This window comes from Streptomyces sp. NPDC001852, assembly GCF_042891825.1.
In the GTDB taxonomy this organism is placed as follows: Bacteria; Actinomycetota; Actinomycetes; order Streptomycetales; family Streptomycetaceae; genus Streptomyces.
The window spans coordinates 55,419-148,439 of sequence record NZ_JBIATN010000022.1; the positions used below are offsets into that span (position 1 = coordinate 55,419).

Annotated in this window: 84 protein-coding genes and 2 pseudogenes (1 of these 86 cut by a window edge); 46 read left to right on the forward strand and 40 right to left on the reverse strand. The window is 73.5% G+C overall.

Translation table 11 applies throughout. The features are described 5' to 3' along the window. On the reverse strand, nt 1–1,992 hold the 5' portion of the coding sequence (locus ACFYZB_RS31655) for a SpoIIE family protein phosphatase (RefSeq protein WP_388764503.1). 456 nt of this gene lie to the left of the window's left edge; 1,992 of the gene's 2,448 nt are visible here — the first part of the coding sequence; its start codon is at nt 1,990–1,992; the stop codon falls past the left edge of the window. 205 nt (nt 1,993–2,197) lie between these two features. Between ACFYZB_RS31655 and lanKC the strand changes: the two genes are divergently transcribed. The 4 genes from lanKC to ACFYZB_RS31675 all read left to right on the forward strand — a co-directional run bounded on the left by lanKC (nt 2,198) and on the right by ACFYZB_RS31675 (nt 9,229). Then, the gene (gene lanKC / locus ACFYZB_RS31660; protein WP_388764389.1) at nt 2,198–4,816 is read left to right on the forward strand and encodes a class III lanthionine synthetase LanKC; all 2,619 of its coding nucleotides are present in this window, start codon (nt 2,198–2,200) and stop codon (nt 4,814–4,816) included. Nucleotides 4,817–4,852: 36 nt separating this feature from the next. After that, on the forward strand, nt 4,853–4,966 hold the full coding sequence (locus ACFYZB_RS31665) for a SapB/AmfS family lanthipeptide (protein WP_228623786.1): 114 nt from the start codon (nt 4,853–4,855) through the stop codon (nt 4,964–4,966). A gap of 523 nt (nt 4,967–5,489) precedes the next feature. Beyond that, nucleotides 5,490–7,373, forward strand: coding sequence for an ABC transporter ATP-binding protein (locus ACFYZB_RS31670; RefSeq protein ID WP_388764392.1), 1,884 nt, complete (start codon nt 5,490–5,492; stop codon nt 7,371–7,373). Nucleotides 7,374–7,456: 83 nt separating this feature from the next. Next, a complete protein-coding gene (locus ACFYZB_RS31675) occupies nt 7,457–9,229 on the forward strand; it encodes an ATP-binding cassette domain-containing protein (protein ID WP_388764505.1) in 1,773 nt (590 codons plus the stop codon). Here the strand turns inward: ACFYZB_RS31675 and ACFYZB_RS31680 are convergent. Next, complete coding sequence (locus ACFYZB_RS31680; protein ID WP_388764393.1) at nt 9,159–9,767, reverse strand: LuxR C-terminal-related transcriptional regulator; 609 nt, start codon at nt 9,765–9,767, stop codon at nt 9,159–9,161. The genes ACFYZB_RS31675 and ACFYZB_RS31680 overlap by 71 nt on opposite strands. Nucleotides 9,768–10,088: 321 nt before the next feature. Here ACFYZB_RS31680 and ACFYZB_RS31685 point away from each other — a divergent pair, with 321 nt between their 5' ends. Continuing rightward, nucleotides 10,089–12,233, forward strand: a complete 2,145-nt coding sequence (locus ACFYZB_RS31685; protein WP_388764507.1) for a SpoIIE family protein phosphatase — start codon at nt 10,089–10,091, stop codon at nt 12,231–12,233. Between the two features lie 104 nt (nt 12,234–12,337). On the opposite strand, the gene ACFYZB_RS31690 is transcribed toward ACFYZB_RS31685, so the two are convergent. Then, nucleotides 12,338–13,717 carry a S1 family peptidase gene (locus ACFYZB_RS31690; RefSeq protein WP_388764509.1) on the reverse strand — a complete coding sequence of 460 codons (1,380 nt, stop codon included), beginning with the start codon at nt 13,715–13,717 and terminating at the stop codon, nt 12,338–12,340. A gap of 199 nt (nt 13,718–13,916) precedes the next feature. Here ACFYZB_RS31690 and ACFYZB_RS31695 point away from each other — a divergent pair, with 199 nt between their 5' ends. From ACFYZB_RS31695 to ACFYZB_RS31715, 5 genes are all read left to right on the forward strand, one after another. Beyond that, nucleotides 13,917–14,330, forward strand: a complete 414-nt coding sequence (locus tag ACFYZB_RS31695) for a PaaI family thioesterase (RefSeq protein WP_388764395.1) — start codon at nt 13,917–13,919, stop codon at nt 14,328–14,330. A 455-nt stretch (nt 14,331–14,785) separates the two neighbouring features. Next, on the forward strand, nt 14,786–15,001 hold the full coding sequence (locus tag ACFYZB_RS31700) for a type A2 lantipeptide (protein WP_351211822.1): 216 nt from the start codon (nt 14,786–14,788) through the stop codon (nt 14,999–15,001). Between the two features lie 102 nt (nt 15,002–15,103). After that, a complete protein-coding gene (locus tag ACFYZB_RS31705) occupies nt 15,104–15,910 on the forward strand; it encodes an HlyD family efflux transporter periplasmic adaptor subunit (protein ID WP_388764397.1) in 807 nt (268 codons plus the stop codon). A gap of 2 nt (nt 15,911–15,912) precedes the next feature. Beyond that, a complete protein-coding gene (locus tag ACFYZB_RS31710) occupies nt 15,913–18,141 on the forward strand; it encodes an NHLP family bacteriocin export ABC transporter peptidase/permease/ATPase subunit (protein WP_388764511.1) in 2,229 nt (742 codons plus the stop codon). Nucleotide 18,142: 1 nt separating this feature from the next. Then, nucleotides 18,143–20,959, forward strand: a complete 2,817-nt coding sequence (locus ACFYZB_RS31715) for an NHLP bacteriocin export ABC transporter permease/ATPase subunit (RefSeq protein WP_351211828.1) — start codon at nt 18,143–18,145, stop codon at nt 20,957–20,959. Between the two features lie 24 nt (nt 20,960–20,983). On the opposite strand, the gene ACFYZB_RS31720 is transcribed toward ACFYZB_RS31715, so the two are convergent. Beyond that, the gene (locus tag ACFYZB_RS31720; RefSeq protein ID WP_388764399.1) at nt 20,984–21,862 is read right to left on the reverse strand and encodes a ribonuclease BN; all 879 of its coding nucleotides are present in this window, start codon (nt 21,860–21,862) and stop codon (nt 20,984–20,986) included. A 196-nt stretch (nt 21,863–22,058) separates the two neighbouring features. Here ACFYZB_RS31720 and ACFYZB_RS31725 point away from each other — a divergent pair, with 196 nt between their 5' ends. Then, nucleotides 22,059–23,105 (forward strand): galactosyldiacylglycerol synthase, encoded by a 1,047-nt coding sequence (locus ACFYZB_RS31725; protein ID WP_388764513.1) that lies wholly within the window; start codon nt 22,059–22,061, stop codon nt 23,103–23,105. A 623-nt stretch (nt 23,106–23,728) separates the two neighbouring features. Here the strand turns inward: ACFYZB_RS31725 and ACFYZB_RS31730 are convergent. The 5 genes from ACFYZB_RS31730 to ACFYZB_RS31750 all read right to left on the reverse strand — a co-directional run bounded on the left by ACFYZB_RS31730 (nt 23,729) and on the right by ACFYZB_RS31750 (nt 27,549). Then, entirely contained in the window at nt 23,729–24,475 is a 747-nt protein-coding gene (locus tag ACFYZB_RS31730) for a polysaccharide deacetylase family protein (protein WP_388764401.1), read from the reverse strand. A 27-nt stretch (nt 24,476–24,502) separates the two neighbouring features. Beyond that, entirely contained in the window at nt 24,503–25,429 is a 927-nt protein-coding gene (locus ACFYZB_RS31735; protein ID WP_388764403.1) for a DMT family transporter, read from the reverse strand. Between the two features lie 6 nt (nt 25,430–25,435). After that, nucleotides 25,436–26,281 carry an SDR family NAD(P)-dependent oxidoreductase gene (locus ACFYZB_RS31740; protein ID WP_388764404.1) on the reverse strand — a complete coding sequence of 282 codons (846 nt, stop codon included), beginning with the start codon at nt 26,279–26,281 and terminating at the stop codon, nt 25,436–25,438. Between the two features lie 388 nt (nt 26,282–26,669). Then, on the reverse strand, nt 26,670–27,197 hold the full coding sequence (locus tag ACFYZB_RS31745) for an SRPBCC family protein (protein WP_388764406.1): 528 nt from the start codon (nt 27,195–27,197) through the stop codon (nt 26,670–26,672). Nucleotides 27,198–27,228: 31 nt separating this feature from the next. Continuing rightward, the gene (locus ACFYZB_RS31750; RefSeq protein ID WP_388764408.1) at nt 27,229–27,549 is read right to left on the reverse strand and encodes an ArsR/SmtB family transcription factor; all 321 of its coding nucleotides are present in this window, start codon (nt 27,547–27,549) and stop codon (nt 27,229–27,231) included. Between the two features lie 159 nt (nt 27,550–27,708). Here ACFYZB_RS31750 and ACFYZB_RS31755 point away from each other — a divergent pair, with 159 nt between their 5' ends. The 6 genes from ACFYZB_RS31755 (at nt 27,709) to ACFYZB_RS31780 (ending at nt 32,324) form a co-directional block, all read left to right on the forward strand. Continuing rightward, nucleotides 27,709–29,217 (forward strand): MFS transporter, encoded by a 1,509-nt coding sequence (locus ACFYZB_RS31755; RefSeq protein ID WP_388764409.1) that lies wholly within the window; start codon nt 27,709–27,711, stop codon nt 29,215–29,217. Nucleotides 29,218–29,307: 90 nt separating this feature from the next. Continuing rightward, nucleotides 29,308–29,805: a methyltransferase family protein gene (locus ACFYZB_RS31760; protein WP_388764410.1), complete on the forward strand. Its 498-nt coding sequence runs from the start codon at nt 29,308–29,310 to the stop codon at nt 29,803–29,805. A 57-nt stretch (nt 29,806–29,862) separates the two neighbouring features. After that, complete coding sequence (locus ACFYZB_RS31765; protein ID WP_388764412.1) at nt 29,863–30,042, forward strand: hypothetical protein; 180 nt, start codon at nt 29,863–29,865, stop codon at nt 30,040–30,042. A 403-nt stretch (nt 30,043–30,445) separates the two neighbouring features. Continuing rightward, nucleotides 30,446–31,459 carry an iron-containing redox enzyme family protein gene (locus ACFYZB_RS31770; RefSeq protein WP_388764414.1) on the forward strand — a complete coding sequence of 338 codons (1,014 nt, stop codon included), beginning with the start codon at nt 30,446–30,448 and terminating at the stop codon, nt 31,457–31,459. Nucleotides 31,460–31,480: 21 nt separating this feature from the next. Then, nucleotides 31,481–32,134 carry a HemK2/MTQ2 family protein methyltransferase gene (locus ACFYZB_RS31775; RefSeq protein WP_388764416.1) on the forward strand — a complete coding sequence of 218 codons (654 nt, stop codon included), beginning with the start codon at nt 31,481–31,483 and terminating at the stop codon, nt 32,132–32,134. Then, on the forward strand, nt 32,115–32,324 hold the full coding sequence (locus tag ACFYZB_RS31780) for a CDGSH iron-sulfur domain-containing protein (RefSeq protein WP_351211854.1): 210 nt from the start codon (nt 32,115–32,117) through the stop codon (nt 32,322–32,324). The genes ACFYZB_RS31775 and ACFYZB_RS31780 overlap by 20 nt, the downstream gene beginning before the upstream one ends. 201 nt (nt 32,325–32,525) lie before the next feature. On the opposite strand, the gene ACFYZB_RS31785 is transcribed toward ACFYZB_RS31780, so the two are convergent. Beyond that, nucleotides 32,526–32,960, reverse strand: a complete 435-nt coding sequence (locus ACFYZB_RS31785; protein ID WP_388764418.1) for a subtilase-type protease inhibitor — start codon at nt 32,958–32,960, stop codon at nt 32,526–32,528. Between the two features lie 335 nt (nt 32,961–33,295). Here ACFYZB_RS31785 and ACFYZB_RS31790 point away from each other — a divergent pair, with 335 nt between their 5' ends. The 4 genes from ACFYZB_RS31790 (at nt 33,296) to ACFYZB_RS31805 (ending at nt 37,551) form a co-directional block, all read left to right on the forward strand. Then, nucleotides 33,296–33,859 (forward strand): hypothetical protein, encoded by a 564-nt coding sequence (locus tag ACFYZB_RS31790; protein WP_388764420.1) that lies wholly within the window; start codon nt 33,296–33,298, stop codon nt 33,857–33,859. Between the two features lie 155 nt (nt 33,860–34,014). Next, nucleotides 34,015–35,607, forward strand: coding sequence for a purine-cytosine permease family protein (locus tag ACFYZB_RS31795; RefSeq protein WP_388764422.1), 1,593 nt, complete (start codon nt 34,015–34,017; stop codon nt 35,605–35,607). A gap of 10 nt (nt 35,608–35,617) precedes the next feature. Then, a complete protein-coding gene (locus ACFYZB_RS31800) occupies nt 35,618–36,313 on the forward strand; it encodes an alpha/beta fold hydrolase (RefSeq protein WP_388764424.1) in 696 nt (231 codons plus the stop codon). A 68-nt stretch (nt 36,314–36,381) separates the two neighbouring features. After that, nucleotides 36,382–37,551 carry a lactate 2-monooxygenase gene (locus ACFYZB_RS31805; protein WP_388764426.1) on the forward strand — a complete coding sequence of 390 codons (1,170 nt, stop codon included), beginning with the start codon at nt 36,382–36,384 and terminating at the stop codon, nt 37,549–37,551. A gap of 26 nt (nt 37,552–37,577) precedes the next feature. Here ACFYZB_RS31805 and ACFYZB_RS31810 read toward each other — a convergent pair whose 3' ends face one another. The 3 genes from ACFYZB_RS31810 to ACFYZB_RS31820 all read right to left on the reverse strand — a co-directional run bounded on the left by ACFYZB_RS31810 (nt 37,578) and on the right by ACFYZB_RS31820 (nt 40,359). After that, nucleotides 37,578–39,302, reverse strand: coding sequence for an RICIN domain-containing protein (locus ACFYZB_RS31810; protein WP_388764428.1), 1,725 nt, complete (start codon nt 39,300–39,302; stop codon nt 37,578–37,580). Between the two features lie 436 nt (nt 39,303–39,738). Next, nucleotides 39,739–40,116 carry a toxin Doc gene (locus tag ACFYZB_RS31815; RefSeq protein ID WP_388764429.1) on the reverse strand — a complete coding sequence of 126 codons (378 nt, stop codon included), beginning with the start codon at nt 40,114–40,116 and terminating at the stop codon, nt 39,739–39,741. Nucleotides 40,117–40,119: 3 nt separating this feature from the next. Then, entirely contained in the window at nt 40,120–40,359 is a 240-nt protein-coding gene (locus ACFYZB_RS31820; protein ID WP_351211870.1) for a hypothetical protein, read from the reverse strand. A gap of 176 nt (nt 40,360–40,535) precedes the next feature. On the opposite strand from ACFYZB_RS31820, the gene ACFYZB_RS31825 reads away from it, so the two are divergent. After that, a complete protein-coding gene (locus tag ACFYZB_RS31825) occupies nt 40,536–41,045 on the forward strand; it encodes a methylated-DNA--[protein]-cysteine S-methyltransferase (protein ID WP_388764430.1) in 510 nt (169 codons plus the stop codon). Nucleotides 41,046–41,056: 11 nt separating this feature from the next. Continuing rightward, a complete protein-coding gene (locus tag ACFYZB_RS31830) occupies nt 41,057–41,779 on the forward strand; it encodes a 2OG-Fe(II) oxygenase (RefSeq protein WP_388764432.1) in 723 nt (240 codons plus the stop codon). A 44-nt stretch (nt 41,780–41,823) separates the two neighbouring features. On the opposite strand, the pseudogene ACFYZB_RS31835 reads toward ACFYZB_RS31830, so the two are convergent. Beyond that, nucleotides 41,824–42,226: pseudogene (locus ACFYZB_RS31835) on the reverse strand (beta-galactosidase); the annotation flags it as partial. Nucleotides 42,227–42,494: 268 nt separating this feature from the next. Here ACFYZB_RS31835 and ACFYZB_RS31840 point away from each other — a divergent pair. Continuing rightward, on the forward strand, nt 42,495–44,897 hold the full coding sequence (locus ACFYZB_RS31840) for a SpoIIE family protein phosphatase (RefSeq protein WP_388764433.1): 2,403 nt from the start codon (nt 42,495–42,497) through the stop codon (nt 44,895–44,897). Between the two features lie 3 nt (nt 44,898–44,900). On the opposite strand, the gene ACFYZB_RS31845 is transcribed toward ACFYZB_RS31840, so the two are convergent. Further along, the gene (locus ACFYZB_RS31845) at nt 44,901–45,449 is read right to left on the reverse strand and encodes an RNA polymerase sigma factor (protein ID WP_388764434.1); all 549 of its coding nucleotides are present in this window, start codon (nt 45,447–45,449) and stop codon (nt 44,901–44,903) included. A 45-nt stretch (nt 45,450–45,494) separates the two neighbouring features. Between ACFYZB_RS31845 and ACFYZB_RS31850 the strand changes: the two genes are divergently transcribed. The 5 genes from ACFYZB_RS31850 to ACFYZB_RS31870 all read left to right on the forward strand — a co-directional run bounded on the left by ACFYZB_RS31850 (nt 45,495) and on the right by ACFYZB_RS31870 (nt 51,008). After that, entirely contained in the window at nt 45,495–46,886 is a 1,392-nt protein-coding gene (locus ACFYZB_RS31850; RefSeq protein ID WP_388764435.1) for a serine/threonine-protein kinase, read from the forward strand. Between the two features lie 153 nt (nt 46,887–47,039). After that, complete coding sequence (locus ACFYZB_RS31855; RefSeq protein WP_388764437.1) at nt 47,040–47,732, forward strand: DUF4232 domain-containing protein; 693 nt, start codon at nt 47,040–47,042, stop codon at nt 47,730–47,732. Nucleotides 47,733–47,930: 198 nt separating this feature from the next. Further along, nucleotides 47,931–49,169: a hypothetical protein gene (locus ACFYZB_RS31860; protein WP_388764439.1), complete on the forward strand. Its 1,239-nt coding sequence runs from the start codon at nt 47,931–47,933 to the stop codon at nt 49,167–49,169. 23 nt (nt 49,170–49,192) lie between these two features. Then, a complete protein-coding gene (locus tag ACFYZB_RS31865; RefSeq protein ID WP_388764441.1) occupies nt 49,193–50,497 on the forward strand; it encodes an arsenic transporter in 1,305 nt (434 codons plus the stop codon). Nucleotides 50,498–50,516: 19 nt separating this feature from the next. Further along, nucleotides 50,517–51,008 carry a universal stress protein gene (locus ACFYZB_RS31870; RefSeq protein ID WP_351211890.1) on the forward strand — a complete coding sequence of 164 codons (492 nt, stop codon included), beginning with the start codon at nt 50,517–50,519 and terminating at the stop codon, nt 51,006–51,008. A 7-nt stretch (nt 51,009–51,015) separates the two neighbouring features. Here the strand turns inward: ACFYZB_RS31870 and ACFYZB_RS31875 are convergent, their stop codons facing one another. Both ACFYZB_RS31875 and ACFYZB_RS31880 read right to left on the reverse strand, forming a co-directional pair. Next, nucleotides 51,016–53,097 carry a ricin-type beta-trefoil lectin domain protein gene (locus tag ACFYZB_RS31875; RefSeq protein WP_388764443.1) on the reverse strand — a complete coding sequence of 694 codons (2,082 nt, stop codon included), beginning with the start codon at nt 53,095–53,097 and terminating at the stop codon, nt 51,016–51,018. A 278-nt stretch (nt 53,098–53,375) separates the two neighbouring features. Continuing rightward, nucleotides 53,376–54,323 (reverse strand): helix-turn-helix domain-containing protein, encoded by a 948-nt coding sequence (locus tag ACFYZB_RS31880; protein ID WP_388764445.1) that lies wholly within the window; start codon nt 54,321–54,323, stop codon nt 53,376–53,378. A 74-nt stretch (nt 54,324–54,397) separates the two neighbouring features. Here ACFYZB_RS31880 and ACFYZB_RS31885 point away from each other — a divergent pair, with 74 nt between their 5' ends. Then, on the forward strand, nt 54,398–55,207 hold the full coding sequence (locus tag ACFYZB_RS31885) for a phytanoyl-CoA dioxygenase family protein (RefSeq protein WP_388764446.1): 810 nt from the start codon (nt 54,398–54,400) through the stop codon (nt 55,205–55,207). A gap of 12 nt (nt 55,208–55,219) precedes the next feature. On the opposite strand, the gene ACFYZB_RS31890 is transcribed toward ACFYZB_RS31885, so the two are convergent. Beyond that, entirely contained in the window at nt 55,220–56,188 is a 969-nt protein-coding gene (locus tag ACFYZB_RS31890; protein WP_351211898.1) for an aldo/keto reductase, read from the reverse strand. A gap of 294 nt (nt 56,189–56,482) precedes the next feature. On the opposite strand from ACFYZB_RS31890, the gene ACFYZB_RS31895 reads away from it, so the two are divergent. Next, nucleotides 56,483–57,334 carry a hypothetical protein gene (locus ACFYZB_RS31895; RefSeq protein WP_388764448.1) on the forward strand — a complete coding sequence of 284 codons (852 nt, stop codon included), beginning with the start codon at nt 56,483–56,485 and terminating at the stop codon, nt 57,332–57,334. Here the strand turns inward: ACFYZB_RS31895 and ACFYZB_RS31900 are convergent. Together ACFYZB_RS31900 and ACFYZB_RS31905 are read right to left on the reverse strand one after the other, a co-directional pair. Further along, complete coding sequence (locus ACFYZB_RS31900; protein ID WP_388764450.1) at nt 57,331–57,855, reverse strand: flavoprotein; 525 nt, start codon at nt 57,853–57,855, stop codon at nt 57,331–57,333. The two genes, ACFYZB_RS31895 and ACFYZB_RS31900, sit on opposite strands and share 4 nt — an antisense overlap. 42 nt (nt 57,856–57,897) lie before the next feature. After that, nucleotides 57,898–58,356 carry a nuclear transport factor 2 family protein gene (locus ACFYZB_RS31905; protein WP_351211904.1) on the reverse strand — a complete coding sequence of 153 codons (459 nt, stop codon included), beginning with the start codon at nt 58,354–58,356 and terminating at the stop codon, nt 57,898–57,900. A gap of 130 nt (nt 58,357–58,486) precedes the next feature. On the opposite strand from ACFYZB_RS31905, the gene ACFYZB_RS31910 reads away from it, so the two are divergent. Further along, on the forward strand, nt 58,487–59,062 hold the full coding sequence (locus ACFYZB_RS31910; protein ID WP_388764515.1) for a TetR/AcrR family transcriptional regulator: 576 nt from the start codon (nt 58,487–58,489) through the stop codon (nt 59,060–59,062). Nucleotides 59,063–59,178: 116 nt separating this feature from the next. On the opposite strand, the gene ACFYZB_RS31915 is transcribed toward ACFYZB_RS31910, so the two are convergent. Further along, nucleotides 59,179–59,367 (reverse strand): ferredoxin, encoded by a 189-nt coding sequence (locus tag ACFYZB_RS31915; protein ID WP_055706699.1) that lies wholly within the window; start codon nt 59,365–59,367, stop codon nt 59,179–59,181. Between the two features lie 12 nt (nt 59,368–59,379). Then, the gene (locus ACFYZB_RS31920) at nt 59,380–60,609 is read right to left on the reverse strand and encodes a cytochrome P450 (protein WP_388764451.1); all 1,230 of its coding nucleotides are present in this window, start codon (nt 60,607–60,609) and stop codon (nt 59,380–59,382) included. A 353-nt stretch (nt 60,610–60,962) separates the two neighbouring features. Between ACFYZB_RS31920 and ACFYZB_RS31925 the strand changes: the two genes are divergently transcribed. After that, nucleotides 60,963–61,412, forward strand: coding sequence for a nitroreductase family deazaflavin-dependent oxidoreductase (locus ACFYZB_RS31925; protein ID WP_351211908.1), 450 nt, complete (start codon nt 60,963–60,965; stop codon nt 61,410–61,412). An 89-nt stretch (nt 61,413–61,501) separates the two neighbouring features. Here the strand turns inward: ACFYZB_RS31925 and ACFYZB_RS31930 are convergent, their stop codons facing one another. Beyond that, entirely contained in the window at nt 61,502–62,518 is a 1,017-nt protein-coding gene (locus ACFYZB_RS31930; protein WP_388764453.1) for a cation diffusion facilitator family transporter, read from the reverse strand. Nucleotides 62,519–62,775: 257 nt separating this feature from the next. Between ACFYZB_RS31930 and ACFYZB_RS31935 the strand changes: the two genes are divergently transcribed. Next, complete coding sequence (locus tag ACFYZB_RS31935) at nt 62,776–63,081, forward strand: DUF4235 domain-containing protein (RefSeq protein ID WP_351211910.1); 306 nt, start codon at nt 62,776–62,778, stop codon at nt 63,079–63,081. A gap of 78 nt (nt 63,082–63,159) precedes the next feature. Here ACFYZB_RS31935 and ACFYZB_RS31940 read toward each other — a convergent pair whose 3' ends face one another. Together ACFYZB_RS31940 and ACFYZB_RS31945 are read right to left on the reverse strand one after the other, a co-directional pair. Next, nucleotides 63,160–63,624, reverse strand: coding sequence for a pyridoxamine 5'-phosphate oxidase family protein (locus tag ACFYZB_RS31940; protein ID WP_388764455.1), 465 nt, complete (start codon nt 63,622–63,624; stop codon nt 63,160–63,162). Nucleotides 63,625–63,667: 43 nt separating this feature from the next. Further along, nucleotides 63,668–64,387 (reverse strand): TetR/AcrR family transcriptional regulator, encoded by a 720-nt coding sequence (locus ACFYZB_RS31945; protein WP_388764457.1) that lies wholly within the window; start codon nt 64,385–64,387, stop codon nt 63,668–63,670. A 125-nt stretch (nt 64,388–64,512) separates the two neighbouring features. On the opposite strand from ACFYZB_RS31945, the gene ACFYZB_RS31950 reads away from it, so the two are divergent. Both ACFYZB_RS31950 and ACFYZB_RS31955 read left to right on the forward strand, forming a co-directional pair. After that, on the forward strand, nt 64,513–66,015 hold the full coding sequence (locus ACFYZB_RS31950) for an APC family permease (protein ID WP_388764459.1): 1,503 nt from the start codon (nt 64,513–64,515) through the stop codon (nt 66,013–66,015). Nucleotides 66,016–66,033: 18 nt separating this feature from the next. Next, nucleotides 66,034–67,659 carry an amidohydrolase gene (locus ACFYZB_RS31955; protein WP_388764461.1) on the forward strand — a complete coding sequence of 542 codons (1,626 nt, stop codon included), beginning with the start codon at nt 66,034–66,036 and terminating at the stop codon, nt 67,657–67,659. A 29-nt stretch (nt 67,660–67,688) separates the two neighbouring features. Here ACFYZB_RS31955 and ACFYZB_RS31960 read toward each other — a convergent pair whose 3' ends face one another. Continuing rightward, nucleotides 67,689–68,657: a GlxA family transcriptional regulator gene (locus ACFYZB_RS31960; RefSeq protein ID WP_388764462.1), complete on the reverse strand. Its 969-nt coding sequence runs from the start codon at nt 68,655–68,657 to the stop codon at nt 67,689–67,691. 71 nt (nt 68,658–68,728) lie between these two features. Between ACFYZB_RS31960 and ACFYZB_RS31965 the strand changes: the two genes are divergently transcribed. Further along, entirely contained in the window at nt 68,729–69,679 is a 951-nt protein-coding gene (locus tag ACFYZB_RS31965; RefSeq protein WP_388764464.1) for an NADP-dependent oxidoreductase, read from the forward strand. A gap of 152 nt (nt 69,680–69,831) precedes the next feature. Beyond that, nucleotides 69,832–70,206 (forward strand): anti-sigma factor antagonist, encoded by a 375-nt coding sequence (locus ACFYZB_RS31970; RefSeq protein WP_388764466.1) that lies wholly within the window; start codon nt 69,832–69,834, stop codon nt 70,204–70,206. Here ACFYZB_RS31970 and ACFYZB_RS31975 read toward each other — a convergent pair. The 8 genes from ACFYZB_RS31975 to ACFYZB_RS32010 form a co-directional block, all read right to left on the reverse strand. After that, nucleotides 70,181–71,137, reverse strand: a complete 957-nt coding sequence (locus ACFYZB_RS31975; protein ID WP_388764468.1) for a ribose-phosphate diphosphokinase — start codon at nt 71,135–71,137, stop codon at nt 70,181–70,183. The two genes, ACFYZB_RS31970 and ACFYZB_RS31975, sit on opposite strands and share 26 nt — an antisense overlap. A gap of 44 nt (nt 71,138–71,181) precedes the next feature. Beyond that, nucleotides 71,182–73,443: an ArnT family glycosyltransferase gene (locus tag ACFYZB_RS31980; protein WP_388764470.1), complete on the reverse strand. Its 2,262-nt coding sequence runs from the start codon at nt 73,441–73,443 to the stop codon at nt 71,182–71,184. Nucleotides 73,444–73,630: 187 nt separating this feature from the next. Next, entirely contained in the window at nt 73,631–75,403 is a 1,773-nt protein-coding gene (locus tag ACFYZB_RS31985; protein WP_388764472.1) for a complex I subunit 5 family protein, read from the reverse strand. Further along, on the reverse strand, nt 75,403–75,750 hold the full coding sequence (locus ACFYZB_RS31990) for a sodium:proton antiporter (protein WP_351211968.1): 348 nt from the start codon (nt 75,748–75,750) through the stop codon (nt 75,403–75,405). Before ACFYZB_RS31990 ends, ACFYZB_RS31985 begins: the two co-directional genes overlap by 1 nt. Before the next feature lie 8 nt (nt 75,751–75,758). Beyond that, nucleotides 75,759–76,496, reverse strand: a complete 738-nt coding sequence (locus tag ACFYZB_RS31995) for an MnhB domain-containing protein (protein WP_388764473.1) — start codon at nt 76,494–76,496, stop codon at nt 75,759–75,761. Next, nucleotides 76,493–76,753: a DUF4040 domain-containing protein gene (locus ACFYZB_RS32000; RefSeq protein ID WP_351211934.1), complete on the reverse strand. Its 261-nt coding sequence runs from the start codon at nt 76,751–76,753 to the stop codon at nt 76,493–76,495. The genes ACFYZB_RS31995 and ACFYZB_RS32000 overlap by 4 nt, the downstream gene beginning before the upstream one ends. A gap of 339 nt (nt 76,754–77,092) precedes the next feature. After that, nucleotides 77,093–77,545, reverse strand: a complete 453-nt coding sequence (locus ACFYZB_RS32005) for a monovalent cation/H+ antiporter complex subunit F (RefSeq protein ID WP_351211936.1) — start codon at nt 77,543–77,545, stop codon at nt 77,093–77,095. Next, nucleotides 77,542–77,736, reverse strand: coding sequence for a hypothetical protein (locus ACFYZB_RS32010; protein WP_388764475.1), 195 nt, complete (start codon nt 77,734–77,736; stop codon nt 77,542–77,544). Before ACFYZB_RS32010 ends, ACFYZB_RS32005 begins: the two co-directional genes overlap by 4 nt. Nucleotides 77,737–77,977: 241 nt before the next feature. On the opposite strand from ACFYZB_RS32010, the gene ACFYZB_RS32015 reads away from it, so the two are divergent. Further along, a complete protein-coding gene (locus tag ACFYZB_RS32015) occupies nt 77,978–78,553 on the forward strand; it encodes a VanZ family protein (RefSeq protein WP_388764477.1) in 576 nt (191 codons plus the stop codon). A gap of 104 nt (nt 78,554–78,657) precedes the next feature. Further along, nucleotides 78,658–79,893, forward strand: a complete 1,236-nt coding sequence (locus tag ACFYZB_RS32020; protein ID WP_388764478.1) for a lectin — start codon at nt 78,658–78,660, stop codon at nt 79,891–79,893. Between the two features lie 9 nt (nt 79,894–79,902). On the opposite strand, the gene ACFYZB_RS32025 is transcribed toward ACFYZB_RS32020, so the two are convergent. Both ACFYZB_RS32025 and ACFYZB_RS32030 read right to left on the reverse strand, forming a co-directional pair. Beyond that, nucleotides 79,903–80,148, reverse strand: coding sequence for a hypothetical protein (locus tag ACFYZB_RS32025; protein ID WP_388764479.1), 246 nt, complete (start codon nt 80,146–80,148; stop codon nt 79,903–79,905). A 151-nt stretch (nt 80,149–80,299) separates the two neighbouring features. Continuing rightward, on the reverse strand, nt 80,300–81,100 hold the full coding sequence (locus ACFYZB_RS32030; protein WP_388764481.1) for an SDR family oxidoreductase: 801 nt from the start codon (nt 81,098–81,100) through the stop codon (nt 80,300–80,302). A 182-nt stretch (nt 81,101–81,282) separates the two neighbouring features. On the opposite strand from ACFYZB_RS32030, the gene ACFYZB_RS32035 reads away from it, so the two are divergent. Next, nucleotides 81,283–82,326, forward strand: coding sequence for a PHP domain-containing protein (locus tag ACFYZB_RS32035; protein ID WP_388764483.1), 1,044 nt, complete (start codon nt 81,283–81,285; stop codon nt 82,324–82,326). Nucleotides 82,327–82,344: 18 nt separating this feature from the next. Next, entirely contained in the window at nt 82,345–82,467 is a 123-nt protein-coding gene (locus ACFYZB_RS32040) for a hypothetical protein (protein ID WP_388764485.1), read from the forward strand. A 236-nt stretch (nt 82,468–82,703) separates the two neighbouring features. Here the strand turns inward: ACFYZB_RS32040 and ACFYZB_RS32045 are convergent, their stop codons facing one another. Further along, nucleotides 82,704–83,582, reverse strand: coding sequence for an alpha/beta fold hydrolase (locus ACFYZB_RS32045; RefSeq protein ID WP_388764486.1), 879 nt, complete (start codon nt 83,580–83,582; stop codon nt 82,704–82,706). Nucleotides 83,583–83,760: 178 nt separating this feature from the next. Here ACFYZB_RS32045 and ACFYZB_RS32050 point away from each other — a divergent pair, with 178 nt between their 5' ends. After that, the gene (locus tag ACFYZB_RS32050; RefSeq protein WP_388764488.1) at nt 83,761–84,792 is read left to right on the forward strand and encodes an SDR family oxidoreductase; all 1,032 of its coding nucleotides are present in this window, start codon (nt 83,761–83,763) and stop codon (nt 84,790–84,792) included. A 33-nt stretch (nt 84,793–84,825) separates the two neighbouring features. Further along, entirely contained in the window at nt 84,826–85,002 is a 177-nt protein-coding gene (locus tag ACFYZB_RS32055; protein ID WP_388764490.1) for a hypothetical protein, read from the forward strand. A gap of 204 nt (nt 85,003–85,206) precedes the next feature. Here the strand turns inward: ACFYZB_RS32055 and ACFYZB_RS32060 are convergent, their stop codons facing one another. Next, nucleotides 85,207–86,496, reverse strand: a complete 1,290-nt coding sequence (locus ACFYZB_RS32060; RefSeq protein ID WP_388764492.1) for an ROK family protein — start codon at nt 86,494–86,496, stop codon at nt 85,207–85,209. Between the two features lie 102 nt (nt 86,497–86,598). Further along, entirely contained in the window at nt 86,599–89,775 is a 3,177-nt protein-coding gene (locus tag ACFYZB_RS32065; protein ID WP_388764494.1) for a cytochrome P450, read from the reverse strand. 245 nt (nt 89,776–90,020) lie between these two features. On the opposite strand from ACFYZB_RS32065, the gene ACFYZB_RS32070 reads away from it, so the two are divergent. Further along, nucleotides 90,021–90,662: a PAS domain S-box protein gene (locus ACFYZB_RS32070; RefSeq protein ID WP_388764496.1), complete on the forward strand. Its 642-nt coding sequence runs from the start codon at nt 90,021–90,023 to the stop codon at nt 90,660–90,662. Between the two features lie 634 nt (nt 90,663–91,296). On the opposite strand, the pseudogene ACFYZB_RS32075 reads toward ACFYZB_RS32070, so the two are convergent. Further along, a pseudogene (locus ACFYZB_RS32075) lies at nt 91,297–92,202 on the reverse strand (DUF3626 domain-containing protein); the annotation flags it as partial. Between the two features lie 103 nt (nt 92,203–92,305). Here ACFYZB_RS32075 and ACFYZB_RS32080 point away from each other — a divergent pair. Continuing rightward, on the forward strand, nt 92,306–92,800 hold the full coding sequence (locus ACFYZB_RS32080) for an FBP domain-containing protein (protein ID WP_388764498.1): 495 nt from the start codon (nt 92,306–92,308) through the stop codon (nt 92,798–92,800). Nucleotides 92,801–93,021 lie beyond the last annotated feature (221 nt).

A 93,021-nucleotide genomic window follows, 5' to 3' on the forward strand; every position in this document is an offset into this window, starting at 1 on the left:
GTCGGCGACCAGCCCGAGGTGTTCGGGGTCGGCGGCGGCCAGTTGGGCGGCGAGCCGGTCCATGCCGACGTCGATGTCGGCGCCCGGCGACTCCACCAGTCCGTCGGTGGTCAGCGCGATCACCGTGCCGGGCAGCAGCCGCAGCGGGGTCATCGGGAACTCGGCCTGGGAGAGGACGCCGAGCGGTGGGCCGCCCTCCGCCCGCAGGATCTCGGCGGTGCCGTCCGGGTGGCGCAGCACGGGCTGGAGATGGCCGGCCCGCACGCACCACGCGGTGCCCTCCTCCATGTCGACGTCGACGTAGGCGCAGGTGGCGAAGAGGTCGGTCTCCATGTCCAGGAGGAGCCGGTTGGCGTGGGCGACGACCACGTCCGGCGCGTGGCCCTCGGCGGCGTAGGCGCGCAGTGCCGTGCGCATCTGGCCCATCAGCGTCGCGGCGCCCGCGTTGTGGCCCTGGACGTCACCGATGACGAGGGCCACATGGTGGTCGGCGAGCGGGATCACGTCGTACCAGTCGCCGCCGACCTCCAGTCCGGCGGTGGTGGGCAGGTACCGGGCGACGGCGACCGCGCCGGGCAGCCTGGGCAGCCGGCGCGGCAGCAGGGTGCGCTGGAGCATGCCGACGAGTTCGTGCTCGGCGTCGAAGGCGTGGGCGCGCAGCAGGGCCTGGCCGGCGAGGCCCGCGCAGGCGGTGAGCAGGGCCCGTTCGTCGGGGCTGAAGTGGTGCGGTCGGTCCCAGCCGATCAGGCAGGCCCCGGCCATGCGACCGCCGGCGGGCAGCGGCAGCACCGCGAGGCCCCCGGGCCCGACCTCGGCGAGGGCGGGCTCCAGCGGGCTCCCTGCGGGCCAGATGCGGGAGCGGCCCTCGCGCAGCGCGACGGCCAGGGTCGGCATCGCGCGCACCGGCGCGTCGGGCCACTCGGTGCGCCATTCGGTGCGCCACACCTCGGGCCAGGCCTCGGGTTCGGGCGGGTCGAGGACGGTGACGACGAGCCGGTCGTTCTCCAGTTCGGCGAGCGCGAGCCGGTCGGCCTGCAGCGGCCCGCGCAGCGCGGCGACGACGGCCTTGCCGACGTCCTTGACGGTGGTGGCGGTGGCGAGGGCGGCGGCCAGGCGCTGCACCCGGGCCACGTCGGTGACGTCGGAGCGCAGGGTGGAGGCGTCGGCGACGGTGCCGACGAGCCGGGCGGAGCGGCCCTCGCCCGCGGCCAGCAGCCGGCCGCGCAGCCGCAGCCACTTGGGCGGGCCGGAGGGCTGCAGGACGCGGAACTCCAGCTCGCGGTCGCCGATGGACATGTGGTCGGCCTCGACCACGGACATCAGCGCGGGCAGGTCCTCGGGGACGGTGAGCGCCAGCAGGGTCTCCACGCGGCCGTCGAAGGCGTCCCGGGCGAGCCCGAACAACCGCAGGATCCCGTCACCGACCTCGATCCGGCCGCTGTCCATGGCGAGGCTGAAGGCGTCCGGCGGCAGCTCGCCGCCATCATCGGCGGGCGCGGCCGGGTGGGGTACGGCGATGGCGCGGGCGACCAGCTCCAGACAGGCACGGTCGTCGGCGTCGAAGCCGCCGGGGCGCTCGCTGACGGCCAGCAGACAGCCGCCGCCCGCCGCGCCCAGCGGCAGGACGGCCACGGAGAAGTCCGCGGACGGGGTGCGCCGGGCCTCGGGGCAGCCGGCGAGCTGCTCGGGACCGAGCCAGAGCGGGTGTCCGGTGCGGTGGGCGTCGGCGACCGGGGAACCGCCGGCGGCCGGATAGCCGTCGCGGAGCCCGTACACGGTGCGCGGCAGCCCCGCCGACTCGGCGAGCTGCAGCTGCGCCGGGTCGCCGCCGGGCGTGTAGACCCCGGCGAAGGCGGCCCCGGCGAACACCAGCGCCTGTTCGAGGACCCGGCGGAGCCGATCGGGCGTGGCGGGGCCCGCGGTGAGCGTGTCCAGGGCGGCTTCGGCACGCTCCGTTCTGGTCCTGCTGATCGCAGCGCCCTCGCTCCTCACCACTTCGCCATTACAGCGCGTGTGGGGCTCCCGCGCAGCCCCTGTGAAGACTTCGGTGCCCTGGCGGGCCCGTCCGCTCGAAAGCCGCCGAACACATCTTGACCCGTGAGTTCCGCACGGTGATCTCGTGACAGGCGTGACTGTCCGCGACCGTGCGACTCCTGCGAGTGTCGTCTCCGGCCGTACGACGAGGGGCGGGAGGCGCATGGACAAGCGGTACGAGGTGTACGCGCTCGCCGACGGGCACTTCTACGACACGCCCGACCGGCTGCCGGGGGCGGCCGGTGAGCCGGCGCCGCTGTTCGCGACGGCGCGTCGCACCGTCCCGGAGGGCTGGCACGCGGCGCGCTCCGGCGACTGGCTGACGCTGACCCCGGTCGGCGCGGACGGCGCGCCGCTGCCGTCGCCGGCGCAGGGCTGGAAGATCCACTCCTCGGCGACGGCGGCGAACGCGGAACGGATCGCGCGGCTCGTCTGGGACTACTGCGTGCCGCGCCGCATCCCGTTCAAGTTCGTGCCCGGCCCGCACCTGCTGCACCTGCGCAACGCCAAGTACGCGGGCCGCGACACCAGCGGCAAGTTCGTCACCGTCTATCCGGCGGACGAGGAGCAACTGCACCGGACGCTGCGGGAACTCGGCGCGCTGCTGGAGGGTTTCGAGGGACCGTACATCCTCACCGACCTGCGCTGGTACGACGGTCCGCTCTACGTCCGCTACGGCGCCTTCGCCCGCAGGTACGTCGTCGACGAGCGCGGCTCGCTGGTCCCGGCGGTGACCGACGGCACCGGCCGGCTGGTGCCGGACCGGCGGGCGCCGTCCTTCCAGGTGCCCGAGTGGGTGAGCCTGCCGGAGTTCCTGCGGCCGCACCTTCAGGCCCGCAACACCACGACGGTCGGCGACCTGCCGTACCGCATCGAGAAGGCGCTGCACTTCTCCAACGGCGGCGGGGTCTACGCCGGCACCGACACGCGGGACGGGCGCCGGGTGGTGCTGAAGGAGGCCCGGCCGCACGCCGGTCTCGCCGCCGACGGCGCGGACGCGGTGGCCAGGCTGGAGCGGGAGAAGGCGGCGCTGGAACGGGTCGCCGGCACCGGGGTCGTGCCCGAGGTACGGGACTGGTTCACGCTCGGTGAGCACCGGTTCCTGGTCATGGACCAGTTGGCGGGCCGCCCCCTCAACTCCTTCTTCGCCGAGCGGCACCCCTTGCTCACTCCCGACCCCGATCCGGCCGCGATCGCCGCGTACACCGCGTGGGCGCTGCGGATCAACGCGGCGGTGGAACGGGCGGTGGCGGCGGTGCACGCGCGCGGGCTGGTCTTCAACGACCTGCATGTCTTCAACATCATGGTCTCCGAGGACGAACAGTCGGTGTATCTCATCGACTTCGAGGCCGCCGCCCCGGCCGAGGAGAACGCCCGGCAGACCGTCGCCCATCCCGGCTTCTTCGCCCCGCCGGACCGCCGGGGCACCGATGTCGACCGCTATGCGCTGGCCTGTCTGCGGCTCGCCCTGTTCCTGCCGGTGACCACGCTGTTCGTGGTGGACCGCGGCAAGGCCGCGCATCTCGCGCAGGTGATCACCGATCAGTTCCCGGACGTGCCGCGCGCCTTCCTGGACGAGGCGGTCGCGGAGATCACCCGGGATCCGGCGGGCGGGCGGCGCACCCGGTCGGCCCCCTTGGTGGTGCCCGGCGACTGGCCCTACAGCCGGGACTCGATGGTGAAGGCGATCCTCGCCTCCGCCAGCCCGGAACGCGACGACCGGCTGTTCCCCGGTGACATCGCCCAGTTCGCGGACGGCGGCGGCCTCGGCCTCGCGCACGGCGCGGCCGGAGTGCTCTACGCGCTTCAGGCGTCCGGGGCCGGCCGGTACGACGAGGGCGAACGCTGGCTGCTGGACCACACCGCCCCGCCGCCGCCCGGCACCCCGCTCGGCCTGTACGACGGCCTCGCGGGCGTCGCCCTCGTCCTCGACCGACTCGGCCACCGGCAGCGGGCGTTGGACCTGCTGGAGGGCATCCTGCGGGAGAACTGGCGCAGCCTCGCCTCCGACCTGCACGGTGGACTCGCCGGACTCGGCCTGGTCCTCGGCCACCTGGCGGACACGACGGGCGAGCCGGCCTTGCGGCAACACGCCGCCGAGGCAGCCGACATCCTCCTGGGACGACTCGCCGAACCGGTCCCGGAGGCCCCGCGCCGGCGCGCCGGGCTGCTGCGGGGCGCGAGCGGGCCCGCGCTGTTCCTCCTCAGGCGGTACGAGGAGACCGGCGACGAGGGTTGCCTCGGCGCGGCGGGCGAGGCGCTCCGCCGCGACCTGGACTGCTGTGTGACCCAGGAGGCGGGCGGCGGCCTGGAGGTGGACGAGGGCTGGCGCACGCTGCCCTATCTGGGCGACGGCAGCGCGGGGATCGGCCTCGTCCTGGACGACTACCTGGCGCACGCGGCAGGCGTCACCGAGGAGTTCGAGCGCGCCCGGACCGGCATCCTCACCGCCGCCACCTCGCGCTTCTACGCCCAGCCCGGCCTCTTCCAGGGCCGCGCCGGAATGATCCTGCACCTCGCCCGCAGCACCGCGCCGGGCGCCGGCCGCGACCGGCTGGCGCAGCAGATCGCGGGTCTGGGCTGGTTCGCGATGGACTACCAGGGCCAACTGGCCTTCCCCGGGCACCAGATGATGCGGCTGTCCATGGACCTGGCCACCGGTACGGCGGGCTGCCTGCTCGCACTCGCCGCGGCCGGCGACCAGGCCCGCACCGCGCACCTGCCCTTCCTTCCGCCGCCACCGGCGGCCCACGCACGCGGCTCCGCACCGACGGAGCCGTGACACAACCCCGTCCCCAATCAGGGAAAGGACACCGTCATGGCACTGCTGGACCTGCAGACCCTCGAGTCCGAGGAGCACACCCACAACGGCGCGAGCACCGCGAGCCTGCTCTCCTGTGTCTCCGCGGCGAGCGTTCTGCTCTGCCTCTGACCGGGCCGGTGAGTCCACGGCTCCGGACGGCGCCCTCCCCCGCGGGAGGGGCCGTCCGGAGCCTCCGCCCGGAAGGGTGACCGGATTCCCTCCCGGCGAGGAAGAGGCCGGCCGCCCGAGATGCCGGCATCCACAACTCCGCGAGCGAACCGCCACCCGAAGCCCCGGCAACCGGCGCGGACGAGAGTCGGCCCGCGGCCCGGCAACCGGCACGGTGGGCTAGACGGCCCAAGGGCCCGGCAACCGGCACGGACGAGCCACCGTCCGAAAACCCGGCAGACGCCCTGAACCGGCTACCAACCCAACCCCGGCGGGCCGCCCGAGCCAGACACCAACCCGAACCCCCGGCAACCGCCTGAACCGGCCACCGACCCAAACCCCGGTCAGCCGCCGCGTCCATTCGCCGTCGAAGACCTGTGACCGCCGTGCGAGCGCGCCCGCCGTCGAAGGTCTCCCTCCCGCGGCGGCCGTCCGTCCGGTGCCGCCCTCCCGTTCCCGTCCGACCCGAGCGAGGCCGCAGCCGATGAACTCCCGCTCCGCCAGCGCCACTTGTGCGGCCGACCGTGCCCTGTCGCGCCGGGTGCTGCGGCAGGGCGGCGCTCGCTGTGCCGCGCTGTGCGCCGTGAGCACGACCGCCACCGCGGCGGGCCTGCTGCTGCCCGCCCTGCTCGGCCACACCCTGGACCTGCTGCTGGCCCGCGCCCCGGCCGCCCGCCCGCTCGGCTGCTGTGCCGGTGTCGTCCTGCTGCTCGCCCTGCTCGACGGCTGTGCGGGCGTGCTGACCGGCACCGCCGACGCACACGCCACCGCGGGCTTGCGCCGGCAGCTCACCGGGCACGTCCTGGCGCTCGGCCCGCGCGCGACGACCCGGTTCGGCGCCGGTGACCTGGTGGCACGGCTGGTCGGCAACGCCGCGCAGGCCGGAACCGCGCCGGGTGCGCTGGCCGCGCTGCTCGCCGCGCTCGCCGGGCCCGTCGGAGGCGTGGTGGCACTGGGCCTCATCGACCCGTGGCTGGCCGTCGTGTTCCTCACCGGGGCACCGGTCCTGGCCCTGCTGCTGCGCACCTTCGCCCGGGACACCTCGGCGTGCGTGGCCGACTACCAGCGGGTGCAGGGCCGGATCGCCGACTCGCTCGCGGAGGCGGTCGGCGGTTTCCGTACGATCCGGGCCGCGGGCGCCGAGGAGCGCGAGACGGCCCGGATCCTGGCACCCCTGCCCGAACTGTCCCGTGCCGGACACCGCATGTGGCGGGTACAGGGGCGGGCCGCCGCGCAGGCGGTCACCGTGGCACCGCTGCTGAACCTGGGCGTGCTGGCGGTGGCCGGGCTGCTGCTGGCCCGGCACCGCCTGTCGGTGGGCGAGCTGCTGGCCGCCTCCCGGTACGCGGTGCTCGCCACGGGCGTCGGCGCGCTGGTCGGCCAGCTGGCCGCGCTCGCACGGGCCCGCGCGGCGAGGGGCCGGCTCGCCGAGGTGTGCGCCGAACCCGCGCCCGGTCACGGCAGCCGCCGCCTGCCGCCGGGCAACGGGCGGCTGGAGCTGCGGGCGGTGACCGCACGCCGGGGCGGACGAACCGTCCTGGACGGCGTCGACCTGACCGTCCCGGGCGGCACCACCCTGGCGGTCGTCGGCCGCTCCGGCGTCGGCAAGTCCCTGCTCGCCGAGGTGGCGGGCCGGCTCACCGACCCCGACGCGGGCGAGGTCCTCCTCGACGGCGTCCCGCTGCCCGACCTCGCCCGCGGCGAGCTGCGCCGCGCCGTCGCCTACGCCTTCGAACGCCCCGCCCTGCTGGGCACGACCGTCGAGGACACGATCGCCTTCGGGTCCACGGCCGCCACCCCGGCCGCCGTGCGCTCCGCCGCCCTCCGCGCCCGCGCCGACGACTTCGTACGGCGCCTCCCCGACGGCTACGCCACCCGCATCGCCGACGCGCCCCGCTCGGGCGGCGAGTCACAACGCCTCGGCCTCGCCCGTGCCTTCGCCCACGGCGGCCGGCTGCTCATCCTCGACGACGCCCTGTCCAGCCTCGACACGGTCACCGAACACCGGATCACCCAGACCCTGCTGGCCCCCGACCCGGACCGCACCCGCCTGCTGATCGCCCACCGCGCGTCGACGGCGGCCCGCGCCGACCGGGTCGCCTGGCTGGACGGCGGCCGGATCAGGGCCGTCGGGACGCACCGGGAGCTGTGGCAGGAGCCGGGGTACCGGGCGGTGTTCGGAGACGGCGAGGAGACGGTTGGCGTACGGCGTGGCCGCCCCGTGCCGGACGGCGACCGGGACGGCGGTTCGGGCCGACGGCCGTCCGCGGCGCGGCGCGACCCCACCGGACGGCCGCCCTCGCGGGGGCCCGAACCGACGGACGTACCCGGTGAGGAGCACCCCAGCCCGGACGGGAGCGGGAGTTGACGGGCAGGGAAGGCCGGGAACGCACGTCCGGGGCGGCGGACGGACACGGGGCGCAGGGACCGGCCCGCGGGCACCCTGCCGGGCTGCGCAGCCGGGCGCGCCGGTTCCTGCGTGCGCGGTGGCGGGTCCTGCTCCGGCTCGGACTGTGGTCGGTACTGGAGGCGGGACAGACCTTCCTCGTCGGATACGCCCTCGCACGGGCCCTGGACGCCGGGTTCCTGGCCGGGAACGCGCGGGCCGGCCTGCTGTGGCTGGGGGCCGCGGGGCTCGCGGTGTGTGCCGGGGCGTACGGGACCGGGCGGGTGTACGGCGTGGTCGCGGCGCTGGTCGAGCCGGCTCGGGACCGTCTGGTCACGGCGGTGGTCGCGCGCGGGGTGCGGGAGGCGGACCCGGGTGCGCTGTCCGGGCTCACCCAGCAGGTGGAGATCGCCCGGGACACGCTCGCCGGGGTCGTGATGGTGTCGCGTTCGTTCCTGTTCACCGCCGCCGGCGCGCTGATCGGCCTGTTCTCCCTGGCCCCGCTGCTGCTGACGGTCGTCCTGCCCCCGCTGCTCGCCGGGGTGGCCCTGTTCGCCGCGACGCTCGGCCCGCTGGCCCGCCGTCAGGAGGCGTTCCTCGACGCGGACGAGGCGCTGGCACAGGCGCTGGGCGCAGCCTGCTCGGGGCTGCGGGACATCACGGCGGCCGGCGCCGAGGAGTGCCTCGCCGGCGCCGTCGGCGAGCGCACCACAGCGGAACTGCGGGCCGCCCGCGCCCTGGCCCACTGGAGCGTCGCCCGCGTGGCCGCGCTTGTGGCGGGCGGCGAACTCCCCGCGGTACTGCTGCTGCTCACGGCCCCCTGGCTGCTCGACCACGGCGTGACCCCGGGCGCCCTGGTGGGCGCGCTCGCCTATGTCACCCAGTCCCTGCTCCCGGCCCTGAACAACCTGGTCCACGGCCTCGGAACCAGCGGCTCCCGGCTGACAGTGGTGCTTCGCCGGCTCATGGTCCAACGCCTCGAGGGGCGCGGGGCCGTAACCAGCGGCTCCGCCGTGGGGCGCGACCAGCCGCAGCGGACCCGTACCCGCCCAGCCACCGCGCTCCCCCCTCCACCGGACGCCACCGGCACCGCTCTGTCCCTGAGCTCCCTCACCTTCGCCTACGGCCCCGCCGGCGAACCCGTCCTGAACGACTTCGACCTCACTCTCCCCACCGGCGCCCACCTGGCCGTCGTAGGCCCCAGCGGCACCGGCAAGTCGACGCTCACCGCACTGATCGCCGGTCAGCTGACCCCGCAGCACGGCACCCTCCGCGTGCACGGGGCAACCGTCCTCGTCCCGCAGGAGGCCTACGTCCACACCGGCACCCTGGCCGAGAACCTGGCCCTGCACCGCCCCGGCCCGGTTCCCGATCCCGAACTCCTCGCAGCGGCCGACGCGGTCGGCCTGACCCCCCTGCTGACCAGGCTGGGCGGCCCCCACGCCCCCGTCGAACCGGGGGAGCTCTCCGCGGGCGAGCGACAGCTCATCGCCCTGGCCCGCGCCCATCTCTCGCCGGCCCCGCTGGCCCTGCTGGACGAGGCGACCTGCCATCTCGACCCGGAGGCGGAGGCGCGCGCCGAGCGGGCCTTCGCGGCCCGCCCGGGCGGCACGCTGATCGTCGTCGCCCACCGGATCAGCTCCGCCCGCCGCGCCGGCCTGATCCTCGTCATGGACGGCGCGCGCACCGCCTGCGGCACCCACGACGAGCTGTTGCGCACCTCGCCCCTCTACCGGGACCTGGCCGGTCACTGGGCCATGCCGCCCCTCACACCCACCCCTCCCCGCGTGATATGCGAATCGCGTCGATCCGGTTCCGCGCCCCCGTCTTGCGGGTGATCGACGCCATGTAGTTGCGGACCGTGCCGTGGGACAGATGCAGGCTGCCGGCGATCTCCGCGATGGACGCGCCTCCGGCCGCCAGGGACAGCACGCTCAGTTCGCGTCTGGTCAGCGGCATCTGGGCGGCCTTGAGGAAACCGAAGCCCAGCGAGTCATCGACGAAACGTTCCCTCGCGGCGACCGACCGGATGGCGCGCACCAGCCGGTCCGGTGAGCCCGCCTTGTCCACGAAGCCGAGCGCGCCCGCCTCGGCGGCCCGCTTCAGCAGGCCCGGCCGGTTCGCCTGGGCCAGCACCACGAGCGCCGGCGGCCTGCCGCCGGCGCGGGGCGGGCACAGCTCGCCGAGCGGCGGCACCCCATGGCCGTCGGCACAGTCGAGGTCCGCCGCGCACACGTCCGGGCCTAAGGACCGCACCCGCGCGACGGCACCCCGCCATGGCGTGTCGTCCACGTCCAGACCGGGTTCCCGCCGCAGCCATTCGGCCAGGACCGATCGCACCAGACACGCGTCCTGCACCAGAAGCACCCGGATCACTGCCCCGCCCCCTCGGATGGTCGTCGTACGCCCGTTCTTCCGTTCCTCGTCGCCGCCCCTGGTCCGGGCACGACACGCGCGTGCCCATTCTTGGGCGCCGGTACCGTTCGCGGGCGCGGAGATCTGGCCATCAGGGTGCGCGGGGGCGCACGCGAGGCCGCCCGTACGCCGCCCGCGCTTCCGCTGTCCGGGCATGGGCGCGGCGGGAAGGGGTATCCGGGGGCGACTCCGCACGGGGGGACCCGGCCCGCGGCCGGGGTGCGCGGCGCGCGCCCGCGAGGGAATCTTGTGCCCAGATGCGCGACGAGGCCGTACGAGGAGGTGGTCGGCGTGTCCGACGCGCCGGGACCGGCACCGGCGGCCGACGGTGCGCCGGCCGCCCATCCGCTGCTGTCCCTCGCGCTGGTCTCGATGATGCAGGAGGTGCACGCGCACTCCGGCGCCGTCTACCTGCTCAGGCCCGACGAGCCGGTCCTGGAGATGGCGGTGCACGCGGGCATGCCCCGGGCGTTCGCCGCGCCGTGGGAGCGGGTCGGGCTGTCCGCGCCGCTCCCCGTCGCCGACGCGGTGCGCGAGCGGCGGCTGGTGTGGGTGGGCGGCGAGGAGCAGATGGCCCGCTGCTATCCGCGCATCGCGGTGGTGCTCCCGTACCCGTTCGCGCTGGCCGCGCTGCCGGTGGCGACCGAGCGGAAGGTGTCCGGCGCGGTGTTCGTGACCTGGCCCGGGGCGCATCCGCCGGAGCTGTCCGACTGGGAGCGGGACCGTCTGTGGGCGGCCTGCGATCGGCTGGCGCTGCGGCTGGAGCGGGCCGCGCGGGAGGACCGGCCGCTCGGCCACGAGACCGATGTGCTGGCGGAGCCGGTGTCGGCCGTGGCGGACACGCTGGGCTCGGTGGAGGCGACGCGGATGGTGTCGCGCCTGCCGTACGGGCTGGTGTCGCTGGATCTGCACGGCCGGATCGGGTTCGTCAACACGGCCGCCGCCGAACTGCTCGGCAGACCGGCCGGGGAGCTGCTGGGCATGCCGCTGTGGGCGTCGGTGCCCTGGCTGAACGACCCGATGTACGAGGACCGTTACCGCGGGGCGCTGCTCAGCCAGCAGGCGATGTCCTTCGTGGCGCTGCGCCCGCCGGGCGAGTGGCTGTCGTTCCGGATGTATCCGAGCACGACCGGGCTGAGCGTGCGGATCAGCCGGGCCAGGGCGGTGGCGGAGATGGCGCGCGAGCCGGCGCGGGAGGACGCGCCCCCGCCCCGGCTGGTGACGATCTCCCAGGTGCTGAGCCTCGCGGGCGCGCTGACCGAGGCCGTCGGGGTGCAGGACGTGGTGCAGCTGGTCTGGGACGAGGTGGCGCCGGCGGTCGGCAGCCAGGCGCTCGTGATCCTCGGTTCACAGGGCGGGCGCCTGCACGTGCTGGGACATCGCGGCTACCCCGACCCGCACACCGTGGAGCGGTTCGACGGGCTGCCGCTGACCGAGCGGACCCCCGGCACTCAGGTGCTCGCCGGCGGGGTACCCGCGTTCTTCGACTCCCGGGAGGAGCTGGAGCGGCTGTACCCGGGCCGGCCGGAGACCGCGGACGGATTCGCGGCGTGGGCCTGGCTGCCGCTGATCGCGTCCGGGCGGCCGGTGGGCACGTGTGTGCTGGCCTACGCCGAGCCGCACGTCTTCCCGGCCGACGAGCGGGCCGTACTGACGTCCCTGGGCGGCCTGATCGCGCAGGCGCTGGAGCGGGCCCGGCTCTACGACGCCAAGCACCGGCTCGCGCACGGGCTGCAGCAGGCCCTGCTGCCGCACTCGCTGGCTCCGCCGCCCGGCATCGAGGCGGCCGCCCGCTATCTGCCGGCCACCCATGGCATGGACATCGGCGGCGACTTCTACGACCTGGTGCCGACGCTGCCGCTCACGGCCGCGGTGATCGGCGACGTCCAGGGGCACAATGTGACCGCGGCGGGCCTGATGGGGCAGATCCGCACCGGGGTGCGGGCGTACACCACGGTCGGGCAGGCGCCGCACGAGGTCATGAGCAGCACCAACCGGCTGCTGATCGACCTCGGCACCGAGCTGTTCGCCAGCTGTCTGTATCTGCGGCTCGACCCGGCGCGCGGGCAGGCCGTCATGGCGCGGGCGGGGCATCCGCCGCCGCTGCTGAGACGGCCGGACGGACAGGTACGGGTGCTGGACCTGGCCGGTGGCCCGCTGCTCGGGATCGCGCCGGACGCGGTGTATCCGACGACGGAGGTGCCCCTCGCCCCCGGCTCGGTGCTCGTCCTGTACACCGACGGTCTGGTGGAAACGCCCGGTACCGACATCGAGGACGCGCTGGTCGACCTCGGCGCGCTGCTGTGCGAGGCCGGTGGCCAGCCCCTGGAGGGGCTCGCGGACGAGGTGATCCGGCACAGCGCGGCGGCCACTGGGCGGGTGGACGACGTGGCGGTACTGCTGCTGCGGGCGTGCGACGTCCCCTGACCGGATGCCACGGGCCGGCCCTCCCGCCGGAGGGCCGGCCCGTTCCCCGCCGACCGGAACCGCGGGTGAGGCCGGGGGGAGATGGAGGTGGGACAGCGGAGCGGTCAGCGCGTGCTGGTCAGGGACGAGCCGTCGTTCGCCGATCCGGCACCCGACTGGTCGCTCCCGCTGCCGGACTGGTCACTCGCCGAGGCCGACGGGTCGGCCGAGCCGCCGATCTGGTCGCCGCCCGCGCCGGACTGGTCGCCCGCCGAGGCCGAGGGGTCGGCGGCACCGGACTGGTCGCCCGCCGAGGCCGACGGGGCGGCGGAACCCGACTGGTCGCCCGCGCCGTTGCCCGCGTTGCCGCCGTTGCCGAGGGTCGCGCCGGTGGCCTGCAGGGCGGCGGTGACCGGCTGGAAGAAGGTCTCGCCGCCGTTGGTGCAGTCGCCGCTGCCGCCCGAGGTGAGGCCGACGGCGCTGCCGTCCTGGGTGAACAGGGAGCCGCCGCTGTCGCCGGCCTCGGCGCAGACGTTGGTCTGGATGAGGCCGTTGACGGTGTCGGTGCCGCCGGGGACGGTCTCGCTCGCGAAGTTCACGGTGGCGTCCAGGCCGGTGACCTGGCCGTTGTGCAGGCCGGTGGTGGAGCCCATGCGGAACACGGTCTCGCCGACGGTGGCATCGGCGGCCTGGGTGATCTGCACGGTCTGGCCGTTGCCGGCGTTGACCGTGCTGGACGTCTGCGTGGTCTTGTCGTTGTACTTGACAAGCGAGAAGTCGTTGCCGGGGAACTTGGCCTGGTCCACGGTCGCGATGGGCTGGCCGTTCTGGGAGTCGGACCAGTCCTTGGCCGCGACCCCGCAGTGACCGGCCGTCAGGAAGGCGGGGCTGCCGTCGGAGGCGGTGACGTTGAAGCCGAGGGAGCAGCGCACGCCGCCCTGCTGGGTCTGGGCGAAGATGGCGTCGCCGCCCGCGACGAAGGTCTTGAAGCTGCCGGCGGACTTCTTCAGCGTCGCCATGCCGGAGCCGAGGCTCTGCACGGTCGACTGCAGTCTGTTCCACTTGGCGCCGGTGACGGTGGAGTCGGCGGTGACGAGGACCTTGTCGGTACGCGGGTCCACGGCCCAGGAGGTGCCGGGGATCGTCGCCTTGGCCTTGAGCGTGCCGGCGGCGGCCTTGAGGTCGCTGGTGCTGTTCTTCACCTGGCGGACGACCGCGCCCGCCTTCTTCGCCTGCTGGATCACGTTGTTGTCGCCGCTGACCACGTTGACGACGAGTTGCTGCTTGCCGCTGTCGAAGTACGACCCGGCGAAGGCGCCGCCGAGGGCCTTCTGGAGCTGGGCGGCGAGGTTCGAGGCCTGGGTGGCCTTCAGCGTCTTCGCGGTGCCGGTGGTGCCCGAGGCCTGGTCCTTGTCCTGGGACGCGTTGGCGTTGGGCAGCAGCAGGGCCGCCGCTCCGAGCGCCGCGACACCGCCCACCGCTATCGCGGCCTTGCGCTTGGGCATTCGCTTGTGACTCAAACTTCTCGACCTCCTGGGTACGGGGGTCTGCCGCTTGCGGGCAGTTCGTATCGGGGCGCCTGGATGGCCGTACGTACGCACCGGCCGTGCGGTGTGTTCAATTCCGTTTCCCAACGGCCGTGCCGGGCGGGCGAATCGGCCACGCACCGCGTGTCGGTGCGGGCGGCCGGGAACAATCCCCCATATGACGATGACCCCCGCCGAAGCCGACAAGATCCTCTCCGCCAACTTCGCCCCCTGGGTGCTCGATCTCGGGCTGACCGTCGAGGCGGTCGGCGAGGGCCTGGCCGTGCTGCGACTGCCCTGGTCCGAGCGGCTGGCCCGGGAGGGCGGGGGCCTGTCGGGGCAGGCGCTGATGGCCGCCGCCGACACGGCGACGGTGCTCGCGGTGTGCGCCGCACGGGGCGGCTTCGTGCCGATGACGACGGTTCAGCAGTCGACGTCGTTCCAGCGGGCGGTGACCGGTTCGGATGTCCGGATCGAAGCGGTCCTGACGAAGCTGGGCCGCCGGATGGCGTTCGCGGACATCACCCTGAGCGAGGCGGATTCGGGGGCGCTCGCGGCCCGGGCGAGCACGGTCTACGCGATTCTGGGCTGACACGGTCCGCTACCGATCAGTAACTGTCCGTTCCGGGCGCGACGCGGAATCCCTGCTTCAGGGAATCTACACATTGAATACTCAACGAAGTCACCGCCGACCGGGGATCTGCACATCCGCGCGCCCCCCGGCACTCCTTTGGCGAGGAGTGCCGGATTCGCCGCCCGGCCGACAAGGGGCCGGACGCGCCGATGCCGTGTCGCATGTGAAGGAGTCGCCGACATGGCGTGCACACGCCTGCACGGATGAACCCTTTCGCGCGTCAAGTTCCCAGGTGAGAGCCCTGGTTGATTGGAAGCGCGCCCCGCCTGCGTGCTTTGATCCATCGCACCGCGGGGGTCGCGGCGGGCTCCCGGAGACGGGGGCCCGGCGCCCGCGGTCGCGGCCGTCCGTCTGTCCCCAGAAGGGGGCCGCTCCCCCTTTGTGAAATATCCATTAGGAAGGGAAGTTCCACCATGAACTCCACCCCCCAGGTTGAGACCGTCGAGATCTCGGACGCCGAGCTGGACAACGTCTCCGGCGGCCTGTCCGTGAACACCCTGAACACCGTCACCGGCGCCGTGAACGGCGTTGCCCCGGTCTCCGGCGCGGTGAGCACGGCCGTCGGCACGGTCGAGGGTGTCACCGGCCTGAACGTGCAGCCGGTCACCGACCTGGTCGCCGGTCTCTGATCGCACCTCGTTGCATCGGAAAGTCCCGGAGTCGTCCCTCGGCTCCGGGGCTCTCGGATGCCCTGAAACACCCGCGTCTCTCCCACAGGTGAGGGAAGTCCCGTGCAGTTCCGCCAACAGGCCCTCGCCAAGCTCCAGTCGCCCGAAGAGCTGGACCTTCCGGTGCGGCTGGCCCGTCCCCAGGGCTGGCTCGCCCTGGGCGTCACCGTCGTCGTCATGGCGGCGGCCGCCGTCTGGGCGGTGACCGGCTCGGTCACCTCCACGGTGAGCGCACAGGCCATCCTCACGCACGGGCAGGGCAGTTATCTGCTGCAGAGCCCGGTGTCCGGCCAGGTCACGGCCGTCCTCGCCCAGCAGGGGGAGCGGCTGCCCGCGAACGCGCCGGTCCTCAAGGTGCGTACGGCACAGGGCGACTCGGTGGTGCGCACCGTCGCCGCGGGCCGGGTCACCACGCTCGCCGCCACCATCGGGCAGATCATCCAGACCGGCACCGATGTCGCCGCCGTGGAGAAGGTCGCCCACGCCTCCGATCCGTTGTACGCGACCGTGTACGTGCCCGCCGAGAACGCCGCCGCCATCCCGGCGCACGCCTCCGTGGACCTCACCGTCTCCTCGGTGCCGACCCAGACCTACGGCGTGCTGCGCGGCCATGTGAAGTCGGTGGACCGCACCGCGCAGTCCGCCCAGTCGATCGCCGCGTTCCTCGGCGACAGCCAGCTCGGGCAGCAGTTCACCGGCAAGGGCCGCCCGGTGGCCGTGCTGGTCGCGCTCGACACGTCGACGGCCACCAAGAGCGGTTACCGCTGGTCCACCAGCGACGGGCCGCCGTTCCGGCTCGACTCCATGACGCTCGCCTCCGGCTCGATCAGGCTGGCCGACCAGCACCCCGTGGATTGGCTGCTCCCGTGACCGTGTCGACCGAAGACCCCCGGGCCACCCGCGGCCGCAGACGCGCCGCCCCGGCCAAGCGGCCGGTCCCCAAGCCCCGCGGCGGCACCGTCCGTACGCCCACCGTGCTCCAGATGGAGGCCGTCGAGTGCGGCGCCGCCTCCCTCGCCATGGTCCTCGGCCACTACGGCCGGCACGTCCCGCTGGAGGAGCTGCGCATCGCGTGCGGCGTCTCCCGCGACGGCTCGCGCGCCTCCAACCTGCTGAAGGCGGCCCGCAGTTACGGCCTGACGGCCAAGGGCATGCAGATGGACCTGGCCGCCCTCTCCGAGGTACAGGCACCGGCCATCCTGTTCTGGGAGTTCAACCACTACGTCGTCTACGACGGCATGGGCCGCCGCTTCGGCCGGCGCGGGGTCTACATCAACGACCCCGCCAAGGGCCGCCGTTTCGTGCCCATGGAGGAGTTCGACGGCAGCTTCACCGGCGTGGTGCTGGTGATGGAGCCGGGCGAAGGCTTCACCAAGGGCGGCCGCAAGCCGGGCGTGCTGGGCGCGATGCCGGCCCGGCTGCGCGGCACCGCGGGGACCCTGCCCGCCGCCGTCCTGGCCAGCCTGCTGCTGGTCGCGGTCGGCGCCGCCGTGCCCGCGCTCAGCCGCACCTACATCGACACGTTCCTCATCGGCGGCCGGACCTCCCTGCTGGGCGTGCTGTTCGCCTCGATGGGCACCTGTGTGCTGCTCACCCTGGTGCTGACCTGGCTCCAGCAGGCCAATCTGCTGCACGGCCGGATCATCTCCTCCACTCTCTCCAGCGCCCGCTTCCTGCGCCATCTGCTGCGGCTGCCGGTGACGTTCTTCGCCCAGCGCTCCCCCGCCGACCTGGTGCAGCGGCTGCAGTCCAACGACCAGGTCGCCGAGACCCTGGCCCGCGACCTGGCGGCGGCCGGCGTGGACGCGATCGTCGTCGTCCTGTACGCCGTGCTGCTCTACACCTACGACCCGCAGCTGACGTTCGTCGGCATCGGTGTGGCCCTGTTCAACGTGGTCGCCATGCGGCTGGTCGTACGGCTGCGCGCGACCCGTACGGCCAAGCTGCGCGCGGACACGGCACGGCTCACCAACACGTCGTACACCGGTCTTCAGCTGATCGAGACGATGAAGGCGACCGGCGGTGAGGACGGCTACTTCCGCAAGTGGGCCGGGCAGCACGCCACCACCCTGGAGGAGCAGCAGCGGCTCGGGGTGCCGAGCGCCTGGCTCGGGGTGGTCGCGCCGACGCTCGCCACCTTCAACAGCGCGCTGATCCTGTGGATCGGCGGCCTGCGGGCGGTCGAGGGGCACATCTCGGTGGGTCTGCTGGTCGCCTTCCAGGCGCTGGTCACCCGCTTCACCGCTCCCCTCACCCGGCTCAACGGTGTCGCGGGCCGCATCCAGGACTTCGCCGCCGACGTGGCCCGGCTGAAGGACGTGGAGAACTTCCAGGCCGACCCGCTCTACGCCCGTCCGGGCGGCGCCGACTCCACGCGCCGGCTGCACGGGCACGTCGAGCTGGAGAACGTCACCTTCGGCTACAGCCCGCTGGACAAGCCGCTGCTGAGCGGCTTCGACCTGACCGTGGGCCCGGGCCAGCAGGTGGCGCTGGTCGGCGGCTCCGGCAGCGGCAAGTCCACGGTGTCCCGGCTGATCTCGGGCCTGTACGCCCCGTGGGACGGGGTGATCCGCATCGACGGCCGGCGTCTGGAGGACATCCCGCGCGGCGCGCTCGCCGCCTCCGTCTCCTTCGTCGACCAGGACGTGTTCCTCTTCGAGGGCTCGGTCCGCGACAACGTGGCGCTGTGGGACCCGTCGATCCCGGACGAGGCCGTGGTGGAGGCGCTGAAGGACGCCGCGCTGTACGACGTGGTGATGCGCCGGCCCGGCGGCATCCACAGCGCGGTCGAGCAGGACGGCCACAACTTCTCCGGCGGCCAGCGGCAGCGCCTCGAGATCGCCCGGGCCCTGGTCCGCAGGCCGAGCATCCTCGTCCTGGACGAGGTGACCAGCGCGCTGGACGCGGAGACCGAGCTGGTCGTGATGGACAACCTGCGCCGGCGCGGCTGCGCCTGCGTGGTGATCGCGCACCGGCTGAGCACGGTCCGCGACAGCGACGAGATCGTGGTGCTCCAGCACGGCACGGTCGTGGAGCGCGGGCGGCACGAGGAACTGGTGGCGCGCGGTGGCGCGTACGCCGCGCTGGTCAGGGAGCGGTGAGATGACGACCGTCGGCGAAGGTGACCTCGTTCTGGGCGCGCTCGGGTCCCTGGGCACGCGCATCGACTGCGCCGGTTTCAACCGGCTGGACCTGGAAGGCCCGCAGGTGCTGTGGCTGGTCGCGGCCGGCGCCCTGGACCTGTTCGCGGTGGACGCGGTCCAGCAGGGCCACTGGCACCACCTGGGCCGGCTGGAGGCGGGCGCGCTGCTGCTCGGCCCGGTCGCGGGACCCCAGCACACCCTGGTGGCCCGCCCGGTCCGGGACTGCGTGGTGCACCGCATCAACCTGCGCGAGCTGTACCAGCCCGCGAACACCCAGACCTGGTCCTACGACGAGTACGGCAACCCCCAGTACGTGCCGCCCGCCACCAGCCCGCTGGAGTACGCGGTCGCGCTCGGCGTCGGCCGCGGCCTGTCCGTGCTGTTCCAGGCGCCGATGGCGGAGGAGCGGGCCGCCGCCCCCACCGACGACGACGTGTTCTGGATGCAGGTCCCCCCGGGCAGCGTCCAGTACGGCTCGCTGTACGGCGCGGAGGCCGCCGCCGACCTGCTGATGGACCCGGCGCTGTGGCAGTCGATGGTCGACCAGCAGTACCGGCTGCTGACCGCGCTGGACCGGTGGATCGAGCAGCTGGAGCGCACTCACGAGACCCGTACGGCCGCCGGCATCAAGGCCGGTGAGGCGGTGCGCGCGCAGGCCGACCAGACCCTGCTGGCGTCCATCGGCAAGCGCTCGGCCCGCCGGACGACGGCCGCCGACGCCGACGCCGGGTACGCGGCCTGCAAGCTGGTCGCCGAGGCGGCCGGGATCAGGCTCGCCGAGCCCGCGCAGAGCGGCACCGAGAGCGAACGCCTCGACCCGGTCGAACGGGTGGCGCTCGCCTCCCGGGTGCGCGCCCGGGCCGTTCGGCTGCAGGGGCGCTGGTGGCGGGAGAACGTGGGCCCGCTGGTCGGGCACCGGGCACTGTCGGGCGCGCCGGTCGCGCTGCTGTGGCGGCGCGGCGGGTACGTGGCCGTGCATCCCGGCACCGGGCGCGAGACCCCGGTCGAGAAGGCGAACGCGGAGGAGTTCGAGCCGCGCGCGGTGATGTTCTACCGGCCGCTGCCCGACAAGGCGCTGACGCCGTTCGGTCTGCTGCGGTTCAGTCTGCAGGGCACCCGCGGCGATCTGCTCGGTCTGGTGCTCGCCGGGCTGGTGACGGTGGCGATCGGCGCGCTGGTGCCGGTCGCGACCGGCAAGGTGCTCGGCGAGTACGTGCCCACGGCGCAGACGGCCCTGATCGTCCAGGTGTGTCTGGCCGTGATGGTGAGCGGTGTGGTCGCGGCGGCGTTCACCCTGCTGGAGAACCTCTCCATCCTGCGCCTGGAGGGCCGGATCGAGGCCGCGCTGCAGCCCGCCGTCTGGGACCGGCTGCTGCGGCTGCCGACCCGGTTCTTCACCCAGCGCTCCACCGGCGAACTCGCCAGCGCGGCCATGGGCATCAGCGCGATCCGCCGACTGCTGGCGGGCGTCGGGCCTGTGGTCGCGCAGTCGGTGACGGTCGGCGCGATGAACCTGGGCCTGCTGTTCTGGTACAGCCCGTCGATGGCCATGGCGGCGCTCGGCATGCTCGTGGTCATCGCGGCCGTGTTCCTGGGGCTCGGGCTGTGGCAGGTGCGCTGGCAGCGGAAGCTGACGGTGCTCGGCAACAAGCTCAACAACCAGGCCTTCCAGACCCTGCGCGGCCTGCCCAAGCTGCGGGTGGCGGCGGCCGAGAACTACGCCTACGCGGCCTGGGCCCGGGAGTTCGCGCGCAGCCGGGAGCTGCAGCAGAAGGTCGGCCGGATCAAGAACCTCACCACGGTGCTCGGCGGGATCTATCTGCCGGTGTGCACGCTGCTGATGTTCATGCTGCTGGCGGGCCCGGCGAAGGGCGCGATGTCGGCGGCGGACTTCCTCACCTTCAACACCTCGGTGACGATGGTCCTGACCTCGGTCACCCAGCTGACCGGCTCCTTCGTCTCGGCGGTGGCGGCGCTGCCGCTGTTCGAGGAGATCAAGCCGGTCTTCGAGGCGACCCCCGAGGTGCGCACGTCGAGCACCCGGCCGGGTCCGCTGTCCGGTGCGATCGAGGCCCGCCGGCTGTCCTTCCGGTACGCCGACGACGGCCCGCTCGTCCTGGACGACGTCTCCTTCGCCGTCCGGCCGGGCGAGTTCGTGGCGGTCGTCGGCCCGAGCGGCTGCGGCAAGTCCACGCTGCTACGGCTCCTCATCGGCTTCGACAAGCCGGTCTCCGGCAGTGTCCTGTACGACGGCCAGGACCTCTCGGCGCTGGACCAGTCGGCCGTGCGCCGCCAGTGCGGGGTCGTGCTGCAGCACGCGCAGCCGTTCACCGGCTCCATCCTGGACGTCATCTGCGGCACGGAGCCGTACACGCCCGAGGAGGCGATGGCGGCGGCCGAGATGGCGGGGCTCGCGGAGGACATCAAGCGGATGCCGATGGGCCTGCACACGATCGTGGGCGGCAACGGCGCGATCTCCGGCGGTCAGCGGCAGCGGCTGATGATCGCCCAGGCCCTGATCCGGCGCCCGCGCATCCTGTTCTTCGACGAGGCCACCAGCGCGCTGGACAACGACACCCAGCGCATCGTCATCGACAGCACCCGCAAGCTGAACGCCACCCGGATCGTGATCGCGCACCGGCTGTCGACGGTCCTGGACGCCGACCGGGTGATCGTGATGGAGGACGGCAAGGTCGTCCAGCAGGGCGCACCGGCGGAGCTGCTCGCCGACACCGCGGGCCGGCTGCACGAGCTGGTGCGCCGCCAGCTGACGTAGCGTCGGCGGACCGGCCGGGAGCGTTCAGTACTTGCCCCGGCGCGGTTCGCGCTCCTCGTCCCCGCGGTCGTCGTGGTGCGGCGTCCAGTGGTGTTCGGTGAACCAGCGGCCGAACAGGGCGCCGCCGTAGATGACGAACCCGACGCCGATGAGCCAGGACTCGACCACGAGGACGGTGCCGACCGCGCCGTAGCTGAGCGCGTTGGTGACGATGAGCGGGGTGAAGACGAGGTAGGAGAAGGCCCGCAGACCGGCCAGGCCGATCACGGTCGCGAGCGCGCCCGGCAGCAGGGAACGCCAGTGGACCTGGCCGCCCAGCAGGAAACGCTGCCCCCACCAGAAGAAGAGGATGCCGCTCGCCGTGGACAGCGCGATCCGCTGGCCGCCGTGCAGCGCGTCCTTGGTCGCCACCTCCTGGTAGAGGTAGCCGGTGAGCACGATCAGCCAGGTCGCCTGCCGCCAGACCCGGTGCCAGGGGCCGGGGGGCACGCCCCAGATCCGTTCGTAGGCGTTCTGCACGCTGCCGCCGAAGGACACGCCGAAGACGGCCAGCAGGACACCGCCCCAGACGCTGGTGGTGCCGATGACCTTGCGCGGCGGGCTGATGATGTCGGTGAGGACACGGGCGGACTGGCCGGACAGGCCCATGCCGTCGGTGAGCCACGAGGCGAAGCCGCCCCGCACCAGGGGATCGGCGGCGGCGACCACGATCAGCAGCGGCGCCAGCGTCACCAGCGCCAGGGTGGCGAACCCCATGGCCCGGTGCATCAGCTCCAGCTCGCGGCCGTGTTCGAGCAGGGTCCCGGCCCTGAGCCACTCCCAAGCGCGGTGCAGGCCGCGCCGCCACCGCCTCACGGCTCCTCCCGTGCTCGCCACCCACACGCTCTGCTGAAGCCGATTCATCCACCCCGGCGCGCTCCGGGCAACTCACGCGGACGTCGTGTCGTGCGCCGGTGGTCCGGCGACACGGCCGCGCGGTGACCGGTTTGCGGCGGCGCCCACCGGAGAATCGGACCCCGTGCGTACTCCTGCCGAGGTGCCTCCCGTGGAACCGGACGTGCCGGGCGGCCGGCGGCGACCGCTGATCCTGAGCGCGAGCATGGGCGCGGGTCACGACACCGTGGCCGCCGAACTGGCGCGCCGGGCCGCGGCGTGCGGACACGAGCCGCAGGTGGCCGACGTCCTCAGCCTGCTGCCGTACGGCCTGGGCGGTGGGCTGCGCCGCTCCTACCAGGCCTCGGTACGGCACTTCCCGTGGGCGTACGCCGGCGTCTACGGCGCGGTCCTGCGCGACGGCAGGGGGCCGCGCCCCAGCGGGGTGCCGCTGGCCCGGCTCGCCGCCGACCGGCTGACGGAGCTCGTGGAGCGGCTGGACGCCGATGTGGTGGTGTCCGTCTTCCATCTGGCCGCTCAGCTCACCGGTCATCTCCGGGCCCGGGGCCGGCTGCGGGTGCCCAGCGCGGTCTTCCTCGTCGACTTCGCCGTGCACCGGCAGTGGCTGCATCCCGGCAACGACCGGTACCTGTGCCTCACGGACGGGGCGGCGGCCGAGGTGCGCCGGGCCCTCGGCAGGCCCGCCGTGACGACCGGCCCGGCGGTCGCGCCCGGGTTCCACGGGACCGCGCCCGGGGCGGCGCGGTGGCGGGAGCGCTTCGCCGGGCGGGCGCCCGGCCGGCCGGCGGTCCTGCTCTCGGCGGGTGCCTGGGGCGCGGCGTACCGCCCGGACGCCACGGCCCGCCTGCTGACGGGGGCCGGTTTTCTGCCGGTGGTGCTGTGCGGGCGCAATGCGCGGCTGCGGGCGCGGGTGGCCCGGGTGCCGGGGGTGCTCGCCCTGGACTGGGTGGACGACATGCCCGGACTGCTGGCCGCCGCGTACGCCCTGGTGGACAACGCGGCCGGCCAGACCGCGGTGCAGGCCCTGGCAGCCGGGCTGCCCGTGATCGGGTACCGGCCGCTGCCCGGCCACGGGGTGGAGGGTGTCCGCCGGATGGCCGACCTCGGTGTCTCCCAACTCGCCCCGGACGGGCCCGCGTTGCTGACGGCTCTAGGCAGACTCACGGAAGGCGGCCCGGTCCGGGCGGAACGGGCGGCACGGGGACGGGCGCTGTTCCGCAGTGATCCGATGGCGCACGTGGTGTGCTTGTGACACGAGGACACGGGGCACGGTGACGCGAGGGCGCGGGACACGGGGCACGCGGCGCGATGACGCGGGGCACGCGGCGCGATGACGCCGAGCGCGGTGAGCCAGGGGCACTGTGACCCAGGGCGCCATGACCCGGGCGCGGGGATCCGGGGCGCGGGGATCCGGGGCGCCGACGGCCGCTGCGTATCGGCCCGTCGCACGGGCCCGGCGCGCGGGCGGCCGACCTGAGGTGCAATGCTCGGGCCCGGCGTCGGCGCCTCCTCGGCCTTCGCCGGCCGCGCGCCGGGCGGCTCCTCGCTCGTGCTCAGCGACACGGATCCCGGTGCCCCGGCAATTCCCCGGATCCCCTGCCCGGCCACGGCCGAGCCGCTCCTCGCTCAAGCTCCACGACGCGGCCCCCGACGCCCCGGCTACAACCGGGGCCCCCGCCCAGCCACGCGCCCAGACCGCCGCTCGCCATGTGCACAGCGGCACAGCGCCCGGCCCCCCGACAACTCCCCCGCCCCCAGCCCAACCCCCCGTACCCGACGGCCCCTCGCCATGCACCCAGCGACGCGGAGCTCGACGCCCCAGCAACTCCCCGGACCCGTGCCCAGCCGCGCGTCGGACCGTCGCTCGCTCTGTGGTCATCGAGGCGCCCCGTGGTCGCGCAACGGGCCGACCGAGAGGCCGGCCTCTCGGCAGTCCGCCACCAGGGCGGGCAGCGCGCCGAGGGCCGCGCGCCAGCAGCCGGGGGCCCCGAGCCGGTCGGAGTCGTGCAGCAGGACCGTGCCGCCGCCGCGCAGGTCCGCCGCGATCAGGGCCCGCACGGACGCCGGGGTGGCCTCGGCCGTCCAGTCCTTGCCCCACGCCGACCACAGCACCGGCCGCAGCCCGGCCCGCCGGGCGGCCAGCCAGCGCCCGGAGGTGAGGATTCCGTACGGTGGCCGGTACCACTGCGGCCGGTGGCCACAGACGTCGTACAGCGCGCGGACGGTGCGGGCGACCTGCTCGGCGTCCCGGGCGGGTGCGGGGCGCCAGGGACGGTCGTGCGTCCAGCCGTGCACCGCCAGTTCGTGTCCGCGCCGGGCGATCTCCCGGACCAGCGCGGGATGGCGCACCACGTTCGCGCCGAGCACGAAGAACGTCGCCCGGACGCCGAGATCGTCCAGCGCGTCGAGGAAGTGTGGCGTCGACTGCGGGTCCGGGCCGTCGTCGAAGGTCAGCGCGACGTGCCGGCGGCGGCCGGTACCGGCGAGCCGTGGGAACAGCAGCAGCCGCACCCCGGGGAGCCAGGTGGCCGCCGGTCCGATGTGCACGGCGGCGACGGCGGCCGGCAGCAGCACGGCCGCGGTCCGCCATGAACGGCCGGACATGCCAGAGACAGGGAACATCGCTCAGCCGCCTTCCCGTACGTGTCCTCACCCGAGTGTCCGATGCATACGCCCCCCGCTCCCCTTCCCGTTCCGCGACCGCGCGTCCCACTCCCGTCCGACGGCCGGTGCCCGGGCCAGTCCGATGCTGCCCGCCCCGATCAGCACGATGCCGAGCGCCTCCGGCAGCATCCGCCACCCGAGGTGGACCGCCTCGGCGAACAGCGCCCAGCCGAGGACGACGCTGGTGAGCGCGTCGCCGAGGGTGAGGGCGGGCTGGGAGGCCGTGAGGGAGCCGGCGCCCAGCGCGCTCTGCAGCAGCAGGAAGGCGACGAGTCCGGCGCCGGCCGTGGCGTACGGCGACCAGTGGGTGAACATCGCCGCGGGCCCGTGTGCGAGCCGCCCCACGGCTTCCTTGAGCAGCGCGGCGGTGGTGGCGAAGCACACGGCCGAGGCGAGGCCGAACAGCGCGGCCCGGGGCGCGCCCTTCGCCGGGCGGGCGGCGGCCACGAGCAGCACGACCAGGCCGAGCGCCCCACCGCCGCCGAGGAGCCAGGCGCCGGGCGGCGCGGTCGGCCGGCCCGCGCCCGGGGCGGCCGCCAGCAGGAACACGGCCAGTCCGGCGGCGAGGGCGACGAAGGCGAGCCAGGTCCACAGTCCGGGTCGGCGCCGGAAGACGACACCCCCCACCAGCAGGGTGAACAGCAGTTCGGTGGCGAGCAGCGGCTGGACCAGGGCCAGGCTGCCCACGGCCAGCGCCCCGGCCTGCAGCAGCCCCGCGACCGCCAGCAGCGAGGCGCCCGCGAGCCAGTACGGGCGCCGCAGCAGCCGGCCGAACCGGCGCACGGCCGACCGCACTCCGCCGGCGCCACCCTCGTCGTACGGCTCCTGAACGGCGGCCCGGCGCTGCAGCACGGACGCGGACGCGTTGGCCAGGGCCGCGAGCAGCGCGAGCAGCACCGTGACGCCGAGCATGGCCGTTCACCCGAAGCGGTCGGCGAGCCGCCGGTAGAGCCCGGGCGCGACGCCGCGCACCAGGGCCGGATACCGCAGCCAGCCGGGGACGTACACCTCGTCCCTGCCGTGCCGGACGGCGGAGCGGACGGCGTCCGCCACCCGTTCGGCCGGCACCGGGCGCGGCCATGCCCTGGTGTAGGGGGCGCCCCGGCGCTCGAAGAACGGCGTGTCGACGACGCCGGGGATCACATGGGTCACGCCCACCCCGGAGCGGCGCAGTTCGTAGCGCAGGGCGTCGGCGAAGGCGGCGAGGGCGGCCTTCGCGGCGGAGTACACGGCCTCGCCGCGCACGCCGACGCTGCCCGCGACGGATCCGATGAGCACGATGCGCCCCGAGCCGGCCGCGACCATGTGCGGCAGCAGGGACCGCACGAGGTGCAGGGTGGCCAGCAGGTCGACGCCGACGATCTCGTCGATCCGCGCATGCGGCATGCCGGTGAACTCTCCTGCCCAGCCCACGCCCGCGCACGCCACCAGCAGGTCGAGGCGGCCCGCGTGGTCCAGGACCACGTCGGTGAGCAGCCGGTCGGCGCCCGGCCTGGTCAGGTCCGCCGGCACGGCCAGGGCGTCGAGCGGGGCCGCCACCTGCTCCAGGCGGGTGGGGTCGCGTCCGCTCAGCACCAGCCGCCAGCCGCCCTCGGCGGCGAGCCGGCGGGCGACGACCGCACCGATGCCCGAGGAGGCACCGGTCACCAGCGCGGTGCCGCCCCGGTCCCCGGCGGATCCGTGGGCGGAGCCCTCCTCCGGGACGGTGGTCGCGACCGGCCCGGCGCGGTTCGACGGTCCTGCGGGGGGCGGGGCGTGGGACATGGTGACGACCTCACTGCGACGTGTGGACACGGGCTCGCGAACGCCGGGGCCGAACCTTCGCGGTGTATCCAGGGCGCCACACACTGAAACACCGCGCACGGTGGAGCCCGGCCGGAGGCGGGAGACAGGTGAACCGGTGGGGTCCGAGCCCCCGGCCGGTGCGTCACCCGATCACCGGCACCGCGCCGACCTGCTCGGGGCACGGGCTCCACGAAGGCCGTCGTCACCAGGGCGGAGACTTTACGGCGTCGGGCACCCGGACGGGTGAGCGAAGACCCCCGCGCGGTGGTCACCGACCTGGGGGCACCGGCCGTTTCTCTCTTCCCCGGCCGGTGCACCGAGGCACCGGAAGAGAACCCGGGGTTCGCGGGCCGACCGGTGCGGCAGGTCAGCCCAGGCCCGGCACCGGAGCCCCGGAGGGCACACCGGCGACGATGTAGGCCTCGTAGAACTCCTTCCAGGGCGCGCTCACCCCCGCGTGCGCCCCCTGGAAGCGCTCACCGTGCGCCTTGGCGTCGAGGGCGGCGAGGCACACCTCCCAGCCGGCGCCGTTGCGGGCGGCGGTGTCCGACTCGCCGAGGACGTTGGTGAGCGTGAACCGGGTGCGCCGGTCGCCGACGGCCTCCAGGTCGAAGTGGAGCTCGTCGCCGCCCCACGCGAAGGCGAGGTGCCGGGGCGGGTCGACGGCGAGCACCCGGCCGGTGGACTCGGGCATGTTCGGGTCGCCGCTGAAGCGGATGGTGCCGCCGGGACGCAGCTCCATCTCGGCCCGGGAGGGGAACCACTGCTGGAGTTCGTCGGGGTCGGTGACGAAGTGCCAGACGCGGTCCACCGGGTGGTCGTAGGTGCGGCTGAACCGAACGGCGGGGCGGCCGTCGTCCAGGGTCAGGTAGGTGCCGGTGAGGTCGACGGGCATGGTGCTTCCGTCCTTCGCTGCGGGGGGGGTGTCAGGTGTCGTCCGACGTCTCGTCGAGGCGTCGGCCCAGGGCGTCCAGGCTGGTGTTCCACAGTCGGCGGTACGGCTCCAGCCAGGCGTCGAGAGCGGCGATCGGTGCCGGGTCGAGGGCGTAGACGCGGCGCTGCGCGTCCTGCCGGACCCGGACCAGGCCCGCCTCGCGGAGCACCTTCAGATGCTTGGAGGTGCTCGGCTGGCTCAGTCCGCAGGCCTCGACGATCTCCCCTACGGGCCGGGGGCGCTGAAGCAGGAGCTCGACGATGGCCCGCCGGTGGGGATCGGCGAGGGCGGACCAGAGGGCTGCGTCGGACACCCGATCAATATGCCTTGTCAGTTATATACCTGTCAAGGAATGCAAGAGAAAAGAAACGTTGCCGTTTCGCTTGGCGTGCCGTAAGGTCGAGCAGTACGAAACAGTTTCGTTTAGAAGCTCTCTTCCGTGCCCGGACGACCTGCCCCGGAGTGGTGCCCCATGTCCCAGAAGACCTTGGCCGAAGGCTCCCGAGCAGGGGCCGCCGCGATCGAACACGGTGCCGCGGCCTCACCGAAGCGATGGTGGATCCTCGCGGTCATCGCCATCGCCCAGCTGATGGTGGTCCTCGACGCCACGATCGTGAACATCGCCCTGCCGTCCGCCCAGACCGACCTCGGCTTCTCCGACGGCAACCGGCAGTGGATCGTGACGGCGTACGCCCTCGCCTTCGCCTCGCTGCTGCTGCTCGGCGGCCGCATCGCCGACCTGTTCGGCCGCAAGCCCGCCTTCCTCGTCGGTGTCGTCGGCTTCGCCGCGGCCTCCGCGCTCGGCGGGGCCGCGAACGGCTTCACCATGCTGGTCGCCGCCCGGGCCCTGCAGGGCGCGTTCGGCGCGCTCCTCGCGCCCGCCGCGCTGTCGCTGCTCAACACCACGTTCACCGACGCCCGGGAACGGGCCCGCGCCTTCAGCGTGTACGGCGCGATCGCCGGCGCCGGCGGCGCGGTGGGCCTGCTGCTCGGCGGTGTGCTGACCGACGCGCTGGACTGGCGCTGGACCCTGTACGTGAACGTGGCCATCGCGGTCGTCGCCTTCGCCGGCGGCTGGATCCTGCTGGGCAACCACCGTGACGCGGAGAACGCCAAGCTGGACGTGCCGGGGACGGTCCTCGTGGCCGCCGGTCTGTTCTCCCTGGTCTACGGCTTCTCCAACGCCGAGACCCACGACTGGGGTTCACCGCTGACCTGGGGCTTCCTGCTCGCGGGCGGGGTGCTGCTCGCGGCCTTCGCCGGGTGGCAGACCCGGGCCGCGCACCCTCTGCTGCCGCTGCGCATCCTGCTCGACCGCGACCGCGCGGCCTCCTTCCTCGCGGTGCTGATCACCGGCGCGGGCATGTTCGGCGTGTTCCTCTTCCTGACCTACTACCTCCAGCTCAACCTCGGCTTCAGCCCGACGAAGACCGGTGTGGCCTTCCTGCCGATGGTCGGCGCGCTGATGGTGACGGCCCAGGCGGGCACCACGGTCCTGCTGCCCCGGATCGGCCCGAAGGCGGTCATCCCGCTGGGCTTCGCGGTCGCCACGGCCGGCATGGCCTGGCTGACCGGCATCGGGGTCGGCTCGCACTACCCGAGCGGGGTGCTGCCCCAGCTGATCGTGATCGGCGTGGGCCTCGGCCTGGTCATGCCGACGGCCATGCAGCTGGCCACGGGCGGAGTCGCCGCCGAGGACGCGGGCGTGGCCTCCGCGACCGTCAACGCCATGCAGCAGGTGGGCGGTTCGATCGGCACGGCCCTGCTGAACACCCTCGCCGCGAGCGCCGCCACCGACTACCTCTCCGGCCGGGACGCCACCAGCAAGCTGGTGCGGGCACAGGCGACGATCGAGAGCTACACGACCGCCTTCTGGTGGTCCGCGGGCTTCTTCGCCGCCGGCGCGCTGCTCGCCTTCCTGCTCTACCGGCGCGGGGTGCCGCGGCAGGACGCCGAAGCGGCGCCGGTCGTCCACATGTGACGACCACGGGGTGACACCTCGCACCGCCACAGCCCGAGGGGCCGCCGTCAGCAGGGAGACGGCGGCCCCTCGCCCTGCCATGGTGGGGGTATGCGCAAGGCGTCGGCGGCGCTCGGCAGCGCCCTGTTCCTCGTCCTCGTCTCCGGCAGTGCGGCCGTGCTGGTGCCGTGGTGGCTGACCGGTGGCTGGCGGGCCGGCCACTGGTGGCTGCCGCTGCGGCTGCTCGGCCTGCTGCCCCTGGTGGCCGGTGCCGTCGTCATTCTGGTGGCCTTCGCCCGGTTCGCCCTGGAGGGGCTCGGCACGCCGGCACCGGTCGCGCCGCCCGCCCGGCTCGTGGTGAGCGGCCCCTACCGGTACGTGCGCAATCCGATCTACGTCGCGGTGGTCGCCGTACTCGTGGGACAGGGGCTGCTGCTCGCCCGGCCGGTGCTCTTCGCCTACGCCGCGGGCGCCTGGGTGCTGACCTGGGCGTTCGTCCGCTGGTACGAGGAGCCGGGGCTGGCGCGCCGGTTCGGCGCCGACTACGAGCGCTACCGGAGTGCGGTGCCCGCCTGGTGTCCCCGGCGCGCTCCCCGGCCGGGTGCTTGAGAACGCCGTCGGCGGGTAACTCAGCCGATCAGGGGCACGGTGGTGGAAGGAGAGGTCATGTCCGGCGAGGAAGACGACGAGAAGGACCGCAAGGAACAGTTCGACACCGCCCTGGAGGAGGTGCTCCGGGAGGTCGAGGAAGCCGAGAAGCGCGACGAGGACAAGGCCGCCTCCGGCGAGGCCGGGGACGCCGTCACGCCGAACACCGAGGCACAGGAGCAGGCCGAAGAGGACTGAGGAGACCGGGCGCGGGACCGGCGGCGCGTTCCCGGCCGGAGGGACCACGTGTGTGTTCCCGCGGCGCGGCGACCACCCGTGTGCCCCAGGGACGGGGCGCAGGCGTGCGCGAGGGGGACGGTGGCGACCACCCGTACGTGCCAGGACGGGGCGCCACCCGGATACGCCCCGGAGCCAGGCGACCACCCGTATACATTCCCATGGCGCGACGACCACCCTCGCGTCCCACGACGCGGCGACCGCCCATCCGCTCCAAGACCGGGCGATGATCCGCGCTTCCCGGACAGAGCGGCCACCGGCGCCTTCCCGGCGGAGCGACCAGCCGCGCCCGCGCCTTCCGGACCCGGCCCCATCTGCGCCTTCCCGTACCGTGCCCTCCCGGACCAAGGGGTACCCGGTTCTCATGAACAGCCACGAGCGCGGGCCCGGGCTGCCGCCGCCCCGGGGGCCCCTCTCCGCCGGGGTCGGTGCCCGGCTGCGCGGCACGGGGCCCCTCCCCCGCCCCGGCGAGGCCGGGGAGGCGGATCCCTACGGTGACGACGCGCAACTCGCCCTGTACGTCTGCTACGAGCTGCACTACCGGGGCTTCGCCGGCGTCGGCCCCGAGTCCGAGTGGGATCCCGACCTGCTGCGGGTCCGCGCCGCGCTGGAGCGCAGCTTCCTGTCCGCGCTGCGTGCCGACACGCCGGGCCACGACAGCCTCGACGACGCGCTCGGCGCGCTGCTGGTCGAGCCGGTCGAGGGCAGCGGGGTCACCCATTTCCTCGGCAGCGAGGGCGAGTTGTGGCAGCTGCGGGAGTACGCCGCGCAGCGCTCCCTGTACCACCTCAAGGAGGCCGATCCGCACGCCTGGGTGCTGCCGCGGCTGTGGGGCCGGGCCAAGGCGGGGATGGCGGCGGTGGAGTTCGACGAGTTCGGCGGCGGCCGGGCGGACCGGGTGCACGCGCACCTGTTCGCCGCGCTGATGACGGACCTGGGCCTGGACTGCGCCTACGGACGCTATGTGGACGCGGCGTGCGCGGAGATGCTCGCCGCCGTCAACCTGATGTCCCTGTTCGGCCTCCACCGCGAGCTGCGCGGCGCGCTGGTGGGCCACTTCGCCGACGTGGAGATCACCTCCTCGCCGGGGTCCCGCCGGCTCGCCGAGGCCATGCGCCGCACCGGCGCCGGACCCGCTGCGGAGTTCTTCTACGACGAACACGTCGAGGCGGACGCGGTCCACGAACAGGTCGTACGCCACGACGTGATCGGCGGGCTGCTCGCTCAGGAGCCGGAACTCGCGGCGGACGTGACCTTCGGGATCGACACGACCGAGTATCTGGAGGACCGGCTGGCGCGGCGGCTGCTCGCCGACTGGCGCGCCGGTCGCTCGTCCCTGCGCGCGCCACTGATGCCGGAAATGCCCCATACATCCTGAAGGGCGGGGTACTCGCGCGAGGTGATCACTGTGGTGCTTCCGGGCGTGTACGCCCCGCGGGACGACACGGAGTTGCTGGCCGAGTCCCTCCGCGAGGAGGCCCCGGCGCCCGGCGCCCGGGTGCTCGACGTCGGCACCGGAAGCGGGGCACTGGCTCTGGAGGCGGCCCGGCGCGGTGCCGAGGTGACCGCGGTGGACGTGTCCCGGCTGGCGGTGTGGACCGCCCGGATGAACGCCTGGCTGACCCGGCTGCCGGTGCAGATCCGGCGCGGCAACCTCTTCGGGCCGGTCCGGGGCCGCACGTACGACCTGATCCTCGCGAACCCGCCGTACGTTCCCACACCCGACGCCGGACGCGGGCCGCACGGCCGGGCCCGGGCCTGGGACGCGGGCCGGGACGGCCGGCTGCTGCTGGACCGGATCTGCCGGGACGCACCCGTACTGCTGCGCCCCGGAGGCGTGCTGCTGATCGTGCACTCCACGCTCAGCGATCCCGATCGCACCCTGGACCTGCTGCGGGCCGCGTGCCTGAAGGCCTCGGTGGTCCGGCGCCGCTGGATCCCCCTCGGTCCGGTGCTGCGCTCGCGGGAGGAGTGGCTGCGCCGGAGCGGGCTGCTCGCACCGGCCGCACAGGAGGAGGAGCTGGTGGTCGTCCGTGCCGAACGAACGCGCTGACCGCACCCGCCGCATCACCGTCCAGCGGCAGGGGCCGCTGCTCGTGGAGGGGCCGGTGGAGGTCGAGTTGGAGGACGGCACCACGGTGTCGTCGGACCGTTTCCGGGTTGCTCTGTGTACCTGCCGACGGAGTCGCCGCTACCCCTGGTGCGACACGAGTCACCGGCGCAAAGCCAAGGACAGCGGTTGAAACGGGCTGTTTTTCGCCGCTCCCCGGGAAGGGCCCCCCACGGGCCCCGCCCGGGGAGCGGCTGTGTGCCCGGAAACCGGCGGGCGGCCCCACTCCGCCCGTCGGTTCCGGTGCGAGATCGCAGGTACCCCGCTCCAGGGGCCGCACTCCCCGGTTGCGGACCTGTTCCGGCGTATGCGGGGTCCGGCTGCGATCCCGGTCCTAGAAGGCGAAGACGCCGCCGCCCACGGAGTCGCGCACACACGTGTTACCGAAGGTGCGCTCGTAGGAGACGCGCTTGCCCTGCCAGACGCCCTGGACGGTGACGACGACCGGGTTGTACAGCTTGTTGCACCACACGTCGTCGGCGGGCTTCAGGGCGTCGAAGTCGCCGCCGGTGCCGCCCAGTTCGGCGCAGGCCGCCGCCGCTGCGGGATGGGTGCCGGAGGCCGTGGGTGCGCAGGTCAGGGTGACGGCGCGCTCCGGGGTGGCCGTGGCCGCGTCGCTGCCGTGGCCCGTGGTGAGGACCAGCGCCGAGGGGGCGTAGAGCGACGACGGGGCGGCGCCCGGTGCAGCGACGGCGGCCCCGGTCAGGGGTCCGCAAACGGCGGCGGCCGTGAGGCCGAGGGCCGCTGCCCGGCGCGCGGTGTTCCGCATTGTGTGCATCCTTCCGCTCGGATAGACGGGTGCCGGCTCCGGCCCGGTCTGCACCGGAGCGGCGAGCGCCACTCTGCCGAGTCCGCCGCCGAAACACACATCGAACCCTCGGGTTTCAGTAACCTTGCGTGTTGAAACAGTGGCGTGAAGTTACGGAAATGGTCGGCCCTGACCGCGTAACTGAGCGGTTCTTGATCGCGGAAAGCGGTCGCATGGCCGAAAACCACCGGCTCGTTAATCGGCCTGAAACATTCCGGGTTCACTGCGAGTGAAAGCTTTCACGATGCCTTCACGACTCCTTGCGTTCATGAACGCAACGGCGTAATGCTGATTACATGATTACAGGGGAGCAGAAAGAGAAGCTGCGCGGCTGGTTCGCCGGCCGCCTGCCGGACGATCTCTTCGAGGAACCGGCCGAGGTCAACGCCGACCGCGACGAGATCACGGTCATCGGCCGCATCCCCGAGCCGCGGCTCGCCGAGGGCGCCTCGGCCGCCGAGCGCGAGACCGCCCGGCGCGCCCGGATCCAGGAGTTCCGCGAGCGGACCCGCGGGGACCGGATGGAGGTGGCCCGGGAGGCCGAACACCTTTTCCACCGCAAGGTCTCGTGGGGCGTGGCGTGCGGCCCGGAGCGCGCCCTGTTCACCCATGTGGCCGCGCCGGTCATGACCCGGCTGCGCCAGCCGGAGCGCCAGGTGCTGGACACCCTCATCGCCGCAGGCGTCGCCCGCAGCCGAAGTGACGCCCTCGCCTGGTGCGTGCGCCTGGTCCAGCGCCACACCGAGGACTGGCTGACCGAGCTGCGCGAGTCACTGGAACACGTCCAGCGGGTGCGAGCGCAGGGACCCGACGCCGAGGAGGTGGCCGATTCCTCCACTGACGACACCGAAGATGGATGAATCGTCCTCTGGCCGGGGTCCGCGCCGGAGCCCTACCGTCGGCACACCGCTCCGGGCGGCCCTTGTCCCTGCCGCAACACCCCTGCGGCACAAGGGCCGTCCGGCACCGCCGCGCCACCAAGCGCTCCACCGCCGCGACCTCGCTGGAGCCCTCCGTGACCCCGCAGTCCCCCGACTCGCCGACCACGCCCCCGCCGCCCCTCACCGAGGTCGAGCCCTACGGCGTCGAGCGCATCCCCGACGAGGAGCGCACCGCGACCCCGCTCGACCTGTTCCGGCTCGCCTTCGGCGGCGCCAACACCTTCTCCACCTGTGTGCTCGGCGCGTTCCCGATCCTGTTCGGGCTCTCCTTCCGCCAGGGACTCGCGGCCACCGTCCTCGGGGTCGTCGCGGGCGCCCTGATCCTGTGCCCGATGGCCGTGTTCGGCCCGGTCAACGGCACCAACAACGCGGTCTCGTCCTCCGCGCACCTGGGCGTGCACGGCCGCGTGGTCGGCTCGTTCCTGTCGCTGCTGACGGCCGTCGCGTTCTTCTCGATCTCGGTGTGGAGCTCAGGGGACGCCCTGGTCGGCGGCGCGCACCGGCTGTTCGGCCTGGAGCGCAGCACGCCGTCGTACGTCGTCGCCTACGCCCTGTTCGCCGGGCTGGTGCTCGCGGTGTGCGTCTACGGCTTCCGGTTCATGCTGTTCGTCAACAAGGTCGCCGTGACCTCGGCGACCGCGCTGTTCCTGCTCGGCGCGATCGCCTTCGCCGGCGACTTCGACCCGTCGTACGCCGGTGAGTTCACGGCCTCGGCGGACGCGGCGACGCGGTCGATGTTCTGGCCGTCGTTCATCGGCGCGGCCCTGATCGTGCTGTCCAACCCGGTGTCGTTCGGTGCGTTCCTCGGCGACTGGTCGCGTTACATCCCGGCGGACACCCCGCGCCGCAAGGTGGTCGGGGCCGCGTTCCTCTCCCAGATCGCCACTCTGCTGCCGTTCGTCTTCGGCCTTGCGACCGCGAGCATCATCGCGACGAAGGCTCCGAAGTACGTCGACCCGGCCGCGCCCGACTTCGTGGGCGGGCTCCTGGCGATCTCGCCGAACTGGTTCTTCCTGCCGGTGTGTCTGCTCGCCCTGATCGGCGGCATGTCGACGGGCACCACCTCGCTGTACGGCACCGGCCTGGACTTCTCGTCGGTGTTCCCGAAGCTGTCCCGCGTGCAGGCGACGCTGCTGGTCGGTGTGGTGTCCATCGCGTTCATCTTCGTCGGCCGGTTCGGCCTGGACCTCGTGCAGTCGATCTCGACGTTCGCCACGATGATCATCACCTGCACCACGCCGTGGATGGTCGTGATGATGCTCGGCTTCTTCACCCGGCGCGGCTGGTACGACCCCGACGCGCTGCAGGTCTTCAACCGCCGTCAGCGCGGCGGCCGTTACTGGTTCGCGCACGGCTGGAACTGGCGCGGCATGACCGCCTGGTGGGTGGCGGCGGTGATCGGCGTGCTGTTCACGAACATCCCGGGCCAGTTCGTCGGCCCGCTCGGCGATCTGGCGAACGGGGTCGACATCAGCCTGCCGCTGTCGCTCGCGGTGGCCGCCGTCCTGTTCCTGGCGCTGCTGCGGCTGTTCCCCGAGCCCCGGGCGGCGTACGGGCCCGAGGGTGCCCGGCTGGTGGGCACGGTCGAGGTCCCGGTGCCTGCGATCACCGGCCCCGAGGGGTCAACGACCGCTCGGGAAGGGGAGGTTGACACATCCGTGCACTAGGTTGTCGGCCATGACTCACTTCGTACTGGTGGCGGGCGCGTGGCTGGGGGCATGGGCGTGGGACGAGGTGGCGCCCGGACTGCGCGCCGCCGGGCACGACGTGCACGCCCTGACGTTGTCCGGACTCGCCGAGAAGAAGGATCTGCCCGCAGGGCAGGAGACGCACGTCCGGGACATCGTGCAGGAGGTCGAGCGGCTGAACCTGCGGGACGTCGTCCTGGTCGGGCACAGCTACTCGGGCGTCCCCGTCGGGCAGGCGGCCGAGCGGATCGGTGACCGGCTGCGCCGGGTGGTGTTCGTCGACTCCAACGTGCCCGCGGACGGCGTGTCGTTCCTCGACGGCTTCCCCAGCGACCACATCCGGCAGGCCCTCGCCGAGCACGGCGGCGTGTGGCCGCTCCTGCCCGCGGCCGCCTACGCCGGCCAGGACCTGACGGACGAGCAGATCGACCGGCTGCGCACCGAGGGCACCCCGCACCCCGCCGCCACGCTCACCGAACCGGCCGTTCTGAAGCAGCCGTTGGGCGAGCTGCCGGCGACGTACATCAAGTGCCTGCTGGACGGCCGCTCCCCGCTGCCCGCCGTCGCCGAGGCCCTCCGGGGCGGGCGCTGGGAGCTGGTGGAGCTGAACACCGGGCACTGGCCGATGTTCTCCACGCCGGGGGAACTGGTCCGCATCCTGGACGAGGCGGCCACCCGCCGCTGAGACCCTGGGCTACCCGCCAGTATCGTCGGGCTGCACGCGTACTCAGCGACGAGAGGCGGGACGGCCGGATGGCGAAGCACTGGGCGGACTTCCAGTACGAGATCTATCTGAACGGGATGACGGGGGCCGTGCCCCGGCTCCCCACCGACCTGACCCGCCTGGAGGAGCTGGCCGAACACCGGCTCGGTCCAGGCCCGGTGGGGTATGTGGCGGGAAGCGCGGGCGACGGCAGCACGGCCCGCGCCAACCGGACCGCGCTCGGCCGGCGCCGGATCGTGCCGCGCATGCTGCGCGACGTGGCCGAACGCGATCTGTCGGTCGAGGTGCTGGGGCGGGCACTCCCGGCGCCGCTGGCGCTCGCTCCGGTCGGCACGATCTCGATCATGCATCCGGACGCCGAGTCGGCCGTCGCCCGGGCCGCCGCCGCGCAGGGCGTGCCGTACACCCTTTCCTCGGCGTCGAGCACACCGATGGAGCAGGTAGCGGAGGCGATGGGGGACGCCGAGCGGTGGTTCCAGCTGTACTGGGGCAAGGACCGCGAGGTGACGCGGAGCTTCCTCGAGCGGGCGAAGGCCGCCGGGTTCTCGGTGCTCGTGGTCACCCTGGACACCCCGCTGCTGGCGTGGCGGCCGCGCGACCTGGACCAGGCGTATCTGCCGTTCCTGCACGGTGTGGGCACCGCGAACTACTTCACCGACCCGGCGTTCCAGGCGGGGCTCGCGCGGCCCGTGCACGAGGACCCGAACGCGGCGGTGCTGCACTTCCTCGGTCTGTTCGGGGACGCCGGCCACACCTGGCCGGACCTGGCGTTCCTCAGGGAGCACTGGGACGGTCCGATCGTGCTCAAGGGCATCCTGCACCCGGACGACGCCCGGCTCGCCGCCGACGCCGGGGTGGACGGCGTGGTGGTCTCCAACCACGGCGGCCGGCAGGTGGCCGGTTCGGTGGCCGCGGCCGATGCGCTGCCCCGGGTCGCGGACGCGGTCGGCGACCGGCTGACGGTGTTGTTCGACAGCGGGGTGCGCACCGGCGACGACGTGTTCAAGGCCCTGGCCCTCGGCGCGCGGGCCGTGCTCCTCGGGCGGCCGTACGTCTACGGGCTCGGGCTGGACGGACAGGCCGGCGTGGAACATGTCATCCGGTGTGTGCTGGCGGAGTTCGACCTGACGCTCGCCCTGTCGGGACACTTCGGCCCGGGGACGGTGACGGCGGCGGACCTGGTCGAGGATCCGAGCTGACCTGTCGCCCCGACGGCGCTGCGACCCTATGTGTGCCGCTCCGGCCATGTCGCCGACCGCACCGGTGGACCTCCCGTACCGGCGATCGACAGCGAGCCCGGGCTCGCCGATGCCGCGTCGGTCACCCAGCGCTGGCCGGACGAGCCGTCGCGGACCTTGACCACGAGGTCGGCGCCCACGGTGCCGGCGGCCGTGGCGAGGGCGAGCGTCCGGTCCCAGCGGGGCAGCAACTCGCCCTGTGCGGTGAGGTCGTAGCGCACGTCGTCGCCCCGCTTCGCGCCGGCGTCCGCGCAGGTGCCGAGGATCACCACTCCGGCGTCGGCGTGCGAGTCCAGGCACAGCCCCGAGGCGGCCGCACTGCGCAGGCGCCCGTCGGCCTCGTACGTCCACTGCTGGGTCGGCGCCGAGGAGCAGACGGCGAGGACCGCGCCCGCACCGGCCTGCGGTGTGCCCTTGATGTCCAGGCACAGCTCGGCGGCGGCGTTGCGCAGCCGGGTCGGGCGGCCGGCGGTGGGCAGTCGCGCGGTGCCGGGCGCCGTGCCGGAGGCGGGCGGGGACTGACCGGTGGCACTGCCGGGGACGGCGCTGGTGGAGGCGACCGGGTCGGTGCCGTCACCGCCGTCCGGCCAGGCGCTGATCGCGAGGACGGTCGCGAGCAGCGCCGCCGAGACCACGCCGACTCCGGTGAGCAGGGTCCTGGAGGACCAGGCGGTGCCGGCGATCCGGGCGAGCGGTCCGGGCTCGTCGCCGTGCCGCCGGCCGCGGGACTCCGGGATCCGGGACCGGGGCTCGCCGTCGGCGCGTCGCCGGCTGCCGGTCAGGACGGCGCGGGTGAGCAGGCCCGGTCTGTCGCGCCGGTCGCCGCCGCGCCGGCGTCCGCCGGAGCGCCGGGATCCACCGCGGGTGCGGGCGGGTCCGGGGCGGCGTCCGGGGCGCGAGTCGAGGTAGCGGCGGGCGCCCCAGCCGAGCACGGCCTCGGCGAGCAGCACGCCCAACGCGGCGTCGGTGTGGCCCAGTTGCTCGGCGGCGTACCGGCAGTGGGAACAGCCGGACAGATGCTCCTGGACGTCGGGCAGCAGGACGCCGCCGCGGCGGATCGGAACGTCGAGCAGACGGTTGTAGTAGCGGCATTCCTTGCCGGGTGCGAGTTCCCGGTGGGCGCGTACCAGGCCCTCCCGGAATGTGTCGCGCGCCTGTTCCAGCGCGACCGCCGCGCTCTCGATGTCCACGCCGAGCAGTCCGGCGGGAACGGTTATCGGCTCCGCCTCGACCTCGATGTGCCAGAGCAGTGCCTGCTCCAGCCGGGGAAGAGCGTGAAATGAGCGGTCGGACAGGGCGCGGTTTTCCGGTATCAGGGTCTTCGCGGCGCGCATACCGCGGCCGCCGGCGGGTTTCCCGAGTCCGGGCAGTACGGCGGTGATCCGGTCGGTGCCGGACCAGTTGACGACCGTGTCCCGGACCGCCACGAGCAGCCGGGGCCGCAGCGCCTCCGCGGGTTCGCCGAGCGCGAGCCGGCCGAGGACCTGGTGGAAGGCGGTGGCGGTGACCATGTGGGCGAGCGGCCCGGTCAGGGCCAGGCAGACGACCGCGTAGTCGTGCGCGGGCTGCCAGTGCCGGGCCATCAGCAGGGCGGCGGACCGGGAGGCCTCGGCGTCGGAGCCGGCCCGCAGCGGGCCGGCGAGCGACTCGTCGGATTCTCCGGGGTCGCCGCCCGGCGGATAGGGAGGACGAGGGGGGTGGGGGGTGGGCACTGAGCGGGTTCCTTTGGTGCGACGTGCGTTGATGCGTACCTCTGCGACGCGCCGGGGAAGGAATTGGTCGGCCCTCGGCCGGTGAAGTTCTGCAACTACCGGAAGAGCCCCGGAATTTACCCCCGCACGGTCGTTTCAACCCTTGCACAACTTCCACACGAGCAACAAGGCACCCGCACAACCTCGCCGGACTTGAAAGAAAGTCAGGAAACACCTTCGGTATTTCACGCGCCCCGTGTGAAGCACACGCACACGACGGCCGGGACGCGCACGCTTCCAGCGCGTGCGGCCCGGTAGTGGACTGGGGCACGCGCGAAACCGGCCGCCGGTCCCGTTCCTCCCGCCCCCGGCCGGCGGCCCCGCCCACCCTGCCCCGGCCGGCGGCCCCGGCGGCTTCCCCCGCCGGCCGGGGCGGGACGCACCCTGCGGGATCCGCTCAGATCTGCCAGGAGCGCAACCGGTCTGCCGCGCCGTAGACGTCGGTCTTGCCGGAGATCAGATCGCGGGCGAGGTCGACGAGGGCGCCGTAGGGCGGGTCGATGCCGACGCCGCTGACGAACATGTAGGCCACGGCGGTCGCGCAGGCGAAGCGGGCGTTGGAAGCGGGCAGCGGCTTGAGCACGGCGAGAGTGTGCAGCAGGGCGGCGGCCCGCCAGGCGGGGTCGGAGTCCACGCCGAGCCGGGGCGGATCGACGCGGTGCCGGGCGACGGCGGCGACCAGGGCGGAGAAGTCGTCGACCGCGGGCTGGTCGGGCAGGACCTCCTCGTGGCGCTGGAGCAGCCAGGGGACGTCGATGTGGATGACGGAGGGCATGCGTCAGGCTGCCTCGTCCTTCGCGGGGGACTCGTCGTCGGGGAAGGCCGCCGCGAACTCCTCTGCGTGCGCGGCGAAGAACTGCCGGAAGGCCGCGGCGCCCTCCTGCAGCGCACGGTGCCGGGCTATGTCGGCGGCGGCGGCCTCGCGCACGAGGGCCTTCATCGACGTACCGCGCTCCTTGGCGATCTGCCGCAGGTCCTCGAGTTCCCGATCGCTGAACTCCACGTTGAGAGCTGGCATGCCCCTCACGGTACCGCTCGGGTACTTGGCCGTAAATATCGGCAGGTCAGACGCACTCTGGCACGGTACCAGGCGGGCCCGAGAGCAATGTCCGATTCCCGCCGGTCACGGGGCGCGGCAGGCAGCAGACTCGGCAGCACGCAAAGAACCGGAAGCGGAACCACAGGAGCCCTGCCATGAGCACACGCACCGTCCACACCGTCCACCCGAGCCCGCTCGGTGACCTCCTGCTGACGGGCACGGTCTCGTCGGCCGGCCTGACACTCGGCTCGCTCGGCATGCCGGGGCAGCGCGGCGCGCCCGCCGTCCGCGCCGAGGACCGCGACGACGGACCGTTCGCCGAGGCGCACCGGCAGCTGGACGCCTACTTCGCGGGCCGCCGCACCCGTTTCGAGCTGCCGCTCGCCGCCGCCAGCACCCCGTTCCAGCGGGCGGTGTGGCAGGCCCTCGAGGACATCCCCTGCGGCACGACGACCACGTACGGCGAGCTGGCCGCCCGGCTGGGCGTGCCGCGCGCCGAACTGCGCGCGGTGGGCCGGGCGCTCGGCGCCAACCCGCTCCTGATCGTCCGCCCCTGCCACCGGGTGATCGGCGCGGACGGCTCGATGCGCGGGTACGCGGCCGGCGTCGAGCGCAAGCTGTGGCTGCTCACGCACGAGGGCGCGCTGCAGCCGACCCTGGTGTGAAGGAGGCGGTCATGACGTTCACCCCGGCCGAGGCCCGCCGCCGGGTGGCCCGCACGGACTGGGCCGCGCTGGCGGCCGAGCTGGACGAGCACGGCAACGCGCCCACCGGCCCGCTGCTCTCGCCGGCCGAGTGCGCCGGCCTGGCCGCGCTCTACGACAGGCCGGAGCTGTTCCGGACGACGGTCGACCTGGCCCGGCACCGCTTCGGCTCCGGGGAGTACCGCTACTTCACCCACGACCTGCCCGCCCCGGTGGCCGCGCTGCGCGCCGCGTTGTACCCCCGCCTGCTGCCGGTCGCCCGGGACTGGGCGGCCCGCCTGGACCGCCCGGCGCCCTGGCCCGACTCGCTCGAGGCGTGGCTGGACCGCTGTCATGCCGCCGGCCAGGACCGTTCGGCGCAGATCCTGCTCAGCTACGGTCCGGGTGACTGGAACGCCCTGCACCGGGACGTGTTCGGCGAGCTGGTCTTCCCGCTCCAGGCGGTGATCGCGCTCGACGCGTACGGCACGGACTACACCGGCGGCGAGTTCCTCATGGTCGAGCAGCGCCCCCGCGCCCAGTCCCGGGGCACGGCGACCGTCCTGCTCCAGGGCCACGGCCTGGTGTTCACGACCCGCGACCACCCGGTGCGCACCCGCCGGGGCTGGTCGGCCGGGGCCATGCGCCACGGGGTGAGCACCGTACGGTCGGGCCGGCGGCGGACGCTGGGACTGGTCTTCCACGACGCGGCGTGAGATCAGCGCGGCTGACGGGCCGTGACCATGAGCCGCTCCGGGTGTCACATGTCCAGCCGGTCGATCCGCACCGCCCCCTTCGCCTCCCCTGGAGAGGCGCTGCTGAGCGTCAGTCGCAGCCGGGAGCCGCGCACCGCGTCGAAGGTGATCACCGTCGGGCTGTCCGAGGCGGTGGCCCACTCCGCCGTCGCGCCCGTGACCGGGACGTAGGCACACCCGTCCCACACCGCCACCTCGGCCTTCGCGGGCACAATCCTCGGCGCGAGCGCCGTTGAACGCGGGCAGCAGCGCGGTGGCCGACTTGGCGAGGGCGTTGGACCAGCCGGTGGCCGGGTCGCCGTCCAGCATCGCGGCGGGCAGGGGGGGCGGACGTCCGGAGTAACTGGCGTCGGCACACGGGTGGTTCGGGGCCGCAGGGTGGTCCGGCTCGAAGTCGGACGCCGGGGTACGAACGGCTCTCTCTCATCAGGGCCCAGAAGTACTCACAACTGATCGTGAGCAAACAGGCTCTGACGGGCTGTCACACACGATCGCCAAGGGTCCGGAAGCCGTGGACCGCCTCCGCCGGCACATCGGCCGGATCCCCCCTTGACCGTGTTCGACCGACCGGCCGGGTGGGCGGCGGTTACGGGGTCACGGGCGTCCCCGAAGCACTACGCTGGAACACGAGAGGTGCCACCTGTTCACTGTGAGTGTGCGCTTGGGAGCGGCGACGATGAGCCGGGTCTATCCGTTCGACGACGTGTCGACGGCCCGGGCTGTCATCGACGACGACGGAACGCTGGTGGAGTGGAACGAGGGTGCCAGCCGCCTGCTCGGCCACCCGGCGGAGGCCGTCCTGGGCCGCCCCGCCGCCCAGCTGCTGGCCGAGGAGGACCCCACGGCCCTGCCGACGGGCTCCCGCTGGGACGGAACGGTCGCATTGCGCCACCGCGACGGCCGTACCGTCCCCGTCTGGCTGCTCGCCCACCGCCGGCCGCCGCGGGACGGACACGGCGGCAGCTGGCTCGTGGTCACCCCGCTGCCCGGCACGGAACCGCCCGAGGAGGACGACCCGCTCGCCGCGGCGGGCCTGATCCAGTCGCCGTGCGCCGTCGCCGTGTACGACGCCCGGCTGCGGCTGCGCCGGATGAACGACGCGATGGCCGAGGCCATCGGTCTGCCGGAGGAGCGCCTGCGCGGGCTGCGGCTCGCGGAGATCGGCGGCAAGCCGCAGAGCGAGGAACTGGAGCAGGGCCTGCTCCAGGTGCTGACCACCGGCAGCCCCATGGACCTGCAGACCTACGCGCGCATCGGCGCCGAGGACCGCGCCCACGCCTGGCTCGCCCGGATGGCCCCGGTCAGGGACGCCCAGGGCCGGGTGCGCGGGGTGTGTCTGGCCATGCACGACGTCACCGACAACTACCGGGCCCGCCAGCGGCTGCAGCTGGTGAACGAGGCCAGCGTGCGCGTCGGCAGCACGCTGGACGTCACCCGCACGGCGCAGGAGCTGGCGGAGGTGTGCGTGCCCGCGCTCGCCGACTTCGTCACCATCGACCTGCTGGATCCGCAGGACTACGGCGGCGAGCCCCCGGCCCGGATCACGGCCCCGCTCACCCTGCGCCGGGCCGCCCACCACTCGGTCCTGCCCGGCGTACCGGAGGCGGTGCTGAAGCCCGGGCAGACCGCGGACTACCCGGCCGGCTCACCCCAGGCGGACTCGCTGACCGCGGGCCACACGATCATCGCCTCGGTGGCGGCGGGCGAGATGCGGTCGTGGCTGACCTGGAGCAGCGTGCGCGGCGCGCGGGTGCGCAGATTCGGCATCCACTCCTCGATGTCGGTACCCGTCCGGGCCCGCGGGCTCACCCTGGGCGTGGCGCTGTTCACCCGCCACCGGCGCCCCGACCCGTACACCGCGGACGACCGGCTGCTCGCCGAGGAGATCACCACACGGGCCGCCGTCTGCATCGACAACGCCCGCCGCTACTCCCGCGAACGGGAGACCGCGCTCGCGCTCCAGCGCAGCCTGCTGCCCCGCATGCTGCCGCGAACGGCCGCGCTGGAGGCCTCCTCCCGCTATCTGCCGGCCGCGCGGACCGGGGTGGGCGGCGACTGGTTCGACGTGATCCCGCTGTCCGGGATGCGGGTCGCGATGGTCGTCGGGGACGTCGTCGGGCACGGCGTCGAGGCCTCGGCCACCATGGGCCGGCTGCGGACCGCGGTGCGCACCCTCGCCGACATCGACCTCGCCCCGGACGAGCTGCTCACCCACCTGGACGACCTGGTGGTCCGGCTGTCCGAGGAGTCCGGCGCCGGTGCCGGCCCCGGCGAGGCGGGCAGCCCCGGCGAGGTCGGAGCGACCTGTGTGTACGCCGTCTACGACCCGGTCTCCAGGCGCTGCACGGTGGCCCGCGCCGGGCATCCGCCGCCGGTGGTCCTGCGGCCGGGCGTCGCGCCCCAGGCACTGGACGTGCCCGCCGGTCCCCCGCTGGGTCTGGGCGGGCTGCCCTTCGAGTCCACCGAGGTGGAACTGCCCGAGGGCACCGTCCTCGCGCTGTACACGGACGGTCTGGTGTGGTCGTCGCGGGAACGGGACCCGGAGACGAGCCGGGAGATGCTGTACGAGGCGCTCGGGACGTACTCGAACTCCCTGGACGGGACGTGCGACCGCGTCCTGCGCAGCCTGCTGCCTCCCGGGGGCTCCGCGGACGACGTGGCGCTGCTGCTCGCCCGCACCCAGGGCCTGCCGGCCGCGCAGGTCGCGACCTGGGACATCCCGGCCGACCCGGCACTGGTCGGGCCGATCCGCAAGCAGGTCGTGGAGCAGCTGGACGCCTGGGGGCTGAGCGAGGTGGCGTTCACGGCGGAGCTGGTGGTCAGCGAACTGGTCACCAACGCCATCCGGTACGGCTCCCACCCCATCCGGCTGCGGCTGATCCACGACGAGACCACGCTGATCTGCGAGGTCTCCGACACCAGCCACACCGCCCCGCACCTGCGCCGGGCCAAGATCTTCGACGAGGGCGGCCGCGGCCTGCTGCTGGTCGCCCAGCTCACCCAGCGCTGGGGCAGCCGGCACACCCCGGAGGGCAAGACGATCTGGGCGGAACTGTCCCTCTTCGAGGCGGACCAGTAGGGCTCAGGAGCCCGCGAGCCACGGCCGTACCTGTTTGCGGGCCTCGTGCAGGCGGGATTTCAGGGTGCCGAGCGGGATGCCCACCCGCTCGGCGACCTCCGCGTAGTCCAGCTGGCAGATGTCCCGGTAGACCAGCGGCGCCACCAGGTGCGGATGCGTCCGCTCCAGCCGGTCCAGGGCCTCCAGCAGGTCCACCCGGGAACCGGCGATGACGCTGGTGGTGCGCGGGTCGACGGCGTACGAGGGCTCGATGGCCGCCGGCTGCTCGGCGGCCCGCCGCTTCAGCTCGCGGTACTTCTGCCGGCAGCAGTTGGCGACCACGGTGTAGAGCCAGGTGCTGAAGCGGCTGCGGCCCTCGAAGCGGGAGATGTGCCGGGCCACCTGGAGCAGTACGTCCTGCGCGGCCTCCTCGGCGTCCTCCCGGCACGGCAGGAAGCGCCCGCAGCGGCGCAGGACCTCCGGCCGGATCTCGGTGAGCAGCCGGTCCAGGGCCGCGCTGTCGCCGGCGGCTGCCCGCCGGGCGAGGTCTTCCATCGGCGCCTGGTCCTGCACCGGGGTCCCCCTTCGAGTCGATCTCAGGCCAGGCATGATAGTCGTATGCAATCGCTTGGGCGGATCGGCCGCTACCGCCTCGAACGGCCGCTGGGCACCGGCGCCTTCGCCACGGTCTGGCTCGCCCATGACGACGAGCTCCAGGCGCCGGTCGCGCTGAAGGTCCTCGCCGAGAACTGGGCGCACCGGCTCGACATCAGGGACCGCTTCCTGTCCGAGGCCCGGCTGCTGCGCCGGGCCGGCTCCAACCGTGTGGTGCAGGTCTACGACATCGGTGAACTCCCCGACGGCAGGCCGTACTTCGTGATGGAGTACGCCGACGGCGGCACCCTCGCCGACCTGCTGGCGGGCGGGCCGCTGCCGGTGGGGCACGCGCTCGCGCTGACGGCCGAGGCCGCGCGGGCCGCCGCCGCGCTGCACGAGGCGGGGATCGTGCACCGGGACATCAAGCCGACCAACGTGCTGCTGCATACGGCCCCGGACGGCACCCGGCGGGTGCTGCTGGCCGATCTGGGGCTCGCCAAGAGCCTCGCGCAGGCCTCGGTGCTCACGCTGGCCGCGGGCTCGGCGGGTTATCAGCCGCCCGAGCAGGCCGAGCCCGGCGAGGGCATCGACGAGCGGGCCGACGTCTACAGCCTGGGCGCGGTCGGCTACGAGCTGGTCACCGGCAGTGTGCCGGGTCCGCCCGGACGGGTCGTACCGCCCCGGCGGCTGCGGCCGGACCTGGCCGAGGCCGTGGAGCGGGCGCTGCTGCGCGCGCTGGAGCCGGACCGGGCGCGACGCTGGCCCGGCGCGCAGGTGTTCGCGGACGAGCTGGACCGGCTGGCGGCGGGGCCGCCCGCGCCACGGCCCACCCGGCGGCTGGACGGTGTGCGCGGCAGGCTGAACACGGTGACGCTGACCGTGGCCGCCGTCCTCACCGCGGTGGCGGCCGCCGGCGCGGTGACCCTGGCGCTCCACCCGGGCGACTCCCCGGACCAGGTGCGGGTCTCGGACTCGACCGGGCGGGTGGCCGTCAGGGTACCGGCGGGCTTCGGCCGCCAGCTGCGCGACTCCGGCTGGGATCCGGGCGCGCTGGGGCTCGGCAAGGGACACGAACCGGGACTGGTGGTGGCCGACGACCTGGCCCGGTGGCCCGATCTGGGCGCGGCGGTGGACGGCGTGTTCGTCGGGCTGAGCGAGCACGGCGATGTCACCGCGAAGGTGACGGCCCTCACCCACACGGGCTGCCGCTACTCCGGCAGCCGCACCTTCGCCGACGCCGACTGGCGGGGCCTGGTGCGGGCCTGGAGCGGCTGCCCGGACGGCGGCTCGGTCACGGAGTCCGCTCTGGTCCCGGCGGGCGGCGCGGGGCAGCCACAGGTGTATGTGCAGGTGCGCCAGCGCGGCGCCGGGGACGCGACCGAGGGGATACTCCGTTCGCTGAGCGTGACCTGACGGGCGCCTGCCGGCGGTCACGGTGGGGAAGACAATCCTGTGTGTGCCGAACTTTTCCGGTGCCGCGCGCATCGGAGTGTGGTGAGGGCGCACCCGGCGCCTTCAGGCACGCGGTCCCGCGCGTGCCCTGACCATCCAGGAGTGTTGAGCGACATGGTGAACGCACCCCGGTCCGCGCGGCACGGGGCCCTGCTCGTGGGCACGGCCGCCGTGCTGGGCCTCCTGACCGCCTGTGGCAACGGCAAGGACGTCCACAGCAACCCACCGATCACGGCCTCCGGTACGGCGGCACCGGCGACGGGCACCACGGAGAGCCCGACGTCCACCACCTCCGTCCCGGCCGCCACGTCCACCGGTGCCGCCTCGTCCGCCCCGTCCAAGGCGGCCCCCTCCGCAAGTGGCGGCGGTACGACCGCGGCCGCGGCGAGCTCCCGCTGCCACACCTCCGAGCTGAGCGCCTCGGTGGGCCGCAACGACCCGGGCGCCGGCCAGGAGAACTTCCCGGTCGTCCTCACCAACAGGTCCGGCCGGACCTGCACGGTGCGCGGCTATCCGGGCGCGGCGTTCGAGAGTGCCTCCGGCAGCCAGCTCGGTGCGGACCCGAAGCGTGAGTCGGGCTCCCCCTCGACGATCACCCTCAGGCCCGGGCAGAGCGCCTGGGCCGGGCTGACCTTCTCCAATCCCGGCATCAGCGGCGCCAGGACGGCCACCCCGGCCGCGCTGCTGGTGACGCCGCCGGACGAGCGCGACTCGCTGAAGGTGACGTGGACGGGCGGAGCGGTGCCCGTCTCCGGCAACTCCTCGTCCGTCTTCCTGTCGGTGTTCAGCCCAGGCACGGCTCCCTGACCGTCCCGCAGACCCCCGAGAACCCCGCTGCCCCGCTCCCCGGGCAGCGGGGTTCGTCATGCTCGCGCCACAAGTGTCACAGGACGGCAACAGGCGCCGTGGGCCGCGATCTTCTGCGCGACCCACGTCATCGAACCCGTCGACCCACACCGGCGAGCAGGCCCCGCAGGGGCCGTGACATGGAAATCGGGGAGCAGGATGAGCGGGATCTCACGCAGGCGGTTGCTGACGGCGGGTGCGGCGGCGGGCGCCCTGGGCACACTGGCCGCGTGCTCCTCCGGCACCGGCCTGCTGGACGGCGGCCCGGGGGACGGCAAGGGCACGGCGCAGGCACGGCCGGTGAAGCCGATCGGCGACGGCTCCACGGCCGAGACCGGGGCCCAGCCGCACCAGCCGAAGCCCGAGCGGCTGAAGCCGGGCCAGAAGCCCCCGCAGTTCGTCGTCTTCTCCTGGGACGGCGCGGGCGAGCTGAGCAACCAGCTGTTCTCCCGGTTCCGCAAGGTCGCCGCCGACCACGGCGCCCGGATGACGTTCTTCCTCAGCGGCATCTACACGCTGCCCGAGTCCAAGAAGCACCTCTACCGCCCGCCGCAGCACCCGGTCGGCGCCTCCGCCATCGGCTACCTCGCCGACCGGCACATCCACGCCACCCTCCAGCAGGTCCGCGCGGCCTGGCTGGAGGGCCACGAGATCGGCACCCACTTCAACGGGCACTTCTGCGGCGCGACCGGCGTGCGCAACTGGTCCTCGGCCGAGTGGCGCAGCGAGATAGACCAGGCGGTCGACTTCGTGACCAACTGGAAGACCAACACCGGCTTCACCGATCTGGAGCCGCTCCCCTTCGACTACCGCAAGGAGCTGATCGGCGGCCGCACCCCGTGCCTGGAGGGCCAGTCCAACCTGCTGCCCACGGCGGCGGCCCTCGGCTGGAAGTACGACGCCAGCTCCCCCGGCGGCCTCCAGATCTGGCCGAACAAGGTGCAGGGCGGGAAGATCTGGGACTTCCCGCTGCAGTCCATACCCTTCCCCGGGCACTCCTTCCAGGTGCTGTCGATGGACTACAACATGATGTTCAACCAGTCCGGCGGCAACCCCAACGGCGACCGCGCCCAGTACGACGCCTGGCGCACCCAGGCCCGGGATGCGTATGTCGCCGGCTTCCAGCGCGCCTACACGACCAACCGCGCCCCCTTCTTCATCGGCAACCACTTCGAGCGCTGGAACGGCGGTATCTACATGGACGCCGTCGAGGAGGCGATCGGGAAGATGGCCGCGTACGGCGACGACGTGCGGTTCGTGTCGTTCAAGCAGCTCGTGGCCTGGCTGGAGGCGCAGGACCCGGCGGTGCTGCGCAAGTTGCGCACGCTGGTGCCGGGAGCGTCCCCGGCGGGCGGCTGGGCGGAGTTCCTGGGCGCGGCGGGCAGCACGGCGTCGTAGCGCGTTCGACGTCGTCTGTTTTCATGGGCGGGCACCAGCCGATCCCTTCGGAAGGACCCGTCCTGAACACCCCCCTGGCCGAGGCCCTGTCCGCCGTTCTGCTCGTCGCCGTGCTGGCCTGGGCCGTCGTACGGCCCTTCGGGTGGCCGGAGGCGGTCATGGCCGTGCCCGCCGCCGGTGTCGCGGTCGCCGGCGGGGCGATCTCGCTGGCCCACGCCAGGGCCGAGGCCGAGCGGCTCGGGCCGGTGGTCGGGTTCCTGGCCGGGGTGCTGGTGATCGCCCACTTCTGTGACGGGGAGGGGCTGTTCCAGGCGTGCGGGGCGTGGATGGCCCGGTGGGCGGCGGGCCGTCCGGTACGGCTGCTGACGGCGGTCTTCGCGCTGGCGTCCGCCATCACCGCCGTGCTCAGCCTGGACGCCACGGTCGTGCTGCTCACGCCGGTGGTCTTCGCCACGGCCGCGCGCACCGGCGTACGGCCGAAACCGCATGTGTCCGCCTGCACCCACCTGTCGAACACCGCGTCGCTGCTGCTGCCGGTGTCCAATCTGACGAACCTGCTGGCGTTCGCTGCGAGCGGGCTGAGCTTCACCCGGTTCGCGGCGCTGATGGCGCTGCCGTGGCTGGTGGCGATCGGCGCCGAGTTCGTGGTGTTCCGGTGGTTCTTCGCCGGGGACCTCACGGCGGCGGCACCCACGGGCCGGGATCCCGGAGCGGCGCCGGAACCGCCGCTGTTCGCCCTGGTGACGGTCGCCTGCACGCTGGCGGGGTTCGTGGTGGCCTCGGCGTTCGGTGTGGAGCCGGTCTGGGTGGCCGCGGCGGGTGCGCTGGTGCTGGCCGGGCGGGCGGTGGCCCGCCGGAAGGCGAGCCCGCTGACCGTCGTGCGCGCGGCGGCTCCGGCCTTTCTCGCGTTCGTCCTCGCCCTGGGCATCGTGGTGCGGGCGGTCGTCGACAACGGGCTCGCCGATGTGCTCGGGCATGTCGTGCCGGGCGGTACCGGGCTGCCGGCGCTGCTGGGGATCGCCGCGCCGGCCGCCGTTCTGGCCAACCTGATCAACAACCTGCCCGCGGTACTGGTCCTGCTGCCGTTGGCCGCACCGGCCGGGCCGGGCGCGGTGTTGGCCGTGCTGCTCGGGGTGAACATCGGTCCGAACCTGACCTATGCCGGCTCGCTGGCCACGCTGTTGTGGCGGCGGATCGTGCACCAGCACGAGCACGAGGTGGACCTCGGGGAGTTCACCCGGCTGGGCCTGGTCGCCGTGCCGTCCTCGCTCGCCCTCGCGGTGGTGGCACTGTGGGGGTCGCTGCAGCTTTTCCCAGGGTCTGCGTGAGCTGAGGGAGGCCGACCGGATGCGTGTGATCGCCTGGCTCGTCGAGGGCACCTGGCCCGCCTGCGTGGACGCGGTGCGCAGCCATGCGCCGGAGGCCGCCGAGGTGGTGCTGCTGCACGTCAGCGGGGCCGAGGTGCCGGGTCTGGCGCACGGCGCGTTCGCGGGGCTGCTGGGCCGGGGGTCCCCCGGGCGCGATCCCGGCGACCGGGTGGAGGCGCTCGGCGGGAGTTCGGCGGCCGAACTGCTGGACGCTGCCGCCGAGCGGCTGGCCCGGCCCTGTGTGCGCGAGGAACGGTCGGGCCGGGTCGAGCGGGAGGTGGTGGCCGCCGCCGAGGGCGCCGATCTGCTGGTGCTGGCCCGGGACGGCGACCGGTCCCGGCTCGGGCCGAAGAGTCTCGGCCCGGCGGTCCGGTTCGCCGTCGACCACGCACCCTGTCCGGTGCTGCTGGTGTGGCCGGAACCGGCGCCGGGGCTGGGCACGATCCCGCCGCCCCCGCCGCACCACCCCTGAGGTGATGTCAGCGCCGGTGCCACCCGCCGCCATAGCCTCCGCCGCCCCGCCCGCAGTAGTACGGATGCGTCGAGCAGGGGTCGGACGTGGCGGACGGCGTGGGCGCCGGACCGGACCTCGGGGCCGTGGGGCTCGGGCTCGGCGATGCGGTGCTCCCGGTCGGGGCGGGCCCGGGTCCGCGGCTCGTCGGATGCGGGGTGGTGGTCGGCGACGGGGAGCGTCCACTGTCCCAGTTGACGTTCTGCATCTGCAGTTCGGGCTTGGCGGTGTCGAGGGTCCACCGCTGGGCGGCGCCGGGGGCACGGTTCTTGAGGACCAGGGCACCGGAGCCGTCGGTGGCGGCCGGGGTGAGGGCCAGGTCCTGGTTCCAGCGGGGTATCAGGGCACCCTGGAGGGTGAAGTCGTAGCGGATGTTCCTGGCGGCGTCGCCGGTTGCCGTGCACGGGGCGAGGCGGACCGAGTAGCCGAGGTGGGAGTCCAGGCACAGGCCGGGAGCGGCGGAGTTGCGCAGCAGCCCGTCGGTCTCGTACGTCCACTGCTGGCTCGGGGTCGCGGAGCAGGGGGCGAGTTCGGTCTCGGCGCCCTTGACGGCCTTCGTGCCGACGACGCCGACGCACAGTCCGGAGGCGAGGTTGTGCAGCCGGCCGTACAGGGTGCCCTGTCCCGCCGCGTGCCCACCGGCCCAGGAGGCGCCGGGACTCGGGGCGTTCCTGCCGGGCGCCGGGGAGGAGGCGTCGTGGCCGGCCGGGGCCGGTCCGTCGCCGGATCCGAGCACCGACCACAACACCAGGGGCAGCACGACCAGCCCGCTGACGGTGAGGACGCCCAGGGCCAGATTCCGCCGCCGGACCCGGCGCGCACGGGCGGCACGATGCGCAGACCGCCCGGAGGTGGCGGTGCCTCCGGGGCCGTCGGCGCGTCGGGAGCGGAAGAGGGAGCCGGACGCGAACGCGACGGCGTCGGAGTCGGCCGGGGAGTCGGAGTCGGCCGCGGACGGGGAAGCGGCGGCGGACGCGGGGGGGTCGGCTGAAGCGAAGGCGGAGGGGGATGCGTCGGCATCGGCTGCGGAGGCGCGGCGGTGCACGGCTCTGGCGGTGCCGCCCCGGCGCCGGCCGCCGATGGAACCACCGCGGCCGTCCCCGGGGGAACCATCCCGGTGCGTGGACTCGGCGAAGCCGGTCCACCCCGCGGACTCGGCGGAACCGGCCCGGTGCGCCGGCTCGGTGGGCAGGAAGGGCTCACCGGACGGGGGCGCGACGGTCCGGGGGTGGGGCGCCGGTTCGGACGGCTCCTCGGCGCGGGTCGCCCGGGAGTCCACGTAGGCGCGGGCGCCCCAGCCGAGAACCCCCTCGGCGAGGGCGAGGCCAAGTCCCGTGTTGAACGCGGCGAGTTGGTCGGCCGTCCGGCTGCAGTGGTCGCAGTGGCCCAGGTGCTCGCGCAGATCGGGGTCGATGTCGACGCCCCCGCGCCGGAACGTCACGTCGAGCATGCGCAGATAGCGCCGGCACTCGTTCTCGGGGGCGAGTTCGCGGTGGACCTGGAGGCACTCCTCGCGCAGCCGTTCCCGGGCCCGGCGGAGCTCGACGCGGGCGTCCTCCTCGGCCAGGCCGAGCAGGGCCGCCGGTACGGCGAGCGGTTCGGCCTCGACCTCGGTGTGCCACAGCACGGCACGGGAGGCCTGCGGCACCCGCTGGAACGCCCGGGACAGCAGCCGCCGACCGGGCGGAGGCAGCAGCCGGGCGGAGGCACGCTCACCGGTGGCGGCGGACCGCAGCGCCGGGTGGAGGAGCTCCTGGCGGCCGTCGGCGTCCCACTCGGCCGCGATCCGCCGGACGGCGACCAGCACATGGGGCCGCCAGGCGGCGGTCGGCCCGGACTGCCGCAGCGATTCCCCGAACAGCCGGGTGAAGGCGGCGGTGGTGAGCATGCCCGCGGCACGCGTCCCGTCCGTGCACAGCCGCGCGTAGGCGAAGGCCGCTTCCCAGTGCCGGTCGAGGAGTTCACCGACGGGATGGAGGGCGGGTGTCCCGCCCGTCCACTTCTTCAGCTCGGCACTGAGTTGCTCGTCCGACCGGCCTGCCTCATTCACGACTGCATTCCTCCAGACGTGATACGGAAATTAGTCCATACCAAGCAGTATGGGACGGTAGGGCTGCTCGAACGTCCACCTGAGGCGGCTCTTTTGAAGCGTGGGGGGCGTACGGGGAGCGGCCTGGCGCATACAGAGGAAATGCGATGTGCCTGCGCGCCGACAGCGCACACTTTTGCACAGTCGCACAGGCGCGAACAAGGGATCTTTCGATTACCGACATCCATCGCGCCCCGGTTCCTTATTGACGTGGATTCAAGGAAATCCTTTTCTACCCCTTATTCGCCGTTCCCGCCCGCCCGGTAGGCGCCGGGCGGCACTCCGTAGCGTTCCCGGAAAACCCGGCTGAAGTGGAAGGGGCTGCTGAATCCACAGGCCGCCGCCACCCGTTCCACCGTGAGGTCGGTGGCCTCCAGCAGCCGGGCCGCGTGCCGCAGCCGGGCCTCGCGCAGCGCCCGCATCGGCGACCGCCCGGTGCGCAGGGTGAACAGGTGGGCGAAACGGGACGGGGACAGCGCGACGCTCCCGGCGAGTGAGCGAACCGTGTGCGGGGCGCCGGGGTCTGCGGCGATCAGCTCCTCGGCCCGGCGCACCCGGGCATCGGTGTCCGGTGCGGGCGGCGGCGTCCGGGCACCTCCGGCGGCGAGCAGGACCACCTCCTCCAGCGCGCACAGGGCCAGTTCCCGTGCCAGGCTGCCGTGGGCCACGGCCACCGGGTCCGGCTCGCGCCGGGTGTCCTCGCGCCGGGTGTCCTCGCGCCGGGTGTCCTCGCCGGCGGCACCCTCGGCCGGTCCGCGGGCGTCGGCGAGCATCCGGCCGAACGCCGCGCCGATACGGCCGTGCAGGGCGCCGGGTACGGACGTCACGGCGTACAGGCCGTCGGACACGGCGTACGGGGCGAGCCAGGTCGTCCAGGCCGGGCGGGCCCGGCAGTGCGTCCACCAGAACCGCCAGCCGTCGGCGCCGGGCGCGACGGTGTAGCGGTGGCCGGTGCCGGGAGCGAGCACCACGAGGTCCCCGGCGCCGGCCCGGGCCCGGGCGGCACCCTGGCGGAGCAGTCCACGGCCGCCGAAGGTGAAGGTGAACAGCCAACTGTCCGAACCCCGGGGCCGGTTGACCCGGTAGCCGGGCCGTTGGTCGTAGCGGCCGGTCACCACGAGTCCGGGCGGCGGGGACGGGTCGGCGGCGACAGCAGTCACGGGCAGGTCCTCAGCATGCACAGGCATCCTCCCATCGGCTGCGTCTGCCTAGCGTGACGGGTGAGTGACCAGCCGGCCACCGGACACCCGGGAGGGGACACATGACGGCCACGGACAGCACCGCCATCCTGTCGCAGGCGCTGCGGCGGCGGTTCGAGGAGGACGGATTCACCGTCGTACGAGGACTGTTCGGCCGGGACGAGACCGAGTGGCTGTGCGCCGCGTTCGCCGCGCTGCACGCGGCCGGCCCGGTGCCGGGCCGTTTCGAGCCCCGCCCGGCGGACCCCGACCCGCTGCGCCGGTATCCCCGGGTGATGCATCCGCACGAATTCAGCGCGGTGGCACGGGAGTTCCTGCTGGACGCCCGGTTGCGGGCGGTGCTGGAGGTGCTGTTCGGCGAGGAGGTGCTGGCCGCGCAGAGCATGTTCTACTTCAAACCGCCGGGTGCGCGGGGACAGGCCCTGCACCAGGACAACTTCTATCTGCGGGTCGAGCCGGGGACCTGTGTGGCGGCCTGGGTGGCCTGTGAGCCGATCGACCGGGACAACGGCGGCCTCGAGGTCGTCCCGGACACCCACCGCATGGACCTGTTCTGTCCCGAACCCGCCGACGAGGACGTGTCGTTCGCCCGCGAGTACGTTCCGCCGCCGGCTGGACTGACCCCGGTGCCGGTGGACCTGGCGCCGGGGGACGTGCTGTTCTTCAACGGCAGCCTGGTGCACGGCTCCGGTCCCAACCGTTCGGCCGACCGGTTCCGGCGCTCCTTCATCGGGCACTACGTGGGCCGGTCGGCCGAGCGGATCGGGGGCTACTACCGGACGCTCACCATGTCGGGTGAGCGGGTTCCGCTGCCGGAGAGCGAGGGGGCGGGTCCGTGCGGCACGGAGTTCGTACCGCACGGACCCCACTGAGCCGGCAGAACCTCAGTGGCCGCTGATCGCCCGCGGCGTGTAGGGCTGCTGCAGTTCCTCGGTCTCCTTCTCGGTCAGCTCCAGCTCGACCGCGGCCACCGCGTCCTCGATGTGGTGCGGCTTGGCGGCGCCGACGATCGGTGCCGCCACCGTGTCCTGGTGCAGCAGCCAGGCGAGGGCCACCTGGGCGCGGGGCACGCCACGGTCGTTCGCGATCCGGGTGACGGCCTCGACGATCGAGCGGTCGCTCTCCAGGTACAGGCGGCTGCCGAAGTTGTCGTTCGCGCTGCGCTCGGTCACGGTGCCCCAGTCGCGGGTGAGCCGTCCCCGGGCGAGCGGGCTCCACGGCAGCACGCCGACGCCCTGGTCCGCGCAGAGCGGCAGCATCTCCCGCTCCTCCTCGCGGTAGAGCAGGTTGTAGTGGTTCTGCATGGACACGAACTTCGTCCAGCCGTGCCGCTCCGCCGTGTACTGCAGCTTGGAGAACTCCCAGGCGTACATCGAACTCGCCCCGATGTAGCGGACCTTGCCCGCCTTGACCAGGTCGTGCAGCGCCTCCATCGTCTCCTCGACGGGGGTCGCGTGGTCGAAGCGGTGGATCTGGTAGAGGTCTACGTAGTCGGTGCCGAGGCGGCGCAGGCTGTGGTCGATCTCCGTCATGATGTTCTTGCGGGAGAGTCCGGCGCCGTTGGGGCCCGGCCGCATCCGGCCGTGCACCTTGCTGGCCAGCACGATGTCGTCACGGTTCGCGAAGTCGCGCAGGGCCTTGCCGACGATCTCCTCGCTGGTTCCGTCCGAATAGACGTTGGCGGTGTCGAAGAAGTTGACGCCCGCCTCCAGCGCCTGCCGGATGAGCGGGCGGGACGCCTCCTCGTCGAGGGTCCACTCGTGGACGCCGCGGTCGGGCAGGCCGTAGGTCATGCAGCCCAGACAGATCCGCGAGACGTCCAGGCCCGTCGAACCGAGCTTCACGTACTGCATCGTTGCTGCTCCTGCCTTCGGGACGATGGTCACCCACGAGCCTACGGCGTGGGCAGGACGGAGCGGGCGGAGGAGTGCGGGCGGTACGACGAGCGCGGGGCGTGTGCCAGGGCGTTCGACGACCGGGTGGGGATACGACCCCGCGTGCCTTCGGGGCGCTTCCCTTCAGGGCGTTGTATTGGTGCCCCCAGGTGACCGTCCGGCGTGGGAGTCGGCTGATCGTCGTACTGTCTGCTCATCCTCGGCGCAGGCGACCGGCATCCGGCCGGTCTCGGCCGCCCCGGAGGAAACGCGGTGCCGACTCGTTCCACGCCCCTGAGGATCCTCGCCGGTGCAGCGCTGCTGCCGCTGGCCCTCGTCACCCCCGCTTGCGCACAATCCGCCGCCGCGCCGGCGCCCGAGACCCCGGCGACCCTGTGCACGCTCGCCGGCACGCTGCGCGGTGCGCACGGCGAGCAGGCTGATGTGAGCCTGTGCGCGGACACCGGCTCCCCGAGATTCAACATCACGGCCCCGGCTACCTGCCGGATCGGCCGCACCCGGGTCCGCTACGCCTGTCGCACCGAGGGCACCTGGAAGGTCGCCCGGTCGGGCAAGACGCTGGGCAGCGGAAACCTGCCCGGTTCGGGCCTGTACCCGGGTCCGGGCACCTATGACGTCAGCGCGACCGTCCGCGTGCGGTCGGCGCCCGCCGGTGTCGACCTGAAGGGCACGGTCAGCGCGGCCGTCGCACTGACCGCACCCAAGGCGAAGGCGACACACTCCGTCACCGTCGACAAGTCCGTGCTGCGCCGTAACGCCACGACCACCGTGACGTACACGATCCGCAGGGACAGCACCGACGGCGACGGCAACGCGCGGCTGGGGATGATCGGCCAGGCGGGCACCGGTCTGCAGATCAGCACGGCCGACAAGCGCTGCGTCAACCCACTGGTGGGGCGGTACCCGTCGAAGACCCGGCTGGCGCACTCCCTGGACTGCACGGTGACCGAGTTGCAGCCCGGCCACCCGGAGACGCTGAAGGTGAGCTTCACCGTCGGGGCGAAGTGCTCCACGGTGGTGTCGAAGCTCGGCTACTGGGTGCCGAAGGGCCAGGACATGTTCACCGGCAACATGCTGGCGGGACCGACGCTGACCTGCCGCTAGAGCAGGTCCAGCGCCCCTTCCCAGGCGAGGTCCGGCCGGCCGCCGTCCGGCAGGACCTCGCCGGTGAACGCGTCGCCGAAGCGGACGCCCATGCCGCGCAGCCGTTCCAGACTGTCCCGGTAGGCGGGGTGGGCGGCCAGCGCGTCGGCGACGCAGGGCAGTACCGCGATCGGTATGCCCAGGCCGGCGGCCTCGCACAGGGTGCCGAGCGCGAGGGTGTCGGCGATGCCGGCCGCCCACTTGTTGAGGGTGTTGAAGGTGGCGGGTGCCACCACGACGGCGTCCGGCGGCGGGAAGGGCCGTGGGTCGGCCGGCGTGCGCCAGGCCGATCTGACGGGCCGGCCCGTCTGTGCCTCCACGGCCTCGCTGTCGAAGAAGCCGCCCATGGCGACCGGTGTGGCGATGACGCCCACCTCCCAGTCCCGTGCCTGGGCGGCGCTGATCAGTTTGCTGACGCCCGCGGCGATACCGGCCGCGCAGACGACGACGTAGAGGAAGCGCTTCTCGGCCTGTTCGGTCATCCGGGAACCCTACTGAACGGGGCCGCTGACGGAGCGGGCCCGCTACTGGAGCGGGAAGGTCCGCCCTCGCTCGGCCTCGGGCCGCGGGCCGTGGATGCGGCGCTGCTTCTCCTCGATGGCCAGGTCGTTGATGCTGGCCTCCCGCCGCGTCATCAGGCCGTGCTCGTCGAACTCCCACAGCTCGTTTCCGTAGGAACGCCACCACTGGCCGGACGTGTCCCGGGACTCGTACTGGAAGCGGACGGCGATGCGGTTGCCGTCGAAGGCCCACAGGTCCTTGCGCAGCGCGTAGTCCAGCTCGCGCTGCCACTTGGCGGTCAGGAACGCCACGATACCGGCGCGGCCGGTGACGAAGGTGTCGCGGTTGCGCCAGACCGAGTCCTCGGAGTAGGCGAGCGCCACCTTGTGCGGGTCGCGGGTGTTCCAGGCGTCCTCGGCGGCCTGGACCTTCTGCGCCGCGGTCTCGCGGGTGAACGGCGGCAGGGGCGGACGGTCGGCCATGGGCTCCTCCTGGGCTCGGCAACGCGTGGAGAACGATCGTTCTCCACGCGGCTGCTACGGTAGGAGAACGCACGTTCTCCGTCAAGGAGCGCGCCAGGGAACACGTCAACGAGGAGTCATGGTGTCGCCGATGGACAGCGCCGCCGCCCGGGACAGGGCGCTCGACGCCGCCGAGGAGCTGTTCTACGCCCGGGGCGTGCAGTCCGTGGGCATGGACGAACTGCGCGGCGCGTCCGGTGTCTCGCTCAAGCGCCTCTACCAGCTCTTCCCCGCCAAGGAGCAACTGGTCGCGGCCTACCTGGCACGGCGGGACGAGCGCTGGCGCGCGCGCCTGGCGGAGCACGTGACACGGCAGCGGGACCCGCGGGAGCGGATCCCGGCCGTGTTCGACTGGCTGGAGGGGTGGTTCGGCGAGGACGGCTTCCGCGGCTGCGCCTGGATCAACGCCTACGGCGAGCTGGGCGCCACCTCCGCCCTGGTCGCCGAGCAGGTGCGCGCCCACAAGGAGGCGTTCCGGGACCACCTCGCCTCGCTCGTGGCGGACGCGGGACTCCCCGCCGCGCTCACCGGACCCCTCTTCCTGCTCGCCGAGGGGGCGATGGTGACGGCCGGCATCACGGGGACCACCCGTCCGGCGGCCGAGGCCCGCGATGCGGCGCGGGCCCTGGTGGCGGCCGCCGGTACGGACGGATCCGGGTCGGCCTAGGCCCTGTCGTCACGTTCCCTCCCCCAGCCTTCCGCCGGGAGGTGCCCCCAGCCTCGCGACGCCAGGCACGCTCCCCCACTGCCTCAAGGGCGTGGGAGGTGCCCTGACGACAGGACCTAGGACAGCCTGATCGCGCTCACCGGGCAGGCGCGGGCCGCCTCCCGGACCATCGGGTCGCCCGCGCCGTCCTCCCGTCCGGGCAGCAGGGTGCTGTAGCCGTCGTCGTCCTGGGTGAAGACGCCCGGTGCCGCCAGCGCGCACTGGCCGGCGCCGATGCAGACGTCCTTGTCGATGTCGATGTGCATGAGCAGAGCCTCTTACCAGGTCACGGGGAGTTCCAGCATCCCCTGGATCGTGTCGCCGCGTTTGAAGGGGATCTCCTCGGCCGGGACCGCCAGCCGCAGCCCCGGCAGCCGGGTCAGCAGGCTGCCCAGGGCGATCTCCAGCTCGGCGCGGGCGAGGTTCTGGCCCAGGCACTGGTGAATGCCGAAGCCGAAGGCCACGTGGTGGCGGGCGGGGCGATGGAAGTCCAGGGTGTCGGGGGTGTCGTAGAGGGTCGGATCGCGGTTGATCACCGAGGTCGAGAAGAGCACGCCCTCGCCGGCCCGGATGGTGGTGCCGGCGATCTCGATGTCCTCCAGCGCCACCCGCGCCAGCCCCTCCGCGATGGACAGCATCCGCATCAGCTCCTCCACGGCGGCGGGCAGCAGCGCCGGGTCGGCGCGCAACTCGGCCGGCCGTTCGGGGTGCTGGAGCAGGGTGAAGGTGCCGAGGGAGATCATGTTGGCGGTCGTCTCATGGCCCGCGACCAGCAGGATGACGGCCAGCGAGACGAGTTCGTCGCGGTCCACCGTGCCCTCGCGCAGCTGATGGTGGACGAGGTCGTCGAGAATGCCGTCGCCGGGCTCCGTCCGCTTCGCCTTGGCGTCGATCAGCTCGCCGAGGTACTCCTCCAGACGTGTCCGGGCCGCCACGGAGTCGGCCGCCCGTGGGCCGCGCAGCAGCCTGCGGGACTGCTCCTCGAAGAACTCGTGGTCGGAGTACGGCACTCCGAGCAGCCCGCAGATCACCATCGACGGCACGGGCAGGGCGAAGGCGGGGACCAGATCGGCGGGCGGCCCCTGCGCGATCATCGCGTCCAGCAGCCCGTCCACGGTGTGCTGGATCCACGGCCGCAGCTCGGTCGCGCGCCGGACGGTGAACGACGGAATCATCATCCGCCGCTGGCGCTGGTGTTCGGGATCGTCCACCCCGAGCAGGGCCACCCGGCGGTCGCGGACGCCCGCGAACCGCTCCGCGGGGATGGGGAAGCCGGGACGGCGGCGGTCGCTGGACAGGCGGGGGTCGGCGAGCAGGGCGCGGGCGGTGGCGTGGGCGGTGACCGCCCAGACCTCGCGGCCGTCGAACAGGGTGACGCGGGACAGGGCTCGCCCGTCGCGCAGCGGCTCGTATCCGGTGGGCGGGTGGTAGGGGCAGGTGCGGTCCTGCGGGAAGGCGACGGGTTCGGCCGGGTTCGCCGGGCCGGTGGGGTCCGTCAGTTCCGTCATGGAAGACCTCGCAGACGAAGGAGTGCGTCGTGCCGATCTTCATTAGATGCCTCGGGCATCTATGGGGCGACGCCAAGTTCGGCCAGTTCGGCGATGTGGGTGATCTGGCCGAAGACCAGTGGTCGGAGCGATGGATTCCGGCCGGAGTGCGGCACGAGTCCACCGTCCTTGTACACATGGTGGCGTACGACCGGACCGCCCCGCACGTTCAGGTGCGGGGGCGAGGCGGGCGGCGTGGGCGGGTCTCTTCGACGCGCGCGCCCCAGCGGACCGCGGTACGGATGATTCGCGGGGCCATGGGTGTTGAATGCCGGTGACAGACAGCTGTTGGACCGACGAAGGGGACGGATCCCATGCCTCTCGAGGGCGAGTACGAGCCCAGCCCGGCACAGTGGGTGCGCGAGCAGGTCGAGCTGTACGAGAGCTCCGGCGGGACGAAGGGCACGACGCTCATGGACACCGGGCTGCCGGTCATCGTGCTGACCAGCCGGGGCGCGAAGAGCGGAAAGATCCGCAAGACACCGCTCATGCGGGTGGAGCACGAGGGGACGTACGCGGTGGTCGCCTCGCAGGGCGGCGCGCCCAAGCATCCGGTGTGGTACTTCAACATCACGTCCGATCCGCATGTCGAGTTGCAGGACGGGCCGGTCAAGCGGGACATGAGGGCCCGTGAGGTCACCGGCGAAGAGAAGGCCCGGTGGTGGGAGCGGGCCGTCGCCGCGTACCCGCCGTACGCCGACTACCAGGAGAAGACGTCGCGGGAGATCCCGGTCTTCGTGCTGGAGCCGCTCGACGAGGGCTGAGGAGAGCCGATTCGCGCCGGGTACGGGCGGGATTCGGAAAATTCCGCGCCGGCAAGGTGTGGAGCCGTCTCGCGGTGGGCACTCGTGCGTCAGGCCCCGCCGCGTTCCCCCGTCGCGGCGGGGCTCTCCCGTGCCTCGCCGGCCGGCCGGTCGGTCACGTCCAGGAAGATCTGGTCGGCCTCGGGGAACGTCCGCGCCAGCGACCGCTTGATGCGTACGGCGACCTCCTCCACCCGCTCGCTCTCCAGTCCCGGCACCAGGTCGATGCGCGCGGCCACCAGGGTGGAGGCGAGGCCCATCTTCATCGTGAACAGCGCCTCCACGCTGTCGATCTCCGGTTGGGCCCGCAGCAGGGCGCGGATCCTGCCGCTGAGCTCGGGGTCCGCGGCCTCCCCGATCAGCCGGTCGCGGGCGTCGCGGCCGAGCCGGTAGGCGACGTACACCAGCAGGACGCCGATCGCCAGCGAGGCGGACGCCTCCCAGGCGACCTGCCCGGTCACCATGTGCAGGCCCATCCCGGCGAGGGCGAGCGTCACACCGAGCACCGCCGTGCTGTCCTCGGCGACCACCGTGCGCAGCGCCGGGTCGGCCAGCGAGCCGAGGCCGCCGCCCTGCCGGCGCACCTGGTGCAGGGCCCGCAGCAGCGAGGCGCCCTCGGCGACCAGGGCCACTGCGAGCACGATCAGGCCCGCCACATAGCCGCTGAACTTCTCCTGGGTGCCCTGGCGCAGGGCCTCGAAGCCCTGGAAGAAGGAGAAACAACCGCCCATGACGAAGATGCCGACGGCGGCGAGGAGGGACCAGAAGAAGCGTTCCTGGCCGTAGCCGAAGGGGTGGTGCTCGTCCGCGGGGCGGCGGCTGCGGCGCAGCGCGGCCAGCAGGAACACCTCGTTGAAGCTGTCGGCGACGGAGTGTGCCGCCTCGGACAGCAGTGCGGGCGATCCGGCGAGGACACCACCGACGGCCTTGGCCGCGGCGATCACCAGGTTGGCGGCGAGCGCCACCAGGACGGTGACCTTGGTGTGCCGGTCGGCCGGGGCCCGGTCCCCGTCCTGGGCCGTACGTGCGACCCGCTCCCGCTCGGAGTCGGAGGATGTCCCGCTCACCTAACGCCGACTGCCCCCGAGCGTGCGGATCACACCGTTACGGGCGGCGGAAAACGGGGCACGGCGTGCGCGGGTGTCCTTTCGGCGGCTGGAACTGCTCGCCGTCCGGCCGGCCGGACGGCGGTATCCGGTCGGTGGCACCCTCATGGAAGCGGACATCCGGCTGTTCCGCTCGGCTCCGGTCCCGCCCCCCGGCGAACGGGTGGCCGCCGGGGGACGGCCCGCATGAGGGTCGTCCGACGAGGAAGAAGTGACACATGGCCAAGACAAAGAAGAAGAAGCTCCCCTTCGTCTACCAGCCGGTCGGCTTCGTGCTCAGCTGGGCGGGCGGCGCGCTGGCCGGTGTCGCCTTCCGGAAGGCCTGGACGGCGCTCCGGCACGAGGAGGAGGCACCCGACGCGCTGGACCAGGACCGGGGGTGGGGGGAGATCCTGCTGGCCTCGGCGGTGCAGGGGGCGATCTTCGCGGTGGTGCAGAGCGCGGTGAATCGGGCGGGGGCGAAGGCGATCGCCCGGTCCACGGGGGTTTGGCCTGTGGCCTCCGAAGAGGGGGACCGGGACTGAGCCGCCCACGCGCCGTGCAGGTGCAGAGCATGCGCGACTGCGGGTGCGTTCCGGCCGATCGCGCGGTTCTCCGCGCCCCTACGGGGTGCTGAGCCACTGTCCGTCGCGCAGCAGCTCCCTGCCCTTGAGTTCGTTCGCCTCGCGCCACGCCTGGACCCGCTGCGGGAGCACCCTGAAGTACAGGTAGCGGGTGGCGAGTTGGCGGGGGTCGAAGCCGGTCTTGCCGGCGAAGACCTCGGCGTCCTCCTCGGGAAGGTCCTCCGGGGTCACCGACTGCACGGTGCCCTCGATCACGACGACGTCCCGCGTCGGGCCGAGGCCGAGGCGGGCCCGGCCGGTGGCCACGAGGTTGCGGCCGGTGGGACTCTCGGCCGGGGTGGCGATCAGCAGGGTGGCGCCGTCCCACACGAAGGACAGCGGCACGAGATACGGGGCGGAGCCGTCGGGGCCGGCGGTGGCGACCCACACGTCGACGTCGTTCTCCAGCCGGTGGAGGGTGTCCTTCTTGCGCTCGGCGGTGGTGCGGGCGGGCGGTGGGGTCATGGCGTACGGCCTCCTCGGGATCCGATCCCGTCCAGTGTGGCCGTCAGCCCCCGGTCCCCGCACGAATGTGATCAAGGCGTGTCCGCGCGGCCGTCAGGAGCAGGTCCAGGGCCGCCGGGTAGGAGCTGGAGCGCATCGTGGCGACGAGATGGGGGGCGGTGGCCGCGATGTGCGGGTGGGTCTCGGCGGGCAGCCGGCCGTAGGTGCTCCGCCACACCTCCGCCTCGGCTTCGCGCGCTGCCCGGGGCAGGGCGGTGCCCGCAGAGTCCAGGGCGCCGAAGGCGAGGGCCTGGTCGACGAACGCGTGGTAGATCCGCACCGCCTCCGGGTCCGGGAACCCCGCCCCGCGGAGCACGCCGAGCATGCTCTCCACGGCCTGGATCTCCTGGGCGCGTCCGGTGACCCGGTGGGCGCTGAGCACCGCGGCGCGAGGGTGTGCGAGAGCGCCGGCGTGCATGCGCAGGCCCAGGTCGCGCAGGTCGGCCATCCAGTCGCCGGTCGGCCGCCAGGTCCGCAGGGTACGGCCGATCAGCTCGTCGGCGATGGCCAGCATCAGGTCGTCGGTGTGCCGGAAGTACCGGTAGAGGGAGCTGGGGTCGGCGCCGAGGGCCCGGCCGAGGCGGCGCACGGAGAGCGCGTCGGCGCCGTGCTCCTCGATCAGCCGGAGGGCGGTCTCCACGATCAGCTCCTCGGAGAGCACCACGCCCTGTTTGGTGGGGCGGCGGCGCTGCCGGGCGGTGGACGGGACGACACGGTCGGTCATGGAGGCCTCCCTGGGCTGTGCCCGGCACCTTATGACAACACCGTTGACCTGTTAAGGGCCCCGGCAGTTTCATTTCCGGTCACCGGGGCCGTCCGGGGCCCCGCGGTGCGAGCGGAGAACCGGCCATGAGTGACAGACCCTTCGGAGTGGATCCCTCCGCGCGGCCCGAGCTGCGCAGGTCCCTGAGCGTGGTGGACGGTGTGGCCGTGGCCGCCTCCAGTACGGCCGCCACGACCAGCATCGGCATCGGGCTCGGGGTGACCGCGGGCGTGGTCGGCCCGCATCTGCCGGCCATCATGCTGCTGGCGTTTCTGCCGGTCCTCGGGATCGCCGGCGCCTACTCGCGGCTGAACCGGGTGGAGCCGAACGCGGGCAACGGCTATGTGTGGGTGGGCCGTTCGCTCAGTCCCTGGCTCGGCTTCATGACCGGCTGGGTGAACGTCGTGGCGAGCGTGGCGTTCCTCGCCTACACCACGGCGGTCACGGGTTCGGCGCTGCTGCAGCTCGCCGGGGAGGCCGGCCTGCACCGGATCGGATCCCTCGGCCTCGATCCGGGCTCGACCGCGCAGACGACGGCGGTGGGGATCGTCGTCCTGGTCGCCGTCACCCTGACCGCCGTGACCGGTGTGCGCACGGCGGCCCGGCTGCAGACCGGGCTGCTGGTCTTCGAGTACGCCGTGCTGCTCGGGTTCTGCGGCTACGGTGTCGTCACCGGACCGCACTTCTTCCGGCTCTCCTGGTTCGACCCGTTCGCGATCCCCTCGGCGACCGCGCTGGCGCAGGGCCTGCTGCTGTCGGTGTTCTGCTACTGGGGGTTCGAGGCGGCGTTCACCGTCAACGAGGAGGTGCGGGACCCCCGTGACGCGTCCCGCGCCGGGACCATCACCCTGGTGACGATGCTCGGGCTGTTCCTGCTCGGCTCGGTCGCCTTCCAACGGGTGCTGTCCCAGGACGAGTTGGCCGGTCATGGCGCGCAGGGGCTCGCCTACTACGGGGACCGGCTGGCCGACCAGCCGCTGGCGGCGCTGCCGCTCGTCGCCCTGATGTTCTCGGCGGTGGCCTCGCTGCAGGCGGGGGTCATCCCGACGGCGCGCGGGATGTTCGCGATGAGCCGGGACCGCACCCTCGGTCCGGTGTGGTCCAGGGTCAGCGCCCGATACGGGACTCCGGCGGCCGGGACGCTGCTGATCGGGGCGCTGGCCGTCGCGGTGGCCGCGGGGGCGCTGGTGATCCCGCGCCTCGCCGACATGATCGACGCGATCGTGAACGCCGTCGGGATCGTCGTCGCCCTGTCCTACGCGCTCACCGCGCTGGCGGCCGCCGTACGGTTCCGCGCCCTGCTGCGGGACGACTGGCGGCAGGGTGTCCGGGCGGTGCTGCTGCCCACGCTCAGCGCACTGGCCCTGCTGGCTCTCGGCGGCTATCTCGGCTGGTCCTTCTACACCGCGGCCGACCACCTCGAACTCCGCGCCGACAACGGCTGGTTCCTGCTGTTGATGCCGGTCGCGATGATCACGTCCGGATTCGCGGCGGCAGCGTGGGCCAAGTGGGTGCGCAGGTCGCCGTACTTCCGTACCGGGGCGGGCACCGACGCCGACGCGCCCGAACTTCTCACCACCTCCAACTGAACTGTCAGGAAAGGCATCATGCACGCTGATCTCCTCTTCACCGGCGGCCCCGTCCTCACTCCGGACGGCCGTACGGCGACCGCCGTGGCCGTCACCGGGGACCGGATCACCGCCGTCGGGCACGACGAGCTGCGGGACCTGGCCGGGCCGCACACCGAGGTGGTCGACCTCGCGGGACGACTGCTGCTGCCCGGCTTCCAGGACGCGCACGTCCATCCGGTACCGGCCGGCCTGGAGCTGGCCCGGTGCGATCTGTCGGGTGCGACGACGGCCGAGGAGACCGTGACCGCCGTACGGGCGTACGCCGAGGCCCGTCCGGAACGGGAGTGGATCCTGGGCGGGGGCTGGTCGATGGAGGCGTTCGCGGGCGGTACGCCGACGAAGGAGCTGCTGGACGCGGTGGTGCCGGACCGGCCGGTGTATCTGCCCAACCGCGACCATCACGGGGCCTGGGTCAACAGCCGGGCGCTCGAGCTGGCCGGCATCGGCCGGGACACGCCCGACCCGGCCGACGGGCGGATCGAGCGGGACGCCGCCGGAGAGCCGAGCGGCACCCTCCAGGAGGGTGCGATGCAGCTGGTCGGCCGGCTCACCCCGACCGCCACACCGGCCGAACGGCTGGCCGCGCTGCTGAACGCCCAGCGGCATCTGCACGCGCTCGGCATCACCGCCTGGCAGGACGCCCTGGTCGGTGACTTCCTCGGCATGGACGACCCGGCCGAGGCGTATCGCACGGCGGCGCGGGACGGCTCGCTCACCGCGCGGGTGCGGGGCGCGCTGTGGTGGGACCGGGAACGCGGGGCCGAGCAGATCCCCGAACTGGTGGAGAAGCGTGCGCAGTTGAGCCATGGACGGTTCCGGGCGGGCACGGTGAAGCTGATGCTGGACGGGGTCGCCGAGAACGGTACGGCCGCGCTGCTGGACCCCTATCTGGACCGGTGCGGGTGCGCCACCGGCAACCGCGGCAAGAGCTTCATCGACCCGGGGCAACTGCCCAAGTACGTGACCGAGTTGGACGCCCTCGGCTTCCAGTGCCACTTCCACGCGCTGGGCGACCGGGCCGTACGCGACGCGCTGGACGCGGTCGAGGCGGCCCGCGCCGCGAACGGGCCGAGCGACACCCGGCCGCATCTCGCGCACCTCCAGGTCGTGCATCCGGACGACGTGCCCCGCTTCGCCCTGCTCGGCGCCACCGCGAACATCCAGCCGCTGTGGGCCGCGCACGAACCGCAGATGGACGAGCTGACGATCCCCTTCCTCGGACCCGAACGGGCCGCCCTGCAGTACCCGTTCGGCGCACTGCTGCGCTCGGGGGCGCGGCTCGCGGCGGGCAGTGACTGGCCGGTGAGCAGCCCCGATCCGCTCCAGGGCGTCCATGTCGCGGTCAACCGGGTCGAGCCGGGCGGCACGGGGCCGGTGTTCCTGCCCGAGGAACGGCTCACGCTCGCGGACGCGCTGGGCGCGTACACGGCCGGATCGGCGTACGTGAACCATCTGCACGACTCCGGGCGGGTGGCCGTCGGCGCCCTCGCCGACCTGGTGGTGCTGGACCGCGACCCGTTCGCCGGGCCGCCCGAGGCGATCGCGGAGACGGGCGTGGCGCTCACCTATGTGGGAGGTGAGCGGGTGTACGGCGCCGAGTGACACCGTCAGGCGCAGCCACCGGTGCCGCCTCAGCGGGCCTGCTGGAACGTCCGCCGGTACGCCTGCGGGGACACCCCGATCGCGGCGTGCAGGTGCTGGCGCAGCGAGGCGCCGGTGGCGAAGCCCACCTCGGCGGCGATCCGGTCCACCGGCAGGTCGCTGGACTCCAGCAGGTGCCGGGCGCGGGCGACGCGCTGCTGGATCAGCCAGCGGCCGGGGCTGAGGCCGACCTCGTCGTTGAAGCGGCGGGCGAAGGTGCGCAGGCTCATCCGGGCGTGGCCGGCGAGGTCGGACAGGGTGAGCGGCTCGTCCAGGCGCTCCATGGCCCAACTGCGGGTCGCGGCCGTGCTCGCCGCGCCGCTGACCGGGACCGGCTGCTCGATGTACTGGGCCTGGCCGCCGTCCCGGAACGGCGGGACGACACAGCGGCGGGCGACGGAGTTGGCCAGCTCGCTGCCGTGGTCGGTGCGGACGATGTGCAGGCAGATGTCCACACCGGAGGCGGCTCCGGCGGAGGTGAGGACGCGGCCGTCGTCGACGAAGAGGACGTCGGGGTCGAGGTCCACCCGCGGGAAGCGGCGGCGGAACACCTCGGCGACCTGCCAGTGCGTGGTCGCCCGGCGGCCGTCGAGCAGGCCGGCCTCGGCGAGCACGAACGCGGCCGTGCAGATCGAGACGATCCTGGCGTCCGGGCGGATGCGGGCGAGGGCCGCGGAGACCTCGTCCGGCAGCTCGGCGGGGATGTACTCGGGCGGCATCGAGGTGACCACGACCGTGTCCGCGGTCCCGAGGATCTCCGGGCCGTGCGCGACACCGATGGTGAAGTCGGCGTTGGTGCGCACCGGGCGGCCGTCGACCGTGCAGGTCAGGACCTCGTAGTGGCCGTCGGCGGCGCCGAGGATGCGGCTGGGGATGCCCAGCTCGAAGGGGTAGACGCCGTCGAGGGCCAGGACGACCACCCGCTCCGGCGGCCGGGTGCGCAGCTGCATGTCAGGCATGGCACGATCCTATCGAAGCTTGGCATTCATGCCATTTCCCGGGCGGGCGGCGCCCGGCAGGCTGGGTGACCATGAGCGATGACAACACGATGCGAACCATCAGCCAGGACGTCCTCGGTGGTCCCGAGGTCCTGAGGGAAGTGCCGACGGAGCGGCCGAAGCCGGGCCCCAACCAGGTGCTGGTCCGGGTGCGGGCGGCCGGGGTCAACCCCACCGACTGGAAGCACCGGGCCACCGGCGGCTTCCTGGGCGAGCCGCCATTCGTCCTCGGCTGGGACGTCTCCGGCGAGGTCGCCGAGACCGGGATCGGTGTGGCCGCGTTCCGGCCCGGCGACGAGGTCTTCGGCATGCTGCCCTACCCCTACGGCCACGGCTCACACGCCGAGTACGTGATCGCCCCGGTGCGTGCCCTGACGCACAAGCCGGCCTCGATCGACCACACCCAGGCGGGCGCGCTGCCGCTGGTGTCCCTGACCGCCTGGCAGGCGCTGACCGAGCACGCGGACGTACGGCCCGGACAGCGGGTGCTGATCCACGCGGCGGCCGGCGGGGTCGGGCATGTGGCGGTGCAGATCGCCAAGGCGCGCGGTGCGTACGTGATCGGCACGGCGAGCGCGGGCAAGCACGGCTTCCTGCGGGAGATCGGTGTGGACGAGCCGCTCGACTACCGGACGACCGACGTCACCGCGGCGGTGCGGGACGTCGATGTGGTCCTGGACACGCTCGGCGGGGACACCTCCGTCGAGTCGTTGAAGGTGCTGCGGCCGGGCGGCGTCGTGGTGTCGATCCTGCCGGTGGGGTCCCAGGACTTCCACGACGAGGCCGAGCGGCTCGGCGTGCGGGCCGTGCGCATGCTGGTGGACGCCGACCGGTCCGGAATGCGGGAGATCGCGCAGCTGGCGGAGTCCGGGAAGCTGAGGGCGACGATCGCCGGGACGTTCCCGCTGGCCGAGGCGGCGAAGGCGCACGAAGTGGGCGACACCGGACGGACCACGGGGAAGCTGGTCCTTCTGGTCGACTGAGCCGCAACACCCGGCAGGCCGGGCGGGGTTGCCGGGTGACACGCTTCAAAGTCGAAGACATATGTCAACCGAACATGCTCAAATTCCTTCCATCGAGGGTAACTTGACGATCGGGAGACCGTCGTCCGGGCACGGGTGGGAGGTGATGCGTCGTGGGAGACGAGCCTGCACCACTCACCCCTCACCTCCGTGTGTACGAACACCGGGCGCACACGGTGCTGGAGTTTCGGGGCGAGATCGACCTGGTCTCGGCGACGGAGCTCGGTCCGTGCCTGGACCGGGTCACCGGGCGGCCCGGCGCACAGGTCGTCATCGACCTGCGGTCGGTGGAGTTCTTCGACTGCTCGGGGCTGCGGCTGCTGTACCGGTCCCGCGCCCGGGTGCTGGACGGCGGCGGGCAGCTGCACCTGGTCTGCACGCATCCGCTGACCCTGCGGGTCTTCCGGGTCACCGGGCTGTCCCGGCTGCTGCCCCCGCACCCGTCGCTGGACGCGGCCCTGGCTACGACTGCTCGAACAGGGCGCTGACCGATTCACCGTTGTGGATGCGCCGTACCGCCTCGGCCAGGGCCGGGGCGATGGAGAGCACCCGCAGCTTGTCGGTGTGCCCGGCGTGTTCCTCCTCCATGGGGAGCGGCACGGTGTTGGTGCAGACGATCTCCAGCACGTCCGGCTGTTCGCTCAGCCGCTTCAGCGCGCCCGCCGCGAACAGCCCGTGCGTGCAGGCCACCCGGATCGACCGTGCACCCGACTCGCGCAGCCGCTCGAGGAGTTCCACCACCGTGCTGCCCTTGGCGATCTCGTCGTCCAGCACGATGACGTCCCGGCCGGTGACCTCGCCGATGACGGAGCTGATGCTCACCCGGTCGTCCGCGAACCGCTGTTTGGCGCCGGCCGCCACCGGAGCCCCGATCAGCCGGGCGAAGGCGGCGGCCTCCTTGGCGTTGCCGAGGTCCGGCGAGACGACCGTGGTGCGGGTCAGGTCGTACTGCCGGAAGTGCGCGGCGAGTTCGCGCAACGCGTTCAGGTGGTCGACCGGCACCGAGAAGAAGCCGTGCACCTGCGGGGAGTGCAGGGTCATGGCGAGCACCCGGCCCGCGCCGGCCGCCACGAGCAGATCGGCGACCAGCCGGCCGCCGATGGAGATGCGCGGCGCGTCCTTCTTGTCGGAGCGGGCGTAGGAGTAGTGCGGCATGACGACGGTGATCCGGCCCGCGGAGGCACCCCGGGCGGCGTCGCACATCAGCAGCAGCTCCACCAGGTGTTCCTGCACCGGCCGGACCAGCGGCTGGATCAGGAAGACGTCCCGCTCCCGGCAGTTGGCCTGGAGCTGCACCCCCAGGCAGTCGTTGGCGAACCGGCTGATCCGGGTGGGGCTCAGCGGCACGCCGAGGTGGGCGCAGACCTCGCGCGCCAGGTCGGGGTGGGCGTTGCCGCTGAAGACGGCGATGTCTCGCACGATCCGCTCCTCGCCCGATCACTGCAGGACCGGGATCATGCTACCTACTGGGGGCCGCACCGGTAGAGCGTCTGGGCCGTGGCCGTCCGCATGGCGCCGGGGTCCGTCCCTCCGTAGGCCGAGGCCGGCACCTCGGTGCAGGCGGACCGCACCCAGGTGGTGACCTGCGCGGCGGCCGTCGTCGCTCCTTCGGGCGCGGGACCCATGCCCCGGCCACCGCCCAGCAGCACGTACCGCACCTGGCCGGCGTCGACCAGCTGCCGGAACCCTGGCTCGGTGGGGAACGGCACGCGGCCGCTGAAGCCACCGAGCGACAGCACATGGGCGCCGGTCGCCAGGATGTACGGCGCCGCGGTGCTCCAACTGCTGGTGACGAGCGTGTAGGCGGCGGAACCCTGGTGGGCGCGGGCGTAGTCCAGCAACCGGCGCTGGTCCGTGGTCAGCGAGCCGCCGTCGGCGCCCCCGAAGCCGCCCCGGCCGCCGAAACCGCCCCAGGCACCGGATCCGCCCCGGCCCGTGCCGCGCGCGGTCTGCCCGACCATCCCTGCGCCGGTCCAGGCCGCCTGGCCGAACCGTCCGGCCCCCGAACGCCCCGCCCCCTGGCCACGGTTCGGGCCGGACGGGCCGACCGCGCCCATGGTGGAGCCGCGGTAGCCGGGACTGAAGACCTGTACGGCCCACGCGCTCGGCGCGAGGAGCAGGGCGGCCAGGGAAGCGGCCAGCCCGGCGAGCGCGAGGCGCCCGCCGGCGCGCGGGAGCCCGGGCCGGGACAGCAGCAGCACGACGGCGGCGAGTCCGAGCACGGCCACCGCGGGCGCGAGCCAGGGCACGAACGACGGGAACCGGCTCGCGAGGTACGCGGCCCAGGCGGCGGTCGCCGCGACCGCGCCCGGCAGGGCCCAGGCTCGGCGACCGCCGGCCTGGTGGGCGCGCCACATCTGCACGCTCCCGGCGCCGGTCAGGGCGGCGAGCGGCACCGCGATCACGCCCATGTAGTAGGTGTGTCCGCCGACGCTGCCGGCGCTGAAGACCAGGAAGTACAGGGCGAGCCAGGCGGTCCACAGCAGGTACCCGGTGCGCAGCCGGTCGGTGCGGGGGCGACCCCGGCACCACAGCAGACCCAGGACCGCGGCCACGGCGGCGAACGGGTAGAACCATCCGGTCTGGGAGGCGAGCGACGTGCCGAACATCTTCGACCAGCCGTTCTGGTCGTCGCCGAACCCGCCGGCGGCCTGTCGGCCGTCCCCCGCGCCGGCAGCCGTGCCCCCGGCGGCCGGCGCTCCACGGGAGGCCCGGACAGAACCGCCGTCCCACGCGCCGCGCGCCCCGGCTCCGGGGTGCCCGACACCCGTGGCGCCCGTGCCCCGCGTCTCGCCGAACATGTGTCCGGCGCCGCCGTGACCGCCTCCGCCGCCCTGGGTCGCGCTCACGCTGCCCGTGGAGGCCGCGCTGATGCCGAGCGAGGAGAAGCGGTTCAGGAAGTTGTAGCCGACCACCATGCTGAACGCGGAGTTGTTGGTGGTGCCATCCACATACGGCCGGTCCTTGGCCGGGGTGAGGGTGACGGCGAGCATCCACGACGCCGACACGGCGGTCATCACCGCGGCGGACACGCCGAGGTGCACCAGGCGCCGGCGGAGCGTGAGCGGTGCGGACAGCACGTAGACCAGGGCGAGCGCCGGCAGTACGGCCCACGCCTCCAGCATCTTGGCCTGGAAGCCGAGACCGACCCAGACGCCGGCGGCCAGCAGCGGACGCAGCCGGCCGTCGCGGGCGGCGCGCTGGGTGGCCTCTGCCGCCAGCAACAGGCACAGCGTGAACGCGGGGTCCTCCACCGCGGTGCGGAACAACCCGACCGCCACGGGGGTCACCAGGAAGGCCGTACAGGCGATCAGTGCCGCGTGCACACCGGCCCAGCGACGCACCAGGCGGTGCAGGACGAGCAGACTGGCCACTCCCTCCAGGACCTGCGGCAGGACCAGGGCCCAGGGATGGAATCCGAAAAGCCTCGCGGAGAGCGCCTGCGGCCACAGGAATCCCGGCAGTTTGTCGAGCGTGATGGAATTGCCGGGGTCGAAAGATCCGTAGAAGAACGCCTTCCAGCTCTCCGTCATGCTGCGGGCGGCGCTCGCGTAGAAGGTGTGGTACTGGCTGTGGCCGATGCCCCAGCCGTAGAGAACGGCGGCGAGCACGGTGAGGAGCAGCAGCGCCGGACGCGCGTACGCGGGCTCGCCCGCCGGGGATCGCCAGGGTGCGCGGCGGGTGGCACCGGTGGGTGCGGTTACGTCGAGGACGTTCGTGGCCATGGGCAGCAGTCTTGGTCAACCGCGCGCCCCGGCCGCGCCGATGCGGCCCCCTTCAAGGAAACTCTCACCACCCCCAGGGCATCTCTTTAATCACACAACACGGAATTTGCAGCGGAAAAGTGTGCTCCTTACCTGCGCCTGGATTCCGCCGTACACAGGAATGGGACAGCCGTCCCACAGGTGCCGGTCAGCCGCCGAGCACCCCCGGCAGGGCCAGCACCCCCAGCACCGTGGCGCCCACGAGCAGCCAGGCCACGTAGTCGCCGACATGTCCGGACTGCATCCGGCGCAGCGGCCGGGCCCAGTCGGGGGCGGCGGTCCAGTGCGGGCGGGTCACCGCGAGGCCGGCGAGGCCCACGGCCAGCACGGTGGAGGCCAGGCCGAGAAGGACGCCGGGCAGCGTCCACTGCGCCGAGGCATGGGCGCCGCCCGATCCGGCCTCGTTGACGGAGCGGGCCACCACGTCGCCGAATCCGGGGACCGCTCCGACGGCGAGAGCGGCGGCGAGGAGCACGGCGGGGACCGTCGTCATGGTGTCCGGGATGCGCCTGAGCAGGCCGGTCGTCTCCGGCTCCTCCTCGGACCCGCTGGTCTCCAGGTCGGAGTCGGCCTCCTCGGGGCGTGGCCCGAGGCCGCGGAACACGCGTGCGGTGACCCTCAGCACGGCGCCGGCGGTGATCGCCGATGCGGCCACGTACACCACCGTGAGGGGGCCGCCGACCGCCTCCTCGGTGACCGCCTTGCCGAGCCCCGTACCGAACGGGAACAGACCGGCGAGGCCGAGGCCGCCCACGGCGAACATCACCGCGGTCGCGCGCAGTTCGCGGGCCCGGCCGTGCAGCGCGTGTTCGTCGAGGCAGCCGTACCGGTCGAGCAGGACGCCCGCGCACGCGAACAGCGCGGCCTTCACCCCGGCGTGCCCGAGGATGTAGAGGGCGACCCCGTCGTCGCCCTGCGGGGTGAGGATGCCGATGCCCACGAGGAACAGGCCCGTGTGGGCGATGGTGGAGTAGGCCAGGAGGCGCTTGATGTGCCGCTGGTACCAGCACATGACGGCGCCGGTCGCGGCCGTGAGCGTGCCGAGCGTCACCAGGGCCCGGGTCAGATCGGCGGCGGGGATGCCGCCGGGTCCGGCGAAGACGGTGCCGTACACCCGCCAGACGCCGTAGGCGCCGAGTTCGACCATCACGCCGGACAGCAGCATGCAGACCGGGGTGGGGGCGACGGCATGCGCGTCCGGGAGCCAGAAGTGGAAGGGTACGGCGGCCGCCTTCACCAGCAGCCCGGTCAGCACGAGGACGAAGGAGGCGAGGACGAGGGAGTCCGCGCCGCCGTGTCCCGCCGCCGCGTCGAGACCGCGCCCGATCTTCGTCATGGCCAGCTCGCCGGTGCGGGCGTACAGCAGGGCGATGCCCATCAACATGGCGTATGCGCCGAGGGAGTTGATGACACCGAAGGTCAGTGCACCCTGTACGGCCTTCGGGTCGTCGATGCGGTAGCCGGTGAGCGCGTACGCGGTGACGCTCATCAGCTCGAAGAAGACGAACGCGTTGAACAGGTCGCCGGCGATGGCGAACCCGCACATCGCGCCCTGGAACACCAGCATCAGTGCGGTGAAGGCGCCGGGGTGACCGCGCGGTGGTTCGTCGAAGTAGCGCCAGGAGTAGGCGAGTGCGGCCAGTGTCAGCACGGAGACCAGGGCGGCCATGCCGAGCGAGGGTCCGTCGCCGACCACGACGATGCCGACGCTCTCGCCGCCGACGGGCAGCCAGCCACCGACCCACTCCACCATCGGCGGCGAGGAGTTCGGCAGCAGCACCAGGGCGAGGGCGGCCGTACCGCCGGAGACCACGAAGCCGGTGACCTCGGCGGCCATCCGGGGCAGATGGCGGCCGGTGGCCACCAGCAGGGCGGCGCCGAGCAGGGGGATCGCGACGAGCAGTGGGAGCAGATGGTGCATCAGCCGCGCAGCTCCCGCAGTTCGTCGGGGTCGACCGTGCCGTGCCGCTTGGCGATCTGCAGGACGAGCGCGAGCAGCAGCGCGGTGGCAGTGGCGCCGACGACGATGTCGGTGAGGGTGAGCGCCTGGACGACCGGGTCGACCACTGGGCGGGAGCCGGGTTCGAGGTCGGAGAAGACGGGTGCGGTGGCGCCGTCCCGGTAGCCGACCGCCAGCAGCAGCACATAGGTGGAGGACTGGCAGACCGCGAGACAGCCGACGGCGTGGATGAGGTTGCGGCTGGTGGCGAGGCCGTAGCAGCCGGTCAGGAAGACGTAGGCGGCGATCAGGTAGGGAAGGACGTGCATCACGGTGGTCAACTCCCGTGCTCCTCCTCGATCTCGACGGCCTGGTCCAGGAAGTTCGCGAGCAGCACGACGACCGCGCTCGCCACCTCCATGCCGATGGCCGCGTTCAGCAGGGGGACGGTGCCGCCGGAGGACAGGGTGTTGAAGGTGCCGTACGGCAGCAGCGTGTTGGCGAGGAACGCGGTGCCGGCCAGGACTCCGGCGACGCCCAGCACGAGGTAGCAGGAGACGGCGAGCGCGTCGGAGGTCTCGAAGGCGGTGATCGGGCGGACGCGTTCCAGGGCGTGGTAGTCGGCGCCGAGGTACAGCAGGTGCAGGGCGGTCGCGGCGACGACTCCGCCCTGGAAGCCGCCGCCGGGGCTGAGCTGGCCGTGGGCGATGACATAGAGGCCGGTGACCAGGGCGACGGGCAGCACGACCAGCGCGTAGCGGCGGACCGGGCGGGCCACCTCGGCGGGTTGCGGCTGCGCCCGGTGCTCGTCGCGGGCCTGGCGCAGCAGCACCACGCAGCCGAGCACGGCGGAGAACAGGATGGTCATCTCGCCGAGGGTGTCGTAGGCACGCTGGTCGAAGTTGACGGAGGCGATGGTGTTGGCGGTGTGCCGGGTCAGGGAGGCGTGCACGGCCCGGGTGCCGTACGGATGGCTCCGGCCGCCGAAGCCGGGCAGGTCGAGGCAGGCCGCGACGAGCAGAGCGGCCAGGCCGGTGCCGCCGACGGCCAGCAGGGTCAGGCGCAGCCGGTTCACCGCGCGCCCTCCTTCGCACGGCCACGGCGTCTGACCTTGCGCACGCTCAGCATGATGAGCAGCGGGGTGAGCACGGAGCCGACGGCCAGCTGGGACAGGCCGACGTCCGGCGCCTGGAACACGGTGAACAGCACGGCGAGGACGGTGCCGAGCACGGACAGCACCAGTGCCTGTCGGGCGGGGTCACGCTGGAGCACGGCCGCGGTGGCGGAGGCGGCCGTGAGGAGCAGTGCCACGACGATCACGGCGTCGCCCATGCCGCACCTCCGCCCGATGCGCCTGACGACACGTCAGCAACCACGCTGCCCTCCGCCCACCGCACGGGCCCGTCGGCCACGGCACACTCCCACGCCCGGCACACGGGCGCACCGGCCCCGGCACATTCCCGCGACCGCCCGGCAACCGCATCCGCCGCCCCGCACCGCTGCGAGGACCCCGTACGCGCGACCCCACGACCCCGCAGCCGCCCCACGCGCGCATCCGCCGCGCCGGACCCCCTCGACCGCACCGCACGCGCATCCGCCACCCCACACCCCCTCGACCGCACCGGGTCCGTCATCGCCGCCGTGTCCCCCTTGGCCCCGCCCCAGCTCGTGTCAGCCACCCCGCACCCCCCGGAAGCCGCCGGACAGGGCGCGTGAGGCGATCACGTTGCCGGTGATCAGGAGGGCGCCGATCACCAGGAGCTTGACCATGGCGCGGCCGGGGCCGGTGGCGGCGCTGACGGCGATCACGACCGCCGCGCTCAGTGCGGCGGCGGTCCAGGTCAGCCCCCAGGCGCTCGGCCGCTCGCCCTCCAGTTCGTCCGAGAGGAGCCGGGCGAAGACGAGCGTGCCGACCGGGCCGAGCAGGGCCAGCAGCAGGGCGAGGTCGACGTAGGCCGGGCGGCCGTAGCCCTGGGAGAGCAGCAGCAGGGCCGGGCACAGGGCCGGGGTGGTCATGTTCTGGGCGACGACCCGGCGGGCCGGCGGCCCGGTGGTGACACCCCACAGGGCGGCCGCCCCTCCCCCGCCCAGTTCGACGGTCGCCGCGAGGATCCAGCCGTTCACCGCCAGGTCACCGCCCGCCGGCCGGCCCGTGCCAGCAGCGCCCCGACCGCGGCGGCGCTCCCGCCGACGACCCGCTCCAGGGTGTCGACCGAGGTGATGAACACCAGCCACAGCACTGCCAGCGCGCCCCACCAGACCAGGAGTTCACCGAGGACGAGGAGGATCGTGCGGGGAGCCGTGCGCCGGGTCATCCGCCACCTCCTCGGTCCGCTCTGCACACATACGCGGCGATCTGTCCGATGCGCCGCTCGGGGCATCCAAGCACCGCCCGACCCCTGGAGGGGCGGCGGCACGCGGGTCCGCAACCGGAGTGCCCCGGGAGCGTGAACGGAAACGCCGCCCGGCACCCGGAGCCGCCCGAGTGGCGGCATCCCGGGCGGGTTGCCGGGTAACCGCCTTGGGACACGGGCGAGTTCACCACGGGAGGACCTCATGTCCCGAGCCGTCCTGCGCCTGCCCTCGGCGCTGAGAGCCCCCGGAAAGCGGGCGCCGGCCGAGAAGACCCGCCGGTCCGCCGGACGACACGCTCTTCCCCTGCTGCTGCGGGTGCCGGCGATGCTGGTCGCCTTCGTGTGCATGGTGGCCTTTGCTGCCGCCCTGGCCCGGATCACCCTGGAACCGTCGCCCTCCTCGGCGCACCTGACGCACGGCAATCTGCACCCGGGCCACTCGCTGCGGGCCTACCTGGAGCGGGCGCGGACGGTGGACGCGGTCCGGCAGATCGGCGGGAACGTGCTCCTGGGTGCCCCGTTCGGGGTGCTGGTGCCGGTCCTCGCCCCGCGTGCCCGCGGGGTGCTGCGGGTGCTGGCGCTCACGGCGCTGGTGATGCTGTCGGTGGAGCTGGTGCAGGGGGCGTTGGTCACCGGGCGGGCCTTCGACATCGACGACGTGCTGCTCAACACCGCCGGGGCGCTGCTCGGCTGGCTGCTGCTGGGCCGGCGGCTCGGGCGGGCGGTGCACCGGCTCGTGCGCGGGCCGGCGAAGAAGGAGCCTGCCGACAGCAGCTGACTGGCCATGCGTCAGCAACAGGTCCGTACCAGGGTATTGACGCCGCCTTTTCTCACTTCTTAAATCAAGAGGCATCTCACCCCCCACGCAGATACCGGAGAGCCATGACCTCCCCACGCCTGCTCCGCAGATGCCTCCTCGCCGCCCTGTCCGCCGTCCTGGCCGGTTCCGCCGCCGTCGGCCCGGCACGGGCCCGGGCCGCCGTGCCGGCGGCGGCGACCGTCACCACCTTCTCCGACACCTTCGACGGGCCCGCGGGCTCCCCGGTCGACTCCTCGAAGTGGAACCTGGAGACCGGCGACAACGTCAACAACCATGAGCGGGAGTACTACACGTCCGGCACGAACAACGCGGCGCTCGACGGCCAGGGCCACCTGGTGATCACGGCCCGCAGGGAGAACCCGGCCGGCTACCAGTGCTGGTACGGCAGCTGCCAGTACACCTCGGCCCGGCTGAACACGGCCGGGAAGTTCAACGCCCAGTACGGGCACGTCGAGGCGCGGATGAAGATCCCGCGCGGGCAGGGCATGTGGCCGGCGTTCTGGATGCTGGGCACGCCCGTGAACTGGCCCGACTCGGGCGAGATCGACGTGATGGAGAACGTCGGGTTCGAGCCCTCGACCGTGCACGGCACCATCCACGGCCCCGGCTACTCCGGCTCCGGCGGCATCGGCGCGGCCTACACGTTGCCGAACGGACAGGCCTTCGCGGACGGTTTCCACACCTTCGCCGTGGACTGGGCGCCCGGCTCGATCACGTGGTCCGTTGACGGGACCGTCTACGAGCGGCGCACGCCCGCCGACCTGGGCGGAAAGACCTGGGTGTTCGACAACAAGCCCTTCTTCCTGATCCTGAACCTGGCCGTCGGCGGCTACTGGCCCGGCGATCCGGACGCCGGCACACAGTTCCCGCAGCAACTGGTGGTGGACTCGGTGTCGGTGACGACGAGCGACAGCGCGGCCGGGGTCCCGATACGGGGCCTGGCCGGCAAGTGCGTGGACGTGGCCGGCGCGAACCCGGCGAACGGCACCCCCGTCCAGCTCTACGACTGCAACGGCACGGCGGCCCAGCAATGGACGGTCGGCTCGGACGGCACGATCCGGGCGCTCGGCAAGTGCCTGGACGTCACGGGCAACGGCACCGCGGACGGCTCGACGGTCCAGCTGTGGGACTGCACCGGCGGCCCGAACCAGAAGTGGACCGTCACCGGGGCGCACGACATCGTCAACCCGCAGGCGAACAAGTGCCTCGACGTGACCGGGAACAACTCGGCCAACGGCACACGCCTGCAGATCTGGACGTGCACGGGCGGCGCCAACCAGAAGTGGACGGTCGGCTGAGCCGTTGCCTCAGTGCAGCGTCCAGGTGTACTTGCCGCCGCCGACCCAGCGGACCGTGTCCGGGTCGTCCATGTCGTGGATGGGGATGCCGTAGGCGGCGGCGGTCTCCAGCACATCGGTGACCGTCCTGGCCGCACCGACCACCTGACCGTCGATCTCCATGATCCTGAAGGGCGGTTCGCCCGGCTTGCCCGGGCACACCCCGTGCACCAGAACCCGCGGATGGGCGATGTGGGGAACACCTTGTTCGGTCATGCAATTCAGCGTAGAACGCAATGCGGGCCGACGGCTCATCCGCGGGACCCGTCCAGGAAACACCGGGCGCGGCCCCCGCCCCGCGAGCTCGACGCAGCGGACACGTGTGGGGCCGGGGCCGTCACACGAACCGGTCCGGGGGCGCACCGTCTCAGGGACTCCGCCAGTCGTCGCTGGTCAGGTGCGAGCCGGCCTGCGGGCCCATGCGGAGCATGCCGCCGTCGACGCTCCAGGAGGCGCCGGTGACGTACGAGGCGTCCGGGCTCGCCAGGAACGCGATGACGGCGGCGACCTCCCGCGCGTCGCCGGGCCGCCCGAGCGGCACGCCGGGCCGTCGCTCGGTGTGCACGTCCGTGTCCTCCTGGCCGGTCATCGGGGTGGCGATCTCGCCGGGCGCGACCGCGTTCACGGTGATGCCGTACTCGGCGAGCTCCAGCGCCATGACCTGCGTGAGCAGGCCGAGCCCGCCCTTCGCCGCGCAGTAGGGGGCGGCGCCGACCCGGGGCTGGTGTTCGTGGACGGAGGTGACGTTGACGATCCGGCCGCCGTCGCCCTGCCGGATCATGTGCCGGGCCGCGTGCTGCCCGCACAGGAACGGGCCGACGAGGTCCACGTCCAGGACGCGGCGCACGTCCGCGAGGGTCAGGTCGAGGAAGGGGGTCATGATGCCCGTACCGGCGTTGTTGACCAGGACGTCGAGGCGGCCCAGTTCCGCGCACAGCTCGTCGATGGTGTCCGCGGCCCGGGGCAGCCGGGTGAGGTCCAGCCGGGCGACGGCGGCGCGGCGGCCCTTGCCGCGGACCTCTTCCGCCGTCTGCGCGGCGCCCTTGTCGTCGGTGTGCCAGGTGATGCCGATGTCCAGGCCCGCCTCGGCCAGGCGTACGGCCGTGGCTCGGCCGATGCCGCTGTCGGCACCGGTGACGATCGCTGCACGGGTCGCTGCGCTTGGCATGAGCGGCCTCCTCGGCTGCGGGTGCGCATCGCAGTACCCGGGGGTGGGGCGGGCAAACCGTTTCGCCGTTGGGGTGTGGTGGAGATGAGGCTGCGGGTGACTCGTGGTTGCTCGCGCCCGCGCGGCGGAGCCGCATGTCGCCCCGCGCGCCCCTTCGGGGCACACCGGGCACCCTGGGTTGCATGGAACCCGTGACCGCCCTGGACCGGATCGCGTTTCTGCTGGAGCGGGCCTTGGCTCCCACCTACCGGGTGAAGGCCTTTCGTACCGCCTCCCGGACGCTGGCCGCCCTGCCCGCGGACGAGGTTGCCGAGCGGGCGGCGGCCGGGACGCTCGAGGCGCTGAAAGGGGTCGGGCCGAAGACCGCGCAGGTGGTGCGGGAGGCGCTGGCCGGGGAGGTGCCCGGTTATCTGCGCAGGCTGGAGGAGGAGGCCGGGACGGCGGCCGGGGCGGCGGCTGCCGGGGCCGGGCTGCGGGCGTTGGTCCGCGGGGACTGTCACACCCACTCGGACTGGTCCGACGGGGGCAGCCCGATCGAGGAGATGGGGCGGGCCGCGGCCGAGCTGGGCCATGAGTGGACGGCGCTGACCGACCACTCCCCCCGGCTGACCGTGGCCCGCGGCCTGTCGCCGCAGCGGTTGCGGGAGCAACTGGCGGTGGTGGCGGAGCTGAACGCGCGCTGGGCGCCGTTCCGGCTGCTCACCGGCATCGAGTGCGACATCCTCGAGGACGGCTCGCTGGACCAGGAACCGGAGCTGCTGGAGCAGCTGGACGTGGTCGTGGTGTCGGTGCACTCCAAGCTGCGGATGGACGCCCGGTCGATGACCCGCCGGATGGTGGCCGCCGTGCGCAACCCGCACGCCGATGTGCTCGGGCACTGCACCGGGCGGCTGGTGACGGGCCGGGGGCGGCCGGAGTCGGAGTTCGACGCGGACGCGGTTTTCGCCGCCTGCGCCGAGTCCGGTACGGCCGTGGAGATCAACAGCCGCCCCGAGCGGCTGGACCCGCCCCGCCGGCTGCTGCGCCGGGCCGTGGAGGCGGGCGTCCTGTTCTCCATCGACACCGATGCGCACGCGCCCGGCCAGCTCGACTGGCAGATCCTCGGCTGCGCACGGGCCGAGGAGTGCGGGGTTCCCGCCGATCGGGTGGTGACCACCTGGTCCGCCGACGCACTGCTGGACTGGACGCGGGAGGGGCGGGCACCGGCCCGCGCGGCGGGTTCCTGACCCGCTGATGGAGGGCCGTTGCTGCAGGCCGGACCTGCGGCGGGATTCCCCCGGGCCGACCTGCAGGGGGCCTGGGCGGAGGCCGTCTGCGCGGCCCCCGCCGACCTGCTCGAACGGCTGGACGGGAGCCCACCGGCGTGAGCATCATGGGAGTGGTACAGGTCACATGGCCGGCCGGAACGCCATGGGGTGGTTGCCTGTTGAACCAATCGTGGATACGGATGGGGCGGTGTCCCCGGGCCTCACTATCTGCCCACTGGGACGATCGTTCGGCTGAAGCCCTGTGGAGCCCTTCGCCGAGAGGCGACCGCCGTCCGTACCCGCCGCCTGACCGCCCCGGTCGTGAATCCCCCGTCACGGCCGGGGCCCTTTCGTGTTCACCGGCCGGCCGCTCGGGCAGCGGCCGGCTCGCCGGTGCGGACGACCCCGGCCTCGATGAACTCCCGCAGGTCGGCGGTGAGCCGTGCGGCGTGTGTGGCGAACAGGCCGTGGCCGCCGTTCTCGTACACCTTCAGGGTGGCGTCCGGCAGCAGCCGGGCCGCCCGCTCACCGGTGAGGGACAGCGGCGCGGAGGCGTCGTGCGTGCCGTGCACCACCAGCACCGGCAGGTCCAGCGCGGGCAGTTCGCCGGCCAGGTCCAGCGCGGCCACCACGGCCCGGACGCCGTTCGCGGCCCGCGGGGTGGCACCCAGGCAGCAGTCGATCAGGTGGCGGACGTAGTGCGGGGACACCTGGTTGCCGGGCCGGTGGACGGCGAAGAAGTCGTCGGCCAGAGCGGTGAAGTACGCCGCACGGTCCCGCCGGAACACCTCGTCGTCGGCCCGCACGTCCGCCGGATCCCAGCCGTCCGGGGTGCCCGGCGAGCGGACGACCCCGGGGCTGACCCCGGCGACGAGGACGGCGCGGGCGACCCGGTCCCCGCCGTGCCGGGACAGGCAGCGGATCACCTCACCGCTGCCGACCGAGTGGCCGACCAGCGTGACCTCGCGCAGGTCGAGGTGGTCGAGCAGGCCGTGCAGGTCGTCCGCGAGGGTGTCGAGGTCGTATCCGTTCCAGGTGTCCTCGGAGCGTCCGTGTCCCCGCCGGTCCAGCGCCACGCAGCGGAAGCCGGCCTCCGCGAGCGGCAGCGTCTGGTACTCCCACATCTCGTGGCCGAGGTAGGCGCTGGCGGCGAAGACGGCGACCGGGCCGGTGGCCGGACCGTGGTCGATGTAGTGCAGACGGGTGCCGTCGACGGGGCTCTCGAAGTACGGCATGGGGTGCCTCCTCGGCGGTGGGGTCCTGGTGCGACGCCTCTGGGTCGCGCTGACGTCCTCGATGCTCCCCGGACTGCGCGCACCGGTCGATTACCCGCCACGTCATGGCCGGGTGTGCGCGCGCCCGGGCCCGGGTACCCGGCCGGTCCGCCGGAGCGTGGGCCGAGAGGAGCCGAAGGTGAGCAGCGCAGCGGGCAGCAGGGTCGTCGTCACGGGCGCCACCGGCAATGTCGGCACGAGCGTGGTGCGCTTGCTCTCGGAGGACCCGGACATCAAGTCCGTGCGCGGACTGGCCCGGCGTACGCCGGCCTGGTCGCCGCCGAAGACCGAGTGGTCCGCGGTCGACCTCGCCTCCGAACAGGCGAACCTCGCCGAGCGCTTCGAGGGCGCCGACGCGGTGGTCCATCTGGCCTGGGCGTTCCAGCCGACGCACGATCCGGCGGTCACCTGGCGGACCAATGTGCTCGGTGGGATCCGGGTGTTCGAGGCGGTCGCCGCGGCGCGGGTGCCGGTGCTGGTGCACGCCTCGTCCGTGGGCGCGTACTCGCCCGGCCCGAAGGACCGTGCGGTGGACGAGTCCTGGCCGACGCACGGGTGGCCGGACGCCGCCTACTGCCGGGAGAAGGCCTACCTGGAGCGCACGCTGGACGTGTTCGAGCGGGACCACCCCGAGGTGCGGGTGGTGCGGATGCGCCCGGCGTTCCTGTTCAAGTGGGAGTCCGCGAGCGAACAGCGGCGGATCTTCGGCGGGCGTTTCCTGCCGGGTCCGCTGGTCCGGCCGGAGCTGCTGCCGGTCCTGCCGGACATCCCGGGGCTCAGGGTGCAGGCGCTGCACACGGACGACGCCGCCGAGGCCTGTCGGCTGGCACTGCACTCGGACGGTGCGCAGGGTGCCTTCAACCTCGCCGCGGACCCGCCGCTGGACGCCGGCGTGCTCGGCGAGCTGCTGGGCAGCCGCCCGGTACGGCTGCCGCGTGCGGCGGCCCGGTCGGCGATCGCCGCCGCCTGGGGACTACACCTGCTCCCGGCGTCCCCGCATCTGTTCGACGCCGTGCTCCGGCTGCCGCTCATGGACTGCGGCCGGGCCCGCACCGAGCTGGGCTGGCAGCCGCGGCGCACGGCGACCGAGGTGCTGCAGGAGTTCCTCGACGGCCTGCAGAAGGGCGCCGGGACGGACACCGAGCCGATGCGCGGGCGCAAGGTCGGCTGACCCGCCGCGCGCCCGGGCCGAGGGGAGAACGCCATGGCCGCACAACGAGAGCCGGAGCCGGACCGCGACACGGGCCCCGTCCCGAGGGACATGCCCGACCAGCAGGCGGGCGTCGGCAAGGACCCGTGGGAGGTCACACCGGAGAAGCCGCGCAAGCACGAGGCGACGCCGGCGGAGGACGCGCCGGACGCGGACGAGCCGTCCGGCTGAGCGGCGGCCCGCACGGCGGGCAGCGTCGTGCGACACAGCCCCGCGCCCCTTGCGGGGCGCTGCAGGCCCGGCGCGGTCGAGCGCGGTCGGCCACTGCGGGCAGTCGTGCCGCTGCGGGCGGCACGGATGGGCGCAGCGGCACCCCGTCCAACCGGAGCGGTCATCGGGTCTTCAGCACCGGGCCCTGCACGGCCGACGTGTCGCCTACCGCGGTGCCCTCTCCCGCAGCGCCGCGCGCCACGCGGGCAGGCGGTCCTCGGTGAGCGGTTCCGGGCGGCGGCCGCCGCTGGTGAAGAAGTCGGCCAGCGGCAGGATCGCCGCGCCGACGGTGACCGCGTCCGGGCCGAGCCGGCCGAGGTCGATGGTGACCTTGCCGGCCGGATGACGCAGGGCGTACGTCGTCGCGTGCCGGCGTACGGCCGGCAGGATGCGGGCGCCCAGCTGGAGCCCGGCCCAGCCGCCGATGAGGATCCGCTCGGGCTGGAAGAGGTTGACCAGGTCGGACAGGCCGGCGCCGAGGTACTCGGCGGTCTCCTCCAGGACGGCCCGCGCGACCGGATCGGGCTCGGCGCCCTCGGCCGGGTACGCGGCGGCGAGCATCGCGGTGAGGGCGGTCTCCTCCTCGGTGCCCTCGGGCGGCCGGCCACCCTCCTCCCGCCAGCGGGCGAGCAGCGACTCGGCGCCCGCATAGGCCTCCAGGCATCCGAGCGCCCCACAGCGGCAGCGGCGTCCGCGCACCCGCACGGTCAGGTGCCCCCACTCCACCGCCCGCCCGTACTCCACCTCGGGTGAGACCACGCAGGCGCCCACGCCGGAGCCGAAGAGCACGACCACGGCGTTGCGGGCCCCGCGTCCCGCGCCGAACCACATCTCCGCCTGGCCCAGCGTCTTGGCGCCGTTGTCGATGAAGTACGGGATCTCGTCGGGGAGCCGTGAGGCCGAGCGGAGCAGCTGCTCCAGCGGTACGGCGTCCCAGCCGATGGTCTGCCCGTGGACGACGGCGCCCTGCTCCGGGGTGTGCTCGACGATGCCGGGCACGCCGACTCCGACACCGAGCAGCCGCTCGGGCACGGCCTGTTCGGCGCCCAGGACCTCGGCGATGCCGTCGCGGATGTGACCGGCGATCACCTCGACGTCATAGCCCTGCGGGGCCAACCGGCGCTCGGTGCGGGCCAGTTCGGTCAGGGCCAGGTCGAACAGCTCGACGCGGACGCGGGTTTCGCCGACGTCGACGCCGATCACCTGTCCGCTGCCCGGGGCGACGCGCAACAGGGTGCGGGGCCGGCCGCCGTCGGAGTCGACACTGCCGGCCTCCTCGACCAGACCGTCCGCGATCAGGTCGGCGACCACGTTGCTGACCGAGCCGGAGCTCAGGCCCGTGGCCGGGCCCAGCTCGAAACGGCTGAGGGGGCCGTCGAAGTACAGCTTCTGCAGCACCGCCGTGCGGTTGCCCCGCCTGAGGTCGCGTACCGTGCGTCCGTTGCGCCCCGCCATGCGGCTCCCTTCACGAACCGTGTCCGACCTGCAACATACCCCTTCGGACGGGCGGAAGGCGAGATTCTCCCAACCCTTAGTTCATGATCTGAGCTAAGCGGCTCACCCCGCCGCGTACACGTCCTCCACGTAACGCCCCTCGGCCACCAGCGAGTCGAGCCAACGCCGGGCCGCCGCCTCGTCGTCACCCGGCGTCCGTTCCCGGTACAGCGTACGGAAGGCCTCGCGGACGCCCGGTGCCATCCGGGCGCCGTCGCCGCAGACGTACACCCGCGCGCCGCGCTCCAGCAGCTCCCAGACCTCGTCGGCCTCGGCGGCGATGCGGTGCTGCACGAAGGCGGCCCCGTTCTCGGGTGCGGCACTGAAGGCCGGGCGCAGCGACACCGCGCCCGCCTCCTCGGCGGCCCGCAGCTCCCCGGCGTGCAGGAAGTCGGCGTCGGGGGCGTCGCAGCCGAAGTACAGCAGGGCGGGCGGGAGTTCGGCCCCTGCGGCGCGGGCCGCGACGCGGTCGGCGACGGCGCCGCGGAAGGGGGCCAGTCCGGTGCCGGCGGCGACCATCACCACCGGTGCCGAGCCGTCGGTCCGGAAGGCCTCGCGGCAGGGCTGGACGCGGGCGTACACGGTGTCGCCGGGCCGGAGGGCCGCGAGGTGGCCGGAGCCCGTTCCCCGGTAGCGGCCCCTTCCCGAGCGGGCGGGGGCGTCGAGGACCGAGACCATGAGGTCCACGTGGCCCGCGTCGACGGCCGGCGAGGAGGACACCGAGTAGTGGCGGGGCCGCAGCGGGGTCAGCAGGTCGAGCAGGAGCGGCCAGCCGAGCGCGCCGTGCAGGGCGGGGTGGTCCTCGGCGAGTTCCAGCAGGGTGCGCGGATCGTCCTCGCTCAGCGCGGCCAGTGCGGCGCGTTCGGGCGGGCAGGGGTTGGCCTCGGCGAGCAGGGCCTGCTGCCGGCCCGTCGGCCGCTCCTGCAACTCGACGTGGTGCGTGAGGAGTTGCCGTACGGTCAGCGGGCGGTCCACCGCTGGGCCGGCGCGGTGCGGGCGGGTGGCCCGGATGTCCAGGACGGCGTCGGGGTCGAGGCCGAACGCCGCGAGGGCACGGTCCACCAGGTCCGGTGCGTTGGCGGGCAGCACGGTCAGGTGGTCGGCGGTGCGGTAGGTGACGCCCTCGGGCAGTGCGATGCGCAGGAACCGTTTGGTGCGCGGATATGCGGGCGCGGTGAGGTCGTACGCCTCCGTGACGGTCATCGGGACGAGGCCGTGCCGCTCGGCCAGGGCGTCCAGCGGGCCGCCGGTCAGCGTGCGGACCTCGTAGGCGGTCGTGGGCTCCTCCGTCGCGGCACCGGCGTCGGGATCGCCGTACTCCGTCAGCAGCGCGGTGCGCAGCCGGGCCGTGAACTCCCTTACCGTGCCGCTCAGATCGCCGGAGGCGTCGGCGGCGGCCCGGTCGGTCAGGCGGGTGGCGCCCAGCTCGGTGAGGCGGGCGTCGATGCGGGTGGGAACCTGCTGGTAGGTGGCGGCCCAGTTGCGGTCGCCGACGCCGAGGACGGCGTAGGTCACGCCGGTCAGGTCGGGGGTGCCGTCGAGCCAGGCGCTGAAGGCCGTGGCGTCGTCGGTGGGGCGGCCGTTGTAGGAGGCGGCGGTGACGACCACGGCCCGGTCGGTGGGCAGTCCGTCCGCGTACGCGTCCAGGGCGGCGACCTCGGTGGCGCAGCCGACGGCGGCGGCCTCGTCGGCGAGCTGGGCGGCGAAGGCGCGGCAGGTGCCGTAGTTGCTGCCGTGCAGGAAGAGGACACCGGTGCCGGGGCGGACCCGGGCGGGGAGGGTGCCCGGGGCCGCGGTGTGCTCGTCCCGCACGGGCAGGGCGCCCGGCAGCGGGGCGTGCGCGCGGTCGGCGGGGGTGCGCGGGGTGAGGGTGAGGGTGAAGCCCTCGGGCTTGAGGGTGAGGGTCTCCTTCACGGTGAGCCGGTAGTCGGCGTGGTCGTGCAGCCGGTAGCGGTGGACCAGCATGGCGAGCAGCATGGTCGCCTCGTGCAGGGCGAACTGCCGTCCGATGCAGGCACGTTCACCGGTGCCGAAGGGCTTGAAGGCGTGCACCGGGCGGGCCGCCTCCGCCTCGGCGCCGAACCGCTCGGGGTCGAACAGCTCCGGGTTGTCGCCCCACACGGGCTGCCGGTGCAGCATCGGGGTGAGCACGGTGACGGCCTGGCCGGCCGCGAGCGGGATCCGGCCGCCGAGCAGGGTGTCCTCGCGGGCGTGCCGGCTGAAGGCGGCGGCCGTCGGCCACAGCCGGAGCGCCTCGTTCAGCACCTGGCGGGTGTAGGTGAGGCGGCCGATGTCGTCGTACGACGGCTCCGGGTCGGCCGTGTCGCCCCACAGCGCGTCGGCCTCTCGCTGCACCAGCCGCAGCACGGCGGGGTTCTTGACGAGGTAGTACAGGGCGAAGGACATCGCGCCGGAGGTCGTCTCATGTCCGGCGATGAGGAAGGTGATGACCTGGTTGCGGATGTTGGCGGCGTCCAGCGTGGTGCCGTCGACGGGGTGCGGCGCGCTGAGCATCAGCCCGAGCAGGTCCTCGGCGCCACTCTGGTCGGTACCGGCGCGGGCGGCGATGACGTCGTCGACGACCCCGGCGAGGTAGTCGGCGTCGGCCCGGAAGGCAGCGTCGGCAGCGGAGTGGTCCTGGCCCGGGGTGCGGGCGAGCCGGAGCATGCTCCACTCCAGGCAGCGGACCATCGCCTCCACGAAGGGGTGCGGCTCGCCGCGCCCGAAGGAGCCGAAGTCGTAGCCGAAGCCCGCCAGACCGATGGTGTCGAGGGTCATGCGGGTCATGTCGTCCGGCACGTCGACGGGCCGTCCGGTCTGCGCCGCGCGGTCCCAGGAGTCGATGAGCCGGCGGGCCACCCTGAGCATCACCGGGTGGTAGGTGCGCATCGAGCCGAGCGCGAAGGCGGGCATCAGGATGTCGTGCGCCCTGGCCCAGTTGGGCTCGTCGTTGTACGCCGTGAACAGGCCGTCGGCGGTGAATTCGCGCACGTTCTCCAGCGCGGGCCCGATGTGCTTGGCGAACCGCTCCTCGTCGGCGAGGTCCGCGACCAGGTCGGCGTCGGCCACGAACAGCGCGTCCCGGCCGTGCAGCCGGCGCACGAGCACCGGGCCGTGGTCGCGCATCAGGCCCATGACCTGCTGCAGGGGGGTGCGGCCGGGACCGGTGGCGGTGATGTCGACGACGGGGACGCCGGGCAGGGTGCCGGCCGGGTCGGGATGCGTGGCGGTGGGGGGCATGGCGCGACAACTGCCTTTCGCGGTAACGGGGTACTGGCGGTAACGGCGTACTGCGTCCCAGCCTCATCGACCGACGGGACGCCCCCGGGCCACGGCACTACACGATCGCGCAGTCAAATCTCGGTCGCGGGCCTTGCGCCGAACGCGGCCCACGGGCCAGGCACCGCGCACCGGGCCCGCGGTTTGCCGCTGACCTGGATCTTCGTCTTGGATGAGGGGGTGGCTCGGCACTTCGGGAGGTGGACATGGACCTGGGGCGGGCCGACGGGGTCGTGTGGCGCAACCGCGCGCTGATGCTCTTCGACCGGGTGTCGGTGCCGGTCGCCGTGTGCGATGTGTACGGCGTGGTGGTGCTGGCCAATCCCGCGATGGCGGCGGAGTGCGGTACGACACCGGGGCGACTGCGCGGACAAGACGTACTGGACCTGTTCCGCCCGCAAGAGGCCACCCAGGTGGAGCGGATCGCGCAGGCGCTGCGGCTGCGGCACCGCTCGCGCTACCAGGTGTCGGTGCGCTGGCGGGCCCCGGACGGCGCCGAACGGTTCGGGGAACTGTCGGCGGACCCGGTCAGCGACAGCGTGGACGAGACGCCCGCCCTGCTGGTGATGCTGCGGGTGCGGGGCGAGTCCGCGCCGCCCGAGCCGGAGCCGGCGCGGGTCACCCCCGTGGAGGGGCGGGTGCTGGCCCTGCTGGCCCGCGGCGCCACGACCGCGGGCGCCGCCCGCGAGTTGGGCCTCAGCAAGGACGGCGTCACCTACCATCTGCGCCGCCTGTCGGCCCGCTGGAACGCCGCCAACCGCACCGAACTGGTCGCCCGCGCCTACGCGTTGGGCGTACTGGCGCCGGGTGTGTGGCCACCGGAGGCGAGGACGGCGGAGCCGGGGTAGCGCGGAACGACTGTCCCGGAGGAGGCCGGGCCGGGAGAGGCGCCAACGGAGTGCCCGGGCCCGAACGGGCCGGGCATCCGGAATCCGTACGGGGGCCGGCGCGGCCGGAAGAGACCGGGCCGGAGACGTCCACGGCCGGGGCCGGCCACCCGGAGTCGGCCGGGCCGAGGGACGCCCGGGCCGAGCGGGCTGCACCGGAAGACCGGCGGAGGCGTACCGCGGCCGCCAGTGCCGCCGAGGCAGCAGTGCCGTCCAAGGCCGGGGCCCGGCCCCACACGCCAGGCCTCGGGGCCGCTCAGGCCGTGGCCACCGGCCGTTCAGGCTGATGCCGCCGACCGCCCACGCCGTACCGCCGGGCCGCCTACGCCGGGCCGGAAGAAGCCGCAGCCTGCGACGCCGGGCCGGAAGGGGCCGCGGCCGACGACACGGTGTCTGAAGAAACCCCAGCCGACGAAACCGGGCCGGCACAGACCCCAGCCGACGACGCGACGCCGGAGGAGGCCTCGGCCGACGACTCCGCGCCGGAAGAGGTCTCAGCCGACAAGTCCGGGCCGGAAGAGGCCGCGGCCGACGACGCGACGCCTGAAGAAGCCACAGCCTGGCCTGCACAGACCGCAGGCGATGGTGCCGGGCCGGGCGTGGCCGTGCCGCTGCCGGGGGCGCGGGACGTGGTCATGGCCCGGTACGCCGTGCCCGCGCCCTCGGGGGCGCCGAAGCGGGCCAGGGTGTGCCAGACCATCTTCAGGTCCTGGAGCGCGTACCGGCCGGTGCGGGCCGCGTCGCCGATGATGCGCGGGGTCAGCAGGCCGCGCTCGGCGATCAGCGCGCCGAGGTCGGCGTACTCGGGCCCCCGGTAGTCGGCGTGGCGGCGCAGTGCGGTGACGGTGAGCCGGTAGCCGGGGTGCCACTGCAGTGGGAAGGGCAGGTGCCGGGCCGCCGTCTCCACCGGGGTGCCGCGGTAGCTCGCGTCGAGCACGAGTGCCTCCACGTCCCGGGCGAGCAGCACACCGGCGTGCACATGGCTCTCGATGTAGTCGTTGAGCGGGTCCTGCTCGTCCGCGTCCGCGAGAGTGATCAGCGGCATCGCCGGGGCCACGCCGAAGTCGGTGGGCTCGGCCGCGCTGTCCGGGTAGCAGAAGGTGGCCCGGTCCAGGACCGCTCCGGCGAGCCTGAGGTGCGAGGAGCCGAAGCGCGGGGCCGCGCCGACGACCTGATGACGGAAGTTCAGTGCGCCGTACAGCGGGCGCTCGGCCGGGGCCGCGTCGTCGTACACGCCGCCGAAGATGCGGCTCTCCCAGCGATGCCGGTCGCCGCCCGGGTGCGCGGTGAGACCGCCGTTGCTGGTGCCGGTGACGTACTGCGAGTGGTACGCGCCGTCCCGGGCCAGCGCCGCGAGGATCGGCAGTCCGCCGGAGACCCGGTCGGGGTGGAAGTTGAGGGTGATGCGCAGACCCGGGTCGAGTGGTGGGCCGTTCACCGCGGCGGCGACATGGTCCAGAGCGCGTCGGGCGCGCGGCGGCAACCCCTGCCGGAAATCCATTGGCCCACCCTCCCCTTGGCTACCTAGGCTAGCCATGAACCTAGACCCATTAGGTTCATGGACCCACCGGGTCCACGGCGACGAATCCGAGAGGACTCCCCCCATGAGATCGCTCACCGAGCAGGACATCCGCAACTCTTTTATCAACTGCTCCAAGGGGGAGGCCAAGCGACTGACCGTGCCACGGGACCTCGGTGAACGCCCGTGGGACGACCTGGACTTCCTCGGCTGGCGGGATCCGGGGGCACCCGACCGCAGCTATCTGGTCACCGAGCGGGACGACCGGCTCGTCGGCGTCGCCCTGCGTTTCCAGGCCTCGCAGCGCGGGTTTCTGCACCGCAGCATGTGCTCGGTGTGTCTGACCACGCATCCCGGCGGCGGGGTGACGCTGATGGCGGCACGCAAGGCGGGGGCGGCGGGCCGCGAGGGCAACTCGGTCGGCCTGTACATGTGCACCGACCTGGCGTGTTCACTGTATGTGCGGGGCAAGAAGGCGCCGGAGTCCGGCACCCGGTTCGAGGAGACCCTGACGATGGAGGAGCAGATCGCCCGTGCGGCGGGCAATCTGTCGGCCTTCATCGACAAGCTGTACGTCTGACGGCGCCGACAGGCCGTATGCCTGACGGCTCGGTTCGCTACGCACGGCACTGTCTCCGCTCGGCCGGTAACCCGGTGACATCCCCCGTCCGAAGCGGGGCCCGGTGGATCACGCGCACGCTCAGCCCCCCCCGTTATGTTTTCCGCGGTCCTGCAAGAGGGCCGCTGGCCTTAGGGCCCGGCATGGCTGTCCCCTCCTGTCGAACGGATGACCTGGGGGGT

What these genes read in the sequence shown, in the direction of transcription:
- lanKC (WP_388764389.1), top strand. Translation starts at nt 2,198, where the DNA reads ATGGACAAGCGGTACGAGGTGTACGCGCTCGCCGACGGGCACTTCTAC.
- ACFYZB_RS31665 (WP_228623786.1), top strand. Translation starts at nt 4,853, where the DNA reads ATGGCACTGCTGGACCTGCAGACCCTCGAGTCCGAGGAGCACACCCAC.
- ACFYZB_RS31670 (WP_388764392.1), top strand. Translation starts at nt 5,490, where the DNA reads ATGAACTCCCGCTCCGCCAGCGCCACTTGTGCGGCCGACCGTGCCCTG.
- ACFYZB_RS31690 (WP_388764509.1), bottom strand. Translation starts at nt 13,717, where the DNA reads ATGCCCAAGCGCAAGGCCGCGATAGCGGTGGGCGGTGTCGCGGCGCTC.
- ACFYZB_RS31695 (WP_388764395.1), top strand. Translation starts at nt 13,917, where the DNA reads ATGACGATGACCCCCGCCGAAGCCGACAAGATCCTCTCCGCCAACTTC.
- ACFYZB_RS31700 (WP_351211822.1), top strand. Translation starts at nt 14,786, where the DNA reads ATGAACTCCACCCCCCAGGTTGAGACCGTCGAGATCTCGGACGCCGAG.
- ACFYZB_RS31715 (WP_351211828.1), top strand. Translation starts at nt 18,143, where the DNA reads ATGACGACCGTCGGCGAAGGTGACCTCGTTCTGGGCGCGCTCGGGTCC.
- ACFYZB_RS31720 (WP_388764399.1), bottom strand. Translation starts at nt 21,862, where the DNA reads ATGAATCGGCTTCAGCAGAGCGTGTGGGTGGCGAGCACGGGAGGAGCC.
- ACFYZB_RS31725 (WP_388764513.1), top strand. Translation starts at nt 22,059, where the DNA reads ATGGGCGCGGGTCACGACACCGTGGCCGCCGAACTGGCGCGCCGGGCC.
- ACFYZB_RS31730 (WP_388764401.1), bottom strand. Translation starts at nt 24,475, where the DNA reads ATGTTCCCTGTCTCTGGCATGTCCGGCCGTTCATGGCGGACCGCGGCC.
- ACFYZB_RS31735 (WP_388764403.1), bottom strand. Translation starts at nt 25,429, where the DNA reads ATGCTCGGCGTCACGGTGCTGCTCGCGCTGCTCGCGGCCCTGGCCAAC.
- ACFYZB_RS31740 (WP_388764404.1), bottom strand. Translation starts at nt 26,281, where the DNA reads ATGTCCCACGCCCCGCCCCCCGCAGGACCGTCGAACCGCGCCGGGCCG.
- ACFYZB_RS31745 (WP_388764406.1), bottom strand. Translation starts at nt 27,197, where the DNA reads ATGCCCGTCGACCTCACCGGCACCTACCTGACCCTGGACGACGGCCGC.
- ACFYZB_RS31755 (WP_388764409.1), top strand. Translation starts at nt 27,709, where the DNA reads ATGTCCCAGAAGACCTTGGCCGAAGGCTCCCGAGCAGGGGCCGCCGCG.
- ACFYZB_RS31760 (WP_388764410.1), top strand. Translation starts at nt 29,308, where the DNA reads ATGCGCAAGGCGTCGGCGGCGCTCGGCAGCGCCCTGTTCCTCGTCCTC.
- ACFYZB_RS31765 (WP_388764412.1), top strand. Translation starts at nt 29,863, where the DNA reads ATGTCCGGCGAGGAAGACGACGAGAAGGACCGCAAGGAACAGTTCGAC.
- ACFYZB_RS31770 (WP_388764414.1), top strand. Translation starts at nt 30,446, where the DNA reads ATGAACAGCCACGAGCGCGGGCCCGGGCTGCCGCCGCCCCGGGGGCCC.
- ACFYZB_RS31785 (WP_388764418.1), bottom strand. Translation starts at nt 32,960, where the DNA reads ATGCGGAACACCGCGCGCCGGGCAGCGGCCCTCGGCCTCACGGCCGCC.
- ACFYZB_RS31790 (WP_388764420.1), top strand. Translation starts at nt 33,296, where the DNA reads ATGATTACAGGGGAGCAGAAAGAGAAGCTGCGCGGCTGGTTCGCCGGC.
- ACFYZB_RS31800 (WP_388764424.1), top strand. Translation starts at nt 35,618, where the DNA reads ATGACTCACTTCGTACTGGTGGCGGGCGCGTGGCTGGGGGCATGGGCG.
- ACFYZB_RS31805 (WP_388764426.1), top strand. Translation starts at nt 36,382, where the DNA reads ATGGCGAAGCACTGGGCGGACTTCCAGTACGAGATCTATCTGAACGGG.
- ACFYZB_RS31815 (WP_388764429.1), bottom strand. Translation starts at nt 40,116, where the DNA reads ATGCCCTCCGTCATCCACATCGACGTCCCCTGGCTGCTCCAGCGCCAC.
- ACFYZB_RS31820 (WP_351211870.1), bottom strand. Translation starts at nt 40,359, where the DNA reads ATGCCAGCTCTCAACGTGGAGTTCAGCGATCGGGAACTCGAGGACCTG.
- ACFYZB_RS31825 (WP_388764430.1), top strand. Translation starts at nt 40,536, where the DNA reads ATGAGCACACGCACCGTCCACACCGTCCACCCGAGCCCGCTCGGTGAC.
- ACFYZB_RS31830 (WP_388764432.1), top strand. Translation starts at nt 41,057, where the DNA reads ATGACGTTCACCCCGGCCGAGGCCCGCCGCCGGGTGGCCCGCACGGAC.
- ACFYZB_RS31840 (WP_388764433.1), top strand. Translation starts at nt 42,495, where the DNA reads ATGAGCCGGGTCTATCCGTTCGACGACGTGTCGACGGCCCGGGCTGTC.
- ACFYZB_RS31850 (WP_388764435.1), top strand. Translation starts at nt 45,495, where the DNA reads ATGCAATCGCTTGGGCGGATCGGCCGCTACCGCCTCGAACGGCCGCTG.
- ACFYZB_RS31855 (WP_388764437.1), top strand. Translation starts at nt 47,040, where the DNA reads ATGGTGAACGCACCCCGGTCCGCGCGGCACGGGGCCCTGCTCGTGGGC.
- ACFYZB_RS31860 (WP_388764439.1), top strand. Translation starts at nt 47,931, where the DNA reads ATGAGCGGGATCTCACGCAGGCGGTTGCTGACGGCGGGTGCGGCGGCG.
- ACFYZB_RS31865 (WP_388764441.1), top strand. Translation starts at nt 49,193, where the DNA reads ATGGGCGGGCACCAGCCGATCCCTTCGGAAGGACCCGTCCTGAACACC.
- ACFYZB_RS31870 (WP_351211890.1), top strand. Translation starts at nt 50,517, where the DNA reads ATGCGTGTGATCGCCTGGCTCGTCGAGGGCACCTGGCCCGCCTGCGTG.
- ACFYZB_RS31880 (WP_388764445.1), bottom strand. Translation starts at nt 54,323, where the DNA reads ATGCCTGTGCATGCTGAGGACCTGCCCGTGACTGCTGTCGCCGCCGAC.
- ACFYZB_RS31885 (WP_388764446.1), top strand. Translation starts at nt 54,398, where the DNA reads ATGACGGCCACGGACAGCACCGCCATCCTGTCGCAGGCGCTGCGGCGG.
- ACFYZB_RS31890 (WP_351211898.1), bottom strand. Translation starts at nt 56,188, where the DNA reads ATGCAGTACGTGAAGCTCGGTTCGACGGGCCTGGACGTCTCGCGGATC.
- ACFYZB_RS31900 (WP_388764450.1), bottom strand. Translation starts at nt 57,855, where the DNA reads ATGACCGAACAGGCCGAGAAGCGCTTCCTCTACGTCGTCGTCTGCGCG.
- ACFYZB_RS31905 (WP_351211904.1), bottom strand. Translation starts at nt 58,356, where the DNA reads ATGGCCGACCGTCCGCCCCTGCCGCCGTTCACCCGCGAGACCGCGGCG.
- ACFYZB_RS31910 (WP_388764515.1), top strand. Translation starts at nt 58,487, where the DNA reads ATGGACAGCGCCGCCGCCCGGGACAGGGCGCTCGACGCCGCCGAGGAG.
- ACFYZB_RS31915 (WP_055706699.1), bottom strand. Translation starts at nt 59,367, where the DNA reads ATGCACATCGACATCGACAAGGACGTCTGCATCGGCGCCGGCCAGTGC.
- ACFYZB_RS31920 (WP_388764451.1), bottom strand. Translation starts at nt 60,609, where the DNA reads ATGACGGAACTGACGGACCCCACCGGCCCGGCGAACCCGGCCGAACCC.
- ACFYZB_RS31925 (WP_351211908.1), top strand. Translation starts at nt 60,963, where the DNA reads ATGCCTCTCGAGGGCGAGTACGAGCCCAGCCCGGCACAGTGGGTGCGC.
- ACFYZB_RS31935 (WP_351211910.1), top strand. Translation starts at nt 62,776, where the DNA reads ATGGCCAAGACAAAGAAGAAGAAGCTCCCCTTCGTCTACCAGCCGGTC.
- ACFYZB_RS31940 (WP_388764455.1), bottom strand. Translation starts at nt 63,624, where the DNA reads ATGACCCCACCGCCCGCCCGCACCACCGCCGAGCGCAAGAAGGACACC.
- ACFYZB_RS31945 (WP_388764457.1), bottom strand. Translation starts at nt 64,387, where the DNA reads ATGACCGACCGTGTCGTCCCGTCCACCGCCCGGCAGCGCCGCCGCCCC.
- ACFYZB_RS31950 (WP_388764459.1), top strand. Translation starts at nt 64,513, where the DNA reads ATGAGTGACAGACCCTTCGGAGTGGATCCCTCCGCGCGGCCCGAGCTG.
- ACFYZB_RS31955 (WP_388764461.1), top strand. Translation starts at nt 66,034, where the DNA reads ATGCACGCTGATCTCCTCTTCACCGGCGGCCCCGTCCTCACTCCGGAC.
- ACFYZB_RS31960 (WP_388764462.1), bottom strand. Translation starts at nt 68,657, where the DNA reads ATGCCTGACATGCAGCTGCGCACCCGGCCGCCGGAGCGGGTGGTCGTC.
- ACFYZB_RS31965 (WP_388764464.1), top strand. Translation starts at nt 68,729, where the DNA reads ATGAGCGATGACAACACGATGCGAACCATCAGCCAGGACGTCCTCGGT.
- ACFYZB_RS31980 (WP_388764470.1), bottom strand. Translation starts at nt 73,443, where the DNA reads ATGGCCACGAACGTCCTCGACGTAACCGCACCCACCGGTGCCACCCGC.
- ACFYZB_RS31985 (WP_388764472.1), bottom strand. Translation starts at nt 75,403, where the DNA reads ATGCACCATCTGCTCCCACTGCTCGTCGCGATCCCCCTGCTCGGCGCC.
- ACFYZB_RS31990 (WP_351211968.1), bottom strand. Translation starts at nt 75,750, where the DNA reads ATGCACGTCCTTCCCTACCTGATCGCCGCCTACGTCTTCCTGACCGGC.
- ACFYZB_RS32000 (WP_351211934.1), bottom strand. Translation starts at nt 76,753, where the DNA reads ATGGGCGACGCCGTGATCGTCGTGGCACTGCTCCTCACGGCCGCCTCC.
- ACFYZB_RS32010 (WP_388764475.1), bottom strand. Translation starts at nt 77,736, where the DNA reads ATGACCCGGCGCACGGCTCCCCGCACGATCCTCCTCGTCCTCGGTGAA.
- ACFYZB_RS32015 (WP_388764477.1), top strand. Translation starts at nt 77,978, where the DNA reads ATGTCCCGAGCCGTCCTGCGCCTGCCCTCGGCGCTGAGAGCCCCCGGA.
- ACFYZB_RS32020 (WP_388764478.1), top strand. Translation starts at nt 78,658, where the DNA reads ATGACCTCCCCACGCCTGCTCCGCAGATGCCTCCTCGCCGCCCTGTCC.
- ACFYZB_RS32025 (WP_388764479.1), bottom strand. Translation starts at nt 80,148, where the DNA reads ATGACCGAACAAGGTGTTCCCCACATCGCCCATCCGCGGGTTCTGGTG.
- ACFYZB_RS32030 (WP_388764481.1), bottom strand. Translation starts at nt 81,100, where the DNA reads ATGCCAAGCGCAGCGACCCGTGCAGCGATCGTCACCGGTGCCGACAGC.
- ACFYZB_RS32035 (WP_388764483.1), top strand. Translation starts at nt 81,283, where the DNA reads ATGGAACCCGTGACCGCCCTGGACCGGATCGCGTTTCTGCTGGAGCGG.
- ACFYZB_RS32045 (WP_388764486.1), bottom strand. Translation starts at nt 83,582, where the DNA reads ATGCCGTACTTCGAGAGCCCCGTCGACGGCACCCGTCTGCACTACATC.
- ACFYZB_RS32055 (WP_388764490.1), top strand. Translation starts at nt 84,826, where the DNA reads ATGGCCGCACAACGAGAGCCGGAGCCGGACCGCGACACGGGCCCCGTC.
- ACFYZB_RS32060 (WP_388764492.1), bottom strand. Translation starts at nt 86,496, where the DNA reads ATGGCGGGGCGCAACGGACGCACGGTACGCGACCTCAGGCGGGGCAAC.
- ACFYZB_RS32065 (WP_388764494.1), bottom strand. Translation starts at nt 89,775, where the DNA reads ATGCCCCCCACCGCCACGCATCCCGACCCGGCCGGCACCCTGCCCGGC.
- ACFYZB_RS32070 (WP_388764496.1), top strand. Translation starts at nt 90,021, where the DNA reads ATGGACCTGGGGCGGGCCGACGGGGTCGTGTGGCGCAACCGCGCGCTG.
- ACFYZB_RS32080 (WP_388764498.1), top strand. Translation starts at nt 92,306, where the DNA reads ATGAGATCGCTCACCGAGCAGGACATCCGCAACTCTTTTATCAACTGC.